The sequence below is a fragment of the Psychrobacter sp. T6-4 genome, from assembly GCF_052258425.1.
GTDB lineage: Bacteria > Pseudomonadota > Gammaproteobacteria > Pseudomonadales > Moraxellaceae > Psychrobacter.
Genome location: NZ_JBQQEZ010000006.1, coordinates 1 through 115,343, shown reverse-complemented (window position 1 = coordinate 115,343; position 115,343 = coordinate 1). Strand labels below are relative to the sequence as shown.

The 115,343-nt window shown below is 44.9% G+C and carries 92 protein-coding genes, 1 tRNA gene, 1 other RNA gene and 1 pseudogene; 62 read left to right on the top strand and 33 right to left on the bottom strand.

The features are described from left to right. The first annotated feature begins 368 nt into the window (after positions 1-368). From ACTXGE_RS05960 to epmA, 3 genes are read left to right on the top strand one after another with little or no spacing between them, the layout of a single operon-like run. On the top strand, positions 369-1,520 hold the full coding sequence (locus ACTXGE_RS05960) for an AI-2E family transporter (protein ID WP_317200774.1): 1,152 nt from the start codon (positions 369-371) through the stop codon (positions 1,518-1,520). Positions 1,521-1,560: 40 nt separating this feature from the next. After that, complete coding sequence (locus ACTXGE_RS05955) at positions 1,561-2,688, top strand: 4-phosphoerythronate dehydrogenase (protein WP_435950195.1); 1,128 nt, start codon at positions 1,561-1,563, stop codon at positions 2,686-2,688. 39 nt (positions 2,689-2,727) lie between these two features. Further along, positions 2,728-3,753, top strand: coding sequence for an EF-P lysine aminoacylase EpmA (gene epmA, locus ACTXGE_RS05950; protein WP_443542420.1), 1,026 nt, complete (start codon positions 2,728-2,730; stop codon positions 3,751-3,753). 96 nt (positions 3,754-3,849) lie between these two features. Here epmA and ACTXGE_RS05945 read toward each other — a convergent pair whose 3' ends face one another. The 6 genes from ACTXGE_RS05945 to ACTXGE_RS05920 form a co-directional block, all read right to left on the bottom strand. Further along, the gene (locus ACTXGE_RS05945; RefSeq protein WP_435950197.1) at positions 3,850-4,488 is read right to left on the bottom strand and encodes an NAD(P)H-binding protein; all 639 of its coding nucleotides are present in this window, start codon (positions 4,486-4,488) and stop codon (positions 3,850-3,852) included. A gap of 179 nt (positions 4,489-4,667) precedes the next feature. Further along, complete coding sequence (locus tag ACTXGE_RS05940; protein ID WP_435950198.1) at positions 4,668-5,117, bottom strand: YaiI/YqxD family protein; 450 nt, start codon at positions 5,115-5,117, stop codon at positions 4,668-4,670. After that, positions 5,117-6,442 (bottom strand): 5-(carboxyamino)imidazole ribonucleotide synthase, encoded by a 1,326-nt coding sequence (locus tag ACTXGE_RS05935; RefSeq protein WP_435950199.1) that lies wholly within the window; start codon positions 6,440-6,442, stop codon positions 5,117-5,119. Before ACTXGE_RS05935 ends, ACTXGE_RS05940 begins: the two co-directional genes overlap by 1 nt. A gap of 121 nt (positions 6,443-6,563) precedes the next feature. Then, positions 6,564-7,112 (bottom strand): 5-(carboxyamino)imidazole ribonucleotide mutase, encoded by a 549-nt coding sequence (purE, locus tag ACTXGE_RS05930; protein ID WP_443542422.1) that lies wholly within the window; start codon positions 7,110-7,112, stop codon positions 6,564-6,566. A 115-nt stretch (positions 7,113-7,227) separates the two neighbouring features. Further along, entirely contained in the window at positions 7,228-8,172 is a 945-nt protein-coding gene (locus ACTXGE_RS05925) for a metallophosphoesterase (RefSeq protein WP_435950201.1), read from the bottom strand. A 29-nt stretch (positions 8,173-8,201) separates the two neighbouring features. Further along, on the bottom strand, positions 8,202-8,819 hold the full coding sequence (locus ACTXGE_RS05920; RefSeq protein WP_317200759.1) for a rhomboid family intramembrane serine protease: 618 nt from the start codon (positions 8,817-8,819) through the stop codon (positions 8,202-8,204). A gap of 290 nt (positions 8,820-9,109) precedes the next feature. On the opposite strand from ACTXGE_RS05920, the gene ACTXGE_RS05915 reads away from it, so the two are divergent. Beyond that, positions 9,110-10,618, top strand: coding sequence for a hypothetical protein (locus tag ACTXGE_RS05915; protein ID WP_443542424.1), 1,509 nt, complete (start codon positions 9,110-9,112; stop codon positions 10,616-10,618). A gap of 586 nt (positions 10,619-11,204) precedes the next feature. Next, positions 11,205-12,884, top strand: coding sequence for an OmpA family protein (locus ACTXGE_RS05910; protein WP_443542426.1), 1,680 nt, complete (start codon positions 11,205-11,207; stop codon positions 12,882-12,884). 132 nt (positions 12,885-13,016) lie between these two features. On the opposite strand, the gene nagZ is transcribed toward ACTXGE_RS05910, so the two are convergent. Then, positions 13,017-14,096 carry a beta-N-acetylhexosaminidase gene (nagZ, locus tag ACTXGE_RS05905; protein WP_443542428.1) on the bottom strand — a complete coding sequence of 360 codons (1,080 nt, stop codon included), beginning with the start codon at positions 14,094-14,096 and terminating at the stop codon, positions 13,017-13,019. A 598-nt stretch (positions 14,097-14,694) separates the two neighbouring features. Here nagZ and ACTXGE_RS05900 point away from each other — a divergent pair. After that, on the top strand, positions 14,695-16,926 hold the full coding sequence (locus ACTXGE_RS05900) for a carboxy terminal-processing peptidase (protein ID WP_443542430.1): 2,232 nt from the start codon (positions 14,695-14,697) through the stop codon (positions 16,924-16,926). A 588-nt stretch (positions 16,927-17,514) separates the two neighbouring features. On the opposite strand, the gene ACTXGE_RS05895 is transcribed toward ACTXGE_RS05900, so the two are convergent. Beyond that, on the bottom strand, positions 17,515-18,000 hold the full coding sequence (locus ACTXGE_RS05895) for an FKBP-type peptidyl-prolyl cis-trans isomerase (RefSeq protein ID WP_317200764.1): 486 nt from the start codon (positions 17,998-18,000) through the stop codon (positions 17,515-17,517). 334 nt (positions 18,001-18,334) lie between these two features. On the opposite strand from ACTXGE_RS05895, the gene ACTXGE_RS05890 reads away from it, so the two are divergent. Beyond that, positions 18,335-20,263 carry a M61 family metallopeptidase gene (locus tag ACTXGE_RS05890; RefSeq protein ID WP_443542432.1) on the top strand — a complete coding sequence of 643 codons (1,929 nt, stop codon included), beginning with the start codon at positions 18,335-18,337 and terminating at the stop codon, positions 20,261-20,263. Between the two features lie 91 nt (positions 20,264-20,354). Here the strand turns inward: ACTXGE_RS05890 and copM are convergent, their stop codons facing one another. The 3 genes from copM to ACTXGE_RS05875 all read right to left on the bottom strand — a co-directional run bounded on the left by copM (position 20,355) and on the right by ACTXGE_RS05875 (position 24,280). Further along, entirely contained in the window at positions 20,355-21,191 is an 837-nt protein-coding gene (copM, locus tag ACTXGE_RS05885) for a CopM family metallochaperone (protein ID WP_443542434.1), read from the bottom strand. Positions 21,192-21,314: 123 nt separating this feature from the next. Next, on the bottom strand, positions 21,315-21,917 hold the full coding sequence (locus ACTXGE_RS05880) for a pseudouridine synthase (protein ID WP_443542436.1): 603 nt from the start codon (positions 21,915-21,917) through the stop codon (positions 21,315-21,317). 143 nt (positions 21,918-22,060) lie between these two features. Beyond that, positions 22,061-24,280 carry an NADP-dependent isocitrate dehydrogenase gene (locus tag ACTXGE_RS05875; RefSeq protein WP_317200768.1) on the bottom strand — a complete coding sequence of 740 codons (2,220 nt, stop codon included), beginning with the start codon at positions 24,278-24,280 and terminating at the stop codon, positions 22,061-22,063. A gap of 601 nt (positions 24,281-24,881) precedes the next feature. On the opposite strand from ACTXGE_RS05875, the gene ACTXGE_RS05870 reads away from it, so the two are divergent. From ACTXGE_RS05870 to glyA, 4 genes are all read left to right on the top strand, one after another. Further along, a complete protein-coding gene (locus tag ACTXGE_RS05870; RefSeq protein ID WP_443542438.1) occupies positions 24,882-26,219 on the top strand; it encodes a GNAT family N-acetyltransferase in 1,338 nt (445 codons plus the stop codon). Positions 26,220-26,235: 16 nt separating this feature from the next. Beyond that, positions 26,236-26,727, top strand: a complete 492-nt coding sequence (locus ACTXGE_RS05865; RefSeq protein ID WP_435950211.1) for a chorismate--pyruvate lyase family protein — start codon at positions 26,236-26,238, stop codon at positions 26,725-26,727. A gap of 93 nt (positions 26,728-26,820) precedes the next feature. Further along, positions 26,821-27,279 carry a hypothetical protein gene (locus tag ACTXGE_RS05860; RefSeq protein ID WP_317200771.1) on the top strand — a complete coding sequence of 153 codons (459 nt, stop codon included), beginning with the start codon at positions 26,821-26,823 and terminating at the stop codon, positions 27,277-27,279. Positions 27,280-27,546: 267 nt separating this feature from the next. Beyond that, complete coding sequence (gene glyA / locus ACTXGE_RS05855) at positions 27,547-28,800, top strand: serine hydroxymethyltransferase (protein ID WP_443542441.1); 1,254 nt, start codon at positions 27,547-27,549, stop codon at positions 28,798-28,800. Between the two features lie 130 nt (positions 28,801-28,930). Here glyA and leuE read toward each other — a convergent pair whose 3' ends face one another. Next, entirely contained in the window at positions 28,931-29,587 is a 657-nt protein-coding gene (gene leuE / locus ACTXGE_RS05850; protein ID WP_443542443.1) for a leucine efflux protein LeuE, read from the bottom strand. Between the two features lie 598 nt (positions 29,588-30,185). Here leuE and ACTXGE_RS05845 point away from each other — a divergent pair. Next, on the top strand, positions 30,186-31,742 hold the full coding sequence (locus ACTXGE_RS05845; RefSeq protein ID WP_435950214.1) for an alanine/glycine:cation symporter family protein: 1,557 nt from the start codon (positions 30,186-30,188) through the stop codon (positions 31,740-31,742). A 140-nt stretch (positions 31,743-31,882) separates the two neighbouring features. Here the strand turns inward: ACTXGE_RS05845 and ACTXGE_RS05840 are convergent, their stop codons facing one another. The 3 genes from ACTXGE_RS05840 to ACTXGE_RS05830 form a co-directional block, all read right to left on the bottom strand. Next, on the bottom strand, positions 31,883-32,203 hold the full coding sequence (locus tag ACTXGE_RS05840) for a barstar family protein (protein ID WP_443542445.1): 321 nt from the start codon (positions 32,201-32,203) through the stop codon (positions 31,883-31,885). After that, a complete protein-coding gene (locus ACTXGE_RS05835; RefSeq protein WP_443542447.1) occupies positions 32,204-32,944 on the bottom strand; it encodes a ribonuclease domain-containing protein in 741 nt (246 codons plus the stop codon). 107 nt (positions 32,945-33,051) lie between these two features. Continuing rightward, complete coding sequence (locus ACTXGE_RS05830) at positions 33,052-34,350, bottom strand: glutamate-5-semialdehyde dehydrogenase (RefSeq protein ID WP_317200216.1); 1,299 nt, start codon at positions 34,348-34,350, stop codon at positions 33,052-33,054. Between the two features lie 450 nt (positions 34,351-34,800). Between ACTXGE_RS05830 and ACTXGE_RS05825 the strand changes: the two genes are divergently transcribed. The 10 genes from ACTXGE_RS05825 to ACTXGE_RS05780 all read left to right on the top strand — a co-directional run bounded on the left by ACTXGE_RS05825 (position 34,801) and on the right by ACTXGE_RS05780 (position 43,654). Then, on the top strand, positions 34,801-35,106 hold the full coding sequence (locus ACTXGE_RS05825; protein WP_443542450.1) for a hypothetical protein: 306 nt from the start codon (positions 34,801-34,803) through the stop codon (positions 35,104-35,106). A gap of 44 nt (positions 35,107-35,150) precedes the next feature. Continuing rightward, complete coding sequence (locus ACTXGE_RS05820; protein ID WP_317200214.1) at positions 35,151-35,462, top strand: hypothetical protein; 312 nt, start codon at positions 35,151-35,153, stop codon at positions 35,460-35,462. A gap of 239 nt (positions 35,463-35,701) precedes the next feature. Beyond that, positions 35,702-36,496: an ABC transporter ATP-binding protein gene (locus ACTXGE_RS05815; protein ID WP_435950218.1), complete on the top strand. Its 795-nt coding sequence runs from the start codon at positions 35,702-35,704 to the stop codon at positions 36,494-36,496. A gap of 283 nt (positions 36,497-36,779) precedes the next feature. Next, a complete protein-coding gene (locus tag ACTXGE_RS05810; RefSeq protein ID WP_443542452.1) occupies positions 36,780-37,580 on the top strand; it encodes a transporter substrate-binding domain-containing protein in 801 nt (266 codons plus the stop codon). An 82-nt stretch (positions 37,581-37,662) separates the two neighbouring features. Next, positions 37,663-38,598 (top strand): transporter substrate-binding domain-containing protein, encoded by a 936-nt coding sequence (locus ACTXGE_RS05805; RefSeq protein WP_435950220.1) that lies wholly within the window; start codon positions 37,663-37,665, stop codon positions 38,596-38,598. Between the two features lie 24 nt (positions 38,599-38,622). After that, entirely contained in the window at positions 38,623-39,417 is a 795-nt protein-coding gene (locus tag ACTXGE_RS05800) for an ABC transporter substrate-binding protein (protein ID WP_435951003.1), read from the top strand. A gap of 282 nt (positions 39,418-39,699) precedes the next feature. After that, positions 39,700-40,434, top strand: a complete 735-nt coding sequence (locus ACTXGE_RS05795) for an ABC transporter permease (protein ID WP_317200209.1) — start codon at positions 39,700-39,702, stop codon at positions 40,432-40,434. A 13-nt stretch (positions 40,435-40,447) separates the two neighbouring features. After that, positions 40,448-41,173 (top strand): ABC transporter permease, encoded by a 726-nt coding sequence (locus ACTXGE_RS05790; protein ID WP_435950221.1) that lies wholly within the window; start codon positions 40,448-40,450, stop codon positions 41,171-41,173. Between the two features lie 187 nt (positions 41,174-41,360). Next, complete coding sequence (locus ACTXGE_RS05785; protein WP_443542520.1) at positions 41,361-41,990, top strand: fumarylacetoacetate hydrolase family protein; 630 nt, start codon at positions 41,361-41,363, stop codon at positions 41,988-41,990. A 188-nt stretch (positions 41,991-42,178) separates the two neighbouring features. Beyond that, positions 42,179-43,654 (top strand): alpha/beta fold hydrolase, encoded by a 1,476-nt coding sequence (locus ACTXGE_RS05780; RefSeq protein WP_443542455.1) that lies wholly within the window; start codon positions 42,179-42,181, stop codon positions 43,652-43,654. 126 nt (positions 43,655-43,780) lie between these two features. Here ACTXGE_RS05780 and hslO read toward each other — a convergent pair whose 3' ends face one another. Further along, positions 43,781-44,755 carry an Hsp33 family molecular chaperone HslO gene (hslO, locus tag ACTXGE_RS05775; protein WP_443542457.1) on the bottom strand — a complete coding sequence of 325 codons (975 nt, stop codon included), beginning with the start codon at positions 44,753-44,755 and terminating at the stop codon, positions 43,781-43,783. A 341-nt stretch (positions 44,756-45,096) separates the two neighbouring features. Between hslO and ACTXGE_RS05770 the strand changes: the two genes are divergently transcribed. From ACTXGE_RS05770 to ACTXGE_RS05720, 11 genes are all read left to right on the top strand, one after another. Continuing rightward, on the top strand, positions 45,097-46,077 hold the full coding sequence (locus ACTXGE_RS05770; protein WP_435950224.1) for a glutamate/aspartate ABC transporter substrate-binding protein: 981 nt from the start codon (positions 45,097-45,099) through the stop codon (positions 46,075-46,077). Between the two features lie 93 nt (positions 46,078-46,170). Further along, a complete protein-coding gene (locus tag ACTXGE_RS05765) occupies positions 46,171-46,917 on the top strand; it encodes an amino acid ABC transporter permease (protein WP_317200203.1) in 747 nt (248 codons plus the stop codon). Next, the gene (locus ACTXGE_RS05760) at positions 46,914-47,582 is read left to right on the top strand and encodes an ABC transporter permease subunit (RefSeq protein ID WP_317200202.1); all 669 of its coding nucleotides are present in this window, start codon (positions 46,914-46,916) and stop codon (positions 47,580-47,582) included. Before ACTXGE_RS05765 ends, ACTXGE_RS05760 begins: the two co-directional genes overlap by 4 nt. 134 nt (positions 47,583-47,716) lie before the next feature. Then, on the top strand, positions 47,717-48,448 hold the full coding sequence (locus ACTXGE_RS05755) for an amino acid ABC transporter ATP-binding protein (RefSeq protein ID WP_443542522.1): 732 nt from the start codon (positions 47,717-47,719) through the stop codon (positions 48,446-48,448). Positions 48,449-48,629: 181 nt separating this feature from the next. After that, entirely contained in the window at positions 48,630-49,889 is a 1,260-nt protein-coding gene (locus ACTXGE_RS05750) for an FAD-dependent oxidoreductase (RefSeq protein WP_443542460.1), read from the top strand. Positions 49,890-50,046: 157 nt separating this feature from the next. Continuing rightward, positions 50,047-51,804, top strand: a complete 1,758-nt coding sequence (locus ACTXGE_RS05745) for an AMP-binding protein (RefSeq protein ID WP_443542462.1) — start codon at positions 50,047-50,049, stop codon at positions 51,802-51,804. A 158-nt stretch (positions 51,805-51,962) separates the two neighbouring features. After that, on the top strand, positions 51,963-53,573 hold the full coding sequence (locus tag ACTXGE_RS05740; RefSeq protein WP_443542463.1) for a carboxyl transferase domain-containing protein: 1,611 nt from the start codon (positions 51,963-51,965) through the stop codon (positions 53,571-53,573). A gap of 196 nt (positions 53,574-53,769) precedes the next feature. Next, positions 53,770-54,558 carry an enoyl-CoA hydratase/isomerase family protein gene (locus tag ACTXGE_RS05735; protein WP_443542464.1) on the top strand — a complete coding sequence of 263 codons (789 nt, stop codon included), beginning with the start codon at positions 53,770-53,772 and terminating at the stop codon, positions 54,556-54,558. Positions 54,559-54,735: 177 nt separating this feature from the next. After that, positions 54,736-56,844, top strand: coding sequence for an acetyl/propionyl/methylcrotonyl-CoA carboxylase subunit alpha (locus ACTXGE_RS05730; protein ID WP_443542466.1), 2,109 nt, complete (start codon positions 54,736-54,738; stop codon positions 56,842-56,844). A 33-nt stretch (positions 56,845-56,877) separates the two neighbouring features. After that, positions 56,878-57,798 carry a hydroxymethylglutaryl-CoA lyase gene (locus tag ACTXGE_RS05725; protein ID WP_317200196.1) on the top strand — a complete coding sequence of 307 codons (921 nt, stop codon included), beginning with the start codon at positions 56,878-56,880 and terminating at the stop codon, positions 57,796-57,798. Positions 57,799-57,842: 44 nt separating this feature from the next. Further along, positions 57,843-59,030 (top strand): isovaleryl-CoA dehydrogenase, encoded by a 1,188-nt coding sequence (locus tag ACTXGE_RS05720; RefSeq protein ID WP_443542467.1) that lies wholly within the window; start codon positions 57,843-57,845, stop codon positions 59,028-59,030. Positions 59,031-59,111: 81 nt separating this feature from the next. Here ACTXGE_RS05720 and ACTXGE_RS05715 read toward each other — a convergent pair whose 3' ends face one another. Next, positions 59,112-59,846 (bottom strand): pantothenate kinase, encoded by a 735-nt coding sequence (locus ACTXGE_RS05715; protein WP_443542469.1) that lies wholly within the window; start codon positions 59,844-59,846, stop codon positions 59,112-59,114. 85 nt (positions 59,847-59,931) lie between these two features. Next, the gene (locus ACTXGE_RS05710) at positions 59,932-60,843 is read right to left on the bottom strand and encodes a biotin--[acetyl-CoA-carboxylase] ligase (protein WP_443560286.1); all 912 of its coding nucleotides are present in this window, start codon (positions 60,841-60,843) and stop codon (positions 59,932-59,934) included. 286 nt (positions 60,844-61,129) lie between these two features. Between ACTXGE_RS05710 and ACTXGE_RS05705 the strand changes: the two are divergent. Continuing rightward, positions 61,130-61,933 (top strand): annotated as a pseudogene (locus ACTXGE_RS05705) (sulfite exporter TauE/SafE family protein). Between the two features lie 254 nt (positions 61,934-62,187). After that, positions 62,188-64,098, top strand: a complete 1,911-nt coding sequence (locus ACTXGE_RS05700) for an alkaline phosphatase D family protein (protein ID WP_443542473.1) — start codon at positions 62,188-62,190, stop codon at positions 64,096-64,098. A gap of 58 nt (positions 64,099-64,156) precedes the next feature. Here ACTXGE_RS05700 and ACTXGE_RS05695 read toward each other — a convergent pair whose 3' ends face one another. Beyond that, positions 64,157-64,456, bottom strand: coding sequence for a DUF4298 domain-containing protein (locus ACTXGE_RS05695; RefSeq protein ID WP_435950236.1), 300 nt, complete (start codon positions 64,454-64,456; stop codon positions 64,157-64,159). 140 nt (positions 64,457-64,596) lie between these two features. Between ACTXGE_RS05695 and ACTXGE_RS05690 the strand changes: the two genes are divergently transcribed. The 3 genes from ACTXGE_RS05690 (at position 64,597) to ligA (ending at position 71,874) form a co-directional block, all read left to right on the top strand. Then, complete coding sequence (locus ACTXGE_RS05690; RefSeq protein WP_443542475.1) at positions 64,597-68,415, top strand: AAA family ATPase; 3,819 nt, start codon at positions 64,597-64,599, stop codon at positions 68,413-68,415. Positions 68,416-68,627: 212 nt separating this feature from the next. Next, on the top strand, positions 68,628-69,674 hold the full coding sequence (locus tag ACTXGE_RS05685) for a cell division protein ZipA (RefSeq protein ID WP_443542476.1): 1,047 nt from the start codon (positions 68,628-68,630) through the stop codon (positions 69,672-69,674). A gap of 124 nt (positions 69,675-69,798) precedes the next feature. After that, a complete protein-coding gene (ligA, locus tag ACTXGE_RS05680; protein WP_443542478.1) occupies positions 69,799-71,874 on the top strand; it encodes an NAD-dependent DNA ligase LigA in 2,076 nt (691 codons plus the stop codon). Positions 71,875-72,277: 403 nt separating this feature from the next. Here the strand turns inward: ligA and ACTXGE_RS05675 are convergent, their stop codons facing one another. The 5 genes from ACTXGE_RS05675 to ACTXGE_RS05655 form a co-directional block, all read right to left on the bottom strand. After that, a complete protein-coding gene (locus ACTXGE_RS05675) occupies positions 72,278-72,931 on the bottom strand; it encodes a hypothetical protein (protein ID WP_435950240.1) in 654 nt (217 codons plus the stop codon). Positions 72,932-73,151: 220 nt separating this feature from the next. Next, on the bottom strand, positions 73,152-73,703 hold the full coding sequence (locus ACTXGE_RS05670; protein ID WP_443542479.1) for an REP-associated tyrosine transposase: 552 nt from the start codon (positions 73,701-73,703) through the stop codon (positions 73,152-73,154). A gap of 299 nt (positions 73,704-74,002) precedes the next feature. Continuing rightward, positions 74,003-74,572: a hypothetical protein gene (locus ACTXGE_RS05665; RefSeq protein WP_443542481.1), complete on the bottom strand. Its 570-nt coding sequence runs from the start codon at positions 74,570-74,572 to the stop codon at positions 74,003-74,005. 183 nt (positions 74,573-74,755) lie between these two features. Then, on the bottom strand, positions 74,756-75,175 hold the full coding sequence (locus ACTXGE_RS05660) for a hypothetical protein (RefSeq protein WP_443542482.1): 420 nt from the start codon (positions 75,173-75,175) through the stop codon (positions 74,756-74,758). Positions 75,176-75,383: 208 nt separating this feature from the next. After that, the gene (locus ACTXGE_RS05655; RefSeq protein ID WP_443542484.1) at positions 75,384-77,801 is read right to left on the bottom strand and encodes a YgiQ family radical SAM protein; all 2,418 of its coding nucleotides are present in this window, start codon (positions 77,799-77,801) and stop codon (positions 75,384-75,386) included. A 401-nt stretch (positions 77,802-78,202) separates the two neighbouring features. Here ACTXGE_RS05655 and ACTXGE_RS05650 point away from each other — a divergent pair, with 401 nt between their 5' ends. Then, a complete protein-coding gene (locus tag ACTXGE_RS05650) occupies positions 78,203-78,502 on the top strand; it encodes a hypothetical protein (RefSeq protein ID WP_443542486.1) in 300 nt (99 codons plus the stop codon). 85 nt (positions 78,503-78,587) lie between these two features. Here the strand turns inward: ACTXGE_RS05650 and ACTXGE_RS05645 are convergent, their stop codons facing one another. Beyond that, on the bottom strand, positions 78,588-79,055 hold the full coding sequence (locus ACTXGE_RS05645; protein ID WP_443542488.1) for an Lrp/AsnC family transcriptional regulator: 468 nt from the start codon (positions 79,053-79,055) through the stop codon (positions 78,588-78,590). A 226-nt stretch (positions 79,056-79,281) separates the two neighbouring features. On the opposite strand from ACTXGE_RS05645, the gene rarD reads away from it, so the two are divergent. After that, positions 79,282-80,283 (top strand): EamA family transporter RarD, encoded by a 1,002-nt coding sequence (rarD, locus tag ACTXGE_RS05640; RefSeq protein WP_443542489.1) that lies wholly within the window; start codon positions 79,282-79,284, stop codon positions 80,281-80,283. Between the two features lie 86 nt (positions 80,284-80,369). Here rarD and smpB read toward each other — a convergent pair whose 3' ends face one another. Then, complete coding sequence (smpB, locus tag ACTXGE_RS05635) at positions 80,370-80,846, bottom strand: SsrA-binding protein SmpB (RefSeq protein ID WP_317200177.1); 477 nt, start codon at positions 80,844-80,846, stop codon at positions 80,370-80,372. Between the two features lie 262 nt (positions 80,847-81,108). Between smpB and coaD the strand changes: the two genes are divergently transcribed. From coaD to recO, 10 genes are all read left to right on the top strand, one after another. Continuing rightward, on the top strand, positions 81,109-81,627 hold the full coding sequence (gene coaD / locus ACTXGE_RS05630) for a pantetheine-phosphate adenylyltransferase (protein WP_435950248.1): 519 nt from the start codon (positions 81,109-81,111) through the stop codon (positions 81,625-81,627). A 41-nt stretch (positions 81,628-81,668) separates the two neighbouring features. After that, on the top strand, positions 81,669-81,917 hold the full coding sequence (locus ACTXGE_RS05625; RefSeq protein ID WP_443542491.1) for a YfhL family 4Fe-4S dicluster ferredoxin: 249 nt from the start codon (positions 81,669-81,671) through the stop codon (positions 81,915-81,917). A 64-nt stretch (positions 81,918-81,981) separates the two neighbouring features. Then, an RNA gene (gene rnpB / locus ACTXGE_RS05620) (RNase P RNA component class A) lies at positions 81,982-82,358 on the top strand. An 83-nt stretch (positions 82,359-82,441) separates the two neighbouring features. Next, a tRNA-Met gene (locus tag ACTXGE_RS05615) sits at positions 82,442-82,518 on the top strand. A 412-nt stretch (positions 82,519-82,930) separates the two neighbouring features. Further along, positions 82,931-84,730: a translation elongation factor 4 gene (gene lepA, locus ACTXGE_RS05610; RefSeq protein WP_443542493.1), complete on the top strand. Its 1,800-nt coding sequence runs from the start codon at positions 82,931-82,933 to the stop codon at positions 84,728-84,730. A gap of 158 nt (positions 84,731-84,888) precedes the next feature. Continuing rightward, positions 84,889-85,791: a signal peptidase I gene (lepB, locus tag ACTXGE_RS05605; protein ID WP_435950249.1), complete on the top strand. Its 903-nt coding sequence runs from the start codon at positions 84,889-84,891 to the stop codon at positions 85,789-85,791. Between the two features lie 105 nt (positions 85,792-85,896). After that, complete coding sequence (locus tag ACTXGE_RS05600; protein WP_317200172.1) at positions 85,897-86,286, top strand: DUF4845 domain-containing protein; 390 nt, start codon at positions 85,897-85,899, stop codon at positions 86,284-86,286. Between the two features lie 52 nt (positions 86,287-86,338). Beyond that, complete coding sequence (gene rnc / locus ACTXGE_RS05595; protein ID WP_435950250.1) at positions 86,339-87,133, top strand: ribonuclease III; 795 nt, start codon at positions 86,339-86,341, stop codon at positions 87,131-87,133. Between the two features lie 183 nt (positions 87,134-87,316). After that, a complete protein-coding gene (gene era / locus ACTXGE_RS05590) occupies positions 87,317-88,333 on the top strand; it encodes a GTPase Era (RefSeq protein WP_435951006.1) in 1,017 nt (338 codons plus the stop codon). A gap of 54 nt (positions 88,334-88,387) precedes the next feature. Then, on the top strand, positions 88,388-89,200 hold the full coding sequence (gene recO, locus ACTXGE_RS05585; protein ID WP_435950251.1) for a DNA repair protein RecO: 813 nt from the start codon (positions 88,388-88,390) through the stop codon (positions 89,198-89,200). Between the two features lie 109 nt (positions 89,201-89,309). Here recO and ACTXGE_RS05580 read toward each other — a convergent pair whose 3' ends face one another. Next, complete coding sequence (locus ACTXGE_RS05580; RefSeq protein WP_443542494.1) at positions 89,310-89,864, bottom strand: pilus assembly FimT family protein; 555 nt, start codon at positions 89,862-89,864, stop codon at positions 89,310-89,312. A gap of 550 nt (positions 89,865-90,414) precedes the next feature. Here ACTXGE_RS05580 and ACTXGE_RS05575 point away from each other — a divergent pair. Beyond that, positions 90,415-91,614, top strand: coding sequence for an OmpA family protein (locus ACTXGE_RS05575; RefSeq protein WP_317200168.1), 1,200 nt, complete (start codon positions 90,415-90,417; stop codon positions 91,612-91,614). Positions 91,615-91,906: 292 nt separating this feature from the next. Next, entirely contained in the window at positions 91,907-93,757 is a 1,851-nt protein-coding gene (gene typA / locus ACTXGE_RS05570) for a translational GTPase TypA (RefSeq protein ID WP_443542497.1), read from the top strand. 112 nt (positions 93,758-93,869) lie between these two features. Here the strand turns inward: typA and ACTXGE_RS05565 are convergent, their stop codons facing one another. The 6 genes from ACTXGE_RS05565 to cysM form a co-directional block, all read right to left on the bottom strand. Continuing rightward, on the bottom strand, positions 93,870-94,310 hold the full coding sequence (locus ACTXGE_RS05565) for a hypothetical protein (RefSeq protein WP_443542499.1): 441 nt from the start codon (positions 94,308-94,310) through the stop codon (positions 93,870-93,872). Positions 94,311-94,439: 129 nt separating this feature from the next. Continuing rightward, positions 94,440-95,357 carry a bifunctional DNA-formamidopyrimidine glycosylase/DNA-(apurinic or apyrimidinic site) lyase gene (gene mutM, locus ACTXGE_RS05560; RefSeq protein ID WP_443542500.1) on the bottom strand — a complete coding sequence of 306 codons (918 nt, stop codon included), beginning with the start codon at positions 95,355-95,357 and terminating at the stop codon, positions 94,440-94,442. A gap of 64 nt (positions 95,358-95,421) precedes the next feature. Further along, entirely contained in the window at positions 95,422-97,959 is a 2,538-nt protein-coding gene (locus ACTXGE_RS05555; RefSeq protein ID WP_443542502.1) for a RelA/SpoT family protein, read from the bottom strand. 307 nt (positions 97,960-98,266) lie between these two features. Then, positions 98,267-99,826, bottom strand: coding sequence for a 23S rRNA (uracil(1939)-C(5))-methyltransferase RlmD (rlmD, locus tag ACTXGE_RS05550; RefSeq protein ID WP_443542504.1), 1,560 nt, complete (start codon positions 99,824-99,826; stop codon positions 98,267-98,269). A 34-nt stretch (positions 99,827-99,860) separates the two neighbouring features. After that, the gene (locus tag ACTXGE_RS05545; RefSeq protein ID WP_435950259.1) at positions 99,861-100,679 is read right to left on the bottom strand and encodes a 3'-5' exonuclease; all 819 of its coding nucleotides are present in this window, start codon (positions 100,677-100,679) and stop codon (positions 99,861-99,863) included. Positions 100,680-100,768: 89 nt separating this feature from the next. Beyond that, entirely contained in the window at positions 100,769-101,704 is a 936-nt protein-coding gene (cysM, locus tag ACTXGE_RS05540) for a cysteine synthase CysM (protein WP_435950260.1), read from the bottom strand. Between the two features lie 300 nt (positions 101,705-102,004). Here cysM and ACTXGE_RS05535 point away from each other — a divergent pair, with 300 nt between their 5' ends. From ACTXGE_RS05535 to tsf, 10 genes are all read left to right on the top strand, one after another. Continuing rightward, complete coding sequence (locus ACTXGE_RS05535) at positions 102,005-105,487, top strand: ATP-binding protein (protein WP_443542507.1); 3,483 nt, start codon at positions 102,005-102,007, stop codon at positions 105,485-105,487. 105 nt (positions 105,488-105,592) lie between these two features. Further along, positions 105,593-106,405, top strand: a complete 813-nt coding sequence (locus ACTXGE_RS05530) for a crotonase/enoyl-CoA hydratase family protein (RefSeq protein ID WP_443542509.1) — start codon at positions 105,593-105,595, stop codon at positions 106,403-106,405. Positions 106,406-106,675: 270 nt separating this feature from the next. Continuing rightward, positions 106,676-107,851 (top strand): multidrug effflux MFS transporter, encoded by a 1,176-nt coding sequence (locus ACTXGE_RS05525; protein ID WP_435951007.1) that lies wholly within the window; start codon positions 106,676-106,678, stop codon positions 107,849-107,851. A 383-nt stretch (positions 107,852-108,234) separates the two neighbouring features. Then, on the top strand, positions 108,235-109,104 hold the full coding sequence (locus ACTXGE_RS05520) for a substrate-binding periplasmic protein (RefSeq protein ID WP_435950263.1): 870 nt from the start codon (positions 108,235-108,237) through the stop codon (positions 109,102-109,104). Between the two features lie 77 nt (positions 109,105-109,181). Beyond that, a complete protein-coding gene (locus tag ACTXGE_RS05515) occupies positions 109,182-111,422 on the top strand; it encodes an ATP-binding protein (protein ID WP_443542511.1) in 2,241 nt (746 codons plus the stop codon). 9 nt (positions 111,423-111,431) lie between these two features. Next, on the top strand, positions 111,432-111,794 hold the full coding sequence (locus tag ACTXGE_RS05510; RefSeq protein WP_317200155.1) for a response regulator: 363 nt from the start codon (positions 111,432-111,434) through the stop codon (positions 111,792-111,794). A gap of 49 nt (positions 111,795-111,843) precedes the next feature. Beyond that, a complete protein-coding gene (locus tag ACTXGE_RS05505) occupies positions 111,844-112,293 on the top strand; it encodes a chemotaxis protein CheX (protein ID WP_317200154.1) in 450 nt (149 codons plus the stop codon). A gap of 36 nt (positions 112,294-112,329) precedes the next feature. Further along, positions 112,330-112,779, top strand: a complete 450-nt coding sequence (locus tag ACTXGE_RS05500) for a chemotaxis protein CheX (protein ID WP_443542513.1) — start codon at positions 112,330-112,332, stop codon at positions 112,777-112,779. A gap of 440 nt (positions 112,780-113,219) precedes the next feature. After that, positions 113,220-114,077, top strand: a complete 858-nt coding sequence (gene rpsB / locus ACTXGE_RS05495) for a 30S ribosomal protein S2 (protein WP_435950268.1) — start codon at positions 113,220-113,222, stop codon at positions 114,075-114,077. A gap of 177 nt (positions 114,078-114,254) precedes the next feature. Continuing rightward, positions 114,255-115,139 (top strand): translation elongation factor Ts, encoded by an 885-nt coding sequence (tsf, locus tag ACTXGE_RS05490; protein ID WP_317200151.1) that lies wholly within the window; start codon positions 114,255-114,257, stop codon positions 115,137-115,139. The last annotated feature ends 204 nt before the right edge of the window (positions 115,140-115,343 follow it).

Genomic DNA, 115,343 nt, shown 5'->3' with positions numbered 1-115,343 from the left:
CATAGAACGCACCAGTGATTTAGCAGCGACGTCAGCTGAGTCAAGTGCTATGATAAAAGCGCTCATAAAGACAAATGTACTCAATGAAGCTGCGACTCACTTGAGCCTTTCATTTGAGCCTTAGACGCACAGTTGTAAGTAAAAGTTACAACACAGTATTATATATTCGTTATATTCTAATGCATAATGATAACTATTGACTGATGCGGTTTTTGACTTAAGCCGATGTCAAACTTATCTGATACCAACAGTCTTATATCGTCATCAAATACAGCTTATAGCTTTTGCCTATAAGCTGTATTTGTATAGTTACTATTTTATAGCAAGTTTACAGCAAAACTTTGCTAACTGATTTTGGTCACATTGCCATGATTGAACACTGGACAAAAGAGTTTATTATTCAGCGCTTACTTGCGATCACTTTGCTGGTTGTGCTGTTTATCTTATGCTTTCAGGTGGTACAGTTCTTTATCGTGCCTGCGTTGTGGGCGGCGATTTTGGCTTATGTGACTTTCCCTGTTTATCAGTTTTTTAACGAAAAAGTACGTTTTAGCTCTGGCGTTAGTGCTGGGGTGATGACGGTTAGTATTACACTTATCATAGGTATTCCTCTTGTTTTTGGTCTGTTTATATTGCAGCAAGAGGCTATAAGTTTAATTAGCAACATCATTTATCGCATTAGAGCAGGTTACTTAGATGTGCCTGAATCTATCAAGGATTTACCGATTATAGGTCAACAGATCAAAGACATGCTGTGGCGCATTAACAAAAATCCAGAGGGTGCGCTTGAGGCTTTTCGAGTCTGGGCGCAGTCGCATCTGTATTATGGCAAAATCGCTCTTGATGTGATGCTCAGCAGTCTTGCCAAATTGGGTATGGCACTGATGACGCTGTTTTTCTTTTACCGTGATGGTACCAACTTAATTCGTCAAATTCGTCAAGCGCTGCGCAATATCATTGGCAATCGTATCGACGGCTATATCGACTCGGTAGGGACAACCACGCGCGCTGTGGTATATGGCATTGGTCTAACGGCGCTCGCGCAAGCTTTGCTAGCTGGCGTTGGTTATTATTTCGCTAGTGCGCCAAGTCCTATTTTATTGACGATAGTGACTTTTATTATTGCGCTCATTCCCTTTGGCACGCCCTTTGTTTGGGGCGGAGTATCGATTTGGCTACTCAGTCAAGGTTATACCGCTGAAGGCATTGGTTTAGCGCTTTGGGGTACTTTGGTCATCAGCTGGGTAGATAATTTGATTCGTCCTATTGTCATTAGTGGCGCGACCAAGATACCCTTTATTATTATCTTTATTGGGGTGCTCGGCGGCTTGACGGCTTTTGGCTTTGTCGGTCTATTTATCGGACCTGTGGTACTTGCGATCGGTCTTGCCGTCTGGCGTGAATGGATATCTAATCATAAAAATGAAGTGTTCGCGCCCAAAAAAGTACCACTAGACGATGATGAACCGCTTGTATCTGCCGACAAAACAGCGGTGAGTGAAAGCAATAAACCGATTTGATGCTGACAGCACAATACTTTAATAACGACATACTAATTCTATGAATAATTCTATTACTATCGTTGCTGATAGCAACATTGCCAGTCTCAATGAGTTTTTTACCGCTGCCAATTTAGGTCAAGAGAGCGATCAGATCACTATCGTGACTGTAGCAGGGCGTGATATTACAGCGCAATTGCTAGAGCAGCTACAGCCTCAAGTGCTGCTCATACGCTCAGTGACTCAAGTCAATAAAGCACTACTTAAAGATAACAGTAGCGTCCATTTTGTCGGCTCAGCCACTATCGGCACCGATCATGTCGACCAGCACTATTTAAAATCGCGCAATATCACCTTTTCCAATGCAGCGGGATGTAGCAAGCATTCAGTCGCGCAATATGTGCTGACGGCTATTTTGACGCTACGTCCGCAGTATTGGTCACAGTCTATCAAGGCAATGAAGCCTATGACGCTTGGCATCATCGGACTGGGTAATATCGGTAGTACACTAGCGCAGTACGCAACTGACCTGGGCTGGCAAGTACTCGGGTATGATCCGCTATTACCGGTATCAACGGTCAACAATGCAAGCTTTGAGCAGGTATTAAGTCAAAGCGATGTGATAAGTTTGCATGTGCCGTTGACGTATAGACATAACGCTGACAACGTTGCTGACCATAGTAGTGATTATCCAACGCTTCATCTTATCGATAGTGCTGCTTTGGCAAAAATCCCAGCAGATACGCTACTTATCAATAGTGCGCGCGGGCCTGTTATCGATGAAGCGGCGCTCGTAGCGGATATCGAACGTACAGGTAGACAAATGGTGCTCGATGTGTTTGAGCATGAGCCGCAAGTGTCTGAGAGTCTATTATCTAAGCTCGCTATCGCCACTCCGCATATCGCAGGGTATACCCTAGAGGGTAAGCTGCGCGGTACACAAATGATTTATGATGCGCTCTGCGACAAGCTAGGAGTGCTACCTACGCAATCGATGAATAAGCTGCTGCCCGTTAATATGTTCTTGTGGTCTGAGCTCAAAGACAATCCTAATCTTTTAGGCAAGTTTTATGATATTAAGCAAGACGATAGCGCGTTAAGAGAAAAGGCTACCGATGGGCGAGTAGAGGGAGCTGACTTTGACAAGCTCAGACGCGATTATCATTTGCGCCGTGAATGGCAGGCTTGATATGAGTCAACTTATAATAGTTCATTACAGAAAATACTTATGACCTCACCTAACCATAGGCTTGATGCATCTAGCTATGCACCAACGATGACGCTAGCAATGGCACAAAAGCGCGCGCAAATGCTCGCTGATATCAGGCAGTTTTTTGCTATGCGTCAGGTATTAGAAGTACAGACGCCGCTATTATCGCAAGCGGGCAACACGGATACCTTTTTGCAATCGGTAGGTGCTGGGGTAACCTATCAAGATCAGCTGCGCACTTATTATTTGCATACCTCGCCTGAATTTGCGATGAAGCGTCTGCTTGCCAGCTGGCGCGTACCTATTTATCAGATATGCACGGTCTTTCGCGATAATGAGATCGGTTCGCGGCACAACATAGAATTCACCATGCTTGAATGGTATCAGCCGAATTATACTTTGGCTGATTTGGCTGATGAGCTTGGGCAGATGTTAGAGGTGCTCTATGGTTATCCTGTAGTGATGAATCACTATCGTTATGTCGATGCGTTTATGGACTTTGTGGGTATTCATCCACTGACGGCTAGTATCTCGGCGCTACAAGCCGTAGCTGAGGACAAGGGTCTGAGTGTATCTGGTCTTGAAGGTGATGGCGACAGCTCACAGCAAAGTGAGGATAATATCCGCCAAGGGTGGCTAGATTTGCTCTTTAGCCACGCCGTCGAGCCAAACTTGGGTTATGAGTTGCCAACGTTAATTGTTGAGTATCCACCAGCAACAGCGGCACTAGCCAAAACCGCTCTCGATAAAGACGGCAATCAGATTGCCAAACGTTTTGAGCTGTATATTAACGGTATCGAGATTGCCAATGCTTATGATGAATTGGCTGACGGACAGGCATTAAGAGCACGTTTTGAGCAAGACAATCAATTGCGCCGTCATCATAACCTGCCACTAATGCCTATCGATGAGCGCCTACTCGCTGCTTGTGATAAGCTGCCGACTTGTAGCGGGATTGCGCTTGGGGTCGATCGTTTACTAATGGTATTAGCAGGCGCAGCTCAACTATCAGACGTCATTAGTTTTCCAAGCGACCAAGCTTAAGCATTGAGTCAGTGTTTTATGAGCATAAAAAAGCGGACTATCCAAGGACAGTCCGCTTTTTTTGAACAAAATAGCTAAGATTATATATAGATAAGATTATATTTTGGCAATAGCTTCTTTGATAGCCGTCTCGCCGTTTTGCATACTAAAGACTTGCTTGATGGTGTTATCAGCACTCAATACCGCCGCTAAAGTGCTCGCTACATCCTTGATTGAGTTCTCACCTGCACTATCATCATTGACAGCAATAGTTCCCGTAGCTTCTCGCTCTTTAAGCGCGCCTGCTTGCACAATAGTGTAGTCAAGGGTGCTGTCATGGACAAGCCACTGGTCTGCGTAATGCTTGCAAATATAGTAGTCTTTTAGATCTTTGATACCAGGATTGTTCCATTTACTAGTATCTAATGAAAATACGGTACTGAGCATGATATAGCGTTTAATGCCATTATCTTGCGTCGCTTGCATAGTTTTCACTGCGCCGTGCAAATCTACTTCTAATACATTTTTGCCACCAGATCCTGCGACAAAATAAACCGCATCGATATCTTTATCGATTTGTTTTTGAATGTCGTCTTTATGAGCTGTAATGTCTAAATCTAACTGACTGTAGTTGTCGTTATCGAATAATTTTTCATCTTGTCTGGTCGTACCGATGACTTGATGACTATCATTTAATAATTGTTCAACCAAATCACTACCGACGCGGCCACTGGCACCTATGACTAAAATTTTCATATGGACTCCTATCTTTGAGAGTTGTTTTTTTAAGAGTTATTTAAAATATGCATCTAAGATAACAAAAAAATCGGCATACATCGTTATGATGCGTGCCGATTACATAGTGTTTGGTTATAGCGTGTATACCGTTTGCAAGGAGAGTAGGTATAGCGGTTGAATTTATTCTTTTAAAATGTCTAACGCACTAGTTTGTTAAGACCGTCGGCAAAGGCTTTTTTATCACGATCGCCGTACGGCTTTTGTCCACTCATCTCTTGTAATTCGAGCACGCCGGTACCGCGCATAGTATCCATAAAATCACGCATGTTGAGTTTTTGCTTGATATTGTTTTTATCATAAATGACGCCGCGCGTAGTCAGCACCATGCCGCCTTTATCCAAGATATCATTAGCCAAAGGAATATCGCTGGTAATCGCCAAATCGCCTGCCTGTATTTTTTCGACAATGTAATCATCAGCTTTATCAAACCCATGCGGTACAACGGTCATGATCAATAGCGGTGACTTGCGTAGCTTGATGGGGTGGTTGGCGACGAAGATAGCCATGGTTTGCGTACGCTCTGCGGTTTTGATAATTAACTCTTTGGCAATAAGTGGCACTGAGTCAGCGTCAATCCAGATTTGCATTAGTTATTAGCCTTGTCTTCTTTGTCAGCGGTACTTGCGCTTTGATCTAAGTCTTCTACTTTTTCGTCGACTTTAGCCTCGGCTTCGATATCTAACTGATCGGACTCTGTTTTGGTGTCTGAGTGTTTTTTATCCAAACCAACTTTATTAGGTAAAACGCTTATCAGTGCGCTCAAGCTTGTCTCAAGGTTAGCGACGTCATTTGGCATCAAGGTAATATGAGCGATCTTGCGATCTTCGCGCTCCTCTTTATGATAGCTGTGATAATGAGCGCCGTCTATTTTGAGTACCTCGCTGATATCTGGATACTGACCGAGGACATTGAGCATAATGGCGGGGTGGATATTGTCTGTATCACCCAAAGGCAGGCCAACTACTGCGCGTATATGGTTCTCAAACTGACTGGTGATTGCGCCCTCAATACTCCAGTGCCCAGAGTTATGTACACGCGGCGCGATCTCATTGGCGAGCAGATAATCATGACCGCGCGCGTCTTTAGTCACAAACAACTCAAGCGCCATAGTACCCACGTAATTAAGATGATTCATCACAGTGGTAATAGCATCTTTTGCTTGCTTGAATAAATGGCTGGTACCGACCGCAGGTGCTTGAGTTTTAGCTAAAATCCCTTGATGATGATGGTTTTCGACCAAATCATAACAGCGCACATTACCCTCTGTGCCACGTGTGGCGATGATAGAGAGCTCACGACTAAAGTGGATAAAGCCCTCAGCGATCAGCGAGGCGGGGGTTGGCGTCAGGCTACCTTGACCACTGACCGCATCTTTGAGCGCGTGCCACGCCGCTGGTATATCGTCATCGGTTTTGATCACAAACTGACCTTTGCCATCGTAGCCGCCGCGACTGGTTTTGAGTACGATAGGTAGACCCAAAGCCTTACAAGCCTGTGCAAGCTCGGCTTGGGTACTCACGGCGACAAAGGGGACGGTCGCAATAGCCAAATCATTAAACATCTGCTTTTCTTTTAGGCGATCTTGTGCCACATCAAGAGCAATAGGCGGTGGATACATGCCCTGTTTTTGTCCTGACTTGGCAAGACTTGCTAGACGTTCAACGGTCGATGTTGGCGTGTTTTCAAACTCTAGGGTAAACACGTCCGCTGCCGCTATAAAATCCTCTAACTGCTCACTGCTATAGACGCGTCCATAAAGACTGGCTGGACACTGCGCATTGTCCTCTAAAAACACGCAGCGATAACCGAGCGGCATGGCAGCCTCTGCCAGCATCATGCCGAGCTGACCGCCTCCTAAAATACCTATCGTACCAATGGTTTGGGTTGCAGGGTAAGCATTATCTGTTGTCATAGCAGGCTCTTTTGCGTCATCAAAAAGGATATGGTTTTGGTAGTATAGCAAAATAGGAAAAGGTGCACGAAAGGCACCTTTTATTATTGAGCTAAATGATGACCAAGCTAAGTTGGTCATTTTATTGATTGATAATACCAGGAATAGGGCTGGCAAGAATGGTATCGGTTTGCGTTTGACGCAAATGTTGCAATTTATTAGCAATCAACTCGTCATGCAATGCCAACACCTGAATCGCCAGCAGTGCAGCATTATAAGCGCCAGCACTACCGATAGCTAGCGTACCAACCGCGACGCCTTTTGGCATCTGGACGATAGAGAGCAAACTATCCCAACCGCTAAGTATCGAGGACTTTATAGGGACGCCAAAGACAGGAAGCGGCGTTTGACTGGCGCACATACCTGGCAGGTGCGCCGCCCCTCCAGCACCAGCGATGATGACTTGCAGGCCATTGTCTTTAGCGCCTTTGGCATACTCAAATAGTCTATCAGGCGTACGATGAGCCGAGACCACCTCGCATTCAAACGCAATACCGAAATCTGCTAATAACTGGGCTGCTGCGCTCATTGTCGGCCAATCAGACTGCGAGCCCATGATAATACCTACTTTGGGCTGACCTGCTGGGGAGGCGATAGCCTTGTTTTGGTCAGTTGCATGATCGATGCTCATAAGGCGATATCCTCAAAACGACCATCATACAAAAGTTTTGCTAGTGCCGTAAAGACAAGATTGCCTCATCTTAGCAAAACTCATCGCATAGCTTGGCTTGGTAGTCGTAGAAGGTCTACGTATTTAGGTACTGCACAAAGTTATTGGGGCTAAGTGGTAATGGGTGGTCAGTGTCCAGCTGATAACTGGTCAAATATCCACTATCAACCGCTGCTGAATAATCCGTGCAAACGACCTGCGGACTGAGCGGCGCAGGCGTGCCTGTTAGCCAGTAGTGACCCACAAATATAGGTTTAGTCGTTTTGAGCGTAAAGTCTATAGGCTCAGGCTTAGTATCATAAGGAATCTGCGCTATCGCTGAGGCAGGCGCGCGTGCAATATCGTGGATAGGGCGATCATTGAGATCATCAAGCCACCACCTTACTCGTACTCGCGTACGCGTCGTACCTTCTTTATCCACCATCACAATACCCTCAGGCAGCGGCGTCTCCACCCCTTTGAGCACGCGCTCTAAGGCCTCAAATAACGGCGTATGTTTTTGTGAGGTGTGAATAAGCGCCTTTAAGGTTAAGCGATTGTCATCGGTTAGCAGTGGCTTTAGCATTGCCATACTATCGACATCCCAGCAGGCATGCACAAAACAGGCATAGTCGGTCTCAAGCCACAATGGAATCTCGTAAAAGCGCTTAAGCCAATAGGTATGCAGCTCCGAGCCAAAGGTCACTTCATCTAAAAACGCCTTGTGCTGGCGGGTATGTATCTCATTGTGCACGCGTAAATAGTGCTCTGGATGCTCAGGATCTAAAGTGGCAAACGCTAAAGCATTGTATTCATGATTGCCCATCACGGCATCAGCAACGCCTGCGTCGAGCATCGCAAAGACAATCTCAAGCGTCTTGATTTGCTGCGGGCCACGATCGATTAAATCACCGATAAACAGCGCTCGGTGGCCTTTGGGCGGCACAAAATACTGACCATTATGCTGATAATCTAATTGCGTCAGTAGTCCTATTAGTTTGTCTGCATAGCCATGAATGTCACCGATAATATCTATAATCATAAATTGTGATCAAATTCCGAGTCAGTAGATTAAAGGATAGGCGAGAGTAGCTCGCTAATAAAGTGCGGTATAACCTGTGGCTCTAGTATTATTGTGGCTATCACGCCAAACGCGCCGCCCCATAAATGCGCCATATGGTTAATATTAGAGTCGCCTTTTTTATCGGCATAGATGCTATAAGCGACGTATGCGATAGCGAATAATATCGCAGGAATCGGTACAACAGCGAATAGATACAGCGTATCCCAAGGCGCGAGCAGTATAAAGGCAAAGAGTACTGCTGATACGCCGCCAGAAGCTCCAAGGCTTAGGTAGCTAGCATTGTTTTTGTTTTTGAGATAACTTGGAATCATCGCCACAATGATAGCCAAAAGGTAAAACACAATAAACCCAAAGCCCCATAGATATGGCTCATAAAGCCCTTCGATGGCGCGACCAAAGAAATATAAGGTAAACATGTTAAACAGCAGATGCATGCTATCGGCGTGAATAAAGCCGTGAGTCACAAATCGATCCCATTGACCTTGTTCTACTGCTGGCGGATAGAATATCAGACGATTAAACAGAGCTTTATTTTGCCAAGCCAGCAGACTGATAATAACCGTAACGATAATAATAAGTGTAGTATGATTAAACAAAAAGGTCATCCTTAGGGCAAGCCTATTATACTACGCGCTCAAAGTACGACGCGCTCAAAGTACGACGCGTTCCAAGTACGACGCGCTCCAAGTACGATACGCTCTAAGTCTCAAGCGTTTTGATTGAGAAAAGCAGAATATGTAGACTCCAATATAAAGCAATTAAACTATCAGCAAGTGATGATGAGTAAGGCTTCGTATTGCGAGCGTAACGACTCCTGTTGACAGAGATACTTGGCATAAAAAACGTAGAATTGAGCCATTAAAACCTTTAATCAAGCAGAGGAAAGCTGCATTTTATGAATATCATTGAACACTTAGAACAAACCGTTAGCAGCCTAGTGTTAGCAGATACTGTAAATGCTGCTAAGCTAAGCTTACTTGAGCAGTTCTATGCAATTTTAGCGACGCGGTTGTCATCATCACAAGTGCAGCACGATGATAAGGCGCGTTCAGACAGTTTTGACACCATTCATCACTCACTATTTGAGCAACTATGGCAAGACCCTGATGATCGTCAAGTCATCATTAAAGAGTTGTCCGCAGCGCACCATATCAATGAGATAGTGACCACGCAACTGCTTATCAATGCCACACCCCTCGCTTATCAAGCCCTAAAAGACAGTGCAAAGGGTGAGTATCTGCCCGCCTTTTTACAACATCAGCAACCCATTTTACGTCAATATCTTCCAGCGTGGTCAGCATCTGTTATTGCACAACGTACGCATATCGAGGGTTCACTGACGTCAGCTATTATTACAAATTCAGATAAAACGACGGCAGGTGACGCTCACATCTTAAATACACAAAACCTTGAGAAAGAAATCATTGAGCAAGAGGAGCTATCTGATACCGATGCCATTCATGCAAATCCCTCCCAGCACCATGCAGATAACTATGCAGATAATAACGAAGCTAATAATAACGAGGTTAAGCCTTTTAGAGTAACGCGCGCTCGTAACCACAATAAAGGCATGCGTAAGATATCCTGGTTACTGTTTGCCTTAGCCGTATTGGCAGGAATGGGGTTGGCATGGGCGTTAGTGACAAAGCCTAAACCAGTTGAAACCATCGCAGCACCGCCTACGGTTGCAGCGCCTGTTGAGCCGCCAGTCGTTGTTCCTTTGACACCTGTTTCGATGAGTGTGGGCGTGGATAATAGTGGCAATCTTTACACTTGTAGTGCAAAAGTCGGTGATACCAGTTTGCAAAGTGCGTTTATGCAAGCGCTTAACGTGAGCTTTGGTGAGCAAGCTAGTATTTGTGAGATCACTGTAGCCAAAGAGATCGCTGCAAGCTTGCCCAATATGTCCATAGAGACGCTACCTGATATCCTAACTTTGCTCAGAGCTACCCCTTTTGCACGCTTGCAACTACAAAACGAGCGCATCGTACTAGAAGCGCCTGATGGTCTGTTGCTGCAACAGCTGGTCGATGACATGCGTATTTTAGTACCTGCCATGCCGATAGAGCGCGCTGCGCCTATACCACTACCTGACAATCTAACTACTGATAATGATGTAACTACTGATAATAGTATAACTATGAATAATCCTGTTGATAGCGGCAACGAGACTATAAGTAATCTAAATAATAACGATGTCGGCAATGCAAACAACACTACAAACAACTATCAGGCTACAGATGATGAAACAGGCGATAGAGTCATACCTGATACGCCAAATCAATATAGGAACAATAATCAAAATACAAATAGCACGCCCGTTCCATCAGGACCTATTTCTTTATCTGAATTAGAGGAGATGGCAAGTAAAGAAATCAGAGTAGATCCAGTAAGAGCGAACTGATAATAACTATGTAGCGGTGTAATAGTCATATAGTGGTAGTGGTTATATAGTGGTAGTAGTTATACAGTGACTAGCTTAGCAGTCATTAACTTAGTAGTAACTTGCATGATTCCTTTAAATATTTGTATAAGCTTATTTGGCAATATATTAATATCCCTATTTGTTTGATATTAAAAAATTAAAAGTGACTTCTTACTTACGCCGTTATTTAAAGTGTTCAGCAGACTCTATCTGGCAATCCTTAATATACGTTAACGTCGATTACACTGATAGGTTTTTAGTTACGCGTAACTCTCCTAACATTACCTAATGTTGCATTTGTACAACATCACCTTTGTTGTGAGTAACCACTTAGTGATTATACTAGGACAATACTGAAGTAAATCAATAAGTAGCTATAGCTAAGTATTTGAACTCAATAATGAGTAACAGACACATTCTTTATTTTTATTTGCTACTACTTGTTACATTCACTCTTATAAAGCGAAACATAATCTTTTGTTTTGTTAATTTAAAATGACAGAATAAGTTTTCGCAAATTTTGAACATTTAGAACGATTACACAAACTATTAGGGGATACAGAATATGGATATTATCAGTCATTTAACACGAACCGTCAGCCCAGCAGTTTTGGGAGATGATCATAGCCCTGCCAAAAAAGGCCTACTTGAGCAGTTTTATGCGATATTCGCCGCTCGCCTAGCTGATAATGAAACCTATGGACGTTTCTCTAACGAGAATATTGCTCGTGACGATCAAGGTTTTTACGACCGCGTTTGGACAGATGGCGCGCACCGTGACCGTATTTCACGTGAGCTTGCAGGCGCGCACAACGTTGACGCAACAGCTTCTCGTGGTTTAATCGCTATGGCTGCACCTTTAGCCTATCATGAGATAAAAAGCCTTGCTGGAACGACGCCAGTACCCCAGTTTTTAAATGATAATTTATCCAGCTATCAGCATCATATCCCAGCATGGGCAAGCGCTGTGGTACCTGCTGGTATGTTAGCCGCCGCTCCTGCTGGCGCACGTATTTCTGACACGACCACGACCGCGCCTCTAGTACGCGAAGAAGAGCAAAAAGACGGCAGCTTTATGAAAGCGCTATTGCCTATTATTGGTTTAATTATTTTAGGTGCACTTGCTTGGGCACTGCTCAGAGGTTGCCAAGATGACCCAGCACCTGTCGCGACGCCTGTTGTTGCTGAAGAGCAAGCGCAGACAGATGGGCAAACAGCAGTTGCTATGGATGTCGAGCCTGCCTCATTGCGTCTTGCTATGGGTGAAGGCAACACCTTATACGCTTGCCGTATGAATGTCGGTGACGAAGCGCTACAAAGCACTGTTATGGGCGCGCTCAATGATGCGTTCGGCGCTGAAACTGATAAGTGTCGTGCTGATGTCGATGACAGTTTTGCGACAGATATGCCAGCTGCAGCCAATCTTGCTGCTATCTTAGCTATCTTCAAAGATGTCCCAGACGCTAGCATGATTATCAAAGGCGATAATATCGTAGTGAATTCAGCAGATGCTGATGTACTTAGCAAGCTAGTATCTGATTTACAAGCTGCAGCACCGTCAATGACAGTTGAAGCTGAAGGTCCGCTAGATATGCAAGGCGAGATTGACAACAGCCTAGTTGCTGCTGGTGCGGCAATAGATAGACTGGGTGACAATCCAGATCCACGCGATGTTGCTCGTGCTTTGAGCCTACAAACCATTAACTTTGAGTTGGACAAAGCGTTTATCCCTGATGTCAACAAGCCGTTCTTAGATCGCGCTGCCAAGATAGTTACCGAAGTACCAAACATGGAATTGGTTATTATAGGTCATACGGATAATCAAGCTTCTAATGCTTACAACATGGAGCTATCACGTGACCGTGCTGAATCAGTCAAAGAGTACTTAGTTTCTCAAGGCGTTGACGCAAGCAAGCTTACGACAAAAGGTATGGGTGAAACTGATCCTATCGCTGATAACTCAACTGAGCAGGGACGCTTCCGTAACCGCCGTATTGAGTTTACAGTCAACGATCAATCTGCAATGGCAAGTAACAATGGCATGGCGACCAACAGTGGCAACCTCGACCCAGATCTTAACCCGCTAGATAGCAACAACGATGATCTAACGGTTGATGGTGATGATCGCGGCGTAAACGCATCAATGCCAGACCCAGATCTGAATCCATTAGATAACAATAATGATGACTTACTACCAGATGGTGATGATCCCACTCAAGGTACTGTTCTTGATCCAACGAACTAATCTATCGATACAATTATAGATTATCCAAAAAACCGCACTTATCAGAGTGCGGTTTTTTTGTTGGAGTTTGGCTATCTTTAAAAGAGTAGAGTTTTTGCTTCTGCATGTAGTTGTAGTTGTTGTAGTCTGCTTTTATTTATACTCAGTAGGGTCCTTTTGCCCCGCTGTAATCTTAGTGTTTAGATCTTCGTTGACGAAAAAAGTATTCAAGATATGATTCCGAGCCTGTTGCCAGTAGTCAAATTGCTCACAAGTAGAGAGCAGGTCATCTTGCCATACTGGAATATGTCCGCGCATGGTTTTGATACGACTTTGATTGGGATAGGGTAGCTCTTGCGCCGCTTTGGCAGCATCGTGAGCAGCAATTCTATCATTACAGACTAGTGCGATGTCGCAACCTGCATTGATGGCGGCTTTAACGCGAGCGCTGACATCACCAACAGAATTGGCACCTGCCATAGAGAGATCATCAGAGAATATCACCCCATCATAATTGAACTGACTGCGCAAAATATCTTTAAGCCATATTTTTGAAAATCCTGCTGGCTTATCATCGACTTGCGAGAAGATAACATGAGCAGGCATCACCGCATCTAACCATGGTAAAGTCTGGGCGAAAGGCTGCATATCGCTTGACATAATCTCGTCTAAACTGCGCGTATCAATGGCCTGCGCTACGTGTGAGTCAGGAGCGATCGCGCCATGACCAGGAAAGTGCTTACCCGTAGTTGCCATGCCAGCGGCCTTCATTCCGCGCATAAACTGCGTAGACAAAGCTACAATCGCTTGCGGCTTATGATGAAAGCTACGATCGCCTATCACTTGACTGATACCGCCTCTATCGAGGACAGGCGCAAAGCTCATATCGATACCTACGGCGAGTACTTCTGCGGCCATAAGGTAGCCGCAATCGTAAGCACAGCTTAGGGCGAGATTTGGGTCTTTATCGAATAAATCGCCGAGGAGGCCCATTGCAGGTAGCGGAGTGAAGCCTTCACGCAGGCGTGCTACGCGGCCGCCTTCTTGATCGACCCCGATTAGGATATCAGCATTGTGGTAGCGGATGTCATCACATAGTGCGCGCACTTGGGCGGCATCGATCACGTTGCGTGCAAACAGTATAATGCCGCCTACTTGTGCCTGTTTGATCAAGCTGACGTCTTCTGCGGTCAGCGCGGTATTGTCTATATCTATCATTAACACGCCGTACATGGCAGAATCCTTTTTTAAGTTACATTTATAAGGCTAGGATAGAGGAGGGCTTAGTGATTCAAATCGACACACCTCTTGATGCTATCGTTCGCCTACTATGTCAGTCATTATACATAAGGGTGGTCGCTCATCAACCTAACAAGCGTGAACATAAGATATCTAATAGATAAGAATTAAAAGCATAAAGGGAATTAAGTGTAAGATTATTTATACAGTTTGAGACAGTCGATAAAGGTTGCGCGTGCTAGTATTTATTGTATTTTGGCTATACAGTGCTGGTGTTAGATGCTATTTTTATTCAGTTATTAATCAAGTACTAAGTTTGAGCAGGACAAGCCACTATTAGGCTATATCAGCCGCTAATCCAAAATGAGAGATAAAATACGAGTGCTATACTAGATGCTATTACTATACTAGTATCATCGCCATGTTAGTATCGTTGCCATGTTAGTGTCACCATCATAGCAGTAGCGCTGTAGTCGTATATTATGCAAGTGCAAGAATAAAGTGAGTACAAGCATAAAGAGATAGTACTTGCATTGGAATTAAACGAGCTACATTTAAAACAACTTATATTTAAAACTACTAGGTAGATACGATGAAAAAACAACCCGCACAATGGTTATTAAGTGCAGCTTCTGTAGGCATCGCAGGTATTATCCTCACTCAAAGTTATGGAACTGCAGTCGCTAATACTGAGACACAAGGGTTCGAGCCCACCCCTGAACAAAAAGTCACCACCCGTCAAGTTGCCGCTTTGCTGGATCGTAGCCATTATCTCAATCAGCCGTTAAATGCTGAAATGGGCAATGAGATACTCTCTATGTACATCGATAGCTTAGATCCAAACCATACCCTGTTCTTACAATCGGATGTCGATGAGTTTAAGAAAAAGTATGCTGATGACTTTGGTACTCGCCTCAAACGCGGCGATTTATCAGCAGGCGTTGATATCTTTGAGCGCTACCGCAAACGCTCAAACGAGTACTTTGAGATGGCAACAAGAATGCTCAAAACCGATATCGATTTGACAGGCGATGAGACCATTGTGCTAGATCGCGAAAAGCTCGGTCATTTTAAGACCAAAAAAGAGCAGCGCGACTACTGGACGCGCCAATTGAAGTTTCAATTGCTTGGCATCACTTTAGGCCAAGAAGATGAAAAAGCCAAAGAAAAGGTATTTTTAGATAATCCAGATATCACTCGTGGTCAGGATTTGGTCCGTAACGATCAGCGTACGCCAAACGAGATACTACTTAACCGCTTAACGCGTCAGCAAGGACAGTTCGGTCGCCTCAAAGATGATGAGGTAATGGAGACCGTTCTAAATACTGCTATGCTGACCTACGATCCGCACAGCAATTACTATGCGCCTATTCAAGCGACTGAGCTACAAATCCAGTCAAGCTTGCAATTAGAGGGCATTGGCGTCTCTATCCGTCCTGATCGCAAAAACCCAGATTATACTCGTATTGTGACTCTCGTCGATGGAGGCCCTGCAGCAAAAACAGGTCAGATAAAACCCAACGACCTCATTATAGGGATCGCCAAAGACGGTAAGACCATGACGGATGTGGTCGGCTGGTCAACGCGCGAAGTTGTCGGTCTTATTCGCGGTAAACGCGGCACTTCGGTGACGCTTAAGCTGCGCCAACCCAACACTCCGGATGCTAGCGCGCGTACGGTCACAGTAGTACGCGATATTATTCAGCAAGAAGAGTCAGGCGTACGCCAGCGCGTGGTAGCAGTCAAATCTCCTGAGGATGGCTCGCTTAAACGTATTGGTGTCCTTGAGATTCCAAGTTTTTATCTAAATTATCGCGCGCGCCGCAATGGTGAGGACTATCGTAGCGTCAGTATAGATACAGAGCGCGCAATCAAAGAGCTCAATGAGGAAAATATCGACGGACTAGTGGTCGATTTGCGCAATAATCCAGGCGGCTCACTAGATGAAGTGGCGAAAATGCTTGGATTGTTCATCAAAGGCGGCCCGTTAGTACAAATTCGTGATAATCGCGGCAACATCCAAGTCTACCGTGATGATGACGGCGGTGAGCAGCTCTATGATGGCAAAATGGCAGTGATTACTAATCTGGCTTCAGCCTCAGCGAGTGAGATTTTTGCTGCCGCTATTCAAGATTATGGTCGCGGTTTAGTCGTCGGGAGCACAACCACAGGTAAGGGCTCTGCACAGATTCAACTTGATAACCTCGCTCTAGGTTCAGCCACTCTTACTCAGCGTAAGTTTTACCGTATTACAGGTGGTAGTACGCAAAACAAAGGCGTCGTTCCAGATGTAGAACTGGTCAATATTTATGATGATGCAACTTTTGGTGAGCGCGCGCAGAAAAAAGCGCTGCCTTGGGATACTATAAAGACGGCCGCTTATAAGCCTGAAGGGAGGTTCACCTCTGATACACTAGCTACGCTTAATCAGCAGTCCAAAATCCGTCAAGAGCAAAATCCGCAGTTTGTCTATCTATCAACGCTCAATGATATTCGCAATATGGAAGATGAGAAAAAGCCGATCGAGATTGATATTAACAAACGCCGCGCTAAAATGCAGCTGATAGAAAAGCGCTCGTTAGAAGCTGAAAACAAACGCCTTATCGCAACAGGTAAGCGTCCTTACGCTAATTGGAATACCTATCAAGCCGCTATGGATGCCAAATTTGAAGAGCGAAGCCAAATGAAAGCGGACGAGCGCCCTGAGCTACCAGAGAGTGAGGCATATATCACTGAGGCCGCTTATTTAATGCTAAGTGCCCAGCCACAAACTCTAAGCAGTCCCAAAGAGAAGTTATCTGCTAGAGATAAGCAAGCTATGTAATCAGCTAGTAGGGGTGTGTAACACTGTGTAAGCATATGCTTACACACATTGAGTCTTTGGCGTCTTACCTTATAGGGCTAATTTTACGATAATGGTTCCACAGCACAATTGAGTAGTACTAGGGATTGGTATTCAGTGATTGTATCAGGGATGGTTTGCTGATTAGGGATGACAGGGCTAGATGCCCGCTAGCTAGAGTTGACTTCGGGATTAGGTTGATTTTAGTATTAACAAGGATGGTTAGTAATGAGAGCCGTGTAACGCTAGTCGTTATACGGTTTTGTTACGTTTAGACATCTGGTTTTGCTACAAAACTTTAAAAAAATTCCAGCTATAGTCAATATGAAATAAAATCGATACGCAAATATTACCAGTGCTACTGGTATAAATTTTACTTGCTTGCTGTGTCTACGATGACAGAGGCTGCGCAAAATTCATCCCAGCAGCACTATATCAGTTTTATGGTAATTCAACTATATATAGAATTCATTATGTTAGCACACAAAAAAGCCAGTCGCTCAATTTGAGTGACTGGCTTTTAGCTTGCTATAGTAGTGTGTTAGACCACTCAATAGCTCTACGCTCTAATTAATGCTCAACGCCGCCTGCACCGTGGACGTGACCATGGTTTAGCTCATCTTCAGTTGCCGCGCGTACTTCTTGAATCTCAACATCAAACGTCAAACGCTTGCCTGCCAAAGGATGGTTGGCATCAACAGTAACTTCTTCGTCCGTTACATCAGTTACGGTTACGAGCATCACTTGCTCGCCTGCTTGTGATTGAAACTGCATACCTGGCTGAATGTCTTCTACGCCCTGAAAGTTATCACGAGGCACTTTTTGTACGGCTTGGTCTTGGTACTCGCCGTAGCCATCAGCAGGCTCTACAACAGCGTTTACTTTTTCGCCAGCAGACTTGCCTTCTAATTGTTTTTCTAAACCTGGAATGATGTTTTGATGACCATGCAAGTAAGCGAGTGGCTGACCTTCTTGTGACTGGTCTAATATATTGCCTTCGTCATCTTTTAGCGTGTAGTTAAACTTTACGGCGGTATCTTTTGTGATAGTAGTCATAAATTATCCTTTTTTAATACAAATAACATAAATCTGAAGTAGTAATAAACCTAAAAGAGCCAATTAGCCAGCCAAAAAGCCGAACTATTAATCAGTTATCATCAGTTTATCAAAGTAACTGTAGCAGTTAGTGTCTTTAATTGAGATGCTCATAATAACTTTCAAGGTAAAAAATAAAAAAGAGTGCATAAATAAGCTAAGCATAGCCTTTTGTATCATAAAGTAAGGGCAAAAATGCAATATTGTCAGTGAGCGGTGCAAAGACGATTTTGCCAGTTGCGTTTTGATGCAATGACTTCTACCATAACCACATCCTTTTTTATAAGAATAGACTATGACAACGCCCAAAGCTTATCCTGTGCATTACAAGTTTGACTTTGCTCGCTTTAACGAGCATTTGGTTGATGTGACCTTAACTTTTCAAAGCGACATCGATGCGCCAAGCTTATGGCTGCCGGCTTGGATTCCAGGCAGTTATTTGATGCGTGAGTTTGCCCGTCACATCACCGCTGTGCATTATCAAGTGCTAAAGGATACGCAAAATAAAGGTGATGATTCAGTCAGCCTGCGCGCAAAAAAGACAGATAAGCATACTTGGCAATTACCTAAGGTTGAGGCGGCACAAACGGTGAGCGTCCACTATGAAGTGTATTGCTACGATCTGTCAGTACGCACCGCTTATGTCGATCAGCAGCGGCTGTATGGCAACTTTACCTCTCTTGCGCTAGCGATTGAAGGGCAGGAGGCATCGGCGATACAAGTAAGCTTAGTGGTACCTGATGCGTTTTTGACAGGCAAGGACGCTAACAAAGTAATTATCGCCTGCGGTCTTGAGGCGACTTCTTTGGCTAATGAAGCAAAGAGCGTCAGCCAACATATCTACGGGTTGCAGGCACAGAGCTATCATCAGCTGATCGATTACCCGTTTGAGATCGCTGAGCAGGATAAGTTTGGGTTTATCGTACAAGATCATCGTCATCAAGCACTTGCGCACCGCTTTTATATATCAGGCAGACATAGTGCCCATTTAGGACGGCTGCAGCAGGATCTGACTCAAATTTGCCAGAGCTATATGGACTGGCTAGGGGACGCGCCCTTTAGCGATTACACCTTTATGACTTATGCCAGCGGGCAAGATTATGGTGGTCTTGAGCATATTAATTCGACCAGTTTGATTACGCCGCGCCGTGACTTGCCTAGTCACGATGAGCCCCAAATACCCAGCAATGCCTATCAGCGCTTTTTAGGCTTGTGTAGTCATGAGTATTTTCATGCATGGTGGGTCAAGACGGTGCAGCCTGATGTCATGTTCGATGTTGATTTGCGCCGTGAGGCCTTTACACCGCTGCTTTGGGTGTTTGAAGGCTTTACCTCCTATGTTGATGATTTTATGCTACAAGCCTCCGGTGTCATAGACAAAGCCAGCTATCTTAAATTACTCGCCGAACAGATCAATCGCTACTATCAAACGCATGGCCGCGCCAATCAAAGCGTTGCTGAATCTAGTTTTGATGCTTGGATTAAGCTGTATCGTAGTGACGAGAACACAGGCAACGCGGGTATCAGCTACTACAATAAAGGCGCGCTGGTCGCTCTATGTTTGGATTTGACTTTGCTTGAGTACAGCAATGGACGCTATCGGTTGTTTGATGTGATCAAGTCTTTTTATGAGCAAGCAAAAGCGTCCGATAAAAAGAGAATCGGAATCACTAGCGCTGATATGGGCCGCGTTATCGGTGAGTTTATGCCAGTAGATGAGTGGGAGACGTTTGAGCGCCGCTATATCGATGGCGTTGAAGAGTTACCACTTGATGAGCTACTGAGCGCAAATGGCATCACTATAAAACCTGATAACAAAGAGACTGCGGACAAACAAGTGCCTTGGGGCATGCGCTGCACCGACACGCCAGCAGGTCTTAAAGTCAATCGCGTACAGCGCGGTAGCGCGGCGGCTATTGCTGGAATATCAGCGCACGACGTCATCGTCGCCATCGATGGTATCAAAGCCGATAGCAAGCAGCTAGCTACCTTAAAAGACGCTAATTATCATGTTGAATGTCATCTGTTTCGCCGTGACGAGCTGATGCGCGTTGACGTATTACCTAAAGCCGCTCAGGGTATTGAGGATATAAGCCAGCAAAGCCCATTCCCTCACAAGGTGGATCTACAGTTTATAACTATGCGCTCGGCATCGACTGATGGCAATCAGTCAGAGTCAGATAAAGCGCTAATCTGGCTTGGGGCTATGGATCAGGTAGAATAAACCTTTTGCTCAAAGAACGTTTCGCTATCAACACAAAAAACCCCGTACTAGCTGTTTTTAGTACGGGGTTTTATTTAAACGGTATCTGTTTTTACGTTACAGACTCATTTTCGGTTAACTCAGCGCTGTCATCGGCTTCTTCAATAATGGTTTGATTATCGATCCAATTTTGTATGATTTCAATCTCGCTTTGCTGCGCGTCGATAATGTTTTTAGCCAGCGCTCGCATCTCGTCATCCTCGCCGTATTTTAATTGTGTTCTTGCCAGCTTTACCGCACCGATATGATGAGCGAGCATAGCACGTGCAAAGGCCATATCAGCGTCAGGGTCAGTGATGGCCGCTGACATCTCATCGTGCATGGTCTTGGCGCTCGCATCATAAGCGCGCTGCATCGCTTGGGTCACAGGTTTTGACTCGATCGTATCAGGATGGCTGGCAAGCCACTTTCTTAGAATATCGATCTCACTTTGCTGCGCGGTCATGACCTCTTGTGCCACCTTGCGCATAAAGGGATCTTGACCGTATTTTAGCTCAACCTTAGCCATATCGATCGTACCGCGATGATGACCGAGCATACTTTTGGCAAAGGCTGTATCTGGATCGTTATAACCTATGCCTATTAGCATCTCATCATGCATACCTGTCATCGCTTTAGCGTAGTCTTGATATCTCGCGCTCGTCTTTATCTCATTTGGCACCTCTAAATCATCCGTCATACCATGAGCACTACGTGCGCCTGCACCTTCTGCTAAGACCTCTGTACTATCAGCATTGTCGCTGACAGGCGGCTGCGGCTCGATGACAATCTTATCCTCTACTGTCGTCTCTTCTAGCGCTGTAGCGTTAGTCGTCTCGGCCGCAGGTTGACACGCACTAACGGCAAAAACAGCTGCAAAAATAGGCATAAGAAGACGGGCGTTAAACATGACGGATCCTTGTCAAAGGCAAGTAGATGGCGAAAGAATAAAGACTTAAGAATAGTAGCAGACAAACCTTACCCTTTCGAGTCACTAGGTTAAAAATGTGGTCACTTTTTTGTCTACAAAGCTTTAAAGGCCTAATTGCTGACATTGCTCATGGCTAAGGCTAACATGCACAGACTCACCAACGGCTAAATCTTTGAGCTCAAATCCAGCGACCGACCAGCGAATCAGGCGCAAGCAAGGCAAGCCCACATGGGCCGTCATGCGCCGTACTTGTCGATTTTTACCCTCAAAGATAGTGAGTATCAGCCACGAGTCAGGGACACTTTTGCGCTCGCGTATTGGTGGATGACGCGGCCATAGCGCGATAGGCAAATCCTCTACGCTTACGTGTTTGATTTTAGCGGGCAAGGTCTTGCCGTCTTTGAGCATGACGCCGCGGCCTAATTGTGTGAGTTGCTCAGCAGTCGGAATACCCTCTACTTGTACCAGGTACGTTTTGCCTTGTTTGCGTCCGCTATTGGCTTTTGGTGGATGCGTAATGGCCTTGTTAAGCTTACCATCAGCAGTTAATAACAGCAGACCTTCGCTAGTGGCGTCCAAGCGTCCAGCGACGCGCAAGGATTTGTCATCAAAGAACTCTGCTAATGGCGTAAATTTATTATTATCGTCATCCCTAAACTGGCTTTGGACGCCGTAGGGCTTATTAAATAAAACGAGTGTAGGCATAATGGGTGCCATATATAAAAGTTATGGCTGATTTTATCACGGCATGGTACAAATATTTATAGACAATAAAAAAACACCTCAAAGATTTATTGTCTTTGAGGTGCTCATATCTAACTTAAATAATGCTAAAAACGCATCGGATACTATATCGAAGCTATAGCGTCATTAAAGGTTTGACTTGGACGCATGACTTGCTCAGCGAGCGCTTCATCCGCTAGATAATAACCATCGATATCGACAGATTTACCTTGTGCATCATTTAGCTCTTTGACGATAGTCTCTTCGTTGCTCTCCAACTCTTTAGCAAGTTTTGAGAACTGAGCTTTGAGATCGCCATCTTTGTCCTGCGCAGCGAGTTCCTCAGCCCAGTACATTGCTAAGTAAAAATGACTACCACGGTTGTCAAGCTCACCTGTTTTGCGTGAAGGCGACTTATCATTTAACAACAGTTTTTCAGTCGCTTTATCAAGCGTTTCTGCCAATATTTGCGCTTTAGTGTTGTCATCGTTTTTGGCCAAGTGCTCAAGCGATTCAGTTAATGCTAGGAACTCACCTAACGAATCCCAACGCAAATGATTTTCCTCAACCAATTGCTGTACGTGCTTAGGTGCAGAACCGCCAGCACCCGTTTCAAACAAACCGCCGCCTTTCATTAGCGGTACTACCGAGAGCATCTTAGCACTCGTGCCCAGCTCCAAGATTGGGAATAGATCGGTCAGGTAATCACGCAAGATATTACCAGTAGCAGATATTGTATCAAGGCCGCGAGCAACGCGCTCTAGGGTATAACGCATAGCACGAACCTGTGACATGATCTCAATATGCAGGCCGTCAGTATCGTGATCCTTTAAGTACATTTTGACTTTTTTGATCAGCTCATTCTCGTGCGGGCGATACGGGTCTAACCAAAAGACAACGGGTGTATCTGATTCACGCGCGCGGCGTACAGCAAGCTTAACCCAGTCTTGAATAGGCAGATCTTTGGTCTGACACATGCGCCAGATATCGCCTTTTTCAACGCGCTGCTCCATTAATACTTCATCCGTCTCTTCGTCAACAATACGAGCGATGCCCGAATCACTGGCTTCAAAAGTCTTATCGTGTGAGCCGTATTCTTCTGCCTTTTGTGCCATAAGACCGACGTTTGGTACTGTACCCATCGTGGTTGGATCAAAGTTGCCATGCCATTTACAGAAATTGATCATCTCTTGATAAATACGAGCAAAGGTAGACTCAGGCATCACCGCTTTGCAATCATACAATTTACCATCAGCGCCCCACATTTTGCCGCCTGAGCGAATCATTGCGGGCATAGAGGCGTCAACGATGACATCACTCGGTGAGTGAAAGTTAGTAATGCCTTTATTAGAGTCAACCATAGCAAGACGCGGACGATGTACTTGGCAGGCATGCAAATCACGCTCAATCTCTTCTTGCAATGAGGTGGGTAGCTCTTTGATTTTTTCGTACAAACTTGCCATACCATTGTTGACGTTGATGCCAAGCTCTTCAAAGAGCGCGCCGTGCTTTTGAAAAGCGTCTTTGTAGTAGGTTCTGACAGCATGACCAAAGACGATAGGGTGAGAGACTTTCATCATTGTGGCTTTTACATGCAATGAGAATAAGATACCCGCTTCACGGCAGTCTTCCATCTCACGCTCATAAAACTCAAGTAAGGAGTCTTTACTCATAAACATCAGATCGATGACTTCTTTGTCTTGTAAAGCGATACCGGTTTTGAAGACATTGACCGTACCATCATCAGTGACACGCTCCATACGGACGCTGCGCGCTTTATCCAGAGTCATCGACTGCTCACCAGCATAAAAATCGCCATCATGCATGTGTGAGACATGAGTCTGTGACCACTGCTTCCACTCGCCCATAGAGTGCGGGTGCTTGCGCGCGTAGTTTTTGACCGCTTTTGGTGCGCGGCGATCTGAGTTACCTTCACGTAAGACGGGGTTGACCGAGCTACCTAGGCTTTTGCCATAGCGCTTGCGTAGCTCTAACTCTTCTTCGGTCTCTGGATCATCAGGGAAATCAGGTATCGCGTAGCCTTTAGCCTGTAGCTCTTTGATAGCGGCTTTGAGCTGCTGTACTGAGGCACTGATATTAGGCAGTTTAATAATATTGGCATTAGGATCTTGCGTGAGTTCACCTAGCTTAGCTAAGTTATTAGGAACGCGCTGCTCCTCAGTTAGGTAATCAGGAAATTCTGCTAAGATACGTGCAGCTACAGAGATGTCGCTGGTTTCAACATCGACGCCTGCAGTTTTAGTAAAGGCTTCAACAATAGGCAAAAAAGATAAAGTGGCTAGCGCTGGAGCTTCGTCGGTTTTTGTATATATAATTTTTGACATTTTAGTATGCTATTCCTTTAGGTTATAGTTAAATTTAGAGTGTGTATCAGCTATTAATAGTAGCAATCATGTTTTCATTCAGTTGAGCATAAGGACAAATATAAAAGGTAAAAGGGTGTTATCTACATTCGATAGAATGATAGTTTGACTATAGCATTTAAACACCCAAAAAGTGAACTGATGACAGTAATTTGTAAGAAAAACACCGCATATTCGATACGTTGTCAATCTTGAATAGTGAACTTGGTATACTATTTTTTGAATGCAGGTTTAGTTATAGGCTGTCACCCCTTATATTCTAACAGCGATTGCGCTGAATATCACCTTTGCCAAGCGATTTTAAGCCGTCTATCCACTACATTTGACCTTAATATTGACTCTATTTTTACCATGCTGAGCTATTCAAATACTGGCAGCTTAGGTGTTTTCTATTATAAAGCTTGACTAATTTTTATCATCAAGTGATATCTATATTTGCAAATTGTGACAGCAAATAGGTATAAATTTGCTAGGCTAATGACTGTAATTGTCGCACGACTAATCCTAAGCAAACTTAAATAAGTAAGCCAAGCACATAACGACAACAACGATTGTGAGACCTATGAATCTAGAGTACGCGTTACTAAATGATACCGACTGGCAGAATAATGCTAAATGGCAAACGCCCGACACGCCCTTTATGTCCTTTGCGTTTTGGCAAGCGCTGACGGACACAGGGGCTATCGGTGAGCAAGCAGGGTGGCTGCCGATATTTATAGTGGTGCATCGCGTCGTAAATGATATGGGAGACTTAGCTACAGAGTCTATCTCTCATCCTGTAGCGGTGCTACCTGTCTTTATAAAGGGTCATCACCGCGGCGAGTTCGTTTTTGATTATGCGTGGGCAGAGGCTTATGCGCGCTACGGCGTCGATTATTACCCGCGGCTGGTAACGAGCGTACCCTATACGCCTATTACCGGTCAGCGCCTGTGGTTGGCAGAGGGCGAAACTTTAACCGACGATATTATAAAAACCGCTATCGCAGGGGTTGATGATATTGCGCGGCAAGTAGGCGCGTCGAGCTGGCATGGGCTGTTTGTCACGCCAAACCTTGCAAACGTTGCCACCACTGCTATGCCAAGTGACGCTGATGTAGAGCTGGCACTTATGGCTCAAGAGATAGATGCTGAGCCGGCGATAATAGAGATGCCAATCCTTGAGCGTCAAGGCTGTCAGTTCTTGTGGCAAAATAAAGATTTGCTCAAAGATGAGCAGCCTTTTGTAGATTTTGAAGGGTTTCTAGCAACCCTTAAAGCTAAAAAGCGCAAGACTATTCGCGCCGAGCGCCGTAAAGTTGCTACGCAAGATATCAGGTGCGTGCGTAAATGCGGTGATGACATTACTGATAGCGACTGGAAGGCCTTTTATCACTGTTACGTGATGACCTATGCAGTGCGCGGGCAGCAGCCTTATTTGACGCTAGACTTTTTTATGGCATTGGCACAGAGTATGCCCGAGCATTTAATGCTCGCGCTCGCCTATGATAGTGCTGATGGTAATAATGAGGACATTATCGCCTGTAGCTTATTCTTATATGACAATCCTGACAGCGACAATGCGACGTTGTACGGACGCTATTGGGGCGCGCTTGCTGATTATGATAGCTTACACTTTGAGTTGTGCTACTACCAAGGGCTTGAGTTTGCGATTGAGCAGGGACTGATGTATTTTGATCCTGGCACTCAAGGGGAACACAAGCTCATTCGCGGCTTTATTCCGACCAAGACCCACTCGATACATCGTATTTATGATCCGCGTTTTGTTCCGGCAATTAGCAACTTTTGCATTGAAGATAGACAGCGTATGGCGCAGTATCGACAGCAGGCGTTTGCGGCTTTGCCTTTTAATGAAGATAATATGCCTACCTTTAATGATGCTCAAATAGATAGCGACGTATAAGGGCCACGCTATAGCAATGCTAAATACCAAGTTATCTCACATGCATACCCCAGCGCCGCCTAATCTTGTGCCGTGGCTCGATGCCAAAGGCTCTTTGACTGCGATGCTAGAAACCAAGGCAGGTCAGCCCCTACGCGTAGAGCGACAGTTTGAGGGCTACAGACTTTTGAGCTTAGCGCAAAAACATCAACTGGGCATTGAGGGCAGAGCGCTTAATCGACCGATGCTAGCATGGGTGCGCGAAGTATATCTATATGGCAACGATGAGGCGCCTTGGGTCTGGGCGCAAAGCCTGTTTCCGCTACCAAGCCTAAAAGGAGATGCTCGTCGCTTGCAACATTTAAAGGGTACGCCAATTGGTTATGTTCTATTTAGGCGCTGCCGCACCTTGCCAAGCCAGCGCTTTATCTCTCATACACATAAAGGTTGGCAGCGGCAAACGCGTTATGACTGGTATGGACGAAAACTGCTTATTAGCGAGACGTTTCTGTCTGGTTTCAATTATTGAAAAACACTTGTTTAATAAATAGATACTGTGTTAGTATTTTGTAACTAAACGTTAGTCTATTATTTCACTGTTATCAAAATATGAGAGTCAATTATGAGCCCATTAAGTCCCGCAAAATTATTTTTGAAGCTATCTAGCACCTTCATCTTGTGTGCCAGTACAATTGCTCTATCGCAAACGGCCAACGCTGGGTTTTTTGATAGCATCTATGATGTGCAAAGAGCGGTAAGCTCCATTGGGCAGACTGCTGATACGTTTCGCGGTAGCAAACAGGCGGTGACAGACTTGGGTGAAGAAGTTGGTTTTATCTCGTCAAATGAAGTAGATAATCAAGTGGGCGGCGTCAAACTTATTGAAGGTGCTCTACTAGCGGGCAAGCTTAAGAATACATCACTGTATAATCAAGCGAGCAACAATTCGATGCAGGTGAGTAGTTTATCTCAGCAAGATACCATTATTTATATGGGTAAAGAGCAGAACGGGTATTATTATGTTCAAACTGATAAAGGCGCAGGCTGGGTATCTAAACCGCTAGTAGGATTGAGATACTAACACTCATTATTTCTACCTACAAAAACAGCCATATCATTTGGCTGTTTTTTAGTTTCATCACAACGTGTTTTCTATCGTATCATTCTTTAAACCATTCAGCTTAAGCTGAGCTTTTTTGCGCTCATAAAGTTATATTTCATGTTAGACTCAGCATACGGCAAGATTTCAGTGCAATATCCTTGCTGAGCATCCACCCTCTATGAGCGCGCTCATAACCTTATCTTAAATAACACTAGTTTTACAAAACCAATAATATAGGACACTCTTATGTTTAAAGACATCTCTATTAAAGATTTTGACCCTGTACTCGCTGACGCGATGGCGTCTGAAAGCAAACGTCAAGAGAGCCATATTGAGCTTATCGCCTCAGAGAACTATTGCTCACAAGCAGTCATGGAAGCACAAGGCTCAGATCTGACCAATAAATATGCCGAAGGCTATCCGGGCAAGCGCTATTACGGCGGCTGCGAATACGTCGATATCATTGAGCAGCTCGCGATTGACCGTGCCAAAGAGCTATTTGGCGCCCAGTACGTCAACGTCCAGCCGCATTCAGGTTCTCAGGCCAACTCAGCGGTTTTTTTAGCACTCCTTGAAGCCAATGATACGGTACTTGGTATGAGCCTCGACGCGGGCGGTCACTTGACTCATGGCGCGCATATCAACTTCTCAGGCATTAACTACAATGCGGTGCAGTACGGTCTAAATGAAGCAGGCGAGATTGATTATGATCAAGTCGACAGCCTAGCCCGCGAGCACAAGCCTAAAATGATTATCGCAGGCTTCTCCGCCTATTCTCAAGTGGTCGATTGGCAGCGTTTTCGTGATATCGCTGACGAAGTAGGGGCGTACTTTTTGGTCGATATGGCGCACATTGCAGGCCTTGCCGCTACTGGCGCGTATCCAAGCCCCGTACCATTCGCCGATGTGGTTACCAGCACCACGCACAAAACCTTACGTGGCCCGCGCTCAGGCATTATCTTATCGCGTGATGATAAGCTGGCCAAAAAGCTCAACTCTGCCGTGTTCCCTGGCAACCAGGGCGGCCCGCTTATGCATGCCATCGCAGGCAAAGCGGTGTGCTTTAAAGAAGCCTTAGAGGACAATTTTAAGACTTACCAAGAGCAAGTGGTCAAAAATGCCAAAGCTATGGCAGAGGTCATCATGGATCGCGGTTACGATATCGTCTCTGGCGGCACCGAAAACCATCTGATGCTTATCAGCCTAGTTAAACAAGAAATGACGGGTAAAGAAGCGGATGCATGGCTTGGTGATGCTTATATTACGGTTAACAAAAACGCGGTGCCTAACGATCCAAAATCACCGTTTGTGACTTCAGGTATCCGTATTGGTACGCCAGCGGTAACCACGCGCGGCTTTGATGAAGCTGACGTAAAAGAGCTAGCAGGCTGGATGTGTGATGTCTTAGATAGCCTCGGTGATGAGCAAGTAATCTCTGATACGCGCGAAAAGGTAAAAGCCATCTGCGCCAAAAAGCCTGTGTACGCAAAGAATCAGTAATTTCTTTTACCTGCTTTTAGACGTATAAAAATAGAAACCGCTTGGCTTAGGCTTGGCGGTTTTTTTAGTTTAAGTATAACAACACATTTGAATATGAGCGGCACCTCACAGCATAGTGCATTAAATCAATCTAGCTTAATTGCGCAAGCCATAAGTTAATAGCAAATCCAATAAATAATAATCCTGTAAAACTCATGCTCACCATAATGAGTAGAGGATATTGATTAAATTTGTTTGATAAATTTTTGCCTGCAAAAACCATAACGCTTAGATAGCTAAAGCTAATCATCTGCAAAATGATGGCAAGTACTAAGAAGGATAAAAAGGGACGCGGATAGCTCGGCTCAACGAACTGTACAAAAAAGGATAAGAAAAACAAGATCGCTTTTGGATTGGTCAGGCTAAGTAGTAACGCGCGATTAAAGAAGTTTTGGTGAATAGGCGCGGTTATCGGTTTTGGCTTAGCATCAGCTAGCAAAGCTCTATGACGAAAATTTTGATAAGCGCCTATCAAGAGTTTGGCACCCAAATAAAATAAGTATAGGCCGCCTATTAACTTAATACCCGTAAATAAAATAGGATAGAGTTTGAGCAGGCTACCCATTCCGAGAACCGTAACGATTATCAAAATGCTATCGCCAACGAATATACCAGCTACCGTATGATAGCCTTTGCGCACGCCATGTGCAGCAGACACCGACAGACAATATAAGCTATTTGGTCCTGGCAATAGGATAATGATTATGGAACCAATAATATAGGTCGTCAGGTCAGTAATACCGAACATAAAAAATCCTTTGACAGGCCATAATGCATTGACTACTAATGTAAGTTGCTATTTTCGATAACTAATTGGCGATGCCCATTCTATAACACTCTACCAACTAAAGAGCATAATATTATTAAGTTGTTTCACTTGTAACGCTATGCCTTCTCTTGTGTTTGTCGCCATATCAAACGTGCCTAAAAGCGGTTTGATACTATAAGTATGGTAAGCAATAAAAAACCGCTTAGCTGAGGCTGAGCGGTTTTTTAGAGCTACTATTTCGTGATTTCTAGGTAGACTAATGTTCATTATAAAATTTAATTTTATTAAATAAACTAGAGGAAACGGTCAATTTTATAAATTTATATCGACAGTATTTTATAGATATCCAAAATATGATGACTCCAGATCACAGCTGTGAACTCTAAGAAAGTATCTAACTTATTATAATATATGATTGTTTTTGTTTATTAAGTTAAATTAGTATATTATTAGCGGTGACAATTGGGTAATAATAGTAATACAAATCGTAATATATGATTACCTATTGAATATTGATGTCATGACAATAGTTCAGAAAGTTACTTTCGCAAAAGGGATTTTCACAAAAGGGATTTTTATGAAAAAACAACCGTTAGTCGCTATGGTGCTACTACTTAGCGCCACTCTCGCGCGAGCTGCTGAAGAATCAGCTGTGGTCGTTGAGCAATCGGGTTTAGAAGCATTTGGTGCAGGTCTCGATGGGTTTATGGGCAATGCCTTTGGTTGGTTCGTCGACCTTATTTTCTTTTCAGTACCACTTGGTGATGTCAGCTTTCCGCTTATTGTGGGTTGGTTGTTAGTTGCCGCGCTAGTGTTTACCTTTTACTTCGGATTTATTCAGTTTCGCCAAATAGGGTTGTCTCTAGATATTGTTAGAGGCAAATATACCGATCCCAATCCTGCTACCAAAGAAGAAGGCGAGGTCAGTCATTTTCAAGCCCTAGCTACTGCTTTATCAGGTACCGTTGGTCTTGGTAATATCGCAGGCGTTGGTGCAGCGCTTGCCATTGGTGGTCCTGGTGCTACCTTTTGGATGATTATGGTTGGCCTATTCGGTATGGCGACCAAGTTTGTAGAGTGTACGCTCGGTGTCAAATACCGTACGATACTACCATCTGGGGCTGTATCTGGTGGCCCTATGTACTACCTAAGCCGCGGTATGGCTGAACGTGGTATGGGCGGATTAGGTAAGTTTTTAGCGGTTGGTTTTGCTCTCATGTGTATTCTAGCAACCTTTGGTGCTGGTAACATGTTTCAGGGTAACCAAGCCTTTGCAGTTATGAGCTCTACCTTTAGTATTCCAACAGAGTACAGTTTATTCTTTGGTATTGGTTTGGCTGTTTTAGTTGGTATGGTTATCATCGGTGGTATGCCGCGCATTGCAACCGTTACCGAAAAAGTCGTACCCTTTATGGCCTTGTTATACATCACTATGGCGGTAATCGTATTAGTTGCTAACTTTAATCTTATTGGCGCCGCATTCGGTGAGATTTTCACAGGTGCCTTCACAGGTGCAGGCGTAGCTGGTGGCTTTATTGGCGCACTTATTCAAGGTTTAAAACGTGCGACTTTCTCTAACGAAGCCGGTGTTGGTTCAGCCGCTATTGCTCACTCAGCAGTAAAAACCAAAGAGCCTGCTACGGAAGGTTTAGTCGCTTTGCTTGAGCCTTTTATTGATACGGTTGTTATCTGTACCATGACGGCGCTGGTTATTACTATCTCTGGGGTAAACACTGTCGCAAACTTGCAAACCCAAGCGCTCACTGGTGTGGATCTAACCCGTGCAGCCTTTATGGAAACGGCGCCTATCTTTCAGTATTTCCTAGCTGTGGCGGTATTGCTGTTCGCTTTTTCGACGATGATTTCATGGTCATATTATGGCCTAAAAGCTTGGACTTACCTCTTTGGTGAAGGTAAAGGCGGCGAGATGATATACAAACTTATCTTCTTGGTCTTCGTCGTTATCGGTACCATCGTACAGTTTAGCTTTGTCATCGACTTCTCAGATGCCGCGCTCTTTGCAATGGCGATCTTTAACATCATCGGTCTGTACTTCTTGATGCCAGTTGTGAAAAGAGAGATTAATTCTTTTGTCGCTCGCGTGAAGAGTGGTGAAATTAAAAAGTACAAATAGCGAGTTTGATTCAAAAACTTTAGTTTCTTAATACGTTATAAAAGCCCGCTAAGCACTATCTTAGCGGGCTTTTTGCTATCTGCCAATTGTAATTGGCTAGACGCTTAGCAAGACGCCCAAATGTCATGTGATTTAAACTTTTATACGACTACCCACAGCTGCGGCTGCCCAAAATCTCTAAAAGCATCTTCAATCATACTTTTAAACACGTTAAAATCCTCAGTATTAATTTGCTTTACATCCGTCAAATCTAAACGTAAATGCTTAGCATCGCTATCGGTTAAGCAGTCCCAAGCACTATCCCAATTATGTGCAAAGTAGTCAGGAAAACTAAGCGCCTTATCCAATGCGGTTAATAGAGCGGCTTTGTCCAGCACTTCTTTGATAACGATATTAACTGCTCGCTTGGGTATAGCAGTCGTCTTGCTATCTTGGTTTATATAATGAATGGCTTGGCTCATTTATCTCACCTGTAATTGGCTAAAACTGTCGTAGTGATCAACAGTTAAATAATAGACGGTTGGCGGATTGCCACCTGTGACGATACGGCGCGCGCCGCGATGAGAGACGCCAGGGGTAGGTACAGTGTACTCTCGGTAGTAGCCACTGGCCTCTTGGGGCAGGTGACCTTCACGATTATAAAAAGTTGTGCCGTCTTTAGCAGGATAAGGGAAAGGCCCGCCCTGCCCAATAAGCGCAATAGTATTGTCAATTTGCGCGTCACCTGTGATAGCGTTTTGATTGGTAGTTTCTGCTGATTGAGCAATAGTAGTGGACCCAGGGCCATTATCAAAAATCGATTGTAGATCACCAAAGAAATAGGCAGCTAAGGCGATGATAGCGATGATGCTAAATAGGCGTGAGATAGGACTGCGCTTTGTTTGACCGATGCGGCGCTGATTACTTTTATGGTTTTTAGAGTTGCCTTGAAGATTGGCGTTCGCTGCGCGCTTTGGCGTCTTTTTTGCAGAGTGTGACAGTGGCGTCTCTTGTAGGTTCAGCGATGTCGAGGTTACCTCAAGGGCACGCAACTGGTTTTTGTCATTGCGCTCGCTGGTAAAGTAGACGCGCTGACCAATACTGACAGGCTCAGACAAGCGTACTGTTGTGATGTGAAAGAACACATCTTCATTTTGATCGTCCACATCGATAAAGCCATAGCCTTTATCCTCGTTCCAGTGCTTAATAGTGCCGCTTTGCATAAGCCAGCTGTCCTATGATTTAGATTTTTAGATAGTATATATAACTTAGTTATAACGCACAAAAACGCCAGCGACTAGGCTGGCATTTTTTATTTAGATTAGATCAATTAAGCGCGGGTTTCACCGTGGCCATAGACGATCCATTTTTGTGAGGTGAGACCCTCAAGTCCTACAGGACCGCGGGCGTGAATTTTGTCCGTTGAGATACCGATTTCAGCACCGAGTCCATACTCAAAACCGTCAGCGAAGCGGCTAGAGGCGTTAATCATCACGCTGGCTGAATCGACTTCCCGGATAAAGCGCTGCGACTTGGTATAATTATCAGTGATAATGACATCAGTATGCTGACTACCGTGGGTATTGATATGCTCAATCGCGTCATCGATACCGCTGACGACTTTGACAGCTAAAATCGGCGCTAGATACTCAGTGTCCCAGTCCTCAGAAGTGGCCGCTGACAGATGACCGTTTAGCGTCGCATTGTCTTTTAATATCGCTTGCGCTTTGTCATCGACACGCAGTTGCATGGCATTATCCGCTTTGATAATAGCTTCAGCGATTTGTGGCAGCAGCTCATCTGCGACTGCTTCGTCAACGAGTAGCGTCTCCATTGTATTGCACGTGCCATAGCGATGCGTCTTAGCATTAACACTAACTTCTATCGCAATCTTAGGATCGGCATCACTATCTATAAAGGTGTGACAGTTACCGTCTAAATGCTTGATCACAGGCACTTTGGCGTCGTTGCTGATACGCTCAATTAGACCTTTGCCGCCGCGCGGCACGATGACATCGACGTATTTAGTCATCGTAATCAGCTCGCCGACAGCAGCGCGATCAGTGGTCTCTAGCACTTGTACACTATGCTCAGATAAACCTGCATTGGCGAGCCCTTTGTGAATGCACTTAGCAATCGCCTGATTGGACTCAAAAGCCTCGGAGCCGCCGCGCAAGATAATCGCGTTGCCCGATTTGAGCGCCAGTGATGCCGCTTCTAAAGTCACATTAGGGCGCGATTCATAAATCATGCCGACGACGCCGAGCGGTACGCGCATTTTACCCAGATGGATACCAGAGGGACGATAGGTCATGTCGGTGACCGCGCCTATAGGGTCAGGTAAGGCGGCAACATCTTTGAGACCTTGCAGCATACCGTCAAAACGGGCGTCATTTAATTCTAAGCGGTCGAGTAATGCTGAGTCTAAATTGTTCTTTTCACCTTTATCCATATCGATTTTGTTGGCGGATAAGATGTCTTGTTTGGCATCGACTAACACGTCATGAATAGCAATGAGTGCTGCGTTTTTGTCCCCTGTATTAGCAGCAGCGAGCGCGCGAGAAGCGGCGCGGGCTTGTTTGCCGACGGTTTGCATATAAGTATGAATATCTGTCGTTGATTGAGTCATAACTAATAATCCTTATGTGATAAATGATAGATATTGATAGGCTGATGACGCTAACTGTATAAAAGACATGTGGATATAAGGTTTGTAAATATTAGACACACCTAAAAGCAGAAAAATCTGCTTCATGTTATCAGATGCCGTTATAAGTGATAGGTAAGTAACGGTTTTGTTAGCGTCTTGGCGTTATGCCATTTAACATAGAGGAGATTGCGTCGTTAGTAAAGATGAATTTGTGAACAGCATTCATTTGTAATCGGCAATTAACCCTTAATGCGCCTATTGATAGAACAAATATGATAGAACAAATATGATAGAACAAATATGATAGAACAAATACGGTTACGCAGTTTTAACAGAAAGCGGCCTTAAATACTAAGGTCAACCAGTAGCAATAGCAGTACAATGATCAGCACCAAAGCATTTTTACCACTTACTCAAAAAGGAGCTCATATGACTGCTACCGAGAAAAAAGCAAAACCTATCATATCTAAAAAATGGTTGTATGGCTCCTTAGTCGCACTGGCACTGATCTGGGGCGTCTATACCAACACCGAAGCCGCTAATAATGGGGCACCAAACTCAGTGGAACAAGTACAGATCGATAATGGCAATGACGACATCGATATCGTTACGGACGATGATTATGCTAGTGATGACGATATTGACAATGACAATGACAATGACAATGACAATTATAATGATGATGATGATACTGACCAAGAGTGGGGCTATGACTCTTTAGATGACGAAGAGTAAATGTTATTACTTTTAACAACTAAATAATGATGAGTGATTATATTATGCAAAAATCTATTTATAAAAACCTATTGCTGGCGACATTAGCAACTTCAGTACTCGCTTTGAGCGCTTGTGAAGACAAAGGCTCTAAAACCAGCGAAGATGATCCGACTTATGATGCGCAAACTGAAATTGAGCAAGAAGCCACTAGCGTCGATAATGATATGCCAGCAGACGATGTGGCTATTGCAAGCGCCAATGATGGTGTTGCGATGGACAACGAGGTTATGAATGACGATGTTGCTATTGCTACAGCGGATGACTCAGAGGTTCTTGATGGCACTGAATCATCAGAGCACGTGTCTACTTACTAAATCAGTAGATAGTAGGGCGCAAAAGACACTGAGATGCTAAAATAACGCTCAAATGTGCTACGGCAGATTTGAGCTTTTTTGTGTCTTTATTTGAATAGACAAATACACGTTTGCCTTTTGGCTGTATTTTAGGCGACAATATGCAACCTTTCGTCGCTGCCAAATCAATTAATCTATTAGATAAAAGCACTTAGATTCTAACTTCTTATTACTCATACCTATTGGAAACCTGCTAAATCATGCTTGATATCGCAAAAGATCCGACTCGTCCTATCGCCTTAGACCTAGAAGATATTCATAAAAGCTATGGCTCACTAGCAGTACTCAAAGGCGTGTCTTTGACCGCGTATGATGGCGATGTCATCTCTATATTAGGCTCGTCAGGCTCTGGGAAATCAACTTTGCTGCGCTGCATCAATATGCTAGAAAAACCGAATAAAGGTCGCATCACGATCGGTAATGATGAGCTGATGCTAAAACCGGGTAAGTCAGGTGAACTGCAAGCGGCGGATGTCAAAGAATTAGAGCGGCTGCGCGCCCGCGTAGGATTTGTATTCCAAAACTTTAATCTGTGGCCGCACAAGACCATTTTGCAAAATATCATCGAAGGGCCGACGCAGGTTCTCAAAGTTAAAAAAGCGCAAGCGATCAGCGATGCTGAAAAGCTACTCGATAAAGTGGGTTTACTCGATAAAAAAGACGCTTATCCGGCGAATTTATCGGGCGGCCAGCGTCAGCGCGTTGCCATTGCACGCGCCTTAGCAATGCAGCCGCAGGTTTTGCTGTTCGATGAGCCAACCTCAGCGCTAGATCCAGAACTGGTTAATGAAGTGCTCGCTGTGATGCGTGAGCTGGCAGAGGAGGGGCGCACGATGCTGATTGTGACTCATGAAATGCGCTTTGCTCGTGAAGTCTCAAGCCAAGTGGTGTTTTTGCATCAAGGCGTGATAGAGGAGATGGGTACACCTGAGCAAATATTTGACAATCCAACCTCTGAGCGCGTCAAAGACTTTATGTCGTCGCATCGTCAGTAACCACGTTTTTAGCTATATCAATAACCATGTTTTTAAAAGTACTACTCATTAAATCCATACTATGGATAAACAATCCTCTAGTAACAGACTTTCATTAAAAAATTATTGCACAATAATGACAGCTCAGTTGCAAAATGTTTGTTTTTGATATTTGAGTCAGGTATTATCAAAGAGTTTATGCAGCGCTCCAAGCTGTCCTCACTTTATATCAGCAAGTTCTATGGTTTGGCATGGATGTCAGATCATTATTCTTGCGTATTTATTCAACACTAAGGAATGTAAGATGTCGAATTCTCGCCTATTGTGGTCATCGATGACCGTCGCTACCGCTATGCTGATTGGGGCATGTAGCCCAGCTACTGATGAGACTGCTACTGACGCCAACGTAGATGCGGCTACCACAGATACCGCGACTAAGACCATACGTATTGCCACCGAAGGCGCTTACCCTCCTTTTAACATGACCAATGCTGATGGTAGTCTGTCAGGTTTTGATGTTGATGTCGCCAACGCCCTATGCGAGCAGATGCAAGCACAGTGCGAGATTGTCGCGCAAGATTGGGACGGTATTATCCCAGGTCTATTGGCACAAAAATATGATGCGGTCGTCGCTGGTATGTCAATCACTCCTGAACGCCAAGAAAAAGTCGATTTTACTGAGCCTTACTTCGCTAATACTATGGTGTGGCTAACTGATACCGAAAGTGGTTTTGATCCTATGGCGATCAAAGACCTCACTTTGGGCGGTCAGCGTTCAACCACACCTGGTGCTTATCTACAAGATAACTATGAAGGCAAAGATGGCAATACCGTTCAGTTGTATGACAACTATGATAATGCCTATCTGGATCTAAAGTCAGGTCGTAGCAATGCAGTCCTCGCCGAAAAAGTCTCGGCCAAATCATGGCTGGCTGATAATACTGAAGGCTTCGGTATAGTAGGCGATGAGATCGATAACAATGACAACATCGCTATCGCCGTTCGTAAAGATGATCCGTTAAGAGATGAGTTTAATAAAGCCCTTAGTGAAATCCGTAGTAATGGTGAGCTGGCACGTCTTGAGCAAGAAAATTTTGGTCAGTAAATGAGTTGAGTTATTCTAATTCTAAAAGTACTGCTCTCGCTCACACCTATTATTTGACGCAATATACTAAGGACTTACTACAATGAAAAACTTAACCACACTAAAATCTAAAGCCAAATGGCTTGCGCCTGTCAGTATCGCGATGCTGATGGTTGCAGGCTGTAGCAATAATAGTACGACTACTGATGAGACAGTAGCGGTCGATACGGCGACTACCGATGCGCCAATGAATATCAAAATCGCCACTGAATCAAGCTACAAGCCGTTTAGTTATACTGACGCTGATGGCAAATTAATTGGCTATGAGATTGAACTGATTGATGCTCTATGCGCGCAAATGAAAGCCGACTGTGAAGTAATCTCACAAGATTGGGACGGCCTAATACCTGGTCTAAATGCACAAAAATTCGATGCGATTATCGCTGGCATGTCGATCACGCCTGAGCGCCAAGAAGTTATCGAATTCTCTGACCCATACTTTTATAGTGGTATTGTCCTTATCGGCAAAAAAGGCGATGATCTGACGATAGATAATTTGGCAGGTCAGCCAATCGGTTCACAGCGCTCTACTGTATCTGCGCAGTACTTGCAAGATGAGCATCCAAATGCTGACATCAAATTCTACGATACTCAAGATAACGCCTATTTAGATCTTACATCAGGTCGCGTACGCGCAATGATGTCGGACAAAGTTACAGGCATTGACTGGTTAAAGACGCCAGCAGGGCAGGATTACGAAATCAAAGGCGCTGAGATCAATACTGATGAAGACGCGATGGGCATTGGCTTTCGTAAAGATGATCCTTTAGTTGCCAAATTCAATCAAGCCCTTGGCGAGCTCAAAGACAACGGCACTTATGAGCAAATCACCGCCAGCTATTTTGGCACCAGCTCAACGGCTGCCGCGCAGCAAGCGGCTAACGATAGTGTCGAAGAAGTACTCGTCATCGATGAGGGTAGCGTAGAGGGTAACGCGCTGATCGCTGAAGAAGAGCAAGCAGAGGCTATGGCTAACTAATATTTGGATTAAGTATCAAGGATGATCATGATAAAGACTTTTGTATCACTGGTAGCGATATCAGCACTGGCATTATCAGGCTGTAGTAATAGCCAAGATACTGGCGCTGAGCCTGTAGACGCGGCTCCCAATACCGATGAAATCTTACGCGTGGCAACAGAAGGTGCTTATGCGCCTTTTAACTATACCAATGCTGATGGCTCATTAGGTGGGTTTGATGTCGAAATGGCTAATGCTATATGTGACGATATGAAAGTCACTTGTGAAATTATGGCGCAAGATTGGGATGGTATCATTCCAGGACTCAAAGCGGGCAAATACGATGCTATCGTGGCGGCGATGTCAGTGACGCCAGAGCGGGCGCAGCAAGTGAGCTTTACAGATCCTTATTTTAGCAACACTTTAGTGTTTTTAGCCAAACAGGGCAGCAGTTTTGATCCAAGTAACCCTGATGATATCAATACTAATTCTATCGCCGCGCAGCGCTCTACTATCTCATCACAGTGGCTAGAGGGCGAATACCCTGACGCGAATATGATGCTATATGACACGCTAAGCAATGCATTCTTAGATTTAGGTTCAGGTCGCGTTGATGCGATGGTCTCTGACAAGCTGCCTGCTATCGAATGGCTCAGCTCAGAATCTGGCAGCGGTTACGTGCTAAAAGGCGATGAGATCGATATCAAAGACAACTTTGCGATCGCAGTACGCCCAGGTGATGAGCTTGAGGGTAGAATAAATCAAGCGCTTGCTAATATCAAAGCTGATGGCACCTATGATGCGCTTAATGATAAGTACTTTTCAGTAAGCACGCAGTAGCCAGTACGAAACAGCAGCTGCTAAAATACAGTAGTTGCTAAAATACAATGACTAAGCTATTGCAAGAAAGACATTACCGCTTTGGTGATGTCTTTTTTGTATGCATAGCGCTGCTGGTATATGATAAAATCAGCGCTCAGTTTGCTGCGCTAGTCATAAGGGTTGTAGCGCGCTTTTATAAGGTCACTATCTGACACATTATAAAAACGTTATAAACACGTTGTTTGAGACGATAGTAAACGACTATTTTATTGATAATACAAAGAGAATAAGTGAATAATTGTGTTTGACCTACAAGGATTTGGCGCGCTATTGTTAAGCGGCGCCGCTGTCACTATCAAGCTTGCGGTAACCAGCCTAATTATCGGTATGGTATTAGGTCTGCTTGGTGCAACAGCAAAACTCTCTGACGTCTGGATACTGCGCAAGCTTGCGACAGTATATACGGCGACGATGCGCGGTATTCCTGAGCTGCTCTTAGTCCTGTTTATCTACTATGGCGGCTCTATCTTGTTGATGAGTATTCTCAAGAGATTCGGCTATAACGAGTACGTCGAGGTCAGTGCTTTTTGGGGCGGTGTTATGGCGCTATCCATCGCTTTTGGCGCTTATGCAACCGAAATCTTTCGGATGTCTATACAAGAGATTCCGATAGGTCAAAGCGAGGCGGCGCAAGCGGTCGGTATGCGTCCTTTTCAGATATTTTACCGTATTACCTTACCGCAAGTCTGGCAAATTGCACTACCAGGTTTAGGTAATTTATTCTTAGTGCTGCTCAAAGATACCGCTTTGGTCTCTGTCGTCGGTCTCAAAGACATCATGTATCAGTCCTCGCGCGCCGCGCAGTCAACGCAGCAGCCTTTTACCTTTTATATGGCAGCTGCGATTATCTATTTGGGTTTGACCATGCTTATCACAGGCTTTATGCTTTGGCTGGAATGGCGTGCCAATCCAGCGGCGCGCTATGCCAAAAAACTAAGCCGTCAATCTGCCCCTAGCCAACCGATCGCCAAGTAGAGGAGAGTCACTTATGGATTGGAATTGGCAAGTTATTTTTGAGCATATCCCAGACCTCTTAGGCGGCGCAGTATTGACTGTGCAGCTGGTCGTGGTCTCAGGTATTATCGGGCTATTTTTTGGTCTAGTATTAGCGCTACTGCGATTGTCCAAAAGCTGGGTCATACAGATATTACCTTTTTTATATATTTTCTTCTTTCGCGGTACGCCGCTGCTGGTACAGATATTTTTGATCTATTATGGTTTGGGCCAGTTTGAGTGGATACGGGAGTCGATGCTTTGGGATCCTGTGCTTAGCCAAGCCTACTGGTGCGCTATAATTGCCTTTACCTTAAATACGAGTGCTTATCTGGCTGAGATTATTCGCGGTGCGATTCAGACCATACCAGTAGGTGAGCTTGAAGCCGCTGATGCGATCGGAATGTCCAAATGGCAAAAGCTTACGCGCATTACCCTGCCGCGCGCTTTTGGTATTGTCATTCCCGCCTATAGTAACGAAGTCATCTTTATGCTCAAAGGTAGCGCGCTCGCCTCAACCATAGCACTCATGGATATCACTGGGGTGGCTCGTACGATTAGTGCGCGCACTTATACCTTGATGGAGCTGTTCTTTGCCGCAGGTATTGTTTATCTGCTGCTGTCATGGGTAATCTTGTTTAGCTTTAGACTCTTTGAGAAGCGAATGAATCGCCATGCCAGCTACGTGCCGCCAGATGTTATGACCAATACCATTCCGTAATAAGTTGGAGTTTAAACCACAAGTTATTCGTGGTTTAGACCTCATCACTTAAATAGTGCCCTATCTATTAACTGTAGCTATCAATTTGTAGTGAGGATTTTGTATGAGTCAATCGTCACATATGTCTTTAGTAAATACTATTGATGATAACGTTAATGATGATAGTGCGATAAAAGCTAGCGAGAGTTTGCGTGCGTCTATCGGTAAAGTCGTTTGTGTCGGCCGCAATTATGCCGCGCACGCCGCTGAGCTTAGCAATGAGATACCTAGTGCCCCTATGCTTTTCATGAAGCCTGCCTCCTCTGTAGTTTCTATCAGGCAAGATATCATCCGTCCCGACCCACAAGTGTATGGCGAAACGCATTATGAGACGGAGCTATGTATTCAGCTGGCATGTGATCTAAGTGCAGCGACTGCTGAGCAAGCCCGCCAGGCAATATGTGGGTTAACTTTAGGTCTTGATTTGACCTTGCGCGAGCTTCAAAGCGCGCTCAAAGCCAAAGGTCATCCTTGGGAGCGTGCTAAATGTTTTGATGGTGCATGCGTACTTGGCGATTGGCTTGATCCAAAAGCGGTTGGAGATTTGACGCAAGTACATTATCAATTGCACATCAATGATAAGCTGGCGCAAGATGGTGATAGTGCCTTAATGCTGTTCTCAGTTTATGATTTACTTGCTGATATCAGCCATGCCTTTAGCTTACAAAAAGGCGATATCATCATGACCGGTACCCCAAGTGGCGTTGGCGCGCTAGGAGCGGGTGACAAGCTCATGCTTTGTCTTGGTGATCATCAATGGATAACGTCAGTGCGATAACGTCGCCGCAGTTATATCAGATGTCAGTTCATCATAATTATAGTAATGATGGCTTGTTGCGCTTCGTTGGTCGTCAAATTCCTACCGCCCATAACAAGCACACTTGTGAGTCAATCCCTTTTCTTCTCTTTGCTTGCGTTAAGGGCTAGTATGTCAAATACCCTTTAACCGCTGAGCACGTCACCACTATGAACAGCACAGAGAACAGCCCAGATTCACTCGACACCATTCACGATCTATTCTCTAGTGCTCGGCACAAGACCGAAGCTTGCACGATCGCTGAGAGCATGCCGCTACATGCCGACTTATATGAACAAATCGCTCAGCTTGAGTCAATCGATGAGAACGAAGTCGCCAAACTATTAGAAGATGACGGCGATCCGATATTACCGCGTCAGCCGATTACTTTAGGTGATTTTTTTGAGGGTCTAGCGCAGCTGGCGACTATGGGCGTGGTCGAGGTCACAGATATCGTTGAGGCGATTCACCGCGAGGTGATTTTGCGTCCTTTAGGGCGGTTTAATGATGAAGGTCATTTCAACAACTGGCAGCGCGGTATCACTGGGCGTATCTACGGTACAGTTCGTCATATTATGCTGCTAGTTGGCAATAACTTATCATCAGTACTACGCCTATATAAAAGTGTTTCCAATGACAAAACACAACAGCCTTTGCCTGAGTCCTTAAAAAAGCTAGTCAATGTTTTTAATGGGGTCATGGGCGATCACTTAGTTAATCACAATAACGCGCTTGCCATCTCTATGGCATTGTATGATAGGTACGGTCAGATACAGCGCCGAGAGCTCTCTGGACGCGTCATTATTTTGTGTCATGGCCTATGTATGAGTCATTTAAGTTGGCAGCCTGCCAAAGGTGACGGTTTGGGCGACTTTATCTTAAATAGTCAGCCTGACGCTACGGTACTATATTTAGATTACAACACTGGACGCCGTATCTCACGCAACGGTCATACGCTCTCCAAAGTCCTGCAAAACCTCGTCGATAATAATCCAGCACTGACACAAATCGATCTGGTTGGTCACAGTATGGGCGGCTTAGTTGCGCGTAGTGCGCTGTTTTATGGTCAGCAAGATCGCATGAGCTGGGTTAAAGGTGTTGGCAACCTGGTGACTCTAGGCTCGCCTCATCACGGCGCTATTCTTGAGCGCATTGGCTTTATGGTACAAGATATCATCGCCAAACTCCCTTTTGCAGGCTCTCTTGCCAAATTGGGTGATATGCGTAGCGCAGGTATTATTGATTTGCGCCATGGTAGTATCCGTGATGCCGATTGGAAGTCTTTGGAGGGCCGCAATGTGTTGCCACAAGACTTTCGTCATCCTGCGCGCTTGCCTCGGCACGTGAATACATTTTTTGCTGCCGCCACTTTGATTGAGACTTATTATGGCTCAAAGGTATCAAACGTCGTAGGGGATGGGCTGGTATCTATAGATTCGGCATTAGGTGAGCATGCTGATGAGCATACTTTAATGCTACCCGATGGCAACAAAGCGATATTTTATGGCGTAAGTCACATGAACTTAATGTACAACGAACGCGTTTTTAGACAAGTGGTAATGTGGCTACTTGATAATGGTAAAACGGACTACTCAAAAGAGTCTCGCGTACACTCTTATCCCGATACGGTAGAAGTGGTGATCTAATAGCGCACTGACAAAAAACCCTCAAGCGGCATACTTGAGGGTTTTATTATAGGTAGCTTGATATTGTATTTGGCTTAATATTGTATTTAGCCTGATATTGTATTTGAGCTACTATTTAAACAAAGCCTACTCAGCAAATATCGCTGACACATCTTCTTTATCAAAAGTGTAGACTGCGCCGCAAAACCCGCAATCCATCTCAAAGCTGCCGTTTTGCTCGGCTAAAATATCTAGCGCTTCGGTCTCGCCAATCTGCTCAATCGCCATCGCGCATTTCTCGCGCGAACAAGTACAACCAAACGCTAACGTCACAGGATCAGGAGCGACGACGTTCTCTTCATTATATAGACGATAGATAATCTCGCTGGCGTCCAAAGTTGTCAGCTCCTCGTCCTTGACCGTACGAGTGAGCAGCGACAGGCGAGTCCACAAGTCATCATCGATACCCGCGTCTTCGTTTTGCTCAACCTCATAAGCCTCTTCAGCGGTACGTGGCAGCATTTGTACCAAGATACCTCCAGCTTGCAAGCCGTCTGAGGCAAGACTGATTAGAGTCGGAATCTGCGCTGACTGCTTTTGGTAATGGGCAAGGCACTGAGCTAGATTATCATGGGTACGCTCAACGATGCCTTGATATGCCTCGCCGCCATTAGGCTGAATATTGATAAACAATACGCCTTGACCTGTTGCGCCAAGCTCAGCAAACGCCTCATCAGCATAAGTCATGTTATTCCAAGCTTGTACTTGCTCATCCGTCTGTCCCTTCCAGCTGGCAAGCGCGCGTATGATACCGTCTTGATCACACTCTGCCATCGCCCAGTTAAGCAAGCTGTCGCTGTCTGATGATTGCAGCTGAATAGATAGATGACCATCGATTTTGACGGTACCGATAAGCAAACTTGCTGCCGTCAACATCTCACCTAACAAGCGCCTGATGGCCTCGGGATAATCTTTTTGAGCGATAGTTGAAGCATAACTGCGCGACAAGCGCACCACATCACCGCGCACAGGGGAGTCCTCGATAAAAAATCGCTGACGCACATCAGTAGTGCTGCTATCGTTATTATGCTGTGTATTTGTGGTTTGGGTATCTGAAGTCATAAGTCATTTATTCTTTGAAAAGGTGATAGCTTTATGGGGATTATCAAAGATTTATCAATCATGTGCGCGTATGTTTGAGACTTATATCGCAGTTATTCTGAATGTAAATATAGAACAGATGTAGACAACTAAAGTGAGAATATAACGCGTCCTAAGAAAAGTGTTGTAAAGTAACATAAAGTTGCACTATTATGAACGCTAGGTAAACATTTCAACAAGTAACAAGTAAATATTGATAAGCAATTATTTTAAATAAAAGCAACTGCATGGACGCTTAGCGAGGACTTTACCTGCGCGCAGGCGTCCTCTTAAATTTGTATTGTGATAAAAGGATGTATCTCATGGCTTACGCTTTAACAAAACCTTTAACCTTCGCCGCCCTATTAGCTTTGGGTTTGACAGGTTGCAACAACAGTAATCAGACCGCAACTGAAGAGGCGCCCGCAGATGGTGCTACGACAGAAGCGGCTGCCAATCCTAATGGCACTCTGCAAAAGATCAAAGACTCAGGCACTATCGTAGTCGGTTACCGTGATTCTTCTATTCCGTTTTCTTATATCGCAGATGATCCTAACCAGCCAATGGGTTACGCGCATGACTTAGAGATGAAAGTCGTTGAAGCTATCAAGCAAAACCTAAACATGCCAGATCTAAACGTTCGCTATAATTTGATCACTTCACAAACTCGTATTCCACTCGTACAAAACGGTACAGTCGACTTTGAATGTGGCTCTACGACCAATAATGAAGAGCGTCAAGAGCAAGTCGCCTTCTCGAACGGTTTCTTTGAGATCGGTACGCGCTTGCTTACCAAAAATGACTCAGGTATCAGCGGTTTTGATGACTTAGAAGGCAACACGCTAGTCACCACTGCAGGGACGACCTCTGAGCGTTACATCCGTCAATACATTGACGAGAAGCAAATGGATACCAATGTCATCTCGGCTAAAGATCACGGCGAAGGCTTCCTTATGTTAGAAAATGGTCGTGCGGATGCCTTTATGATGGATGATGTCTTGCTAGCAGGCGAAAAGGCCAAAGCCAAAAATCCTGACGAATGGGTTATCGTAGGTGAGCCACAATCGTTTGAGATCTATGGCTGCATGATGCGCAAAGACGATCCAGAGTTTAAGGCCGTGGTCAATGAAGCGCTTAACAATGTCTATAGCTCAGGCGAGATCAACGATATCTATAGCAAGTGGTTCTTGAACCCAATCCCACCAAAGAACGTCAATTTGAACTTTGAGATGTCAGACAATCTAAAAGCCCTCATTGCCAATCCGCATGACAGCGCGCAACCAAAAGTGGCTACTGCGCAGTAACAGCGTCCCCCAACACAGCTGCTTGCTTACTGAGTTAATATTTAGTATTAGCTTAGTAGGCAGGCTTATTTATCGCAGCTTGGAGAGACCGTTATGAACTATAGCTGGAACTGGGGTGTGCTCTTTGAGCAGACTGGTATCGGTAATGAGCTATATATTCACTGGATGATTACTGGTCTTGGCTGGCTGCTACTGATCGGTAGTATCGCCTGGACGATCGCGATGGTCATCGGTACCATCTTTGGTATTATGCGCACGCTACCAAGCAAAACTGCGCGTCGTATCGGTACTGCTTATGTGACCTTTTTTCGTAATATTCCGCTACTCGTACAATTATTCTTCTGGTTTTATGTCGCGCCCGGTTGGCTCACGCCCGCTTTGCAAGAATGGTGGTATAGAGACTTGTCGCCGAACACCTCAGCGATGCTCTCAGCGAGTATCGGGCTTGGGTTATTCACCGCCGCCCGTATCGTTGAGCAAGTGCGCACAGGTATTGAATCCTTGCCGCAGGGGCAAATCAACGCCGCCTATGCGCTTGGTTTTACGATTCCGCAAGCCTACAAGCAAGTGCTATTACCACAAGCCTTTCGTATTATTTTGCCGCCGCTAAGCTCAGAGCTGACCAACTGCTTTAAAAACGCTTCGGTCGCCTCTTTAGTTGGCGTGATGGAACTAATCAGTCAGACTAAGACCATTAGCGAGTATACGCAAAATAGCCTTGAGATTTATACTTATGCGACGATTATCTATCTGGTTTTTAATTTATCCCTGATTGCTATTATGGGCTTAATTGAGCGCAAACTGCGCGTACCTGGGCTTATCGCAGGGAGTCAAAAATGAATATGACTGAACTTGCGACCGCATATCCTGGCCTATTAGGCGGTATGCTGACCACGCTTAAAGTATTGTTTTTAGCGATTTTGGGCGGTATTAGCTTGGGCACTGTGCTCGCTTTGATGCGTTTATCTGGCATCAAAGCACTAGAAGTCCCTGCCAAACTATACGTCAACTATTTTCGATCAGTGCCACTGTTATTGGTACTACTTTGGTTTTACTTTGCCGTACCTATGATCTACTTTTGGGTTGCGGGCAAATACTTACAACTCGATGCTGCTTTTGCCTCCTGTGTGGTTGCCTTTATGATGTTTGAGGCGGCGTATTTCTCGGAGGTTGTCAGAGCGGGTATTCAATCGATCGGAAGCGGACAGGTCAATGCGGCCAAAGCGCTGGGTATGACCTATGGACAGACGATGCGTTTGGTCATCTTGCCGCAAGCGTTTCGTAAGATGCTGCCGCTAATACTTCAACAGTGTATTATCTTGTTTCAAGATACGACGCTGGTATTTGCTATTGGCTTGACGGACTTTTTCCGCGCCGCCTACGTGCGCGGGGAGTTGATGGGCTTGTTAACGCCATATATTTTAGGTGCAGGTGCCGTGTACTTTATCATTAGTTTGAGCGCCTCTATCGGCGTACAGCAAGTACAAAAACGTTTGAGGTTTTAGAACAGGGTATAAAGAGTATTTTATACCGCAATTACATATAGAAAAATGGCTAGGAGCCTGCGATGAGCAAAGCTGACACATATATAAATGACTTTGGTGGACTGGTCACAAATAACGGCCATGCTACCGATGAGATGGTCGTTGAAATTGACAGCGTCAGCAAATGGTATGGCGACTTTCAAGTATTGACCGATTGTACTGCGCACGTACACCGAGGCGATGTTGTCGTCGTTTGTGGCCCGTCAGGTAGCGGTAAATCCACTTTGATCAAGACAGTTAACGGTCTTGAGCCTTTTCAAAAGGGGCAGATCATGGTCAATGACATCTCAGTAGGTGATAGCAAAACCAATTTGCCCAAACTGCGTAGCCGCGTTGGCATGGTGTTTCAACATTTTGAGTTGTTTCCGCATCTGACAATTATCGATAATTTGACTGTGGCACAAATCAAAGTCTTGGGACGAAAAGAGGACGAGGCCAAAAAGAAAGCTATGGCGTATCTTGATCGCGTTGGGTTAACCGTACAAGCCGCTAAATATCCCGCCGAGCTCTCTGGTGGTCAGCAGCAGCGCGTTGCTATTGCCCGTGCTTTGGCAATGGACCCGATAGCCATGCTGTTCGATGAGCCCACCTCAGCGCTTGATCCTGAAATGATTCAAGAGGTGCTCGATGTGATGGTAGAGCTGACCCGTGATGGTATGACGATGATGTGCGTGACCCACGAGATGGGATTTGCCAGCCAGGTCGCCAATCGTATTATCTTTATGGATGAAGGTCACATCGTTGAGAACTGTAGCAAAGATGAGTTTTTTGAAGGCGCAAAAAGTGAGCGCGCACAGCAATTTTTATCAAAGATCTTAAATCACTAATTATGATGATAAGCATTATCTAAAACGTCCTAAAAAGGGCGTTTTTTTGTGTTTAAAAGGTTTTTACATTTATCTTTTGCAGAGATGATTTGAGCTTACAAGTGTTCTTGGTTTGTTGTTACAATGGTTATCATACTTGCCACTTTACGATAAAGAATATTTGAGCAAAATCGGAGCTTATATGACAGAGCAAAATACAGTGACAGCAAAACCATCCTTTGACAAAAATGGCGTGGTTATTATCGGCGCAGGCCTCGCAGGCTGGCATGTGATTGATGCGATTCGTAGTAAAGATAAGGACATCCCAATCACCTTAATCACCGCCGATAGCGGCGATCGCTATCACAAGCCGATGCTAACGATGGCAATCAGTCAAAACAAACGCGTAGCAGATTTGGTGCGGGCAACAGGCGCTGATGCTGCAAAAACCGCTAATATAACTTTGCTCGCTGATACGCAAGTCAGCGATATCGACGCAGCCGCTCAGCAGTTGCATCTGGTCTCCGCCACACGATCAGACCCTGCTAACATGGCTTATGCCACGTTGGGGTATGACAAGCTGGTGCTAGCTATGGGCGCGCATCCTATCTTCCCTAAGAGTTTGCCTGAGAGTTTAGTCTGGCATGTCAATCACATCGAGCGCTTTGGGCAGTTGCAAGAAAAGCTGGGTACAGGCAGTCAACGCGTTGCTATCGTCGGTGCTGGCATGGTGGGCACTGAGATTGCAGAGGACTTGTTAAAAGCAGGTCATAAGGTGACTTTGCTTGATCTAAACGATGCCCCACTTGCGCAAATGCTACCTGCAAAGGCTACCGCGCGTATTGCCAAAGCGATAGAGTCGCAAGGCATACAGTTTTTGGGCGGTTATCAAGTCACAAATGTTAATCGTAACGATGATGACACGCTGACGCTTAGCTATGAGTTTTTAAAAAATAACAGCGAGTCTACAGAAAACCAACCTACTAACCTGATCGTCGATCACGTGATTGCCAGTACCGGTCTCATTGTTGATGACAAGTTGCCCGCTGCAGCAGGCATCGAGTTTGATCGCCGTACGGGTATCGTCGTTGACGCCTCAACGTTGCAAGCTCAATCAAGCGCAACTGAATCAAGCCAAATTCAGTCAAACCCTATTTATGCTATCGGTGATTGTATGTCGATTGATGGGGTCGCCTGTCGCTATGTCGCGCCATTACGAGCGCAAGCGGCAACGATTGCAGATGATATTTTGGGTACTGATCATAACGGTTATGAGCACAAACCACCTATGATACGTCTCAAAAATAAAGCCATCTCGGTCATGGTCGTAGGCACGCCGCAAGCTGATGGCAACTGGCAGGTTACCACTGAGAGCGAGGACGAGCTGGTCATGGATTTGATCAAAGACAATAAGGTGAGCGCCACAGTGACTATCAAGGCCCCTGTAGTCATCAGACAGTAGCTAAAGTCTAAATCATTTAAATGATACGTACCGTATCGGTATTATTGACAAGTCTTGAATGAAGGCGCTATAGTAGTGGTAGACAAAGCTGTGGAATATATGTTCTATTAGCAATAGCCTATAGATTCTACAGATAAGCACAACGAAAGGACTCGTTATGACTCAAACTCCTAATTTTGATACTATTCTTAATAATGTCCCAAGCATAAATATGGGCGAGCGCTCGGCGAATGCGCCGCTCACTAAGAGCTACGATAAAGGCCCTGATGTGCCGCTTATTGAGGCGACCATTGGCGACTTTTTTGATGCTATTGCTGACAAGTATCCTGATCGTATGGCGCTGATCTCCTCGCATCAAAATATCCGCTGGACCTACAAAGAGCTACAACAGCAGGTCAATCAGCTGGCAAGCGCCATCATAGAGATGGGGCTTGAGATTGGCGATCGTATCGGCATCTGGTCGCATAACAATAGCGAGTGGCTACTGATGCAATTGGCGACCGCCAAAGTGGGTATCGTCCTTGTCAATATTAACCCCGCTTACCGCACCTTTGAGCTGCAATACTCACTCAATAAATTAGGCTGTTCGGCGCTGGTACTTATGCGCCATTTCAAAAGCAGCGACTATGCGCAAATGGTACGCGAGCTGTGTCCTGAGATCTATCACAAGACTTATAATCAGCTTGATTTGGTTGAGATTCCAACGATTGAGCGTATTATCTGGATTGATGAGCCGGGCAATGATGACAACTTTGATTATATGCAAAAGTTTTCTGACTGGATGAGTGAAGGCGACGCCAATGATCCACGTATTGCCGAGCGTCAAGCTCAGCTCAAAAACACTGACGCGATCAATGTGCAATTCACCAGCGGCACCACAGGTACACCGAAAGGCGCGACCTTAACGCACCGCAATATCCTTAATAACGGCTACTTTATCGGGGAGGCGATGAATCTCACCTTCGATGATATCTTGTGTATTCCCGTTCCGCTTTATCACTGCTTTGGTATGGTGCTTGGTAACTTAGCCATTCTCACTCACGGCGGCTGTATCGTTTATCCTAATGATGGCTTTGAGCCGCTTAGCGTATTGGAGGCGGTGCAGGCTGAGAAGTGCACTGCTCTGCATGGCGTGCCAACGATGTTTATCGCTATGCTTGATCATCCTGATTTTGCGCAATACGACTTGTCTACGCTACGCACAGGCATCATGGCAGGCTCTAGTTGCCCAATTGAGGTCATGCGCCGCGTTATCGATGAGATGCACATGGATGAGGTTACTATTGCTTATGGCATGACCGAAACCAGTCCTGTGTCCTGTCAGACTAACAAACACACCCCGCTTGAAAAGCAAGTCTCAACTGTCGGTTTGGTTCAGCCCGCTCTTGAGGTCAAAGTTGTCGATACCGAAACGGGCGAGATTGTGGCGTTAGGGGAGACAGGTGAGCTGTTGACGCGTGGCTATTCGGTCATGAAAGGCTATTGGGGCAGCCGCTTTAAGACTCGAGAAGCTATCCAAGACGGCTGGATGCATACGGGTGACTTGGCGACGATGGATGAGGATGGCTATGTCAAAGTCGTCGGTCGTAGTAAAGATATGGTCATTCGCGGCGGCGAGAATATCTATCCTGTCGAGATCGAAAACTATCTGTATCGTCATCCCAAGATCCGCGATGTACAAGTCGTCGGCATTCCTGATAAGCGTTATGGCGAGGTGTTAGCGGCTTTGATCATTCCAAAAGAGCCTGATTGCTTGACTGAAGATGAGGTCAAAGAGTTCTGCCGCAACAATATTGCTCATTATAAAATACCGACCTACTATCGTTTTGTTGAAGAGTACCCGATGACTATTACTGGTAAAATTCAGAAGTATAAAATCATCGAAGAGATGGTCACTGAGTTGGGTTTAGAGTAATGGCTAATCACGGTTAGATATAAAAGCAGAACACTGCTATGTATTAACTAGCTATATATTAATTATCTAAGTACTCAGTTTTTAAGTAAGAAGCTATTAAATAGAAAGTTGTCAAATAGCAAGTATAAGTATAAAGACCTATTATAAAAAGGGATGTCATGAGCGCTATAATCACCAGTAAATTGAGTCCAAACGCCAGCGAGTTTCAACAAAACCGTGAAGCTATGCAAGTCATCGTTGACGATCTATATGAGCATCTAAATAAAGTTGCAAAAGGCGGGTCAGAGCGTGCACGTGCCAAGCATTTAGCGCGCGGTAAGCTGTTGCCCCGTGAGCGTGTTGAGCGCCTGCTTGATGTTGGTACGCCGTTCTTAGAAGTCGCCCCGATGGCGGCGCATGATATGTATGGCGAGGATATCCCAGCCGCTGGCGTGATCGCAGGTATTGGTCGTATCAATGGTGTTGAGTGCATGATTGTCTGTAATGATGCCACCGTCAAAGGCGGTACTTATTATCCTATGACGGTCAAAAAGCATTTGCGCGCGCAAGAGATTGCGCAAGAAAACCATCTGCCTTGTGTCTATCTCGTTGACTCAGGCGGCGCGAACTTGCCCAATCAAGACGAAGTTTTCCCTGATAAAGATGACTTTGGGCGTATCTTCTTTAATCAGGCCAATCTAAGTGCCGCAGGGATTCCGCAGATTGCGGTGGTCATGGGCAGCTGTACTGCAGGCGGCGCTTATGTGCCCGCGATGAGTGATGAGTCTATCATTGTTAAAGATCAAGGCACGATATTTTTAGGCGGACCACCACTGGTCAAAGCGGCGACAGGCGAGGAGGTTAGTGCTGAGGATTTAGGCGGCGGTGACGTACATACGCGTCTATCAGGGGTGGTCGACTATCTCGCGCAAAACGATACTCATGCTTTATCTATAGCGCGCGATATCGTCGGTCACTTAAACCGCGATGCCAAGGTCATTCCTAATCAAATCACGCCGCGCCCGCCACGTTATGACGCCAAAGAGCTATACGGCATTATTCCAACAGATAAGCGCAAACCTTTTGATGTTAGAGAAATCATCGCTCGCATCGTCGATGACAGTGCGTTTGATGAGTTCAAAGCGCGTTTTGCTACGACTATCATTTGCGGTTTTGCCCATATCGAAGGGATGCCCGTCGGTATTATCGCCAACAACGGCATCTTGTTTAGCGAGTCGGCGCAAAAGAGCACGCACTTTATTGAGCTGTGCTGTAAGCGTAAAATCCCACTCGTGTTTTTGCAGAATATCACAGGCTTTATGGTTGGGCGCAAGTACGAAAACGAAGGTATTGCCCGTCATGGTGCCAAGATGGTCATGGCTGTTGCCAATGCCAAAGTGCCCAAATTTACCGTTATCGTTGGTGGCTCGTTTGGCGCCGGCAACTATGGTATGTGTGGCCGCGCTTACAGTCCACGCTTTTTGTGGATGTGGCCTAATGCTCGTATTTCAGTCATGGGCGGCGAGCAAGCGGCCTCAGTACTGGCAACGGTCAAGCGCGATAATTTTGAGCGCAAAGGCGAGGCATGGAGCGAGGCTGACGAAGAAGCCTTTAAAGCGCCGATTCGTGATATGTATGAAGAGCAAGGCCATCCTTATTATGCCACTGCACGGCTTTGGGATGATGGCGTCATTGATCCTGCTGATACGCGCAAGGTATTGGTGCTTGGACTGAGTGCTGCGCACAATGCCCCAATAGAAGAGACGACGTTTGGTGTCTTTAGAATGTAGGTTGAACCTAATAGATGATAATTCTTGTCTATAAGCATGATGGAAAATTTGGCATGTGGCTGGTAAGAATTTTCTTGCGTGCTGTGCCTACGCCGACAGAGGCTGCAAAAATTTCTACCAGCCACACTTTTTACTTTTCAAAATAGAATGACTATATTGAAAGAAAAGCCGCTATAAAACTAAGAGACAAAATCATATGAATAATTATAAAAATCTACTAGTAACCACAGAAAACTATATCGCAACCGTAACCTTAAATCGTCCTGAGATTCGCAATGCTTTTAATGATGAGATGATTAGCGAATTAACAGCTGTGTTTAAGCAATTGGGTCAAAGCGACGAGGTTCGCGTTATCACTTTAGCGGCAGCAGGCAAGGCGTTTTGCGCGGGCGCGGATCTAAAATGGATGCGCGCTATGGCAGATTACGACTATGATGAAAATCTAGCCGATGCCGATAAACTCGCGCAAATGCTCAAAACGATTTACGAGTGTCCTAAACCTACCATTGCCGCTATTCAAGGCGATGTTTATGCGGGTGGTATGGGTTTGGTTGCAGTATGTGATGTGGCTATCGCAGTCAAAATCGCTAATTTTTGCTTAAGCGAAGTACGTTTAGGTTTAGCGCCTGCAACGATTAGCCCTTATGTCATACGAGCTTTGGGCGCGCGTGCCTCGCAGCGTTATTTCTTAACGGCTGAAGTGTTCGATGCCAAAAAAGCGCGTCAATTAGGCTTTATCCATGAGCGTGTTAATGAGGACGAGTTGCAAAATAGAGTGGCTGCAATATGCGCCAAGATTGTCAATAACAGCCCTGATGCGGTCAAGACTTGCAAGCGACTTTTGCATGATATCGCTGGCGAGACAATAGACGATGAATTAATCGCTGATACGGTAAAAGATATCGCTGATATTCGGTCGTCAGAGCAAGGAAAGGAAGGCGTACAAGCCTTTTTACAAAAGCGTAAGCCTGATTGGCTCAGCTGATAACTACGCATCTAGCGAATAGGTATCTAGCAAATTAAGTATCTAGCAAATAAATATATAACAACTAACCCTATAATTAAGGACTCTTATACTAATCCTCTAGGCTCAGCTTAACAAAGCGGGCTTAAGTAAGTATAGAAGTTATCATAGAACTAAAAGGCAAAGACAAGGATAGCTATGTTTTCAAAGATTCTTATCGCCAACCGTGGCGAGATTGCTTGCCGTGTTGCGGCGACTGCTAAGCGCTTAGGCGTCCGCACCGTTGCCGTCTACTCTGATGCGGATCGACATGCCAAGCACGTGTCTGTCTGTGATGAAGCCATTTATTTAGGCGGTTCAGCCCCAAAAGATAGCTATCTCAAAGGCGATGAAATTATCGCTATTGCCAAAGATAAAGGCGCTGAGGCCATTCACCCAGGTTACGGGTTTTTGAGTGAAAACGCTGACTTTGCGCAGGCTTGTCAAGATGCAGGTATCGCCTTTATCGGACCGTCTGCTGATGCCATACGGGCAATGGGCGGCAAGTCTGAGTCTAAGCGCTTAATGGAAGCGGCAAACGTACCGCTAATACCGGGCTATCATGGTGACAATCAAGACGCAGCATTCTTAAAAGAGAAAGCCGATGCTATTGGTTATCCCGTGCTTATCAAAGCCAGCGCGGGCGGCGGCGGTAAAGGGATGCGTATCGTCGAAAACAGTGGCGACTTTAATGATTTGCTAGACTCCTGCCGCCGAGAGGCCATTACCAGTTTTGGTGATGATCAAGTACTCATCGAAAAATACGCGCTCAAACCACGCCATATCGAGATCCAAGTGTTTGGTGATAGTCATGGCAACTACGTGCATCTATTTGAGCGTGATTGCTCGGTACAACGTCGCCATCAAAAGGTGCTAGAAGAAGCGCCAGCGCCAGGCGTTGATGAGTCTATGCGTGAGGCAATGGGTACGGCTGCGATTGAAGCGGCGCGTGCGGTCGATTACGTAGGCGCGGGCACGGTTGAGTTCATCGTTGAGCAGCGCGGTGGCGAGATGAGCTTTTATTTTATGGAGATGAATACGCGCTTGCAAGTAGAACATCCTGTCAGTGAAGCGATCACGGGCGTTGATTTGGTTGAATGGCAATTGCGAGTTGCCGCAGGCTTACCACTGCCAAAATCGCAAGAAGAGCTTGCGATAAACGGTCATGCGATTGAGGCACGTATTTGCGCGGAAAACCCTGATAATAATTTTTTGCCGGCGACAGGGACGCTGTTTACTTATCAAAAACCTGAGCACAGCACCTTTATTATCGATGACGTGCGTATCGATGACGGCGTGCGCGAAGGCGATGTCATCAGTCCATTCTATGACTCTATGATTGCCAAGCTTATCGTCCATGCGCCAACGCGCGAGCAAGCGCTAGCTAAGATGGATCAAGCATTAGGGCAAACGCGTATCGTTGGTCTGCCTAATAACGTGGCATTCTTGCGTTATGTCATCAATACAGACTCCTTTAGTCAAGCCAATCTCGATACCGCTTTGATTGAGCGAGAAGCGGACGTCTTGTTCGATCAGCAGCCGCTTGAGCTATCTACGCTAGTAACGACTGCAATTGTGCAACAGCTCGCTGGCGAATCCTCAGCAAGACTCAGTAGCACTCAAAACGACAATGATCCCTTTGGTCAACCCACTGGTTTTCGCGCTTATACCGATTACGCGCGCTCATTTAGCTTAGTCTACAATGAGCAGTCTTATGTTGCTCGTATTAGTGACTGGCATAATGTGTCAGCTAATAGCGCCACATCTAAAGGTAATGACCAAGCCAGTAGCTTTACACTTACCATTGAGAAAAGCGCTGATGATAAGCAAGCCGCTCCCGAGTCTTTAACCTGCGTTTTTGAAGATCAGGTCAGCTATAATAGTAATGACGCGCACAATCACACCTTGTGGCTGGATGGCGCACGCGTCAGCGCACAAAGCTGGGTACATAACGAGAGGGTACATGTCTTTACTGATCGTGGTCGTGATCAAATTACCCTTGTCAATATTATGGCTTACGCGGGCGAAGAGAGCGCTGCTGTCGGCAGTTTAAAGTCGCCGATGCCGGGTCAAGTGGTCGCGTTCAAAGTCAATGTGGGTGACAGTGTCAAAAAAGGCGAGCCACTTGCTGTTATCGAAGCGATGAAGATTGAGCATACTATTACCGCGCCAACCGATGGCGTGGTCGCCGAATTGCTATTTGGCGCAGGCGATCTGGTCGCAGATGGCGATGAGCTTCTACGTATCGACAGCGCGTCTGATGAATAAAAAGGCCAATATTTAAAAAATAGGATGGCACTTATGAGTAACTTATACCCAGATCATGTCCGCATCGTTGATGTTAGTCCTCGTGATGGCTTACAAAATGAGTCAGCGACGGTGCCGACGGCGGTTAAGCAAGCTTTGATTAACGATCTAATAGCCGCAGGCGTCAAGAAGTTAGAGGCTACCAGTTTTGTCTCGCCTAAATGGGTGCCGCAAATGGGTGATAACAGGGATTTGATGACGGCACTGTCAGATACGCGGCGTGGAGACGTTATTTATTCGGTGCTGGTGCCCAATATGCGCGGCTTTGATAATGCGCTCACCTACCATCCTGATGAAGTAGTGATTTTCGGTTCAGCGAGTGAGACCTTTAGCCAAAAAAACATCAACTGTAGTATCGATGAGAGTATTGAGCGTTTTGCGCCTGTAGTCGTTGCAGCCAAGCAAAACGGTATTAAAGTGCGCGGCGTCATTTCCTGTACCGTGGGCTGTCCTTATGAAGGCGAGATTGACCCAAGCCAGGTAGCTTACGTCACCAAACGTATGGTCGAGATCGGCGCAGAACAAATCGGTATCGCCGATACGATCGGTGTTGGTACTCCGCTCAAAGTTCAGCGCGCCCTTCAAGCGGCCTTTGAATATATTGATGTCGCAAAAATATCTGGCCACTTTCATGACACTTACGGTCAGGCATTGAGCAATACTTTGGCGGCGCTTGAGCTTGGTATTAGCGAGTTTGATACGTCTGTGGCAGGTCTTGGTGGTTGTCCGTATGCCAAAGGCGCAACGGGTAATGTGGCGACAGAGGACGTGGTTTATATGCTCCATGGCATGGGCATCACAACAGGTATCGATTTGGAAAAGTTAGTAGTGGCAGGCGAGCGTATTAGTACATTCTTAGGTCGCCGTAACGACTCAAACGTGGCGCGAGCTATTATAAATAAACGTGCCTCTTAATACATTTTAGTCTACATATTTAAAATTAAACACAAGGAAAGATTATGAGTTTACCCGGATTAGATTTTCAGCTTGGTGAAGATATTGACGCGCTACGTGATGTCATCAGAGCGTTCGCAGAAAAAGAAATCGCCCCACGGGCAGGCGAGATTGACAGCAGTGATGAGTTCCCTATGGATCTATGGGAAAAAATGGGTGATGTCGGCCTGCATGGTATCACGGTACCCGAAGAGTATGGCGGCTCAGACATGGGTTATGTGGCGCACATGGTTGCATTAGAGGAAATCAGCCGCGCTTCAGCCTCCATAGGTCTAAGCTATGGCGCGCACTCAAATTTGTGTATCAACCAGATCAAACGTAACGGAAATGAGGCGCAAAAGCAGAAGTTTTTGCCTAAGCTTATCAGCGGTGAGTTTATCGGCGCGCTCGCCATGAGTGAGACGGGCGCAGGCTCCGATGTTGTCAGCATGAAACTTAAAGCTGAAGAAAAAGACGGCAACTATATCTTAAATGGTAGCAAGATGTGGATTACCAACGGTCCTGATGCCGATGTCATGGTGGTCTATGCCAAGACCAATCCGGAGCTAGGCGCCAAAGGCATGACCGCCTTTATCGTTGAAAAAGGTATGGAAGGCTTTGGTACTGCGCAAAAGCTTGATAAGCTCGGCATGCGCGGTAGCCATACGGGCGAGATGACTTTTAATAATGTCAAAGTGCCAAGCGAGAATATCTTGGGCGGCATTGGTCAAGGCGTTAAAGTCTTGATGAGTGGCCTAGATTTTGAGCGTGCGGTACTAGCCGCTGGCCCTATCGGCATTATGCAAGCGGTTATGGATAATGTCATACCCTACATCCATGATCGTAAGCAGTTTGGACAAGCTATCGGTGAGTTCCAACTCATTCAAGGTAAAGTCGCGGATATGTATACTATCTTGCAGGCGGGTCGTAGCTTTTTATATACGGTCGGTAAGAACTTGGATATGCTGGATAAGCAGGGCGAAGGTCACAGTCGCCAAGTACGTAAAGACTGCGCTAGTGTGATTCTTTGGTGCGCAGAAAAAGCGACATGGATGGCGGGCGAGGGCATTCAGATATTCGGCGGTAATGGCTATACCAATGAGTACCCGCTGGGACGTTTATGGCGCGATGCTAAACTCTATGAGATTGGCGCTGGAACGAGCGAGATTCGCCGTATGCTCGTCGGCCGTGAGTTGTTTAACGAGACAAAGTAAAGGTATTAAATAACGGTTAATCCAAAAAGCAGTATGTCTATGACGTGCTGCTTTTTTATTGGTTTATTCTCTTATAAAGCTCTAATCAGACAACTGCTGACGATAATCAAAGTAACGCGCCAACCCATTTAATAGTAGATCATCGCGCAGCCGCACGGGGCGATTGACGTGTTGAGCGATAATATTGGCATCACCGCCGGTCATAATCAGCTCAAAGTTTGGGTGCCGATGAGTAATCTCATTGATAGCGCCCACGATAGATAATAAAATGCCGCGATGTACCGCATCTTGCGTGGTGATGCCATGAGTTAAGTTATCGAAACTACCGTTTGAGATTGCAATCTGCTTGGTTCCTGAGAACAGCGACTCGCGTTGCAAATAGATATTAGGAAAAATATAGCCGCCCAAATGCTTGGCGTGATCAATCAGATCAATCGTCACCGCGGTGCCGCAGCCGATCACGCACTGGCGCTTTTTTTTATCGACCGCACCGAGCATCTGTAACCAGCGATCACAGCCCAATTGCTGATCATTATAATTGCTATGCATCAATGGATGAGCGGCATCGACATGGACAAATTCAAAAGGAATATCAAGTCGGCTCAAGGTCTCAAATACTTTACTATTGAGCTCATCACCCAGCACTGAGGAGATACCGATAAAATCAGGAGCGTAGTTCTCAAATCGATCGGTCAGACCCATCAGCAGCTCAGCGGGCGCTTGCAGATGCAATTTGGCATCATGCGCGACGATCTGCCCGATATCATCTGTCAGCCAGTATTTGAGCCGAGTATTACCAAGATCTAACCAGAGCATAGCATTCCTTTTAGCATAACCTTCCCTTTTAACCGCTCTCGTTTAATGGTGCTTTTGCGAGAGCAGTATTCGTTATAAGTACCCTTTAAACTTCATTTATCACATCAAGGCGACCGGTAAAAATGGTGCAAATACTAGCGTCATCTTGGCGTAATTGCAAACAGCCATTATTATCTATACCGCAGGCATGACCTACGATTTTGTGTTCTTGAGCGCGGTGAGTTTGCGTGACGCATACCTTTAAGTCTGCTAGCGCATCTACCGCCTCAAACTGCTGTATAAAATCATTTAAATAGTGTGGGTTTACGCTAGCACGCTCAAGCGCTATTTGCGCAAAACAAGTCATCGCTGACAACAGAGCATCGCTCACTTGCTCGTAAAGAGTTATCAAACTCGGTATGTCATTATTATTATCTGTCTTAACCAATTGCTTAATGTCTTGCAAGCTTATTGCTTGATAACTCATACCTTCAGCAGTTTTTGCGGTGAGCGTAGGCGTAGTTGCCACATTTAGACCGACGCCGATGACAACGCCCAACATTTTGCCATCGCGTAATACCGGTTCTATTAATATCCCTGCCAGTTTGCTAAAAGGCGTCACGCTTTTATCTATAGTAGTATGAGTGTTTTGCTGGGCATAAAAGCCCAAATCATTGGCCCATTTGACACCAATAGGAATCAACCCTTTGGCACATAATTGCTCATTGATCGTTTCTATTACAGGCATAGTAGCCAGCTTCACGCCTACAATTAACGATAGCAGTCCGCTGACAGGCGCTTGATACGGATGATACAGAGATAAATACACATTGCCCGCTGGCGACTGCCATGAGCGCTGATGCTGTCCGCGCCCACCACTTTGCATCTGCGCAGTCAAAAGATGTATTTTGTCACCGTCCAGAGTACCTGCTTCTAGGTCTGCTATCAGCTCGCTATTGGTTGAGATGCTACTCGTAAGGTGACGATGATTAAGGTTGGATGATAAGCTAGATAACATAGCGGATACGCTCGTAAGTTTCGTCAGCATTTAAAAAGGGTGGCGTCAGTATTTCATGCAACTGTTTTTAATATGGTAAATTGAATATAAAACTGTCGTGTAAGTTTAAACGCGCTACTGGTATAAATTTTACTTGCGTGCTGTGCCTACGCCGCTTGATGCTGCATAAAACTCATCCCAGTAGCGCTATGTTTTTTTACAGTGCATTGGATATATACTGCGAGCTTCGCTCTTGGCGCTAGCCATTATGATACAAAAACCCGTGAGATAAAAGGTGGCGTCAATGATGTTATATGTGTGGTTTGTGATTGCGGGTGCATTTGCAGGTGTTAGTGCAGGCTTGTTTGGCGTTGGCGGTGGCATGATTATCGTGCCCGCACTAGTATGGATATTTACCGCTTATGATTTCCCGCCTGACGTTATCACGCATTTGGCGATTGGTACGTCGCTTGCAACCATCGTAGTGACGTCCATTAGCTCATTGACCGCGCATAATAAGCGCGGCGGGGTACGCTGGGAGGTTTGGCGCAAGATGGCGTTAGGACTAGTTATCGGTAGTCTCGTTGGTGCAGGTATCGCGGATATGATCGATGGCAAAGCGTTGCAAGCGATTATCGGTATCGGTGCGTTACTAGTAGCGCTCAAAATGTTGTTTTTCTCTAACAAAGAGTAATTGGGTAAGCCGCTACCTCCTGCTGGCGTCCAGTTTGGGGCAGGCACTGGTATCGGAATGGCGTCGTCTATCTTTGGAATCGGCGGCGGCAGTTTGACCGTACCGTTTTTGAACTGGGCAGGGCTACCGATGAGACAGTCGGTTGGCACTTCAGCCGCTTGTGGTCTGCCGATTGCACTGGCTGGCGCGGTAGGATTTGCATGGTTTGGACAAGACGTCGCAAATTTGCCTGAGGGCACGATAGGCTTTGTGCATATTTCAGGCTTTTTATGCATCTCAGTCGCGAGCTTCGCTATGGCAAAGGTCGGTGCCAAACCTGCTCATGTATTGCCAGCGCTCACGCTAAAACGCGCTTTTGGTGTGCTGCTTATATTCGCAGGCGGGCAGTTGTTTTTGAGTGGGATTGGGGTGGTGTAATTAGCCAAAATTAGAAAATAAGAAGAGTAAAAAACTAATTTTTCGCGCTAAAAATGATTTTTATTAAAAGCCTTGATAACACTTACTCCTGTCAAAAAATATTGCAACAGACAATACTGTACTTATAACTAAACGTTTGTGATAGTATTTTGCTTACCTGTATTTGATTGATAAGGAAGTTTAATCAATACGGGAAACCACCCTAATGTTTATCGATAGCGATAGATTACCTATAGCACAAGGATGCGCAAGCCATGAGTAAACACGGCGATAAAAGCAAAAAAGCAGATATCGAACTAAAAGATGTCGCAACTGACAATACAACAGAAAAAGTGATTCACAATGTTTTTGTCGACAGCTTAGTAGAATCAAGCGACACATCACAATCTGAGCCTGCCAGTAATACTCGCAGCAAAATGGTGTTTAATAGACGCCGCTTTATGAAAGGTTTTGGGTCTATAGGGGTGGCGGCAGTAGGGGCTGCTAGTCTAGGCTTGGCAGGGTGTGACGATGATGACAACGACAATTTCAATGCCAATGACGCCGTTAGTTTTGATCACGGTGTTGCTAGCGGTGATCCCTTATCTGATCGTGTCATACTGTGGACCCGAGTAACTCCGCAAAACACAGGATCTCGTCAATTTACGGTTAACTGGGTGATAGCTCGTGATTCACAGATGGATAATGTGCTCAAACGAGGATCTGTCACTACAAATGCTACCAAGGACTATACTGTCAAAGTCGATGTAGACGGTCTAGAGCCAAACACCGTTTATTATTATCAGTTTACCGTAGGCAGTAAAAGCAGCCGCGTTGGTAAAACCAAAACCTTACCTGTAGGCTCAGTGAACCAAGTCAAAATGGCGGTGTTTAGCTGTGCCAATTATCCAGCTGGGTTTTTCCATGTTTACGCTAATGCTGCTAAGCGCAATGATTTAGATGTTTTTATCCATTTGGGCGACTATATTTACGAGTATGGTCGCACGGTTACCGATGCTGGGGGCAATGTCGTACCTGCTTATGCGTCGCAAAACGCCGCTGCTATCGACCGTGAGGTTGAACCTGCGCAAGAGGTGACGCGCATCAACGAATACCGCATGCGTTATGCGCAGTATAGAAGCGATCCAGATTTGCAAGACTTGCATGCCGCTGTACCTATGATTGCGGTATGGGATGATCATGAGCTGGCCAATGATGCTTATGAAGATGGCGCCGAAAATCATCAGCCTGCCACTGAGGGCAGCTGGGATGATCGCAAACTCGCCGCTGTCACCGCTTATCATGAGTGGATGCCGATACGTAACGAAGTACAAAGTAAGATCTATCGCAGCTTTGACTTCGGCGACTTACTAAGTTTGCACATGTTAGATACTCGCATTATTGGACGTGATGAACAGCTCAATTATGCCAATTTTATCAAAGCTGATAATGTGGTCGGCGCCTATATTGACAGCGATGCGTTTATGGCAGCGACCAATGACCCTAATAGAGAGCTATTGGGACTGGCGCAGAACAACTGGCTGGTGGGCCAACTACAGCAATCAAACGCTAAGTGGCAAGTGCTCGGTCAGCAAGTGTTGATGGGACGGATGGATATACCTGCGCCCGTCATTTTGAATTTAGCCGATCCTAGACTTGGCTTAGATATCAATGCGTACTTAGCGTTAACGCAAAAAGCCCAAACCGCTCCACAAACTTTAACCCCTCAAGATATCGCTCTATTGCAACAGCCTGCTATTCCTTATAATACTGACGCTTGGGATGGTTATAGTGCGGCGCGTGAGCGCATATTAGCAACCGCCAAAAGCTTAAATAAAAACCTAGTCGTACTGGCGGGTGACACGCACAATGCATGGGCAAATAATCTCACCGATAAAGACAACAACGCTGTGGGCGTAGAGTTTGCGACCAGCTCAGTCAGCTCACCAGGATTTGAGGAATACATTCCTAATCCGCCAGCACAAGTAAAAGCGGTACTGACTCAAATCATAGACGGTTTGCAGTTCATAAACCCGAATGAGCGTGGTTATATGGCGATTACGGTCACGCCTGAGTCTTGTCAGTCAGAATGGGTATTTGTTAGTGATATTCTACAGGAAACCTATAGTAGTGAAGTGGGACAAACGCTCAAAGTGCTCGCCGGCGCAAACCAGTTGAGTGCATAACTTTTGTCTGAGCAGTTCTTTGCCTAAATAAATTTTTTCTACAGGCGGTTGATAGAGTCTACTCTTTATCAATCGCATCGAGCCCCAATCGCATCCACTTCATTGCCAGCTCATTGCGATCGGTAAGCATGCTCCATAGCGCATCTTCACTAAAGATAGAATGCGCCTCGCCTGAGTGCTCAATTGGTAGATCCGCTTCACGATCTGCCATCCACTGCGGGCTTAAGTAATACCCTTGCAACTCATCGAACAGCTTTTCTGCTTCTAAAAATTGCTGCTGCGCCTCAAGTTGCTGCTGATATAACTGGCTCCAGCGCTCATATTTTTGTTGTAAGTCCTGCGGGTCAGAGTTCTTCATGTTAGCTCGCTTATTTTTAATTCATACTCAATATAGGCTGTCCTCTATTCTAATGCAATGCAGCCTTATAACAAACTTCTAAACACACCGCAATTTGCGGTAGAATAGCCGCCTGTTTTTGCTGACCTAATATACCTTTCATGCGCCTAAAATCCCTCAAGCTGACAGGATTTAAATCCTTTGCTAATGCTACCACCTTTAACTTTCCTCGTGGCATTACTGCTATTGTCGGGCCCAATGGGTGCGGCAAATCAAACGTCATTGACGCCATACGCTGGGTACTAGGCGAGACCTCCGCCAAGCAGCTGCGTGGCGGAGCGATGAGCGATGTGATTTTTGCAGGCACCCAAGACAAATCGGCAAAAAGCGTTGCCAGTGTCGAGCTGACCTTTGAGCACACCCAAGATGAGACCACAGGCATTCGCCACGAGTTTAACTTATATCATGAACTGTCTGTACGCCGTCAAGTCAATAAGGAGGGACGTTCAGACTATTTTATTAATGGCACGCGCGCGCGTCGCCGTGATGTTGTCGATGTCTTTTTAGGCACAGGGCTTGGCGCGCGCAGTTATGCAGTGATTGAGCAGGGCATGATTGGGCGTATCGTTGACTCAAGCCCCATGCAGCTACGTGAGTTTATTGAAGAGGCGGCAGGGGTATCACGTTATCAAGCACAGCGCTTAGAGACCCAAAAAAAGCTTGAGATCACGCAAGATAATTTAGCGCGTTTGCAGGATATGCAAAGCGAGCTTGTCAGTCAACAAAAGCGGCTATCTAAACAAGCAACAAGCGCCCAGCGTTATGAGGAGTTAACACTCGCGCGTGCTGATATCCAGCAGCAACTTACCATTCAGCAGTTGTACCAAGCTAAGCACTATCAGCAGCAGCAAAAACAAGCGCACAAGCAAGGTCTCGATGAGGTCGCGCGCCTGCAAAGCCTTTGTGAGGATCTAAAAGCCAAGCAAGACAAACTGACAGCGCACATCACACAAGAGCAGTGGCTCAAAGACGATGCGCAAAGCACACACTATCAGCAGCAGCTGGGCTATCAAAAAGCTGAGCATGAGCTTTTTGATATTCAAAACCAAATCAGCCAGATTGAGCAGCAGATCGATAGTATACACGCGCAGCAATCACAAACGCATACAGAGAGCGAAGCCTTAAAGCTAGAGCAAAGCGAGCAACAAGCGTTGCTGGCAAGTCTACGTCCACAGCTCAACGATTTGGCGATCAAACGTGAGTCCTATAAACAAAGCGAGCGCACATTGCAGCGGGCATGGACTGACGCGCAAGATAAAGTATCGCGCTTACAATATGACATGCGCATTTTAGAGCAGCAACAAGCCATTAATGCTCAGGAACAAAAGCGCTACCAGCAAAGCTACGACAAGTGGCAGCGCCGCGAGCACAATTGGCAAGCCCTACATGCGCAGCTATTACCCTTGGGCGCAGATCATAGTAGCGTCTCACCTGCATTCGCAAATACCGAGCTGACCGAGTTAAAGGATCAGCTAGGGCACATTGTACGCAAGCAGGATTATACCTTTGAGCAGGTAGCAGTACTGCAACCTAGGGCGCATGAGTTACAGCAGCGATTAGGCGTACAGCAGCGTGAGCTGACAGAGAATGAAAAACGTCATGCACTGCTAGTCGGTGAGTACGATACCTTGCATCAAATGCTGCATCCTAAATCACGCAACGATACGTCCGCTCAATCACGCGACGATACGTCAATGCAGCACGTTACTAAAATAACTTATGACACTGAAGATAGCGATTTTGATCAGGTGTCACAGCCGTTACCGATAAGCACGATACGCGCACGCATTGAGCTGACAGATTTGGGTCAGCGTTATGCCCATATACTCGATGAATGGCTGGCCCCGTGGCTTGATAGCCATGTCTTGCTGACGGACAACAATAGACAGAACTTGGCGCATTATGTAACAAACTTACTCAGTTATCAAAAAGATACCGTAGGTGCAAAATCGGGTCACAGCTTATGGCTGCCCGCTACCCAAAGCGATGAAGTTCATTCATTTATGAGCCAGCTAGCACATGCGCTTAGCAAACAGCTTATACCTTTATCTCAGTTGATCTCGCAGCCAAGACTTACGCTTTGCCAGCAGTGTTATTTATACATTGGCACTGATAATGAAACTGAAGAAGAAAAAAGAGCAAATCTGGGTAGAGTTTTAGAGGTGTTACCAAAGCCTGCAACGCTACTAACGACTGATGGCTGGATGATTAGTCAGCAAGGGATGATAAATTTAAGTAGGCTCATTGGTCGGGATAATAGCGAAAACAACAGCGCGTTTTTGACCCAACGTATTGAGCAACGCGCGCGCCTAAAACAGCTTGAGACCTTGCTAGAGGCTAGCAATGTAAGCATAAACACGCAGCAACAAACGCTTAAGCAAGCTCAGCGCGAGTATGATGCATTGACGATCAGCTTAGAGGAGGCTCGTACGCAGGCGGCCCAATTAACGCAAGATAAGCATCACTGCCAGCAGCAACTTACCACTTGTCAAGCGATGTATGAGCGCTTGCAAGCTGACATACAGCGTCTGGATAATGACAAATTAAGCCTTGAGCAAGAACAGCAAGCGCTAATATCTGAACAAAAAGCGCTCAATGATAAGCAGGGCGAGACTCAACGGGCGCTAGATACGCTCATTACACAATTGACAGAAGCAAAAAGTCATCGTCAAAAGTTACAGACGGATAAAAATGAGCGTAGCCGTGTTCGGCACGCAGAGGATGATGCTTGGCAGGTACTACAGTTAAACATACAAAAAGGCGAGATGCGTTTAGAGCATAGCGTTAGCCGCCTAGTCAAGGTGACAGATCAGCACGATAAATCCCTACAAGAGTCGCAAAAGCTTGGCGTTCAATTAGTAGAGTATCAACAGCAATTGCCAGAGCTAAGGACAAGGGTGCAAAAGATACAAGAGTTGCGTGATCAGCAGCAAGCGCTGCTAGCGAAGCGTGAGTCAACCTTAGCGGCGCTCAAGCAAGACTATAGTAAACAGCAAAATGAGCTGGACGCGCTACAGCATAAGCTTCAATCACAGCAAGAGGATTTGGCACAGCTAGCAACACAGCTAGCGCTAAGTAATGCGCGCTTGGAGGACGCGAGCACTCATGCGCAAGAGGCTCTAGCAAAGTATCAAAGCATCAGTCAAAAGTATGATAAAGACGCGCCGCAAATGCTAAGTGTCTCAAACGTGTTAGCGGACTTTATCGTCCATGATCGCCGCGTGCGTCCAGACAAAATCGCTCAGCTCAAATCAGAACAAGCCAAGCTTGAGCATGAGCTGAGCAAAATAGGCGCGGTTAATCTAACCGCTATCACAGAACTGGCGGCGGTTAACGAGCGCTTAGAGCCGTTAGCGCAGCAGACGGCAGACATTGCCGCGAGTATGCAGACTTTGACTGAGGCGATCAAATCTATCGATGAGACGACTAAGGCGTTATTTATGCAGACGCTTGATGCGGTAAATCTTGAGCTGGCGGCTTTATTCGCCAAAGTATTCGGCGGTGGTCACGCGAACCTCACGCTAGATACCGATAGTGATTTCCCTAAATCTGAGCAGTGGCGCGCCGGACTCACTTTGATGGCGCAGCCCAAGGGTAAGCGCAACAGCCGCTTAGCGGTACTCTCAGGCGGTGAGAAAACCCTAACCGCGCTGAGTCTTATTTTTGCGATATTTAAGCAGCATCCTGCACCCTTTTGCGTACTTGACGAGGTCGATGCGCCGCTCGATGATGCCAATGTCGCGCGCTTTACCAGCTTAATTGAGGAGCTTGCAGGAGAGGTGCAGTTTATTTTTATTAGTCACAACAAGCTCTCCATGCAGATTGCTGATGAGCTAAAAGGTATCACTATGGCGCAAGCTGGCGTCTCAACTTTGGTCAGTGTGTCCTTGGATGAAGCGATCAATTATATCGACAGCTAGAGGCTCATGTAGATCATTTGGTAATGAACCTGTTTTCATTTAAACGGCAAATAGTGATTTTATGCTTAAAAATATAGTAAGATAAACTTGCCGCACTCAAGTAAGTACGCGTGCTAAACATAGCAAGTGATGACGGCGTCTATTAGCCATGCTAGACTATTGCTATTTGTTTTCACTATCATCCCCTTTGTCATTATTAGGATATCTCACTCATGACCGCTATTCAGTTTATCTTGATTGCCATTGCAGCCTTTATTGTGCTTGCAGGGCTGTTTATGGTCATTCGCAGTTTTAAGCGTCGTCAAAATACTGAAGCCACTCCGGTGAATTATGACAAAAATGGCATTCCTATTATTCCGCGTCATGAGCGTAATATCGTTGATCAGCCAGATCTTGACGATACTGTCGCAGGCGAGACCAGTATCGCGCCTGATCGCGAGTATCTACAAGCGGTCGTCGAAGACGAGCCTACAACGCAGTCTGCAACCATCGATGATATGCTAAATCATGCCCAAGCTGACGCTAATCCTGCCAGCGAGCAAAATGAGGATTATGAGCGCTGGCAGGCGGAGCAGCAGCGCGCTGATGATAGTGAATTTGCAGCGATAGCGCAGCAGATCAATAATGATGATAATAGCGATGAGTATTTAAGTGCGCCTACGCAAAATGGTGAGCAAGAGATTGACGCTTTTTCAAGCCTAGTGTCAGCCACAGACAGCCTGATGCCTGTCATTGATACCTTTGATGAGCCAAGCTTTGATGACAACAGTCCGGTGCTCGACCAGCATCTACTTGAGCCTGTTGATCAAGCGCAAAACGGTCCGCTGATTCATGCCAAAGACAACATCAACATTACGATTTTGCCGCAGCAGTACCGTGACCGTGCAACGTCCGTCATTCGTGGTCGTGACCTGTTAGGGTTGATAGATAAATATGGTCTGCGCTTTGGCGCGATGAATATGTTCCATCGCTATGAGCAAAAAGACGGCACAGGTATGCTTTGGTTTAGCATGATGGGCATCACTGATGAGGGTATCGCGCCTTTTGACCCGCATAGCGTGGCGACCAATACCTATAGCGGCGTCGTGGTGTTCTTATCGCTACCGCACCCGCAGGCGCTGCATAGTTTTGATAGTATGATGAGTATTGCCTACATGATGGCAGATGATCTGGACGCGGTTATGCTTGACGAAAATAACGAGCCGATCACCCCTGAATATAAGCAGCAACTGCGCAATCAAGTACGCGACTATGAATAAAGGCTAACCTCTAATAAAACAAAAAACTCTAGCCTTATTGAAGCAAATAACGTCATTCGTTTTACGTTATTTGCTATCAAAACTTGTTATGATATTGGCATCTTGAACCGTAAAGACGCCGATTATGACTGACTCAAAAGCTACCAAACCCTCTACTAAAAATGCAGTAAAACCTGCCGTAGATAACGACGCTATCATCGCAAAAATGCGCACGCTTATCGAAACGCTCAAAACCCATAACTATCGCTACTATGTGCTGGATAATCCTATCTTAGACGACAGCGAGTACGACCAACTGCGCCGCTCGTTGTTAGAGTTAGAAGAAGCCTACCCTGATCTTATTCAGCTAGATAGCCCAATCAATCAAGTCGGCGATACCCCGCTGTCAGCCTTTACCCAAGTGACCCATGATATCCCTATGCTATCTCTAGGCAATGTCTTTGACTATGATGATTTGCACGGATTTATGCGCCGCGTCAATGATCGTTTAAGCTTGGCCCAACAAAACCCTGAGTACGAGATGGAGCTTAAGCTGGATGGACTGGCTGTTTCCCTCAAGTATGAGCATGGACAGTTTGTGCAAGCGGTCACACGCGGCGATGGCCAAACAGGTGAGGACATTACCCAAAACGTCAAAACTATCCGTAACTTGCCGCTGTATCTTAGCGAAGCAACAAACATCGAACTGCTAGAAGTGCGCGGCGAAGTGTTGATTCCCAAAGCAGGCTTTGAGCGCTTAAACCGCTTGGCAGTCGAGAACGATGACAAAGTCTTTGCCAATCCGCGTAATGCCGCTGCTGGGAGCTTACGTCAATTAGATCCCGCTATTGCTGCTAGCCGTCCGCTAGCGTTCTACGGATACTCGGTCAATCAAGGACTACCCGAGACGATAGAGACGCAGTCTGCCGCCCTCGCTTGGCTTGGTGATCTTGGCTTTACCGTCAGCGCGGTGCGAGTGGTGGCTCACCCGCGCCAAGCACAAGAGTACTATGAGTCAATGATTGAAACTCGCGAAAAACTGCCGTTTGAGATCGACGGTATGGTTATCAAGGTTAATAGTCTTGCACTCCAGCAGCAGCTTGGCTTTTTATCGCGTGAACCGCGCTGGGCCACCGCCTATAAATTCCCCGCCCAAACCGTCATCACTCGCCTAAACGATATCGAATGGCAAGTGGGGCGCACGGGGCAAATCACCCCAGTCGGTAAACTTGAGCCCGTCAAAGTCGGCGGCGTCACCGTTAGCAACGTCACCTTGCATAACTTTGGTGAGATTGAGCGCTTAGATGTGCGCGCAGGCGACATGGTTAGCGTGCACCGCGCAGGCGACGTCATCCCTAAAATATCTCGCGTCTGGCACGATCAGCGCTCCAAGGAATCTAAGCCCGTCACCCTGCCGAGCAACTGTCCGGTATGCGACTCTCCTGTAGTGCTCCCCGAAGGCGAAGCGCTTGCCCGTTGTAGCGGCGGTTTGTTTTGTCCTGCTCAGCAAACCGAGGCCTTAATCCACTTTGTCTCGCGCCGCGCTATGGATATCGATGGACTCGGCGAGCGCTGGCTCATTAGCTTCTTTGAGCAAGGACTCGTCAAAACCGTCGCCGACATCTATGACTTGCACCAGCATATGGAGGAGATGATTACTTTTGAAAAACTTGGCGAGAAGTCGGTACAAAACATAATAGGAGCCATTGAGGCTAGCAAAAAAACTACCTTAGCTAGATTTATCTACGCCTTGGGTATTCGCGGCGTCGGCGAGGGCACCGCGCAAAACTTCGCCCAGCAATTTGGCGATTTGGATAGCTTAATGAGCGCTGATATGGACGCGCTTATTGCCACCCCTGATGTTGGCACCATCACCGCTGAGCTGACCCACGAGTTCTTCCGCGCCTCGCACAATATTGAAGTGATAGAGAAATTACGCGCAGCGGGCGTGCATTGGGATAACGTTGAGCAAGTCGCATCCGACGATCTACCACTTGATGGGCAAACGTGGGTCATAACAGGTGCGCTTAGCAGCATGGCACGCGATGAAGCCAAAGCCAAACTGCAAGCGTTAGGTGCAAAAGTCTCAGGCAGCATCTCCGCCAAAACTACGGCTTTGTTGGCAGGTGAAAAAGCTGGCTCGAAAATGGCAAAGGCTGAGAAGTTAGGGGTTAAGGTAGTAGGTGAGGATGAGTTCTTGGCACTGTTAGAAGAATCATAACTTTTTAATATGAAAGCGATTTGTAGGGTGGTTTAGCGATAGCTTAACTCACCGAACTTTAGATATATTGCAAAAGACAAAGATTTAAAAGCATGGTCTCAGCATCGCTTGCTTTAACAGTGGGCAAATATGCGGGTCATGAGCCGTCTTTCTTTAATGGTTTACTCGGCGCTCGTCCCTCGCGCAAAGAGCGAGAACCTGCATATATTTGAGTAGGGTGCGCCCAGCGCACCATTTAAGAAACGGATTTATGAATTTAAGCATATTATTTTATAAATAATTCAACGTGGAATAATTTTATAGATAAGTGTTTTTAATTTATCTATCTGGATTTATGCGTTGGTGCGCGGGGCGCACCCTACAAAAGCTATTTATTCGTTGTTATAATGAGGAAATGCAGAGGCTACATCCTATATATATTTTCACTGTTTAATCGACAAGCATAATAGTAATGACCGCCAATATAACTCATTACTCCACTATTTTTAAACTGTAAAAGTGGATAACTTCGTAAGGCACTTGCTTGAATGAGAGTATCTTCGTAGTTGCATAAGTATTCTTTTTTTAAACTTATGGCGTAAATTAAATTTAATATGTGCAAAGCAGCGAGAGCGTTCAATAAATTTTTAATATTGGCTTTATAAAAATTTTCTGGACGTTGATGTTTGATGTCATTATATGCACTCCACCACTCAAAAGCTTCACCTTCTCTAGATAACGGTTTAAAAGGTTGAAAAACACGTTTTTCATTACTGATATTAAGAAATACCTCAGAGCTACTAATTATTGGAAAGTATTTCGACAGCATTTCCCTATGATGACCCATATTAGGTTGTTTAATTAACTGTAGATCTAAATTAGCTCTTATATGTTTAAGAATACTATCTATATCAGTACAAATTGCAAAATATAATTGCATGTTTTTAAAAGAGTAGCTTTCATCGTTTTTCTTATGGATAGAAATATATTCACTAATCTCTTCTAGGCTATTTTCCAAAGATAAATAGTGTGACCAAAACTGATTTGTATTTTCGATTGTACACCTTAGCTCACTCATTGTTCTTCATCCTATTCAGCTTAATTTCAATCGGGTTAGTTAGTGTAGGGTGCGCCCCGCGCACCACTGAAGAATTAGGTTTTAAATTTATATGTATTATTTGACTTATAGCTGAACGTTAAATGATTTGCATAGAGAGGTGACTTTAATCTATTGGTTCATATTCACGCGTTGGTGCGCGGGGCGCACCCTATCATTCTTTAATTGCATAAACGACAAGCTAACCCAGCTTATCCGCAAAACCCTCTAAAAAAACAATCGAACCACCCCAATCTTCCGCATAAAACCCTTGTCTTACATAGCGATGAAAGCTTGAATAAGGCCAATCTGCAACCTTATCAACCAAGCCATGTTTGACAGGATTATAGTGCAAATAATCCATATGCTTGATAAAGTCAGACTCGTTTCTAATTTGGTGCTCCAAGAATCGTCTTTGCCATATTCCTCTCTCATTCCGTTTTACTTCTGAAAGGCTCAATGCATCTTTAGTTGAATGATACTGCGGACAAGCTTGCGTGGTTAGCCGTTTTATCTGTGACCAACGCATACTATAGTCAGCATCGTTATCAGGCATTTTCCAAATACAGTGCAAATGGTCAGGTAGTTGCACCCACGCAATAATTTCGAAAGGATACTGCTTCTGAATCTGTCTTATACTACTTTTAAATGCTTTTAAGAAATCAGGTTCGCATAGTATTTTTCTTCGGTTGTACGATACCAATGTAAAGAAATAAGTAGCGCCTTGGGTGTACGAACGGATGTACCTTGGCATTTTTATTCCTTTATGGTTTTGATATTGAATCGGTGAGCGGGGCGCACCCTACAAGTCTAGTAATTTCAATTTGCTATTTCATATTCACGCGTTAGTGCGCAAGATTCATTTTACGATTAACTGCGCTGACGAAACGTGGACGCGCGAGGGACGAGCGCCGAATGAGTGATTATAAAAAACCGCGTGATGATAAGCATATTTGCCCATTATGAAAGCAAGCGATGCTGAGGCTATCTTTGAGTTTTTTATGATTTTTTTTATCGTCAAATACCGTCGTATATATCAACACGGGTTAAACTCTACTCCTCAGCCTTCCCATGCACATCAACCTTAGCCTTTTTACCATCAGGCACAATCACAATCGGTAGGGTGAGTCCTTTGGCATAGTCTCCTTCAAACACATAATCGTAGCGACCCGCTTGGATATCAGGTGTAGTATGGATGATGAGTTTGATATCGTCGCCGTCAGTCAATTCATGAGAGGTGTAGTTATTGCTAAGCTGATCAAGCGCCTTAGATAGCGCTTCATTACTTGCCATGCCAACGGTGAGATTGTATTGTGCGGTGGCAGTATCGACGTCAAAATAGTCCGCGTAGTCTTTGACGTTTTGGCTGTCACTCTCAAACGGATAGTCAAAGTCTGCTCGGTCAATAGGCGTGACATCGCTCGCCATCAGCGACCAGTCCATAGCGCCCGCAGCTGCTGTATTGCCAGTATCGACAGCTTGGTCATCGGACGTATTTTGCTTGGTGGTACTCGCGACTTGTGTGCTTTGCGCGTCAGTTGTGCTAGCACTATTATCACAGCCTGCGAGCACTGCTAGGCTTGAGGCAAGTATCATTGCCATGCTGATTAGACGTTTGCTCATTGAGTTACCCTTTATTATCGCTGTAGTAGTACCTGTCTAGTAGCAAGCATTTTGACAGCTTTTAGTCGTGTTCACCACTCAATCAACCACAAAAAAACAGCCATAATATATGACTGTTCTTTATCACGTAAGGCTTGCCAATAGTAGGTTTATTCCTATCAATAGGAGACGCGGCCAATAGGCTTATCTACCTACTTTACAGTTGACCTGATACTCTCTACCGTTTGCCCATTTCATGGCTAACACACCTTCGTCACCTTTCATATGCCAAGCATAGATGACTTCTGGGTTTGACTGATTGACGTAGCTTGCGGTCGCGCCTTGGACGCCGCCATTTAGGATGATGTTTTGCTGCGACCAGCCAACCTTAGGTAAGGTTGCTGTTAGCATCGCTTGTTGCTTGTTGATTGATTGCTTAGCCATCACTTGGCTGTTGTCTGTACAGGTGTAAGGCACAGGCGCCATACGATCATAAGCCACGGTAGGGGCTGTATCGGTGACAGGCGTTGCAGGTGTCATAGGCGTGCTAGGTGCCATCGTTGAACAAGCGCTGATCAAGGCAAGGGCAGGCATAGCTGTGGCTACTTTCATCATCGTATTCATAAGTTTCTCCAAAGTATAAAATCTATATGATGCATTCATTGCATAAAGTTATAGTAACCAAAACTAAGGATACGCTATGTTAGAAATTGTTTGTAAGCTGTGGGTTTCGTTGCCTTATCGATAACTAATGTAAGTATTTAGCGCGACTAAAGAAAGCACATCAGCCTGATAACTGATGTGCTTTCGGGTTATTAATCAAAAGTAATCGCTATTTCGTTTTACGCGGTGGCAATCCTGTGTGCTGAGTTTGAAAGTTGCCTTTACTCACTTTTTTCTTGCAAGCGCTGTTTTTATTATTACCTTGACGCTTGACAGAATCATTGCCGATGCGGCTGTTCTTTTTGCGTGCCGACTGATAGCCATTTTGCTCCCCATCACGGCCCTCTAAACTGGCGTTAAACGGTGGTATCAGGCAGCCACGGTTTTTACCAATGAGATCGCTACGACCCATGTCTTGCAGAGCACGGCGCAGCATTACCCAATTCTTTGGATCATGATAACGCAAGAAGGCTTTATGGAGTTTACGCTGCTTGCCCGATTTGACGATATCCATATCGCCACCTTCGCGGCTAACCTTATGTAGCGGGTCTTTGTGGGTGTGATACATTGTCGTCGCGGTTGCCATTGGACTAGGGTAGAAGGCTTGTACTTGATCAGCGCGATAATCATTGCGTTTGAGCCAAAGGGCGAGGTTCATCATGTCCTCATCTTTAGTACCTGGATGGGCCGCAATGAAATACGGAATCAGATACTGCTCTTTGCCCGCTTCCTGACTGAACTGCTCAAACATGGCTTTGAATTGATCATAGCTGCCCATGCCAGGCTTCATCATTTTTGACAATACGCCTTCTTCAGAGTGCTCAGGGGCAATCTTTAGATAGCCACCGACATGATGGCTCACCAGTTCTTTGACGTATTCGGGATCTTTTACGGCTAGATCATACCGTAGTCCTGAGGCAATCAGGATCTTTTTTACGCCTTTAATATCACGAGCTTTACGATATAGTTTAGTCAAATTACTGTGATCGGTGATTAGGTTTTCGCAGACATCAGGATAGACGCAAGAGGGCTTACGGCAGTTTTTCTCAATCGTTTCATCTTTACAGTTGAGGCGGTACATATTGGCAGTTGGCCCACCAAGGTCAGAGATGACGCCCGTAAAATTCGGTGCAGTATCACGAATGGCTTCAACCTCGCGTAGGATAGACTCCTCCGAGCGGTTTTGGATAATGCGCCCTTCGTGCTCAGTGATTGAGCAAAAGGTACAACCGCCAAAACAGCCACGCATGATATTGACCGAGAATTTAATCATGTCAAAGGCAGGAATGCGCGCATCGCCATAGCTCGGGTGCGGCAGGCGCGCATAGGGCAAGTCAAACACATAATCCATCTCTTCGGTTGAGAGCGGAATCGGCGGCGGGTTGAGCCAAACATCGATAGAGGTAAAGGAATTTCCCGCGCCGCTACTATGACGTTGCACCAGCGCGCGAGCGTTGCCTGGATTGGTCTCTAGATGCAGGATACGGCTGGCATGCGCGTAGAGTACAGGATCAGATTTGACTTGCTCATAGTCAGGCAGCCGAATGACGGTTTGCTCACGAGCGGGTAGTTTTAGCTTATATTTACGCGCCGTTTTTGGTTTGTATTCTTGAACCTCCATACCGCGCATTTGCACAACCTGAGTCTCTTCATCAACTTGATCAGCGTTCAAGACTTTATTAGTCACAGGCTCAGCGACAAAACCCTGATACTGTGATGAAAACGAGTTTTGATTTGGCGTCTGGTTGGGACGCTCTTGCTCAATCTTACAGCTGTCAACGTCTTCGGTCATGACATAAGGGTTGATAATGGGATCGACACGGCCAACGGTATCGACATCGTTACTAGCGACTTCTATCATATCCGCTTGCCAATGACGACGACTTGGCGTGAGTAAGTATGCCGTACCACGCAGTTTACTCATTTGCTCAAAGGTATAGCCTTTGGATAGACCATGCATCACATCGACAATAGCGCGTTCAGCATTACCGTATAAAAGAACGTCGGCACGGCTATCGAGCAAAATACTGCGGCGTACTTTATCTGACCAATAATCATAATGGGCGATACGGCGTAGGCTGCCTTCGATACCGCCTAAGATAATCGGCACATCAGGATACGCTTCACGGCAGCGCTGGCTGTAGACGATAGCCGCGCGATCAGGGCGCTTATTAGCGACATTGCCCGGCGAGTAAGCATCATCGCTACGTATCTTACGATCGGCAGTGTAGCGGTTGATCATGCTATCCATGTTGCCAGCGGTCACGCCATACGCATAGACGGGTTTGCCAAGCTCCATAAAGGCGTCTTTGCTTTTCCAGTCGGGCTGGGCGATGATACCCACGCGAAAGCCTTGCGACTCAAGTAAGCGCCCAATAATCGCCATCCCAAAGCTGGGGTGATCGACATAAGCATCGCCTGAGATGATAATCACATCGCAAGCGTCCCAACCGAGCGCATCCATCTCCGCGCGATTCATTGGCAAAAAGGGAGCAGGCTCGTAGCAGCTGGCCCAATGCTTATCGTAATCATAAAGCGCTTTGGTGCCTTGTTTAAAAGCGGTGCGGGCGATGGTATCGGCAGACATGGGACAACCTTAATCTTAAAAATACGGGTGATAGCTAGCGGCTAAGGATAGTTATTGTTGACTAATTGAGTAGCGGCTAATTTAAAGGCGCTCATTTTAACATGAATTGCGTTCACGATGTGAAAAAGCAATTTTCAATTATTTAGTTAAGTTATTGATAGTGCGAGAAAAACTACAGTTAACTTTTAGAGGGCCAGTCTGTTATTCTAAGGTTAAGTCATTGAAAATATAATGTAGCGATTTTGGACTAGAATGACGAGCGGTTAAGGCTCAAATAGATACTGTGACTTAATGAAAAAGCGCCTTCTCGATTATAAACGAATTTGAGAATAGAGATGATAAACAAAAACTTAAACCGCAAATTGCCACATTCAAGTCATCTAGCTTTACTAGCACTTCTTATGATTATAGCGTCTCCTGTCTATGCAGCAGGTGCAGCAGGTGCAGCAGGTGCAGCAGGGCATCTTACCTTTTACTATATGTTGTTTATACTACCCATTGTCTTACTCTTTCATCTTATTGCTGTTATTTACTTCCAAAAGCGAAATCGTTACCGCTCTAAAGCATTTACTCATAAACATTTAATTATCGTCATACTGTTTTTGTCGATTGGGGTAGCCACAACGACGTTTGAGTATGTGACAGACCTAAGTAGTACGGGTATTCACGTTGGTACCTTGTTGTCTCTTTTATTTGTTTAGGGCTTTATAGCGCTATTGTTTGCTATTCCCTACTTACTTCATCTTTTCGCTATCGAAGAGTGAGTTACTGCTTTTATCACTATAATCAATCGAGCAAAATCTTCGTCCCACTCTTGGTAAAATTCATCACAAACTGACTGCGAAAACTACGCACGTTATTCTCATAAGTGAGCAGGCTACGGGTAAATTCGTGATAGTCGTTCATATTCTTGGCATTGACCATCAGCATAAAATCAGCGTCCCCTGACACTTCATAACAGCTCATCACCCGCGGTTGCTCATTCATCAAGCGCTCAAACCGATGCTGCATTGAGGTATTAGAGCGCGACATCTCTATCATGACGATGGCCGTCAGACCATAACCGACCTTGTTCGGATCAAGAATAGCGACTTGCCTGGTGATGACCTTGTTATCTATCAGCGCTTGAATACGGCGCTGCGCGGTGGCTACTGAGACGTGCACTCGCTCTGCAATAGTCTTGAGTGGTAAGGTCGTATCTTCTTGGAGCAAATTTAAGATGGCTTTATCTGTATTGTCCAAAGCATGAGTCATTAAAAAACCTCTTTTTAAATCTGAAAATATCGTTTAATTATCATATAAATTGATAAAGCGATAAATAAGTTATTTTATATAGTAAATAAAGATAAATAAAATCATAATTTTGTATATTTAGAAATATATTTTCACTACGTGCTACTACAATAGAGAATATCAAATAGGTACTGGCTAAAACTCTAAAAATAAAGCTTGCACCTATATCTCATTTAAGGAGCCTTGTATGTCTACTTCTACATTATCTAATACTTTAGTCTCGCGTTTACCGCTACCGACAATGTGGACCGCAGGCAGCGTACAGCAGCGCACTTTAATGATGGGCGTAGCACTGGCAGTATTATCCAACCTGCTATTTGGTGTGCTTTATGCGTACAGTAGCTTTCTAGCGCCATTATCAGGCACACAAGTTTTTATTTGGCGTATGCTGGCGATGTGGGGCGCTTTGATTGGCTATCTGATTATTAGCGGTCGCTTGGGGTCACATATTGAGAGATTAAAGACACTTAAAACAGTTAAGCAGTGGACGTGGTTACTATTACCAACGCCAATATTTTTAAGTCAGTTTTGGCTGTTTATGTGGGCGCCTGTCAACGGTCAAGGCGTGCAAACGGCGATGGGTTATTTCTTATTCCCGCTCATGATGGTGCTGTTTGGCTGTGTGCTATTTGGCGAAAAGCTTAGCCGTCTGCAGTGGTTCGCCGTTGGTTTTGCCGCGCTTGGCGTAGGTAGTGAAATCGTACGCACCCAAAGCGTGTCTTGGGCGACATTATGGGTGTGCGGGACTTATCCTTTGTATTACATTTTGCGCCGCAAGCAAAACATTGGTGCGATTACAGGCTTGCTAGTTGATTTGACGATATTTGTGCCTTTTGCTTTGGCCTATTTGTTTTTTTTAGCGCCTAGTAGTTTGGGGTTAGTGGGCGGATCTAGTTTCTTTATCATGATGCTGGTAGGACTTGGGATACTTAGTGTCCTTGCGATGAAAACCAACGTCGATGCTAGTCAAATGCTACCCGTTAATGTCTACGGCATGATGAGCTATATCGAGCCTGCGCTGTTATTTATATTGGCGGTAACTGTACTTGGCAACCCTTTTGAGTCAGCGATGATTTATAGTTATGGACTCATTTGGTTGGGTATCGCATGTCTCATTATTCATGGTGTTAAGCAACTACGCCGCGCAAAACAAGAGAGGCAAAGTTTAAAAGTTGCGCAAACGGTTTAATATGATTTTTAGAATGCTCTAAAGATAAAAAGGACGATTCAACATAAGGCTGAATCGTCCTTTTTAATAGATCAATATATAGGGCTTTAATCTAAATGTTGTTTAAAGCCGCGCTGCTTATCACGTTCCCAGTCACGATCTTTGAGCGTTTTGCGTTTATCATGTTGCTTTTTACCCACAGCTAAGCCGATTTGGCATTTTACAAGAGAGTTTTTCCAGTAGCATGATAGCGGTACGCAAGCATAGCCTTTTTGGTTGACTGCGCCATAGAGTTTATCGATTTCACGGCGATTAAGCAGTAGCTTACGCGTACGCGTCGTATCAGGACTCACATGGGTTGAGCTTGAGAGTAGCGGCTGAATGTGCGCACCGAACAAAAACGCTTCGTTATTGCGAAAGATAATATAAGCTTCTGTAATCGTCATTTTGCCTGCGCGAATGGACTTTACTTCCCAGCCTTGCAATGCCAGTCCCGCCTCGAATGTTTCTTCGATAAAATACTCATGACGCGCTTTTTTATTACTGGCAATTTGATTGTCTGGTTTTTTAGATTTTTTTGACATTATTTTCTCCAAAGGGCGGCAAGTCATTATTTTGAGATAGCTGCCCCGATCTAACGGTTCCTCGTCCTAACTCTGTTATCAGAATATTACTGTTATCAGGTTATTGCGATTGCTCGCAGCGGATGAGTCGAACCCGCTATTGTATCAAAACATCGAGCCAAATAGGTAAAACGAGCTTAGGACAAATGTAGCAGATAAGTATTAAACACCGCCGAAATTTGTTAGCATACGCAGTATCATCAACCACTATATGACCCTTGCTATGAACCCTGCAATCTCATCAAACACCTCATCAAAGCTGCACACCAAAATCTTGTACCCAGGTACCTTTGATCCGATTACCAATGGTCATGTGGATTTGGTCAAGCGTGCGACCAAATTATTCGATGAGGTAGTTATCGCTGTCGCATCAGGTCATCACAAAAAGCCGTTATTTAGCTTTGAAGAACGCGTGAGCCTAGTTGAGACGGTATTTGCAGACTTGCCGCAAGTGTCTGTCGTTGGTTTTGAGGGTTTACTTGTGGACTTTATGCGTGAAAAAAACGCCACAGCAGTACTGCGCGGCTTGCGAGCCATGTCAGATTTTGAATACGAGTTTCAATTAGCCAATATGAACCGCGAACTTGATGATAGGTTTGAAGCGGTATTTTTGACCCCATCTCAGCATTATTCGTTTATCTCATCAACGATGATACGAGAAATCGCCAAGCTTGACGGTGACGTCAGTAAGTTTGTCCCAAAATGCGTCTCTCAGGCTTTTATTAAAAAGCTAGGTTCATAAAGAGCGGGTTGACAACAGTAATAATCGATAAGGAGCAGTTTATGGCGCTATTAATCACGGATGAATGTATCAACTGTGATGTCTGCGAACCTGTTTGTCCCAATGAGGCCATCTCAGAGGGGGAGGACATCTATGTCATCGATCCTGATCTATGTACCGAATGTGTGGGACACTTCGATGAGCCGCAGTGCGTAGTGATCTGTCCGGTTGATTGCATCCCCAAAGATCCTGACCATAATGAGACTGAGAGTGATTTATTATCTAAGTACAAGCGTATTACAGGTCAGTAATTAAACTATAAATAGGATGAAAATACATAACCAAGCGGGTGCAAGTTTTGCTATACTAGCGCGCTTGGTAGACTAGGCGATCGCCGCTGCATACTGTTTGTTTTATAAATGAATAGACTTGCAGGGGAGGAAAGTCCGGGCTACATAGGGCAGCGTGCCAGCTAACGGCTGGGCAGAGTAATCTGACGACCAGTGCAGCAGAGAGCAGACCGCCTTTAGTGTCTAACACTATCGGTAAGGGTGAAAGGGTGCGGTAAGAGCGCACCGCGTGAATGGCAACATCTCACGGCAGGGTAAACTCCACGCGTAGCAAGACCAAATAGGCATCGGCATGGCGCGGCCCGCGTTCGATGCGGGTAGGTTGCTTGAGCGTATTAGCGATGATACGCCTAGAGGAATGATCGTCCACGACAGAACCCGGCTTATCGGTTTACCAAACCTTTTTATTTAGCGTAACAGGCAAAAAATTGTGCTTTAGGGGTTGACGCAAGTCTCCTGCTTGGGCATAATACCGAGCCTTAAATGGCGATGTAGCTCAGCTGGTTAGAGCGCATGACTCATAATCGTGAGGTCAAGAGTTCAAGTCTCTTCATCGCCACCATTTATATAGTAGTAGCTTGTGTTATCAAAAACTCCAATCCTTTGTGATTGGTTTTTTTTTGCCTAAAATATTACCTTTCTTATCCGCATTGATAAGTATGTTTGAAATATTATAAGAAGATAAAAATAACGCAACCTATATTCAACGTACTACTGACTGAACTTTACTTGTATATTGTTGCTCGCCAACAGAGCCTAACAAAATCGCCTTACTTTGTAGGCAAAAACTGCTAGAATACTTGCACCTGTCTATGCGTAGTCAAAAGCAGCAGCAATTGCTGTTTTACTGATTTTGTAAGTATGATAAAGGGCCTGTAGGCGAGTAATCGTTTGCATGGCTACCTTAACGTCTATGCTAGGCATCATCTTTTTTATCGTTGTTATTCAATCATCATTTATTTAGTAGGCGCTTTGTGACCTCATTAGCTAATATTCGTAACTTTTCTATTATCGCCCACATTGATCATGGCAAATCGACCCTTGCTGATCGCTTTATTCAGATGTGCGGCGCGCTGCAAGATCGTGAAATGCAAGCGCAAGTCCTCGATTCCATGGACATCGAGCGTGAGCGCGGGATTACGATCAAAGCGCAGTCCGTAACCTTGTATTATGACCATCCAAATGGTGAACGCTTTCAGCTTAACTTTATTGACACCCCAGGTCACGTCGATTTCTCTTATGAGGTATCACGCTCATTAGCCGCTTGTGAAGGTGCGCTACTGGTCGTTGACGCCGCGCAAGGGGTTGAGGCGCAGTCGGTTGCTAATTGCTACACCGCTGTTGATCAAGGCCTTGAAGTCATGGCAGTGCTAAATAAGATCGATCTGCCACAAGTCGAGCCTGAGCGCGTCATTCAGGAGATCGAAGACATTATCGGTATTGACGCCGTTGATGCTCCGCGCGTATCTGCCAAATCTGGCCTTGGCGTTGACAAGCTGCTTGAGGCTTTGGTTGAGTTTATCCCAGCACCGACAGGAGATCGTGACGCGCCGCTACAAGCGCTGATTATCGACTCTTGGTTTGATAGTTATCTAGGCGTAGTCTCTTTGGTGCGCGTACGTCAAGGGACAGTCAGAAAAGGCGATAAAATATATATCTTATCGACCAAAGACGCCCATCCTGTTAGCTCCATTGGTGTTTTTACGCCAAAACCTCTAGATACAGGTATTTTAGAGGCGGGTGAAGTTGGCTTTATTATCGCTGGTATTAAAGATATTGCAGGCGCGCCCGTAGGTGATACTATCACCCATGCCAAAACGCCTGATGTTGAGCGTATTCCTGGGTTTAAGCAAATCACCCCGCAGGTGTACGCCGGCCTATTCCCAGTCGATGCTAATGACTTTGAGAAGTTCCGTGAAGCGCTGCAAAAGCTACAAATTAACGACGCCTCGCTGTTCTTTGAGCCTGATACCTCTGATGCGCTAGGTTTTGGTTTTCGCTGCGGCTTTTTGGGTATGCTGCACATGGAGATCATCCAAGAGCGCCTTGAGCGTGAGTATGATCTCAACCTGATTACTACCGCGCCCTCGGTCATCTACGAGATTGAAAAGAAAAACGGCGATATTATTTACGTCGACAACCCTTCAAGACTACCTGAACCGAATAATATCGAAGAGTTTCGTGAACCCATCGCCCGCTGCCAGATCCTAGTACCGCAAGATTACCTAGGTAATGTCATGACCCTATGTATTGAGCGCCGCGGCGTACAAGTTGATATGCGTTTTATGGGTAAGCAAGTACAAATGATATTTGATATTCCGATGGGTGAAGTGGTGATGGATTTCTTTGATCGCCTAAAGTCGGTCTCGCGCGGTTTTGCCTCTTTAGATTATAACTTTGAGCGTTATCAAGCGGACAAATTGGTCAAGGTTGATGTCTTGATCAACGGCGAAAAGGTCGATGCTTTGGCTATGATCGTCCATCAAGACCAAGCGCGCCATCGCGGCAATCAGCTGGTTAGCAAAATGAAAGAGCTGATACCGCGTCAGATGTTTGATGTCGCTATTCAAGCTGCTATTGGCAGTCAAATTATCGGTCGTAGTACGGTCAAAGCCATGCGTAAAGACGTTTTAGCCAAGTGCTACGGCGGTGATGTCTCGCGTAAGAAAAAGCTACTCTCCAAGCAAAAAGCGGGTAAAAAACGAATGAAGCAAGTTGGTAATGTGGAGATTCCACAAGAAGCCTTCTTGGCGGTATTGCAAGTAGATAGTTAGAGTTTAAGGTTGTGTCTGGTAAAGGTACATCTAATAAAAGTACAGTTAACACAGACATAACAGCTGCTCATTTTATCGATGGGTTATACGTTCTAAAACAATAATGACTCGCAGCGTTTTTGACAGCAGATTAGTGCTAAGTTAATAGGCAATAACGTATGGATTTTGATTTTAATTTGATTTTGGTGCCATTAACCTTGGTTTTAGGGGCTATTTGGCTGCTTGATAAGCTAGTACTAAAGCAGCGCAAAAAGCTGGGCGCTGGCAAAGAGAATATGCCAGTACGCTGGGCTTATGACTTTTTTCCAGTACTCGCCGTCGTCTTGATTGTGCGCTCGTTTTTGTTTGAGCCGTTTAATATTCCCTCATCATCCATGGTGCCGACGCTCTATACTGGCGACTTTATCGCAGTCAACAAGTACGCTTATGGCGTGCGTTTACCGCTTACTTATACTAAAGTAATTGATACAGGCAGCCCTGAACATGGCGATGTTATGGTGTTTCGCTATCCTGAGAATCCGAGCATCTACTATATAAAACGTGCCATTGGTCTACCAGGCGATACGGTCAGTTATGACGATGGCACGCTTGCTATCAATGATGTGCCCGTTGAGACGACCCCCGTTGATTTTACTCCTAAGCCTGAGCTTACCAGTAGTCTTTATCTTGAAGGACAACCCATTCAAAACTATAGACTCACTCAACAAGATGCTATACAGATGGGCTTAGATGAAGAAGCCAAAGCTGAGTACTTTGAAGAGATTCAAGGCGATCATAAGCATCTAGTACGCTACTTGCCTGGTATGAATAGTTCACAATATGCTAATTTTTTACAGCAAGAGTCTCCAGAGGTGGTTAGCTCGGCAGGTACTAAATGGCGCATTACCGTCCCTGATGGTCATTATTTTGTCATGGGTGATAACCGAGATCGCAGCGCCGATGGGCGCTGGTGGGGGTTTGTACCTGACGAGAACCTAGCAGGTAAAGCGGCTTATATCTGGATGCACAAACCGCCAGGTCTAAATATGCCGTCTTTATCGCGCAACGGCTCTATCGATTAGATGTAGTCAGCTAAGAGGTTTAACGCAGTTAGAGATAGAGTCTGTGCTAATATTAATATAGGTATTACGGTTACCAATACGCCAACAGGTTAAAGGATTATAAAGGTGCATCAATTATCTAGCTTGTCCACACAGCGCGGCTCTGGGGTGACAAGTGTTATATTGTTTATCATGGTACTAGGTATAGCGGTAAAGCTAGCTGTTGCTATTGTCCCTGCACAGTTAGATGATCGTCAATTGACTAAAATCATCGCCGCTGAGCTCAAAAGAGCCAATGATAATGGCGATACTGCTCGCGAGCTAATTGAGAATACTAATAAGAAGCTATCTATCAATGCTTATTACGATACCAAAGCCGAAGATATTTTTACCTTTACCAACAGTCAAAAAGGTCAATTGGCTATCTACAAAAAGTACAATAAGACCAATAATCTATTTGGGAATGTCGATATCGTCAGCCGTTTTGAAGGCGACATCGAACCTATAACAGAATAATGAGATCAACTAACTACTCACTTGTACAAAAAGGGATAACCACAAGCCACAAATGAAACCAACTTCGCAGCAGACGGTGCCAAAGACCCAGTCCAATCATAACGCTACCGAGACACCTATTGTAAGCTCTGAGTTTATGCAGCGATTGGCTGTTTTGACACGTAAACTAGGCTATACCTTCAATAACCTAAGTTTTCCAAAATTGGCATTGACTCATCGCTCTTTTGATAGCAAAAAAAACTATGAGCGCTTGGAGTTTTTAGGCGACGCTCTGCTAGGTATGATTGTTGGCGAAGCGCTATATCATAAGTTCCCCTTGGAGAATGAAGGTAGGCTTACTCGCATGCGCGCAACATTAGTTCGCCAAGAGTCGCTCGTTATTATCGCTCAAAATTTGGGCCTCTCAGATTACCTTATTTTAGGCGTCGGCGAGCGTAAAGGCGGTGGTCGCAATCGTGCATCGATACTAGCCGATGCGGTTGAGTCACTAATAGGGGCGATCTACTTGGACAGTCAGGACTTAGAAGTTGTTCGTACTTGCGTATTGGCTTGGTATGGTGATTTGATTGATAACGTTAACGATCAAAAAGTGCTCAAAGACGCCAAGAGTCGTTTGCAAGAGTGGCTACAATCTAAGCAGTTTGATCTGCCGCATTATGAGCTGGTCGAGACTCGCGGTAACGCGCCCTATCAGATCTTTGTAGTGCGCTGTCAGGTTAATATTCCCAATTGTCCTGATATTACCGAATCAGGAGAGAGCCGCCGTATTGCAGAACAAAAAGCGGCTGAGCTTATGATTAATCAGCTGCATAAACTACCAAATTCTGCCAAAAAAGCACATAAATAATTTTCTATAAGCAATCGTTATGATTTGCCACTACTTAAAGAACACAATACCCTTATGACAAAAGATACTGATACCAATCAAGCGAGCACCTTAGATACTGCTAATCCTACGAGTAATGCAGGCCTAGAATCTACTCAAGATAAAGAGCCAAGAACAATAGGTAAGGCGTTAAGTCAGGTTCAAATGCAGGCTGAGACAGAAATAGATGCTGTAGATAATGATACAAATAATGAAGATACAATTGATGGGTTTTTTTCACCGAATCATCAAGCGCAGATGACAGATGATTTTAGAGCAGGCTATGTCGCGATTGTCGGTCGTCCTAACGTTGGCAAATCAACCTTGATGAACCACTTGCTGGGTCAAAAGCTATCGATTACCTCCCGCAAGCCGCAAACCACACGCCACCGTATTCATGGTATTTTGAGCACGCATGAGATGCAAGCGGTGTTCGTTGATACCCCAGGTATCCATCGTAACGAAGTCCGAGCGATTAACGAGCGCATGAATAAAGCGGCGGTATCAGCGTTAGTTGACGTTGATCTGGTACTGTTTGTGGTCGACTCTGATCAGTGGCGCGACGATGACTTGTTAACGCTGCAAAAGCTAGGCGATACCAATTTGACCGTAGTGCTGGTCATCAATAAAGCCGATACCTTAAAGGATAAGGGGTCGATTCTACCGCTTATCGAGACCTTTAGTGATAGCTTTGATTTCGCTGATATCGTTCCCGTATCGGCGCTCAAAAATCAAAACCTTGATCGCCTAGAAGAAGTGATAGCGTCACACTTACCAAATGCAGCACCTATTTATGACACTGAACAAATCACTGATCGCTCAGAGCGTTTTTTAGCCAGTGAAATCATCCGTGAAAAAATTATGCGTAGTGCAGGGGACGAAGTTCCTTACGATTTGACCGTACAGATTGATGAGTTTAAGGATGAGCCTGCGCATACTGATCCAAAAACGGGACGACCGCGTAAGGCCGTAACCTTTATCGATGCAACTATTTATGTTGAGCGCAGTGGACAAAAAGCTATCGTCATAGGTGATAAGGGTCAGCGTATTAAGCAGGTAGGGATGGATGCTCGTAAAGATATGGAACAGCTGTTTGATAAAAAGATTATGCTGACACTATGGGTCAAAATTAAACGTGGTTGGTCTGATGATGAACGCGCTTTGACGAGCCTAGGGTATTAAACTTATTAAAACTATACTGTCACTGAAAATGCGATATTACTGAGACCAAAGCAGATGCGTAATGAAGCGTTAACAGGTTACTTATTACATCAACGCTCTTATCAAGAAAAGCGTGCGCTTTATTATCTATTCTCTGAGCAGTATGGCGTTGTCCATGGTATTGGTAAAAAGGGAGCACCGCTGTTTATACCGTTGCAGCTGTTTGCCACTGGTAAGCGTGATCTTAAAACCTTTAGTCAAATTAACATCGCTCAAATACCTAGTAACAGTCATAGCGATAGTGCCCCTAAAGTAGACCAAGTCTCTTCACCCATGAGTGAGCAAGAACTGGTTGTTAAAGACACCAAAGACCCTATAAACGAGCTTTCTTATAAACAGATCACAGGTCAACATCAGTATGCAGCACTGTATCTAAACGAGATACTCTGGCGACTATTGCCAACTGAAGATCCAATGCCAGTCTTATGGCATCATTATCAAAATAGCCTAGAGCAGCTTAAGCAGGCTCTAACTGCTGACGAGCTGCGCCTTTGTTTGCGCCATTTTGAGCAGCATCTATTTGCTGAGTTAGGATTTTCTTTAACGTTAGAGCAAGACAATATGTTAAATGCTATTGAGCCTGACACGACTTATCGATTTTTACCAGATGCCGGATTAGTTCCCATTGTGCATACTGAGGCGACAACTAACGCTACTGCGCAGTCGATATTTGAAGGAAAAGAGATTATAAAAATGGTTGAACAGGGCGTCGTACTTGATACTCTCAGTAACTGGTCGCGCCTTTATCGTCAGCTCATAGATCATTTGTTAGATTATCAACCTCTGCAAAGTCGTCTACTTTGGCAGCAGCAACAACGCTATCAGTAGATAGTCTTTGATTAGAAGATAGCTTTTGAATAAGATTTGACGCTCAAGAGGAGTGATCAGGCAGATTGTTGTAGTCAGACATATGCAGTGATAACTATGCAGTCATAAATTAGGCACAGCCCGTAGGATGAGTGCTGCTAGGTTTATGTCTGACGATGCCGCCTTGGTTAAATGAGATTTGATACATGGCGTCATTATAGCTCGACGTTGGGCAGTACTTTATGTGACCGAAATGTCCTCGCGGTTTTCCACTATCACCCCAAAACTTTGTGTAGTGACGTTTCGCGCCCACTCTTAAACTAAGTTTACTATATTTAGGGTTCAAATTTTGCTCATCGAGCAAGTAGTCTACTTGTACGTCAAAATGCTTGTTATCATTGACATCAACGAAGAGTAAGATTTTTTTATCACTATCTCTATGACATCTGCCTTTAGCATCAGAAAGACACACTAATAAATTTTGTCGACGAATATAACTTTCCGCTTTGGCAAGACTAAATATACTCTCTAACTGGTTTTTGATGCGATTAGCTTCCATACTAGCTAAATGTTTAAAGATGCTAGGAGCGGCGATGGTCATTATAATAGCTAAAATAGCCACAGTAATGATCAGCTCAGGTAACGTGAAGCCATTTCCTTTGGCTCTTACAGATATCTCATCCATGTGATATTTCTCTCTGTGTACGCCATCTTATGAACTAATTACTTTTTTGATTAAAAGTTTACAACTTTTGATTTTGACACAAAGCTGTATGTATACATTGTATGCGTATTCATTTTTCATTATTAACTTGAACTAATGTTCATCTGTATAATATAAACTGAATATGTATCAAATGTCAAAAAATGTTTCAATTGGTGAATCATGAGTTTTACCAATAGAGAATAGCTACTATCTGTACTAAAATGCACAAGCTCAATAGGTGTTTATTAGTGCATATACTATTGACGTCTAACATTCATGTTATTAGAAATAATACGTATGTTAGTCATCCGTAATTTAAACTGGCTATTGTGTTTTAGTTACGACATTATCGTGTAATAATGTGTAGCTGCTCGACGAAAAAAGTTGTAAAGTCAATTGATAGTCGCTAAGCTACTCCTTAATTGGTTTTGTTGCAAAATGACACATTTTCAAAAAAACTTGTCATGAGCACATGTTAGTAAGTAACATCGATTAACGCATCATTTAAATTATCCTTTGGAGAAAGTCCATGAAATTGAATAAGATTGCCCTAGCTCTGTTTGCTGTAACAGCAGCACCACTAGCTGCTAATGCTGGTGTCACTATCAGCCCATTGTTACTTGGTTATCACTACGCTGAAGGCGCTGACGATGATCAAAGAGAAACATTACTCAATGATAATGGTAACGGCGATAGATACAACAAAGAAGATGGTCTGTATACTGGTGCCGCTTTAGGTATTGAGTTGACTCCTTCTACCCAATTCCAAGTTGAGTATGGTGTATCTAACACTGATGCTGAAAGTCAAAATGGTGCTGACAACCTAGATGCAGAACAAGAAATGATCACGGGTAACTTCTTAATCGGTACTGAAGAATTTACTGGTTACACTGATAGCGCATTAAAGCCATATATGCTAATTGGTGCTGGTCGATCTAAACTTGATATCGAAGATAACAACGGTGATGAAGTTGCTAATTCTACTGATACTATTGGTAACCTAGGTTTAGGTGCTATGTATCGTATCAATGATGCACTAAGCCTACGCGGTGAAGCTCGTGCTATTCACAACTTTGATGAGAACTGGTGGGAAGGCATGGCTCTAGCGGGTCTAGAAGTTGTCCTTGGTGGTCACTTAGCGCCAACAGTAGCTGTTCCACCAATCGAAGAGCCTATGATTGAGCAGCCAGTTGTTGATACTACGCCTATCGTAGTTATCGATCCTGAAATGGACTCTGACGGTGATGGCGTTGTAGATAGCTTAGATGCATGCCCAGGCACACCAATGAACCAAGTTGTTGACGCTCGTGGTTGCCCGGTAGAAGTTATTATCGATGATGCTCTAAAAATGGAGCTTCGTGTCTTCTTTGACAACGATAAATCTAACATCAAAGCACAGTACCAGCCTGAGATTGCTAAAGTAGCTGAGAAGATGCGTGAGTATCCAAACTCTACCGCTCGCGTTGAAGGTCATGCTTCAAAAACAGGTCCATCAGCACGTTATAACCAACGTCTGTCTGAAGCCCGTGCCGTCGCAGTGAAATCTATGCTAACTAACGAGTTCGGCATTGCACCTAATCGTCTATCGACTGTAGGCTATGGTTATGACCAACCAATCGCTTCTAACGATACTGAAGAAGGTCGTGCTATGAACCGTCGTGTTTACGCTATCATTACTGGTAACAAAACAATGACTGTAGAGCAAACTAAAGATATGGTTATCAACTAATCATTCATCTGTAGCAAGTTCTAAATAAAAAAGTCACCTTCGGGTGGCTTTTTTTTGTTTTGATATTGCACTGCTCAGTTATTTTATAAAAAAGGCAGTGCATTAATGTTATACTAGCCGCCCAAATACTTTGCAGATTGGCAAAGTGTTCTCTAGCACAGCTACCTGTACGATAAATTTGTGTATTATCATAGTTTTACTTATTATTTAAACTTAGTAGATCTACATCATTATTATATTCAGCGGCGCTTATTGCTACTGCATTCTTATTAAGACAAAACGAGCATTTTATATGGCGAACGACATCCAACACCTGCGTAATATCGCAATCATTGCCCACGTTGATCATGGTAAAACCACTTTGGTTGATAAACTTTTGCATCAATCAGGCACTTTTGGCGACCGTGCTAACATTGCTGAGCGTGCGATGGATTCAGGTGATATCGAGCAAGAACGTGGCATCACTATCTTGGCTAAGAACACAGCCATCAAATGGCAACATCCAAGTAAAGACATTGAATATCGCATCAACATCGTAGATACCCCAGGTCACGCTGACTTTGGCGGCGAAGTTGAACGCGTTATGTCTATGGTTGATTGTGTACTACTAGTTGTCGATGCTGTAGACGGTCCTATGCCGCAAACTCGCTTTGTCACTCAAAAAGCATTTGAGCAAGGCCTTAAGCCAATTGTTGTCATTAATAAAATTGACCGTCCAGGTGCACGACCTGATTGGGTTATGGATCAGATATTTGATTTGTTCGACAACCTGGGCGCAACGGATGAGCAGTTAGACTTTCCAGTTGTTTATGCCTCGGCCCTAAATGGCGTTGCTGGTCTAGAAGCGGATAATTTAGCTGATGATATGACACCACTGTTTGAGACTATCGTAGATGTGGTACAACCGCCACAAGTTGACGCCGATGCACCGTTTCGTATGCAAATATCGAGCCTCGACTACAATAGCTTCGTAGGGGTTATCGGTATCGGTCGTGTTCAACGCGGTAGAGTCAAAACCAATACGCCAGTGACTATTATTGATAAGAATGGCAAGACTCGTAATGGTCGTATCCTCAAGATTATGGGTTATCACGGTCTTGATCGCATCGATGTTGAAGAGGCACAAGCTGGTGATATCATATGTATCACAGGTATCGACGCTCTTAATATCTCTGATACTATCTGTGATCCTGCTGCAGTTGAAGCATTGCCGCCGCTAACTGTTGATGAGCCTACAGTATCGATGAATTTTCAGGTTAATAACTCACCTTTTGCAGGCCTTGAAGGTAAGTTTGTAACCTCGCGCAATATTCGTGAGCGCTTAGAGCGTGAATTGATTCATAACGTAGCGTTACGTGTAGAAGACACAGAGTCTCCTGATAAATTTAAAGTATCAGGTCGCGGCGAGCTACACTTATCTGTATTGATCGAAAACATGCGCCGTGAAGGTTTTGAATTGGGTGTATCTGGCCCAGAAGTTATCGTCAAAGAAGTCGATGGCAAGTTGCAAGAGCCGTACGAAAACGTTGTCTTTGATATCGAAGATGAGCATCAAGGCTCTATCATGGAGCAAGTTGGTCTACGCAAAGGTGAGATGACTAATATGGAGCTCGATGGTAAAGGTCGCATGCGTATTGAGGCGACTATGCCAGCGCGCGGACTGATTGGCTTTCGCTCTGAGTTTTTGACCCTAACTTCAGGTACGGGAATTATGACGTCAAGCTTCTCTCACTATGGTCCTCAAAAGATCGGTGATGTTGGTGGTCGTACAAATGGCGTACTCGTATCTATGGCCAAAGGTACTTGTCTAGGTTTTGCACTGTTCAACCTGCAAAAGCGCGGCAAATTATTCGCTGAACCGCAGCTTGAAGTATACGAGGGTATGATCGTTGGTCTAAACTCACGTAATGATGATATGGCTGTCAACCCAACAACGGCTAAACAATTGACCAACGTTCGTGCTAGTGGTACTGATGAAGCACTAACACTAACGCCTGCTATCAAGTTTACCCTTGAGCAAGCGCTTGAATTTATTCAAGATGATGAGTTGGTTGAAGTAACACCAAAAGCTATTCGATTGCGTAAACGCTACTTGACTGAAAGTGAGCGTAAGCGTCATGGTCGTAGCAAAAAGGGTGCTTAGTTTTAGCCGGTACCCAACTTAAACAGTCAGACATAAAAAAGGCCAACGTGATGTTGGCCTTTTTTTATTGTCAAAATATACCGTTGATGCAGACAAATCTTAACGGCGCAAGTTAGGGAGTCACAACGACATAATCATTGGTGTTGATCAAAATCTCAGAGGGCTGATCAACAACGATACGTACGATGTTGTCATCAACCACTTGTGACTTGTAATAATTGTCTTCGGCAACCGTACATCCTAAGCAGCGACTCATCGCATCCCATGGCTCAACAAAGAGTTTTCGTTGAGCTTGATCAGCATTACCGCCAATAACCGAGAAGGGCAGACTGACTAAGTAGGCTGCAGTACCAGTCACTGCAGCGACCAGTTGTAAGGGTTTACCTACTACTGTATCTACAATCATCGTATCGTAAGAAGGACCAAAGTCTGTTTCATCAATCTCTATCGCAGCGGACGCTGTATGCATCATAGCTGTAGTTAAAACAAGGCTAGTAAGGGCGATAATAGTGCGATCTCTGATAGCACGCAGTGAATGGGCTTTGACTGTCATGATGTGATCCTAAAGCTAACAATGAGTATAACAAAAGTATGTGATTATGCTATTAAAGCAAGATGTACAGTGATAAGCAACACAAAAGCTCATAATCAATTCATTTGGCTGCAATAAACCTTTGATAAGTTAAAGTGTTTGGCACTCTGGACAAAAAACACTAGCACGGCCATTGAGCTTAATACTGTCTAAATCGGCATTGCAAGAAGGACATGCCTCTCCTTGACGACCATACACATTTAGAGTTTGCTGGAAATATCCGGTCTCGCCACTGGCAACGGTAAAATTGCGTAAAGTGGAGCCACCAAGAGCGATAGCCTTGTGCAAGATAGTCTTGATATGCGTAACTAGTATAGATAATTGCTTGTAGGACACTTCATTAGCAGGCGTAGCTGGATGAATACCTGCTAAGTATAAGCTTTCGGTAGCATAGATATTACCCACACCAACGACAACTTGTTGTTCCATGATGACAGATTTTATAGCGCGCGTGATTGGTCGTCTTGCAGTTACCTTGCGCGAATTAGGATCTGATGGTTTATGTTTTGCTGCATCAGTCCGCTGAATGAATTGATAGAGATAATCTGCATCAAAAGTTTCTGATAAAGGTTCAAGACCTAGGTTGTCTAGTAGCTTGCCCTTGTAGTCTTGGTGCCATAATACAGAACCAAAGCGTCTTGGATCATGATAATGCAGCTGAGTAAGCGCGCCATCATCATCTCTAAAAGTAATGATGAGATGATCGTGTTTGCGCTTGTCTGCACCGCTAGCATGCTGTTGTAAGCTTCCTGACATACCAAGATGCACGAGCAACTGGCGCACCTCTTTATCAAAACCATTACTTTTGGAGGCCACAGGAGCAAAGTCTAAAATCAAGTATTTAGCGCGTCTTTGCACGTCTACTAATACGTGATCGACCAAGTCATTTAAGTCGTCGGGCATTTGCCAACGCAGCTTTGGCTGAAATACTTGTACTTTTGTAACCTTTTGACCAAGTAGAGGCGTTAGGCTTGTTTTTGTAGTTTCAACTTCAGGGAGTTCAGGCATAAGGGTTCAAAACGTTTATATGAGTAAAAAATAAAGTAGGGTTAACAATGCATTTGCAAAGCTATCAAGCTACTGCACGGCGGGCGTGCAAAATACCATGTTGCTGTTCAAGTTTAGCCAGTAGTTTAGACAAGTGCACAAGGCCCGCCACTTCAATATGAAACTTTAAAAAGGCAATATTATCGTCTGTACTCAAAGTTTCAACTTTACGAATATTGACATTTTCTCTATCAATAATTTGCGTTAGATCACGTAATAGTCCGCGTCTATCATAAGCTTCTATATGAATATCAACAGGCTGATAACGACCAGATTTGAACTGCCAACTGGCAGCAATTTTACGCTCAGGATCGCGCTCGATAAGGCGTAAGTATTCAGGGCAACCGCGATTATGCACACTAATGCCGCGAGACAAAGTCACATATCCTGCGATCGGCTCCCCATGTACAGGATGACAGCAGCCAGCGAGATGGATTTCTGTATTATCGAGGCCAGCGATAGAGATTTTATAAGCGTCAGGCTTGCCAGCAAGCTTGTTGTCTATGTTGACGATAAAATCTTCTTCGGGTTTTTCAGGCTCTAGATGCAGCTGACGAGAGATGTGCGCGGTCAGCTGATTGAGTCCGATCTCACTGGTAACCAAGCCGACAAGAATATCATCGGCATGATTAACGCTAAAAAACTGCGTATAATCATTAAGGTCTATGCTATTAGGATGTACAGATAAGCGTTCGAGCTCTTTTGCTAGCATGTCCCGACCGATCTCAATATTTTTGTCGCGGTCTTGTTTATTGAACCATTGGCGCAGCTTGGAGCGGGCGCGGCTGGTCTGTATATAACCTAAGGAGACCACAAGCCAATCGCGATTAGGCTCGCGCGTCGCTTTGGTAATAATCTCAACCTGCTCGCCAGTTTTCAGCTGATAAGTGAGCGGAACATAACGCTGATTGACGCGCGCCGCCTGCGCTCGATTACCCACTTGTGTATGAACATAATACGCAAAATCAAGTACGGTCGCCCCTTTTGGCAGCTCAGTAATATCCCCGTCACGACTAAAAACATAGATACGTTCAAGCTCATCAAAATCAACGATGTGCTCTTCATCTTCAAGCTCAGTAAAGGCAATGCCGCCTAAATCGTCCTCAATGGTCAAGGCCGAGTCTGAACGATTGCGAACCTCATTATTCAAAGAGAGCAGGTGACGCAAAGAGCTGATTTTTTGATTAAAGTAAGTATCTTTTTTATTCTTTAACCCCTCTTTGTAATTGACATGCGCGCACATGCCAAGCTCAGCCTCAAAATGCATCTCATGCGTACGAATCTGTACTTCTAACGACTTGTTTTCTGCGATAACGGCAGTATGCAAGGATCGATAACCATTAGATTTGGGATTGGTAATATAATCATCGAACTGCTCTGGTATATAACGCCAAAAGCCGTGAACCAAACCTAAAACATGATAGCAGTCTGATGGGCAGTTGACCAAAACTCGAAGCGCACGAATGTCATAAAGCTGATCAAAAGATAAGCCTTTAAGCTTCATTTTGCGATAAATAGAATAGATGTGTTTGACGCGTCCTGATACCTCGCCTTCGATATTAGCATCAATCAAAGCTTCGCTCAGTTTGTTCTGAACACGCTGGATATAGGACTCACGCTCACTGCGCTTTTCAGAGAGTAATTTGGCGATCTCTTTGTATCTATCAGGAGCAAGATGGCGAAATGCCAAATCCTCAAGCTCCCATTTGAGCTGAGCAATACCAAGACGATGGGCGAGAGGCGCATAAATAGTCATGACCTCACGTGCCACTCGGCGTTGACGCTCCTCATCAGCGAAATTTAATTCACGCATAGCAAAGGTGCGCTCAGCTAATTTAATGAGCACCACGCGTACATCGTTGGTCACTGAGATGAGCATGCTATAGATGTTAGATAACTGTTCGCGCTGATTGTTAACGAAATGATCCTCTAGGCGCTTACTGCTCTCAATAATAGCGGACAGTTTTCCCATGGCTAAGGTGTCTTTAACTAATGTTGCGATATCAGCGTTGAAGTGCTTTTGGATATCTGCCAGACTAATCATCGATTTACGAGCGCTACGATAGAGCATAGCGGCGACCAAAGCGTCTTCATCTTGATACAGGTAAGTTAAGATATCTGCCATACCAATACCGGTCACATAGGCACCTGAGCGCTCAGACTCGCTAGTATTCATGCGACTACGGATAAACTCGCAGGCATCACTTAAAATAGGAACAGATTCCTGCCCAATACGCTTAGCAACATTATCTAGCCAAACAGGGACATCGATATTGGCATCATCGATGTCTTCTAATGGGATGTTGGATTTTTCGAGTAGCTCATTGTTCGAGTAGTCATCTTTGATAGCAGAATCGTCTTGCTCAAAAGAGATTGAGCGATCAAAGGTGGTATGTAGTTTGTGGGTCGCCAATTGGGCTTTGATATCTAGCGGTATTTGCGCGTAGCTATTGGCTGATTGATGAGAGCGCTGATTGGCAACCAACTGCGCTGCAAGCGAGGCACTATCAGTCTCTGTCATCTGTCCATCTACTAATGGTAATCCTTCACGAATTTTTACCATCGCCGCCTCCTTTTGCTAACCCTAAGTCATACTTCATCTTGCTAGATTTTTCGTCTGATTGCTCAAAACAAGTCACTTTTAAATAATGACAGCCGCCAAAAATCAATTTTTAGCAGCTGTTATCGAAATTTGAATAGTTATAAATGCTAACAACTACTAGGTATCTGCATATTATTATCTGATAAATATGAGTACCCAACGAGTATGTATTTTATTGTTCTCTCTTTAATTATCTCACTTTAGTGTCATCATACAAGACAGCCTGTGTAAGGAAATTAAAGTCAAACGTAACCTACACTCAGCTTACTCAAGCGATTTTCTCAAAGCGTGCGATAGATTCGACGTGACCGGTATGACAAAACATATCCATCACTCCTGCATGGGTCAGACGGTAGCCTTGCTCAAGTAGCGCTTTGGTATCGCGGGCAAGCGTTGCTGGGTTACAGGACACGTAAACAATACGCTCAGCATTGAATTTGGGCAGATATTGCATAATCTCCCAAGCACCAGAGCGCGGTGGATCGATTAGCAAAGCATCAAAACCTTGATTGGCCCAAGGCTTATCGGTGCAATCTTGAGTTAAGTCTTGTGCGTAAAACTCAGTATTATCGAGCTGATTGCGGCGCGCATTATCAGCGGCGCGCGCGGTCATAGCATCACTACCTTCAACCCCAACGACCGATCCTGTAGCTCCAACCAAACGCGCTAGTGGCAGGCTAAAATTACCAAGGCCACTAAATAAGTCCAATACGCGCTCGCCTGCTTTTAGATCTAGTAAATCACAAGCAAGTTTGGTCATTTGCCGATTGACCGAGAGATTGACTTGGGTAAAGTCAGTTGGAATAAATTCAAAAGTGAGATCGTACTCAGGTAATTCATAATACAGACGACCAAACTGCTCGCTCAGATCATCTTTATCGGTTAAAGCAATGCGCTCAATCGTATCTGCACCTTTAGATTGCAGATACAGCTGCCAGTTACGCGCTGCAAAAAACGCTTTGAGCTTATCGATGTCATTTGCTGATAAAGGCGCAAGGTTGCGGACAATTAAAGCAACGGGCTGATCACCATCAGGAAGATCCGGCAAATATTCACCCATCGCCAGCTCTAACTGAGCGATTTTGTCACGACTATCTAAAGTGCTAATAAGCGCTTTTAAGTTTTCAATCTCAAAGCCAATACGCGGATCTAGGATATGACATTCATTAAGCTCTGCCAAAAAATTGCTAGAGCGCTCACGAAAGCCTACCAGCGCCGTCTGTTTTTTGACCACATAACGCACGCCCAATCGCGCTTTGGTACGATAGCCAAGTCTGTCACCGACGACAGGGTCAAGCCAGTGGTCAGGGGCAACATGGGCTTGATGCATGAGCATCTCAGCGAGGACAGATTGCTTAAAGTTAATTTGCGCGTCAGGCTGCCAGTGCTGTAAGTTGCAACCGCCGCAAACACCAAAGTGCGGGCAGGGCGGTACGGCGCGCTCAGGATTGGGGTTTTTCGTTACCTCAATGGCGTCGCCTTCTTCGAAGCTGGCGCGGCTGTTGGTCAACTTGACTAAGGCGCTTTCACCAGGTAATGCAAAGCTGACAAAGACTTTTTTGCCATGTTTGTCCTGCGCGTGACCTTGCCGCTCATCAAAATCCTTGCCATAAATAGCGACGCCGCGCCCATCATGAGATAGACCATCGATAGTGAAGGGCAGTGGCTCTGCATCCTTTAGGCGGCGACGCGTTTTGGTCGAGGGTTTTGATTTTTTCTTATTAGGCGGCACTACGATGGTCTGAGAAGTTGTGGTCTGAGAGGTATCGTCGTTAGCGATACTTTGGGTATCTTGGTTATTCAAGGGTTGTGAATCGGTGGGTTGCATAAACCTGCCTTAGCATTAAAAAAGGAAAAAGAAGTTATAAAGAAGTGGACCAATCCGCAATAAAAGACTCGTGACGTAGACTACCATCCGCTTGCGTTAACGTTTTAAGATAGTCATGACTACGCTGTTGCCAGTCGCTAAAGCCTTGTGACGATAGTTGCCCTGTCAGTCGCAGCCAGCGCAAATAAATCAGCCAAGTATTCATCACATCAGACTCACAATACGTCGAGAGCGTCTGCCAATTGTCAGCCGCAACGAGTGCGCCGACCATACTACCATCGACGTCTGTCTTGCCAGGTAAGCCATAGAGGCTAGCGACAACATCCATCGCCTCGCGGCGACTAGCGCCGTACTGGCTCAATCTGTCCATCAAGTCTAAGTGACGGGTCTGAAAGCGATTGACATAATTGTTAAAACGCATGTTTTTGATACGCTCGCCTTCTTCAAACAGCCAAGGCGCTGACAGATCGTATTGCATCGCGCGATAAATAAGCACAGGAATATCGAACCCAGAGCCGTTCCAGCTAATGAGCTGCGGCAAGGTCTCAACCTCACTAAAAGCGCGAAAAAACTTTGCCAAAATGTCTTTTTCACTAAACTTATCAGCACTGAGTGAAAACAAAGAGAACTGCTCACCTTTGATATATAGCGCTGAGATACAGACAATACGCTGAAGGGGCAGACGCATAAAGTCATGACCTGCCTCTTGCAGGCGAATAGACTGGAGTGCACTCAGCGCCTCGCTATCACTTAGATCAGCCAATTGCGGATAAATACGGCGGGCAGCATCCGTATCGGCTACCGTCTCGATATCAAAAACAAGCACAGGGTTTGACGGTAGAGCTTGGGTCATAATAAATCCTAAAGGGTCATCTAAAAATCGGTCATCTAAAATGTTATGCCGTTATCAGTTTTAGCTAAGGTGTTTAGTAGCGATCATCTTTACTCAGCACGGTTATCGTCCACGTTATAAAGACCAGTCGATAGATAACGATCGCCTCGGTCGCAGACGATAAAGGCAATGACAGCATCAGGATTAGCTTTGGCAACTTGCACCGCTGCCCACGCTGCCGCGCCAGAGGATACGCCTGCAAAAATGCCTTCCGTCTTGGCAAGCTTACGCATGTAAATCTCAGCGATATGCTGATCGATATCCATAACTTCATCGACTAAGTCAGCATTATATATTCCAGGCATGTAAGCGGCAGGCCAGCGGCGGATACCAGCGATAGCCGCTTCCTCATCAGGCTGCAAGCCAATAATTTTGATCTCTGGGTTTTGCTCTTTTAGGTATTTAGATACGCCAGTGATCGTCCCTGTTGTCCCCATAGAGCTAATAAAATGAGTGATTTTGCCGTTAGTTTGAGCCCAAAGCTCAGGCCCTGTCGTGAGGTAATGCGCTTGGCTATTGTCAGGATTATTAAACTGATCGAGCACGATACCTTGACCATTCGCTTGCATTTGTAGCGCCATATCACGCGCCGCTTCCATGCCTTCATCGACATTGATTAAGGTTGCGCCATAGGCGAGCATGGCATCCTTACGCTCTTGAGTTGAATTTGTTGGCATAAGCAAAGTTATCGGATAGCCGCGCATAGCGGCGACCATAGCGAGGGCGATCCCTGTGTTGCCACTTGTCGCCTCAATGAGCATGTCACCAGGTTTGATATCACCGCGCATCTGTGCTTGATAGATCATGTTAAATGCAGGGCGATCTTTGACCGAACCTGCTGGATTGTTGCCCTCAAGCTTACCCAAAAGCTGCGCGCCATTAGTAATGTTTTCTTGTTCTGGCAAACGCTGCAATTTGACTAAAGGCGTTTGACCGACGCAGTCCGCTAATGTGCTAATCTGAGTAATAAAATCTGTAGACGACATACGGCATCCTTATATATTTTTAGATAAGACTAGGGTTGTCTTATAAGCGCCAGTAGCTCCTTAGTATTTAAGGCATAAAGGCGACTGACAAAAAGTGGGCTTATTATATCATTTTGTTTTTGGCAGCGCTTATGCCATCGACACCTATCTGTAACTAGGCTATCTGTAATTGAGTTAGTGCAAACGGGCAAATGGTATTGATAGCCCCTGTTATCATAAATGCTGCTAAAATACGGACATCAAAGTTTTAAGATTTTCAGACAGTCACAAAGCTCGCAGGATAATGGAGTCAAGCTACTCATGGCACAAAAAAAACGCTTTAATACCAGTAGCGCCTATGGTCAGCTGATCCTTTTGGTGTTTTTGCCGATATGTGTGTTGGCAATCGTTGGTGGTATCTTGGTATTTACTGAGACCATGCGCGCCAGTGATTCAGAGCAAGAAGCTTTAGCTGAGGCGGTGCTTATTCGCTACAAGCCTATGGTTCGAGACTTAGTACCACAATTATTAGCGCAAAAAAATCAAGCATTAGCTACGGACAAGGCTTCATCAGAGGCCGTAGCGGCTTTAGGAATTATCCGTGAAAAGCTAAGTCAAATGCAATCGGACCAGCATGTACAGCGCATCGCTATCGTTGACGATAACGATGAGATTTTGATGACTGTGGGCTATGGGGTGGAGGAGGCGTGGCCTGTTATTGATGTTAATAAGGACTTTTTATCGCAGCAGCCATCGCCTATTGGTACAGTATACGGCAGCTCGTTAGGTAGTTTTGACGGGCAAAAATTCTGGCTGCTCGTTGATATGGACAACCAGCCGCTCTATATCGCCCGTTACCGTATTGCCATGGCGCTAGCGATTACTGGTCTGTTTACGATTTTAATTTTGCTATTGACTCTAAACATCTATGCCAAACGCTGGATTGCACCTATTTATGAGCTGCGCTTGCAACTTCAGCGCACGCAGGTTGATAATTTGTACAAGCCTGTGCTGGTTGAGTCTGATGGCGAGCTTAATCTATTGCAACAAGATCTGGTCAGAACCTTGCGCCGTTTGCACTCAAGCTTTCAGGAGCTAAAAGACCACGCCGAGCAAACCGAAGATGATCTGCGCCTTGCTTTTGATGAGATGGAGATGCAGAACATCTCTATTAGAAATGCCCGCGATGCCGCCATCTCAACCAGTCAAGCAAAATCTGCGTTTTTGGCCAATATCAGTCATGAGCTCCGTACGCCGCTTAACAGTATTGATGGCTTTATTAATCTGCTCGCGCGTCACGGTGAGCTTAATACCGAGCAAGATTTGTACGTACAAACCATCCGCAAGTCCTCTGCACATCTACTGGCTCTGGTTCATGATGTGCTCGATTTTTCAAAGATTGAGGCGGGTAAACTCGTGCTTGATTGTCACGAGTTTGACCTTTATAGCACGGTTTATGACGTGGTCGATATGCTCTCGCCTGTGGCTTCTGAAAAAGGTCTGCGCATGGCAGTACTGTTCTATAACGATGTGCCCATGTGCATTAATGGCGATGCGCTACGACTTAAGCAAATATTGACCAATATCGTCGGCAACGCTATCAAATTCACAGATAGCGGCGATGTGGTGGTGCGCGTAAGCTTAGACGATCACAGAGATGATCATTTAATCATTAGTGTACAAGATAGCGGTAAGGGGATATCCAAGAGCGATCAAAAGATGCTGTTTCAAAGCTTTAGTCAAGGTGATCCATCAATTACTCGTCAATATGGCGGTACAGGTTTGGGCCTTGTGATATCCAAGCAACTCACTCGTCTTATGGGTGGTGACATTGGGTTTTATGACAATGCGCAAGAAAACATTGCTAATAAAGGCGCGACCTTTTGGTTTCGTATGCCAGCGCATGTCAATGTGCTAGAGGCAGCCGCTGAGCAAACGATTGATTTACCGAGACTTGCGCCGCTGGCAAGCGCTCATGATGAATTTAATGTGCTGGTTTGGATCAATCATGCCGCCTCCAGACAGGTACTCAAAGCCAGTTTGCACAGTTTGCCGATTAAACTGGTGCAAGCCAATTCTCTACCGGGCGTGCTGGAATCATTGAAGGAGCAGGGCAACTACTGGGATTGGGTCATTGTTGATGATGATACTCAAGACGATATGATGGCGCTACTCAAACAGATCCGTTTGCACTATCAAGGCAAACTTGCCGTATTTGGTTATCAAGTTGCTGCCGACAAAGCTTTATTAAACCGATACCAAGCCAATATTTTATATGAGCCGCTAGATAAGCGTCAGCTCTATACAATGCTCGATACCCGCAAGCGCCGCGCTATAGAGCAGATCAAAGAGCCACGCTGGACGGGTATGACGGTACTGGCAGTTGATGATCACCTGCCAAATTTGCTGGTTTTGGACGCGCTACTTAGCGAGCTTGGCATTCATGTTGTGACCGCTAATAGCGGCTTTGATGCCATAGAGATCATTAGTAAGCAACAAACCTCAGTCGAAAATATGAAAACGCTCAAACACAATTTGCATGACAAAACTCAGGTATCCAAAGCACAAAGCCGCGACACTCGTAGCCAGCTGCCACCAGAACTCACTAAGCAAGATAAGGTAGAGGAGGCTCTTAAGCATCATATCGATCTGATATTTATGGATATTCAAATGCCGCGTATGTCAGGACGTGAAGCTGCTGCGCAAATTCGTAAAATTGAGAACCCAGATAAACGTATTCCTATTATTGCTTTGACTGCGCACGGGCTCGCTGATGAGCGTGAGCAGCTGATCGCAAGCGGTATAGATGATTACGTGGGTAAGCCTATTAGCCAGCCGCAGCTCTTGCAAGTGCTGCAAAAGTGGCTTGGGCGAACCGCAAATTTCAACGACTCAGCGCTTGCTATTGAGCAAGGCGATTCTGGGGCTATTAAAGACGATACTAAAACACAATCTCATCCTCTAAGCATGTCAAAAACGCTCAACGCCAACCCTATAACTGATAACGACGAAAAACAAATCGAGGCCTTGATCACTGATGCGCATACGATTGAAAAAAGAACCACGCGACCACTGTCTCTCAAAAAAATCCGTGATGACTATCTGCGTGACAGTCAAACTAAAGACAACTACAAAGGCTACTATAAGGGTAGCTATAATCAAGAGCCTGCCTATAGACGCGAGGCTAGTTATGATTTTACCTCTACTACTCAGGTAAGTCAGAACGAAAATGAGCAGTCACAATCTCAAAATGACAACCCCTTTACCAAAGCTTCTTTTGTCAGACCGCCCTTTGTGCAACCTCCCCAAAGCTTGTGGTCACGCGACATCTCATCTGTAACTAATGCTCAAATAATGAGTAGTATCAATAGCCGTCATTTGCGTACGAATAGAGATTCTGACATTTTTGACTGGCAAGATGCATTGACTCGATCTGCCAATAAACCTGAGCTTGCAGCCAAGCTGATTACTATGATGCTCGATACTATCGATGACGAAAAAAAAGCACTGACCAAAGCTTGGCATGCTCATGATCGTAGCATGCTGGCGCAAATTGCTCACCGTATATTGGGTGCTAGTCGCTATACAGGCGTACCAGAGCTACGGCAGGCTAGCCAAGACTTAGAGGATAAGTGCTTATTAAATGTGCAGCATACGACGCCCGCTCAGTTGGCAATGCTCGCGCCTTATTATGAGGCGTTAATAAGAGCACTCAACCATTTACAAGCCCTTGATCTCTCTTCCTATCCGCAATTGAACTATCACCGTTTGAGTGAAAATGATATGACGTGGAAAATGATCTAATGTGATATCTGGGGTCAGTTATTGCGCTGACACAACGCCCTTAACCTTGCTATGATTGTTGTACCTATCTATTTGAGCATTTGCTACTTAACCTTAAGGATGATTATGCACCCTATCACCACTCATCAATACAAAGCGCTACAAGTTAGCGTAACTGACGATATTTTGACGGTTACGCTCAACAGACCACACAAAAAAAACGCTTTGAGCTTTGAGCTAGTCACTGAGCTGGTCAAAGTAGCTAAGCGCATTGATAAAGACAAGAGTCTGCGCGCGGTCATCATCAATGGTGCCGAGGGAACATTCTGCGCGGGTATTGATCTGGGTGATTTAAACAATCCTAAGAATCAAGCTTATGCCTTTTGGGAGTTAGTAAAGCCTTGGCAGAGTATGTTCCAACGCGTATGTCTCGTCTGGCGTGAGGTGCCAATTCCAGTGATCGCTGTATTAGAGGGTCATTGCATCGGTGCAGGATTACAGCTGGCACTCGCTTGTGATGTGCGCGTCAGTCATCCAGATTGTAAGCTATCTATTATGGAAGCTAAGTGGGGTTTGGTACCTGATATGGGTCTGACGCAATCCGCCTTTGGGGTGGTGCGAGAAGATGTGCTCAAGGAGCTGGCCATGAGTGCGCGCCTTATCGATGGTACTGAGGGCAAGACGCTAGGTCTGGTCAGTCACTGTAGTGATGAGCCGCTTGAACATGCGCAAAGATTAGCTGCTGAATTCGCCGAGCGTTCACCCGATGCGGTGCTGGCGAGCAAGCGCGTGATTAATGCGATGCATCAGCAACCTGCTATGACGCTATATAAAGAAAAAATGTGGCAACTCAAAGTCATGCTAGGTCGCAACCGCAAACTTGCCCTCAAAAAAGCCAAGGATGCCAGTATTACCTTTAACAAGCGTCAGTTTAGATAGTCGTTATGCATACTATAAACATATGTCTTTACTTCATATATTATAGTATCTTGTAAGTATATATCGCAGCTCAACCCCTTTACCTATTGAAATTCTAGCAGACAGTGCGATATAGCCTTGTCTGCTGTTTTTTTTGCGATTCCAAGCAGTATATATATTTATTTCATCAAATCATACGGTCTTGCTATGTCTACTCCAAATACCCCAATCAATCCTAAACCAGTAGCGAGCGAGCGTGTACGCTCAGCAGATCTGCCTGTTGCTTGGATTATGATGCTTGGGCTTATTGTTGCAGTTGGGCCTTTATCTATCGATATGTATTTGCCCGCGCTACCTTCTATGGCGGATGATTTTGGCGTATCGACCGCATTTATGGCCAACTCCGTACCCGCGTATTTTGTCGGTTTGGTCTTTGGGCAACTTATTTACGGGCCTTTGAGTGATCGCGTTGGCCGCGTCAAACCTCTATATTTTGGGATGACGCTGTATGTGATTGCCTCTATTGTCTGTGCACTGACTGATAGCGAGTATGTGCTGTTTGTAGGACGTACCGTACAAGCCCTAGGTGCTTGCGTTGGCGCAGTGGTCACGCGCGCGGCAATTCGTGACAGGTTGACCGCGAAGCAAACAGCAAAAGCATTCTCTATCATGATATTGGTCATGGGGCTTGCCCCTATACTTGCGCCATCGCTTGGTGCGCTGTTCTTGCAGTTTTTTAGTTGGCATTCTATCTTTTGGTTTTTGGCCGCTTTTGGGGCGTTTAATCTACTCCTCACTAAATTCTTTTTCTTTGAGACGTTAACAGAAGAGAATCGTAACGCGCGTCCCGCTAAAGAGGTGATGAGTCAATACTGGGATCTATTAAAGGATAGAAGCTTTAGTTATCCGGCTATAGGTGGCGGATTATTGATGGGAGCGATGTTCGTTTATATTAGCTCGGCATCTGAGCTTATCATGGATACTTATGGCGTTTCAGCGACGCATTTTGGCTGGTTATTTGGGATGAATGCGGCAGGGTTTGTGCTTTTAACTCAGCTCAATCAATGGCTCACCAACCGCTTTCGTATTCTAAGTATCTTGCGTTTTGGCGCGATGATGCAGGTCATATCAGCGGCCGCGCTGTTTGTTATAGGTATACTATTTGGTACTGATGCTTGGCTGCCGTTGGTATTGACTTGTATCTTCTTTTGTATTGCAGGACTGGGTCTTACGCAGCCTAACGCATCGGCTATTGCTCTAGCGTTTCAGAAAAAACGCGCAGGTATGGCAAGCGCGCTACAAGGCTCCTTGATGTTTTCAGTGGGAATATTTGGCGGGCTACTGCTCAATCTGTTCCCGGTTAATCCTGTGCTTAAGATTGGTATCGCTATGTTCTCACTTATGAGCCTTGGCGCTTATTTAATTTGGCAGATTGATCGTAACTTAAATTTGGATGATGCTGAGTAATATCTGTAGTCTTAATATAGCTTCACAAGAACTCAATATATTCATAATATGTTGAGTTTTTTTAGTTTTCAAACATGCTAGTTACTTAATCAATAAATAAAAAAATATGCATATTTGTTTACTATTGCCAAAATCACAGAGCAGTAAGTTAATGTGAACTTTAACGTGAACGTTGTCCTTAATATATTTATATAAATAGATATTTATATTCATTTTGAGAGATATAAATCTCATTCAACTATTATAATTAAAATGTTGCAATTTACTTATGACCTTATTAGTATGTAATGTAACTAAATATTTACATTTTCAATATATGTGAAACATAAGCTTACTATTGAGACATAGTACTGGCTAAATGAATTTTGAATTAAGGGTCAATTATGAAGCAATTACTATACATTTTTCCAGTAATGATGAGCGTTAGCTTGTTAGGATGTAGCAATTCTGGCAATCCTGCTACTCAAGAAGTTGCAAATTCAGAAGGTACAACTGAAGAAGAGTTTGTCAGTAAATTACCTGATTCAGCGCCAGTAGTTCGGGTAGCTTCTGATTCAGATTTTGCTCCTTATGAATTTAAAGATGAATACGGTAACGTAAGTGGGTTTGATATAGATGTTATGAATGCTATTGGAGAGGATCAAGGCTTTCGAGTAGAGAACTATACCGATCGCTGGGAGGTGATCTTTGAGAATTTAGATAGCAAAAACCGGGATATGATTGCTGCAGCCGTTCCTTATAGTGCAGAGCGTGCCAGTAAATATCTGCTCTCAGATCCCTATGCGCCGTTGCCCTCTACGCTATTGTATCTAGATGAATCGCTAAATCTAAACTCTTTAAACGACTTAAGCAACGTCAGAATTGGTGTGCTAGATGATACAGTGCAGCATGAGTTTTTTAGCAGCGGTCAGTTCAAGGTAAAATCAGTTGAACCCTACATCACTACCTTTGCCGCAGTACAAGCGATGGCACAAGGAAAGGTTGACGCAGTAGCAGAGGATTCAGGAGCGCTGCGCTATATCATGGAAGATTTGCCAAGTCTACAACCTCAGTATTTTGATTACGAAGACTTAACCGCAGAAGCAGCTCGCAAAGTGTTAGTCATTGACAAAGATCAGCCTGAATTGCTAGAAAAAGTAAATGCTGGTCTCAAAACTATTAAAGAAAATGGTACTTACGGCAAATTAACGACTAAATGGTTCGGTGAGGATTTAACGTCTGCGGTATTAGAGCAAGAGAAGGCGATGCAATAATTCTTGTAATAACAAACTATAGGCTACTCTTGTTATTAAACAGTAAGTATATTTATCTATATTGAAAGGAATCAGCTATGGCTATCGCAAATATAAATGACGGTTCACGTTATCGCGGTTTAATCTTATCCATTGTAGCGTTTTTAACGCTCATTGGGGTTTTGCTCGCTTTTACTTTTTACACCTCAAGTATTCTTGAGCGCAATACAACCCTGGTTAACCTCTCCAACAAAACTGCGAACAATGCCCAAACGATTATTAAAGACTTGTTTGATTTGCAAAACAGTACTGGCGAACATATTAACTCGCCACACCAAGTACGAGTCAGAGAAAGACTTGAAACCAATACACAAGATATTGATCAGCTGTTAAAGGGTATGAGTAACGGCTCAAACTATATTAATAGCAATGGTACAACGATCAGTGTTCCTCAAATAAAAGGCGAGTATGAGCAAAACGCACTTGAAACTGCACAACAAGAGTGGGATAAGCTAAAGCCACTTATCGAAAACTATCTTGAGGGTGCTGATGATATTTTAATTGACTCATCAAGTGAGCTTGCACTGGCCAATGATCAAGCTAAAACATCAAGTTTGCGTATGAATGACTCTTTAAATGAGCTGACCGATGAAGTTTATGCTCAGTCAGAAGCTCAGGCTAATACGATCCGTCTAGTTCAGCTACTAGGGGTTGCGGCAATCTTTGCTTACTTCTTAGTCTTTGTATTCTTCTTTGTTCGCCGCTTGCGTGAGACTGATGCTGAAGCACTAGCGGCTCGTCGTGAGACGCAAGAGATCATGCAAACGGTAAATACTGGTCTATTCTTGTTGGATAAAGACTTAAATATCGGACAACAGCATTCTCGGGCATTAAACAATATTATCGGTACTGACAATTTAGCGGGCGAGAACTTTACCAGTGTATTGCGTGGCCGTATCTCTGATAAAGATTTGACGACGACCAAACAATTCATTGAGCAGCTATACAATCCGCGAGTAAAAGAAAAACTCGTCGACTCATTAAATCCATTGCACAAAGTGAGATTGCATAATGTATTAGGTGAGCAAGGTTCAGACAGTCGCTTCTTAGATTTTAAGTTCTCACGAGTTTATAACAATAAAGATATTGCGCGTATTTTGGTCAACGTTAATGACGTATCAGATGCCGTTTATCTTGAACAGCGCCTAGAAAAAGAGCGCTCACAAAACGATATGCAAATCGAGATGCTGACCACTATCTTGAACGTAAATCCAAAGGTGATTAACGAGTTCATCGATAACACCAAACAGCATATCGAAAAAATCAACAACATTCTAAAAAACCCAGGCAGCTCGCAGTATGAGCTTGAAGGCAAACTTAAAGCCATTTATCGTGATATGCACAGCCTAAAAGGCGAGGCCTCTGCACTTAAATTGCATAGCTTTACTAAGATTGCCTCAGAAGCAGAAGACAAACTTCATGCGCTACAAAACCAAGGCACCTTATCAGGTAACGACTTTTTGCCGCTAGCCGTTCATCTAGATGAGCTCCTCACTTTGTCTAACACTATTGAAGCTTTAGGTGAGCGTATTAACCAATCATCTGCTGCTGCTACGCCAAGAGCTGTAGAGCCTCAAGTTGTAGTAGAACCAGACGCTGCTCAGCCAGTTGCACAAGTTTCTGAAAATTTGAGTACTCATAGCACAAGCGATAATACCTACAGCGCAAGCGATGACACCTATAGTGATGAGGGTATGGACATTGATTTGGATGATGATTCAGACGATGACTATATGCCATATTATCAAGAGTTCGCGCAAGACATTGCCACCAGACAAGATAAATATGTACAACTTCAAAGCCAAACTTTGAGTCATGTCAGTGTACCAGAGCGTCTTAAAAAACCCGTCAAAGAGATTAGTATTCAGCTACTACGTAATGCTATCGTTCACGGAGTAGAGACGCCAGAGGCTCGTAAATCAGCGGGCAAATCAAACGTTGGAACCATCGAGCTTGAGATGCAAAATGTTGGTCGAGACTTTGTCATCACTATCCAAGATGATGGTCAAGGTATCGATTACGATAGCATTCGCCGTAGATTGGTTGAAGGTAGCCGCTATAGTAAAGAAGAGGTTGCTACCTTTAGTCAAGCTAAGCTACTCAAACAGTTGTTCGCTTCAGGGTTCTCTACCAAGGAGTATGCTGATGAAGATGGCGGCCGCGGTGTTGGGCTAGACATCATCAAGTCTTTGATAAAAGAGCATGATGGTAGTCTAAACGTAAATAGTGAACTGGGTAAGATGACACGTTTTGTTATCAAATTACCAAAAGCCAGTTGAGAGTAAACTATGTATAAACTAATGATCGTTGATGATTCAAACATCATTCGAAACCGTATCCAGCGAGCGTATGACTCTGGCAACTTTATGCTAGTAGCGACGGCAACCAGTGGCGTGCAGGCGGTAGAGAAGTTCAATGTGCACCGCCCTGATGTGATTACGATGGATCTGACGATGCCGCAAATGGATGGCCTAGAGTGCATCGAAAAGATTATCGCCATTGATCCTGATGTACGTATCTTAGTCGTGTCAGCTTTGTCTGATAAATCTACTGGTATTGAGGCGCTATCGCTCGGTGCTAGCGGGTTTTTATGCAAGCCTTTTTCAGAAGAGGATTTGGTTGAGTCCTTACACGAATTGATGCAAGACTAATGAGCTGACGCAAACTAAGCTCATACCCATTAAATACAAGAAAAATACTATGAAAGAGCAAAAGCTACAGATTTTTTTAGATATTATTAGCCACTATTTTAACCAGTTTGGTAGCGAGGAGATGGTGGTAGATACGCCTTACTTGCTAGAAGGTAAGCCGCCTAAAGTGCTCGACTATACTGGCGTCATCGGTATATCTGGTGCACAAAAAGGGGTAGTGTATTTTTCGGCGACTCGCAAGCTACTATCTTCTATATTAAGTAGTATGGGCGAGAGGGATACTAGTGAAGCGATGTATATCGATCTAGCAGGTGAAGTGGCTAATACTATCGCTGGCAACGCGCGTACAGAGTTCGGTTCTGAGTTTCACATCTCTGTCCCTTTTGTGTTTAAAGGTGCGCCGCAAAGTATCGTTCTACCTGATGATGAGCGCTCTTTTATCATTCCTATTACTTGGTTATCACAGATCGGTGAAATCGTCGTTTGTCTTGAAGACTAATGCTTTAGCTACTGGGTATTATATACGGATAATATTATGATCAAAGTTGAAAAATTAGGGGTCTTTTTAAGCTCAATCGATGCCTTTTTTACACAGATTGGCACTGATAGTGTTTCACTTGACACTCCATATCTAAGTGATAATAAAGTCGCAGTAGGCTATGATTATAGCGGTATTATCAAGATATCAGGACCACTGACTGGGTGCGTTTATGTCAGTGCTCCGAGTAATATGCTGCGCGAGATTATCAGAATCATGGGTGAGCCTGACACGTCCCTTAAAATGATGAAAGATCTACTTGGTGAGATGGCGAACACCATATCAGGTAATGCCCGTACAGAATTTGGCGCCGACTTTATTATCTCCCCTCCCACTATCGTTGAGGGCGCGCCAAGCTTATCCTACCTACCCAATGATCGTCATAGCTATATAACGCCTTTTACTTGGCGTGGTCACGAGGCGGTAATAGGTATCTGTATTGCCTAAAGACGGTTCACTGCAATATAAAGTTGAACATGTTAAGTATCGTTAAACTACTACAAAACTGATAATAGTAGCGTATCTATTTTATTTCGAATCGACCATATTAAAACGACGCTCAGACGTCGTTTTTTTGCATTCTACTCTTTGTCTATTTTAGACTTGATGGATATCCACAACCTATAGATAGATTATTCGTACGATTTAAATAACTAGAGATTGCTACTTAATATATGATAAAATACAGCGCAGCTATTTTTTGATAGTGCATTTTTTAACCAACCAATGACACACACATCATGGCAAAAAATTGCTGGGTGTTTGGCGACTTGATTAATTTGCATAAGCCTTTTTATTTACCTTAAAAAACGCTTTGCAAATGCGTGTCGCTAGATAGGCAGTTTTTGTGATGTGGAGGCATAACCCAACCAATAGGACATTTTTACATGGCAAATGACAACCCAACACAAATCGCAATGCGCGACTTACTCCAAGCTGGCGCTCACTTTGGTCACCAAACTCGTTTTTGGAATCCAAAAATGGGTCCTTATATCTTTGGTGCCCGTAATAAGATTCACATCATCAACCTAGAGCATACCGTAAAAGCGTTTAACGAAGCCTTGACTTACGTAAACGGCTTAGCAGCTAAGAAAAACAAGGTACTATTTGTAGGTACTAAGCGTGCGGCAAGCGGTATCATCCGTGAGCAAGCACAGCGTGCTGGCATGCCATACGTCGACCATCGCTGGTTAGGTGGAATGCTGACCAACTGGAAAACACTACGCCAGTCAATCACTCGTCTAAAAGAGCTTGAGAAGCAAGCGGAAGACGGTACTTTTGCTAAGCTAACTAAACGTGAAGCTCTAGAGCGTACACGTGATATGGAAAAGCTTGAGCGCTCATTAGGCGGTATCAAAGACATGGGCGGCCTACCTGACGCTATCTTCGTTGTTGACGTTGATCACGAAGCGATTGCTATTAAAGAAGCTAAAAATCTAGGTATCCCTGTGATCGGTATCGTCGATACAAACTCTAATCCTGACAATGTTGATTACATCATCCCTGCTAATGACGATGCTATTCGCGCCGTGACTTTATATGTCAGCTCTATGGCTGATGCGATCATCGCGGGTAAAGAGTATGCACAAACGCAAGCGGGCGGCAAAGCGGATCAAGAGCAAGCGTCTGAGCAAGCACCAGCGGATAAGCAAGCACCTGCTACCGAAGAGTCAGCAACTGCGATTGAGCAACCTGCCAAAGCACCTGCGGTTGAAAACCCAGCCGAAGCACAAACTGATCTATAAGTCTTAACTAAGCGTAACACTAACTTATTGTTAGTGACCTATTTAATATCAATAAGGGGCATGATGAAGGTTTACTCGTCATGCCTTTTATACAATAAATAGTCTTTTTAGGCGCTATTATTCGTTAAGCAAACCTATATTAAGCATTTTCACACACAACAAATAGAGGTAACTCTTATGACAGACGTAAAAGTATCTGCCAAAATGGTAAAAGAATTGCGCGACCGTACTGGTCTTGGCATGATGGAGTGCAAAAAAGCACTAGAGGAGTCAAATGGCGATGTTGAAGTTGCCATCGATAACTTGCGTAAATCGGGTCAAGCAAAAGCGGCCAAAAAAGCAGGTAATATCGCTGCTGACGGTGCTATCATCATCGCACAAAACGACAAAAAAGCATTCTTGGTAGAAGTTAACTGCCAAACTGACTTTGTCGCCAAAGATGACAACTTTACAGCTTTTGCTGAAAAAGTCGCTAATATCGCTTTAGAAAACAATACGACTGACGTTGAAGCTATCAATCAATTGCCATATGGCGATGGTCAAACAGTCGAAGAAGCTCGCGTATCACTGGTACAAAAAATCGGTGAGAACATCCAATTGCGCCGCGTTGAGACGCTAGAAGGCGATAACCTTGCCTCATATCGTCATGGATTACGTATCGGTGTGGTCGTATCTTTTGAAGGTGGTAATGCTGATACTGGTAAAAACCTTGCTATGCATATCGCCGCTTTTAACCCAGTAGCGGTAGATGACGAAGACGTTGCTGCAGACGTATTGGCTCGTGAAAAAGATATCATTGAAGCCAAAGCTCGCGAATCTGGTAAGCCTGATAACATCGTTGAAAAAATGATCGAAGGCGGTCTGCGTAAGTATCTTGATGAAGTGACCCTACTGCGTCAGCCATACGTCATGGACAACGACAAAAAAGTCGGCGACGTACTAAAAGCTGAGGGCGTTAAAGTATTAGGCTTTAAGCGCTTAGAAGTTGGCGAAGGCATTGAGAAAAAGCAAGAAGATTTTGCTGCAGAAGTTGCTGCAACGCAAGCCGCTGCAAACAAGTAAGCCTGTATCAATAAGCTAAGTAGATAGCATTAAACCTATCTTAGTTAATGTAGTGCTCTATACTGCATATAGACAAAAAAGATGTAGAAAAAAGCCCGCTATATAGTAGCGGGCTTTTTGCGTTTTGCTGTCCCGTCCTAGAATGAGTTGACACTTTTTAGGCGATAATATGTCAAACGTAGAGAGTAAGAGAGCGAAACGCAG

What these genes read in the sequence shown, in the direction of transcription:
- ACTXGE_RS05960 (WP_317200774.1), top strand. Translation starts at nt 369, where the DNA reads ATGATTGAACACTGGACAAAAGAGTTTATTATTCAGCGCTTACTTGCG.
- ACTXGE_RS05955 (WP_435950195.1), top strand. Translation starts at nt 1,561, where the DNA reads ATGAATAATTCTATTACTATCGTTGCTGATAGCAACATTGCCAGTCTC.
- epmA (WP_443542420.1), top strand. Translation starts at nt 2,728, where the DNA reads ATGACCTCACCTAACCATAGGCTTGATGCATCTAGCTATGCACCAACG.
- ACTXGE_RS05945 (WP_435950197.1), bottom strand. Translation starts at nt 4,488, where the DNA reads ATGAAAATTTTAGTCATAGGTGCCAGTGGCCGCGTCGGTAGTGATTTG.
- ACTXGE_RS05940 (WP_435950198.1), bottom strand. Translation starts at nt 5,117, where the DNA reads ATGCAAATCTGGATTGACGCTGACTCAGTGCCACTTATTGCCAAAGAG.
- ACTXGE_RS05935 (WP_435950199.1), bottom strand. Translation starts at nt 6,442, where the DNA reads ATGACAACAGATAATGCTTACCCTGCAACCCAAACCATTGGTACGATA.
- purE (WP_443542422.1), bottom strand. Translation starts at nt 7,112, where the DNA reads ATGAGCATCGATCATGCAACTGACCAAAACAAGGCTATCGCCTCCCCA.
- ACTXGE_RS05925 (WP_435950201.1), bottom strand. Translation starts at nt 8,172, where the DNA reads ATGATTATAGATATTATCGGTGACATTCATGGCTATGCAGACAAACTA.
- ACTXGE_RS05920 (WP_317200759.1), bottom strand. Translation starts at nt 8,819, where the DNA reads ATGACCTTTTTGTTTAATCATACTACACTTATTATTATCGTTACGGTT.
- ACTXGE_RS05915 (WP_443542424.1), top strand. Translation starts at nt 9,110, where the DNA reads ATGAATATCATTGAACACTTAGAACAAACCGTTAGCAGCCTAGTGTTA.
- ACTXGE_RS05910 (WP_443542426.1), top strand. Translation starts at nt 11,205, where the DNA reads ATGGATATTATCAGTCATTTAACACGAACCGTCAGCCCAGCAGTTTTG.
- nagZ (WP_443542428.1), bottom strand. Translation starts at nt 14,096, where the DNA reads ATGTACGGCGTGTTAATGATAGATATAGACAATACCGCGCTGACCGCA.
- ACTXGE_RS05900 (WP_443542430.1), top strand. Translation starts at nt 14,695, where the DNA reads ATGAAAAAACAACCCGCACAATGGTTATTAAGTGCAGCTTCTGTAGGC.
- ACTXGE_RS05895 (WP_317200764.1), bottom strand. Translation starts at nt 18,000, where the DNA reads ATGACTACTATCACAAAAGATACCGCCGTAAAGTTTAACTACACGCTA.
- ACTXGE_RS05890 (WP_443542432.1), top strand. Translation starts at nt 18,335, where the DNA reads ATGACAACGCCCAAAGCTTATCCTGTGCATTACAAGTTTGACTTTGCT.
- copM (WP_443542434.1), bottom strand. Translation starts at nt 21,191, where the DNA reads ATGTTTAACGCCCGTCTTCTTATGCCTATTTTTGCAGCTGTTTTTGCC.
- ACTXGE_RS05880 (WP_443542436.1), bottom strand. Translation starts at nt 21,917, where the DNA reads ATGCCTACACTCGTTTTATTTAATAAGCCCTACGGCGTCCAAAGCCAG.
- ACTXGE_RS05875 (WP_317200768.1), bottom strand. Translation starts at nt 24,280, where the DNA reads ATGTCAAAAATTATATATACAAAAACCGACGAAGCTCCAGCGCTAGCC.
- ACTXGE_RS05870 (WP_443542438.1), top strand. Translation starts at nt 24,882, where the DNA reads ATGAATCTAGAGTACGCGTTACTAAATGATACCGACTGGCAGAATAAT.
- ACTXGE_RS05865 (WP_435950211.1), top strand. Translation starts at nt 26,236, where the DNA reads ATGCTAAATACCAAGTTATCTCACATGCATACCCCAGCGCCGCCTAAT.
- ACTXGE_RS05860 (WP_317200771.1), top strand. Translation starts at nt 26,821, where the DNA reads ATGAGCCCATTAAGTCCCGCAAAATTATTTTTGAAGCTATCTAGCACC.
- glyA (WP_443542441.1), top strand. Translation starts at nt 27,547, where the DNA reads ATGTTTAAAGACATCTCTATTAAAGATTTTGACCCTGTACTCGCTGAC.
- leuE (WP_443542443.1), bottom strand. Translation starts at nt 29,587, where the DNA reads ATGTTCGGTATTACTGACCTGACGACCTATATTATTGGTTCCATAATC.
- ACTXGE_RS05845 (WP_435950214.1), top strand. Translation starts at nt 30,186, where the DNA reads ATGAAAAAACAACCGTTAGTCGCTATGGTGCTACTACTTAGCGCCACT.
- ACTXGE_RS05840 (WP_443542445.1), bottom strand. Translation starts at nt 32,203, where the DNA reads ATGAGCCAAGCCATTCATTATATAAACCAAGATAGCAAGACGACTGCT.
- ACTXGE_RS05835 (WP_443542447.1), bottom strand. Translation starts at nt 32,944, where the DNA reads ATGCAAAGCGGCACTATTAAGCACTGGAACGAGGATAAAGGCTATGGC.
- ACTXGE_RS05830 (WP_317200216.1), bottom strand. Translation starts at nt 34,350, where the DNA reads ATGACTCAATCAACGACAGATATTCATACTTATATGCAAACCGTCGGC.
- ACTXGE_RS05825 (WP_443542450.1), top strand. Translation starts at nt 34,801, where the DNA reads ATGACTGCTACCGAGAAAAAAGCAAAACCTATCATATCTAAAAAATGG.
- ACTXGE_RS05820 (WP_317200214.1), top strand. Translation starts at nt 35,151, where the DNA reads ATGCAAAAATCTATTTATAAAAACCTATTGCTGGCGACATTAGCAACT.
- ACTXGE_RS05815 (WP_435950218.1), top strand. Translation starts at nt 35,702, where the DNA reads ATGCTTGATATCGCAAAAGATCCGACTCGTCCTATCGCCTTAGACCTA.
- ACTXGE_RS05810 (WP_443542452.1), top strand. Translation starts at nt 36,780, where the DNA reads ATGTCGAATTCTCGCCTATTGTGGTCATCGATGACCGTCGCTACCGCT.
- ACTXGE_RS05805 (WP_435950220.1), top strand. Translation starts at nt 37,663, where the DNA reads ATGAAAAACTTAACCACACTAAAATCTAAAGCCAAATGGCTTGCGCCT.
- ACTXGE_RS05790 (WP_435950221.1), top strand. Translation starts at nt 40,448, where the DNA reads ATGGATTGGAATTGGCAAGTTATTTTTGAGCATATCCCAGACCTCTTA.
- ACTXGE_RS05780 (WP_443542455.1), top strand. Translation starts at nt 42,179, where the DNA reads ATGAACAGCACAGAGAACAGCCCAGATTCACTCGACACCATTCACGAT.
- hslO (WP_443542457.1), bottom strand. Translation starts at nt 44,755, where the DNA reads ATGACTTCAGATACCCAAACCACAAATACACAGCATAATAACGATAGC.
- ACTXGE_RS05770 (WP_435950224.1), top strand. Translation starts at nt 45,097, where the DNA reads ATGGCTTACGCTTTAACAAAACCTTTAACCTTCGCCGCCCTATTAGCT.
- ACTXGE_RS05765 (WP_317200203.1), top strand. Translation starts at nt 46,171, where the DNA reads ATGAACTATAGCTGGAACTGGGGTGTGCTCTTTGAGCAGACTGGTATC.
- ACTXGE_RS05760 (WP_317200202.1), top strand. Translation starts at nt 46,914, where the DNA reads ATGAATATGACTGAACTTGCGACCGCATATCCTGGCCTATTAGGCGGT.
- ACTXGE_RS05755 (WP_443542522.1), top strand. Translation starts at nt 47,717, where the DNA reads ATGGTCGTTGAAATTGACAGCGTCAGCAAATGGTATGGCGACTTTCAA.
- ACTXGE_RS05750 (WP_443542460.1), top strand. Translation starts at nt 48,630, where the DNA reads ATGACAGAGCAAAATACAGTGACAGCAAAACCATCCTTTGACAAAAAT.
- ACTXGE_RS05745 (WP_443542462.1), top strand. Translation starts at nt 50,047, where the DNA reads ATGACTCAAACTCCTAATTTTGATACTATTCTTAATAATGTCCCAAGC.
- ACTXGE_RS05740 (WP_443542463.1), top strand. Translation starts at nt 51,963, where the DNA reads ATGAGCGCTATAATCACCAGTAAATTGAGTCCAAACGCCAGCGAGTTT.
- ACTXGE_RS05735 (WP_443542464.1), top strand. Translation starts at nt 53,770, where the DNA reads ATGAATAATTATAAAAATCTACTAGTAACCACAGAAAACTATATCGCA.
- ACTXGE_RS05730 (WP_443542466.1), top strand. Translation starts at nt 54,736, where the DNA reads ATGTTTTCAAAGATTCTTATCGCCAACCGTGGCGAGATTGCTTGCCGT.
- ACTXGE_RS05725 (WP_317200196.1), top strand. Translation starts at nt 56,878, where the DNA reads ATGAGTAACTTATACCCAGATCATGTCCGCATCGTTGATGTTAGTCCT.
- ACTXGE_RS05720 (WP_443542467.1), top strand. Translation starts at nt 57,843, where the DNA reads ATGAGTTTACCCGGATTAGATTTTCAGCTTGGTGAAGATATTGACGCG.
- ACTXGE_RS05715 (WP_443542469.1), bottom strand. Translation starts at nt 59,846, where the DNA reads ATGCTCTGGTTAGATCTTGGTAATACTCGGCTCAAATACTGGCTGACA.
- ACTXGE_RS05710 (WP_443560286.1), bottom strand. Translation starts at nt 60,843, where the DNA reads ATGTTATCTAGCTTATCATCCAACCTTAATCATCGTCACCTTACGAGT.
- ACTXGE_RS05700 (WP_443542473.1), top strand. Translation starts at nt 62,188, where the DNA reads ATGAGTAAACACGGCGATAAAAGCAAAAAAGCAGATATCGAACTAAAA.
- ACTXGE_RS05695 (WP_435950236.1), bottom strand. Translation starts at nt 64,456, where the DNA reads ATGAAGAACTCTGACCCGCAGGACTTACAACAAAAATATGAGCGCTGG.
- ACTXGE_RS05690 (WP_443542475.1), top strand. Translation starts at nt 64,597, where the DNA reads ATGCGCCTAAAATCCCTCAAGCTGACAGGATTTAAATCCTTTGCTAAT.
- ACTXGE_RS05685 (WP_443542476.1), top strand. Translation starts at nt 68,628, where the DNA reads ATGACCGCTATTCAGTTTATCTTGATTGCCATTGCAGCCTTTATTGTG.
- ligA (WP_443542478.1), top strand. Translation starts at nt 69,799, where the DNA reads ATGACTGACTCAAAAGCTACCAAACCCTCTACTAAAAATGCAGTAAAA.
- ACTXGE_RS05675 (WP_435950240.1), bottom strand. Translation starts at nt 72,931, where the DNA reads ATGAGTGAGCTAAGGTGTACAATCGAAAATACAAATCAGTTTTGGTCA.
- ACTXGE_RS05670 (WP_443542479.1), bottom strand. Translation starts at nt 73,703, where the DNA reads ATGCCAAGGTACATCCGTTCGTACACCCAAGGCGCTACTTATTTCTTT.
- ACTXGE_RS05665 (WP_443542481.1), bottom strand. Translation starts at nt 74,572, where the DNA reads ATGAGCAAACGTCTAATCAGCATGGCAATGATACTTGCCTCAAGCCTA.
- ACTXGE_RS05660 (WP_443542482.1), bottom strand. Translation starts at nt 75,175, where the DNA reads ATGAATACGATGATGAAAGTAGCCACAGCTATGCCTGCCCTTGCCTTG.
- ACTXGE_RS05655 (WP_443542484.1), bottom strand. Translation starts at nt 77,801, where the DNA reads ATGTCTGCCGATACCATCGCCCGCACCGCTTTTAAACAAGGCACCAAA.
- ACTXGE_RS05650 (WP_443542486.1), top strand. Translation starts at nt 78,203, where the DNA reads ATGATTATAGCGTCTCCTGTCTATGCAGCAGGTGCAGCAGGTGCAGCA.
- ACTXGE_RS05645 (WP_443542488.1), bottom strand. Translation starts at nt 79,055, where the DNA reads ATGACTCATGCTTTGGACAATACAGATAAAGCCATCTTAAATTTGCTC.
- rarD (WP_443542489.1), top strand. Translation starts at nt 79,282, where the DNA reads ATGTCTACTTCTACATTATCTAATACTTTAGTCTCGCGTTTACCGCTA.
- smpB (WP_317200177.1), bottom strand. Translation starts at nt 80,846, where the DNA reads ATGTCAAAAAAATCTAAAAAACCAGACAATCAAATTGCCAGTAATAAA.
- coaD (WP_435950248.1), top strand. Translation starts at nt 81,109, where the DNA reads ATGAACCCTGCAATCTCATCAAACACCTCATCAAAGCTGCACACCAAA.
- ACTXGE_RS05625 (WP_443542491.1), top strand. Translation starts at nt 81,669, where the DNA reads ATGGCGCTATTAATCACGGATGAATGTATCAACTGTGATGTCTGCGAA.
- lepB (WP_435950249.1), top strand. Translation starts at nt 84,889, where the DNA reads ATGGATTTTGATTTTAATTTGATTTTGGTGCCATTAACCTTGGTTTTA.
- rnc (WP_435950250.1), top strand. Translation starts at nt 86,339, where the DNA reads ATGAAACCAACTTCGCAGCAGACGGTGCCAAAGACCCAGTCCAATCAT.
- era (WP_435951006.1), top strand. Translation starts at nt 87,317, where the DNA reads ATGCAGGCTGAGACAGAAATAGATGCTGTAGATAATGATACAAATAAT.
- recO (WP_435950251.1), top strand. Translation starts at nt 88,388, where the DNA reads ATGCGTAATGAAGCGTTAACAGGTTACTTATTACATCAACGCTCTTAT.
- ACTXGE_RS05580 (WP_443542494.1), bottom strand. Translation starts at nt 89,864, where the DNA reads ATGGATGAGATATCTGTAAGAGCCAAAGGAAATGGCTTCACGTTACCT.
- ACTXGE_RS05575 (WP_317200168.1), top strand. Translation starts at nt 90,415, where the DNA reads ATGAAATTGAATAAGATTGCCCTAGCTCTGTTTGCTGTAACAGCAGCA.
- typA (WP_443542497.1), top strand. Translation starts at nt 91,907, where the DNA reads ATGGCGAACGACATCCAACACCTGCGTAATATCGCAATCATTGCCCAC.
- ACTXGE_RS05565 (WP_443542499.1), bottom strand. Translation starts at nt 94,310, where the DNA reads ATGACAGTCAAAGCCCATTCACTGCGTGCTATCAGAGATCGCACTATT.
- mutM (WP_443542500.1), bottom strand. Translation starts at nt 95,357, where the DNA reads ATGCCTGAACTCCCTGAAGTTGAAACTACAAAAACAAGCCTAACGCCT.
- ACTXGE_RS05555 (WP_443542502.1), bottom strand. Translation starts at nt 97,959, where the DNA reads ATGGTAAAAATTCGTGAAGGATTACCATTAGTAGATGGACAGATGACA.
- rlmD (WP_443542504.1), bottom strand. Translation starts at nt 99,826, where the DNA reads ATGCAACCCACCGATTCACAACCCTTGAATAACCAAGATACCCAAAGT.
- ACTXGE_RS05545 (WP_435950259.1), bottom strand. Translation starts at nt 100,679, where the DNA reads ATGACCCAAGCTCTACCGTCAAACCCTGTGCTTGTTTTTGATATCGAG.
- cysM (WP_435950260.1), bottom strand. Translation starts at nt 101,704, where the DNA reads ATGTCGTCTACAGATTTTATTACTCAGATTAGCACATTAGCGGACTGC.
- ACTXGE_RS05535 (WP_443542507.1), top strand. Translation starts at nt 102,005, where the DNA reads ATGGCACAAAAAAAACGCTTTAATACCAGTAGCGCCTATGGTCAGCTG.
- ACTXGE_RS05530 (WP_443542509.1), top strand. Translation starts at nt 105,593, where the DNA reads ATGCACCCTATCACCACTCATCAATACAAAGCGCTACAAGTTAGCGTA.
- ACTXGE_RS05525 (WP_435951007.1), top strand. Translation starts at nt 106,676, where the DNA reads ATGATGCTTGGGCTTATTGTTGCAGTTGGGCCTTTATCTATCGATATG.
- ACTXGE_RS05520 (WP_435950263.1), top strand. Translation starts at nt 108,235, where the DNA reads ATGAAGCAATTACTATACATTTTTCCAGTAATGATGAGCGTTAGCTTG.
- ACTXGE_RS05515 (WP_443542511.1), top strand. Translation starts at nt 109,182, where the DNA reads ATGGCTATCGCAAATATAAATGACGGTTCACGTTATCGCGGTTTAATC.
- ACTXGE_RS05510 (WP_317200155.1), top strand. Translation starts at nt 111,432, where the DNA reads ATGTATAAACTAATGATCGTTGATGATTCAAACATCATTCGAAACCGT.
- ACTXGE_RS05505 (WP_317200154.1), top strand. Translation starts at nt 111,844, where the DNA reads ATGAAAGAGCAAAAGCTACAGATTTTTTTAGATATTATTAGCCACTAT.
- ACTXGE_RS05500 (WP_443542513.1), top strand. Translation starts at nt 112,330, where the DNA reads ATGATCAAAGTTGAAAAATTAGGGGTCTTTTTAAGCTCAATCGATGCC.
- rpsB (WP_435950268.1), top strand. Translation starts at nt 113,220, where the DNA reads ATGGCAAATGACAACCCAACACAAATCGCAATGCGCGACTTACTCCAA.
- tsf (WP_317200151.1), top strand. Translation starts at nt 114,255, where the DNA reads ATGACAGACGTAAAAGTATCTGCCAAAATGGTAAAAGAATTGCGCGAC.